Raw genomic sequence first — 115343 nt, 5'->3', positions numbered from 1 at the left:
CGGTCACCGCAAATACAATCACAATCCCGGCGTTCTGCCCGGAAGTGATGAACTGTTTGCAGCCGTTCAGCACGTAGTGCTCACCTTCCAACCGTGCGCGGGTTTTCAGGCTGCTGGCGTCGGAACCGGCCTGCGGTTCGGTCAAGGCGAAGGCGCCGAGCATGGCGCCGCTGGCCAACGGTTTGAGGAAGCGTTCGCGCTGGTCGTCGTTGCCGAACTTGAGAATCGGCACGCAGCCCACCGAGTTGTGCACGCTCATGATGGTCGAGCAGGCGCCGTCGCCGGCGGCGATTTCTTCCAGGGCCATGGCGTACGCCAGGTAGCCGGTGTCACAGCCGCCCCACTGCTCCGGCACGAGCATGCCGAAGAAGCCCAGTTCGGCCATCTCGCCGATGGCTTCCTTGGGGAAACGATGCTCGCGATCCCACTCGGCGGCGAACGGTTTCAGCCGTTCCTCGGCGAACTGCCGGGCCATGTCGCGAATCTGGGATTGGTCTTCGTTGGGAATCATGGTGAATCCTTAAATCCGGGTTACCACACAGAACCCCTGTGGGAGCGAGCCTGCTCGCGAAAGCGGTGTGTCAGTTAAGCAAACATTGACTGACACGACGCCTTCGCGAGCAGGCTCGCTCCCACACGGATTGGCGTTTGTTTCAATAAACGCATTCCACGGCCATCGCCGTGGCTTCACCGCCGCCGATGCAGATCGCCGCAATCCCGCGCTTCAGGTTTTTCTGGCGCAGGGCTGAGAGCAAGGTCACCAGAATCCGCGCGCCCGAGGCACCGATCGGATGGCCCAGCGCGCAGGCGCCGCCGTGCACGTTGAGCTTGTCGTGGGGAATTTCCAGGTGGGTCATCGCCGCCATCGCCACCACGGCGAACGCTTCGTTGATTTCGAACAGATCGACCTCGTTCAACGCCCAACCAGTCTTCTTCACCAGCTTTTTGATCGCGCCAATCGGTGCCACCGGGAACAGGCCCGGCGTGTCGGCAAATGCCGCGTGACCATGAATCACTGCCAGCGGTTTAAGCCCGAGTTTCTGCGCTTGCGACTGGCGCATCAGCACCAGTGCCGCCGCGCCGTCGGAGATCGAGCTGGAGTTGGCCGCCGTTACCGTGCCGCCTTCGCGGAACGCCGGTTTCAGCGAGGCGACTTTGTCCAGTTTGGCTTTCGGCGGCTGCTCGTCGTTGCTGATCAGCACCTGTTCTTTGCCGACGGTCACGGTCAGCGGCACGATCTCGGCCTTGAAGCTGCCGTCCTTGATCGCCTGCTGGGCGCGGGTGGTCGAAGCGATGGCAAACGCATCCTGGGCTTCACGGCTGAAGTCGTTGGTTTCGGCGCAGTCTTCGGCGAAGGTGCCCATCAGACGGCCTTTGTCGTAGGCGTCTTCGAGGCCGTCGAGGAACATCGAGTCGAGCACCCGGCCATGGCCCATGCGGTAACCGGCACGGGCGCGATCAAGCAGATATGGCGAGTTGGACATGCTTTCCATGCCGCCGGCGATCACCACGTCGGCGCTGCCGGCCAGCAGCATGTCGTGGGCGAGGATGGTGGTTTCCATGCCTGAGCCGCACATCTTGTTGACGGTGGTGCAGCGCGTCGATTTATCCAGCCCGGCACCCAGTGCCGCCTGCCGCGCCGGCGCCTGACCGAGGCCGGCCGGCAATACGCAACCGAACAACACTTCATCAACCGCGTCGCTGGCAACCCCGGCGCGCTCAACCGCTGCCTTGATCGCGGCAGCACCGAGTTGCGGCGCGGTGAGGCTTTTCAGTTCGCCCTGAAAACCACCCATCGGGGTACGGACGGCACTGACAATAACAATCGGATCGTTGGCAATAGTCATGACAAATCCTCCTTACTTGGCGGCCATGCGCAAGGCGCCGTCGAGACGGATCACCTCACCATTGAGCATGCTGTTTTCGATGATATGCCGAACCAGCGCGGCGTACTCGGCAGGTTTCCCAAGACGCGGCGGGAACGGCACGCCAGCGGCCAGCGACTCGCGCACTTCCGGGGTCATGCCGGCCATCATCGGCGTTTCGAAAATGCCCGGGGCGATGGTCATCACGCGGATGCCGAAACGCGCCAGTTCACGGGCGGCTGGCAGGGTCAGGCTGGCGATCGCGCCTTTGGAGGCGGAATACGCGGCCTGGCCGATCTGGCCGTCGAACGCCGCCACCGAGGCGGTGTTGATGATCACCCCGCGCTCGCCATCGGCATTGGCTTCGCTCTCGGCGATGGCCGCAGCCGCCAGTCGCAGCATGTTGAAGCTGCCGATCAGGTTGACGTTGATCACCTGGGCAAAACTCGACAGCGCATGCGGGCCGTTCTTGCCGAGGATCTTTTCGCCACGGACGATACCGGCGCAGTTGACCAGGCCGCTGAGGCTGCCAAAGGCTTTCACCGTCGCCTGCACCGCAGCTTCGGCAGCGGCTTCGTTGCCGATGTCGGCCACCACGCTGTGCGCGCCGAGGCGCTGGGCCTGGGCGGCTACCGCTTCGGCGTTCATATCCACCAGCATCACTTTGGCGCCGGCGCTGACCAGCAATTCAGCGCTGGCCGCGCCCAGGCCGGAAGCGCCGCCGGTGACGATAAAAACCTTGTTCTCGATCTGCATGACTGACTTCCTGATTCAAGCTGAAACGTTGTGCGCCGCGGCCTCTTGAGCCTTGGCGATTTCCTGGTTGCGCAAGATAAAGCGCTGCAACTTGCCGCTTGGGGTTTTCGGCAATTCGCTGACAAATTCGATTTCACGCGGGTACGAATGCGCGGCCAGACGCTTGCGCACGTGTTGCCGCAGCTCTTCGGCCAGCGCCGGTTCGGCGCGGTATTGTGGGTTGAGCACGACGAAGGCCTTGACCAGCTCGGTGCGCTCCGGATCCGGCTTGCCGACCACCGCGGCTTCGACCACCGCCGGGTGTTCGATCAGCGCGCTTTCGACGTCGAACGGGCCGACGCGGTAGCCGGAGGTGGTGATCACGTCATCACTGCGGCCGACGAAGCTGATGCTGCCGTCCGGGTTCCACTCCACGGTGTCGCCGCTGAGGTAGTAATTGCCGACGAAGGCTTTGGTCGGCACGCCCTCGTAGCCGCCGAACCAGCACATCGGCGACTGGGTGCGGTCGATGGCGAGAATGCCCGGCTGGCCGACACCGAGTTCGTTGTACTGCTCGTCGAGCACCACGATGCGATGGCCCGGCGAGGCGAAACCGGCGGCGCCGAGGTGGATCGGGTGCTGCAGACCGTGGTGGTTGCACAGGACCATGCCCAGTTCGGTCTGGCCGTAATGATCGTGAATCACCACGTCGAGGTTGTCGGCGAACCAGCGGATCACTTCCGGATTGAGCGGCTCGCCGGCGCTGCTGACGATGCGCAGCTTGCCCTTGATCGACTTGGCGAACTCGTTGCCGCCGGCAATCAACAGACGATACGCGGTTGGCGAACCGGTAAGGTTGGTGATGGCGTATTTGTTGATCACCCGGCAAGTGCTTTCGAGGGTGAACGGGCCATCGTAAAAGGTGATCGGGTGCCCCATCGACATAGGGCCGGTGACGCCGAAATAGATGCCGTAGGCCCAGCCCGGATCGGCGACGTTCCAGAACGAATCTTCGGGACGCAGATCCACCGCGTCGCGGGTGTAACTCAGGAACGCGACGATCGCCTTGAGCGGCACCGACAGTGCTTTCGACGGACCGGTGGTGCCCGAGGTGAACATCAGCAGGAACGGGTCTTCGCCCGTCAGCAGAACCGGCTCGCAGACGCTGGAGGAGTTGGCCAGCTCGGCCCAGAAGCTGAAATCGCCACGGACGATGCCCTGGCCCTTGGCGCCGCCGACGGTGACGATGGTCGGGCATTCGCTGACTTCAGCGAGTTTCGGCCGGTTGACCGCGTCAGTGACCACCACTTTGGCGCCTGAACTGTTCAGGCGATGTTCGATGGCCTTGGGGCCGAATGCGGTGAACAACGGCTGATACACCGCGCCGATGCGCCAGGTGGCGAATACGGTGATGAGCAATTCGATGTTGCGTGGCAGCAGACCGGCGACCTTGTCGCCCTTCTGCACGCCTTGTTCGAGAAGGAAATTGGCGAAACGCGCGGCTTGGTCTTGCAGCTCGCTGAAGGTGTACGTGGCACTCGCACCGTCGCGGCCTTCCCAGAACAGTGCAATGCGCCCCGGCAAGGCATGGCGGTCGCAACATTCGACGCAGGCGTTGAGCGCCTCCAGCGTGCCGCTGAGCGCAGCGTCCACGGTGTGCTGATAGTTGAACTGTTCGGTGGCAGACAAGTAATCGCGCATTGCCAGAATCCCTCGGTGTTTTTATTAGGCTGGGAACCGTAAACAACACAGGGATAGTCGCGCTGCGGCGCTGAAGCGGCAATGGTCAAAGCCATCAAAGTGGCTGACTGGTTTGGCCAAGGTTCAAAAGATGCGCTGTCCTGACTGGCCCTATCGCTGGCAAGCCAGCTCCCACAGGGTTAGCGCAAAATCTGTGGGAGCTGGCTTGCCAGCGATGGCGCCGGGCCAGGCGACAGATGCTCTGAATCAGACCGCTTCGTTAAGGATCAGGGTGCGGTAATGCCCAGGATTGGACCCCGACCACTTGCGAAACGCCTTGTAGAACGAGCTCGCATCGGCAAACCCCAGCCGCGTCGCGATTTCGACGAAGCTGATCGACGGCTCCGCCAGCCAGCTGATTGCCAGTTCCTTGCGCACGCTGTCCTTGAGCCCCTGATAGGTCTGCCCCTCCTCGGACAATCGCCGGCGCAGGGTCGAGGCGGACATGCACAGTTGTTGCGCCAGCGCCTCGGTCTCCGGCCACTGTTCGGCGGGTAGCTGCCGCAGGTCCTGTTTGATCCGGCTGGCCAGGCTTTCCGGGTCGCGGTATTTCACCAGAATGTTCGCCGGCGCATGGGCCAGAAAGCGTTTCAGTTCTTCGGCCGTACGCTTGATCGGCAGGTCGAGGCAGTCAGCAGCAAAGATCATCCGCGTGCGCGGACGCTCGAAGCGCAGGTTTTCCGAGAACATTACCCGGTAGTCGTCGCAGAAATCCGGCTCGGCGCAGCGCAACTCGATCGCCAGAATCGGAATCCGCCGCCCCGCCAGCCAACAGGCCACGCCGTGGACGATCATCCAGTAGGTGAAATAGGTAAACGCCCGGCGCGGCTCGGGATCGTCTTCGAGCAGGACGATTTCCGCCAGGCTCTGCTGATGCGCCAATTGCGCGGGCATTTTTTCCAGCATCAAGGAGAGGAAATTCAGGCCCATGCCCAGGCCGGCGGCCAGCGTCGGTTGCGCCATGGCGCTGCGGCAAAGGAACTCAAGGCTGCCGGACTTGAGCTTGCGTGGGTCCATGCCGAAGAACTCGTCATCACCGCGCCGGGCCAGCAAGCGCCAGAGTCTGGCGTATTGCGAGGCAGGCACCCGACCTTGCTCGCTGTGCAGCAGCGCCGGAGCAATCCCGACCTTGTTCAAGACTTCATCCGTGGCCACGCCCGGGGCACAACTTTGCAGCAGCGCTTCACGCACCAGTTGAACGGCAATGGTGTCTTTTTCCGACATGGAGCGAGGCAGACCTTGTTGTTTTCGAGTGAGTGGCATCTTAACGCAGGATGCGAATTCAGCACGAATCCCCTGTGGGAGCGGGCTTGCTCGCGAAGGCGATGTGTCAGCAACATCCTTATCGACTGACGCGCCGCCTTCGCGAGCAAGCCCGCTCCCACAGGGATTTGTGCGTGGCAAAAAACAGGTTGTTCAGCTTGCGTTCAGGTTTATGTCAATCATTGTCATGTGAGAATGGTTGTCATTATGTTGCAACTTGTAACTTCTTCGAATGACTTAGTGGACACCGAATGCTCGTTCCCTTTCTGATCATGCTGCGCGAAGGCATTGAAGCCGCGCTGATCGTTGGCATCATCGCCAGCTACCTGCAACAAACCGGACGTGGCCAATGGATGCCGGCAGTGTGGATCGGCGTCTTCCTCGCCGCCGCTCTGGCGCTGCTGGTCGGCGGTGGCCTGGAACTGGTCAGCGCCGAATTCCCACAGAAACAGCAGGAGTTGTTCGAAGGCATTGTCGGTCTGATCGCGGTGGGCATTCTCAGTTCGATGGTGTTCTGGATGCGCAAGGTTGCGCGCTCGATCAAGCATTCGTTGCAAGCCTCGCTCGATCACGCCCTGACCTCGTCAAAGCATCAGGTGATCGCGCTGATCGCCATGGTGTTCTTCGCCGTGGCTCGCGAAGGCCTGGAAACCGTGTTCTTCCTGCTCGCCGTGTTCCAGCAGAGCGAAGGCCCGGGCGCGCCGATCGGTGCCCTGCTCGGCCTGGTGCTGGCGATTGTTGTCGGCTTCCTGATCTACAGCGGCAGCATGCGCCTGAACCTCTCGGCGTTCTTCAAGTGGACCGGGTTGTTCATTCTGGTGGTCGCCGCCGGGATCCTCGCCAATTCGGTGCAAGCCCTGCATGAAGCCGGCGTGTGGAATCACCTGCAAACCGTGCTGTTCGACTTCAGCGCGACGCTGCCGATGGACGGCCCGCTGGGTTCGGTGCTGGCCGGCATGTTCGGGTATCAGGATGCGCCGACCGTCAGCACTCTCGGTGCGTACCTGATCTATCTGGTGCTGGCGCTGGTGATGTTTTTCTACCCCGCCGCGCCGGCCTCGAGCGCTGACGCCGCCGGCAAATCGTCTTCCGTTTCCAGCCAATAAGGGCCTCCATGTCAAAGCCTAATACTCCTCAGGCCTCGCCTTCCCGCGCCTTGCGCTGGGCGGTGGCCGGTTCGGTGGTCGTGATGATCGCCGCCGGTGGCCTGTTCTACTACGCCTCGAAAATGGCCGCGGCCAAGCGTCAGCACAACCATGACGAAGTGGTGGTCAACATCAACGCGCACAGCTGTGATCCGAACGAGCTGACGGTTCCCGCCGGTCGCGCCAGTTTCCGCATCGTCAACCGCTCCGACCGGGCGGTGGAATGGGAAATCCTCGACGGCGTGCTGGTGATCGAAGAGCGCGAAAACATCGCGCCGGGCCTGAGCCAGGTGATCAACGCCAATCTGCAACCCGGCGACTACGCGATCACTTGCGGTCTGCTGAGCAATCCACGTGGCGTACTGCACGTAACGCCGACTGCGGCTTCCGATGCTGCCGCCAAGGCCAAGCTATCGATGGTCGCTTTCGTCGGGCCGCTGTCGGAGTTCCGCGTGTATCTGGCGACGCAAGGCAGCGCGCTGATCAAAGCCGTGACCGCGCTGAATCAGGCGATTGCCGGTGGCGACCTGGCCCAGGCACAGGCGCTGTACCTGCCGGCCCGTGCCGCTTACCAGCGTCTGGCGCCTGCCGCGCAACGTCTGGCGGAACTGGACAACAGCATCAACGCCCGCGCCGATTACTTCGAAAAACGCGAACAGGATCCAGCGTTCGTCGGTTTCCACCGGATCGAATACGCGCTGTTTCAGCAACGCAGCCTCGACGGCTTGAACCCGGTCGCCGAGCGTCTGCTGGCCGACGTCACCACGCTCAAGCAACAGCTGCTGGCCCAATCGCTGCCACCGGAGCAACTGGTGAGCATCGTGGTGCGCAACCTCAACACCCTGGCCGACGTGCGCGCCGCCAGCGGCGAAGAGGAACGCTACAGCCACGCCGATCTCAACGGCTTCGCCAGCAACCTGGAAACCGCACACAAAGTGGTCGAGCTGCTGCGGCCGATGCTGACCAGGTCGGCGCCGGATCTGCTGCCGAAAATCGACGCGGCGCTGAGTGATTTCGACAGCGTACTGAACAGCTTCAAGGTCAAGGACGGCTACGCCACTTACGACATGGTCAGTGGCGAACAACGCAAACAGATCGCCGACAAGGCTCAGGCCCTGGCTGACGCTCTGGATGGCATCGATCCCGCCCTCGGCCTTTCCGGCCTGTAAGCAGAAGACGAATACCGATGAAAGAATTGCAAAACCTCGATCTGCAACGTCGCCGCCTGCTGATGGGCATGGGTGTCGCCGGCGTCGCACTGGCCGGTTCGGCCCTGAGCTGCCCGGCCATGGCGGCAACCCCGGCGCAAGTCACCGAAGCGCCGAGCAGCGACAAGACCGAAGACCGCCACGATTTCCACGGCGTGCACCAGACCGGGATCGTCACCCCGCGTCCGGCGTCCGGCATGTTCGTGTCGTTCGACGTGCTGGCCAGTGATCGCGAAGACCTTGAGCGGCTGTTCCGTACCCTCAACGAGCGCATCGCGTTCCTGATGAAGGGCGGCCCGGTGGCGCAGATCGACCCGAAACTGCCGCCGCCGGATTCCGGCATTCTCGGCCCGGTGGTGACTCCGGACAACCTGACCATCACCGTCTCGGTGGGCGAGTCGCTGTTCGACGAGCGCTTCGGTCTGGCCGCCGCCAAACCGAAGCGCCTGCAACGCATGGTCGGCTTCCCCAACGATGCGCTGGAGGCCGATTGCTGCCACGGCGACTTGAGCCTGCAGTTCTGCTCGAACACCGCCGACACCAACATTCACGCCTTGCGCGACATCGTCAAGAACCTGCCGGACCTGCTGCTGGTGCGCTGGAAACAGGAAGGCAGCGTGCCGCCACAAGCCCCGGCCAAACCGGGTGTGCCGGCGCAATCGGCGCGTAACTTTCTCGGTTTCCGCGACGGCTCGGCCAACCCCGATTCCAACGATGCCAAGGCCATGGACAAGATTGTCTGGGTGCAACCGGGCAGCGATGAGCCGGCGTGGGCGGCCCACGGCAGCTATCAAGCGGTGCGGATCATCCGCAATTTTGTCGAGCGCTGGGATCGTACGCCGTTGCAGGAACAGGAAAGCATCATCGGCAGGGTCAAGACCACGGGTGCGCCGATGGGCGCCAACCATGAAACCGAAGTCCCGGATTACAGCAAAGACCCGGGAGGCAAACTGACCAAGCTCGACGCACACATTCGCCTGGCCAACCCGCGCACCGCCGCGAGCCAGGCCAATCTGATCCTGCGCCGGCCGTTCAACTACTCCAACGGCGTGAACAAGAACGGCCAGCTCGACATGGGCCTGCTGTTCATCTGCTACCAGGCCGATCTGGAAAAAGGCTTCATCACCGTGCAGACCCGGCTCAACGGCGAGCCGCTTGAGGAATACCTCAAACCGGTCGGCGGCGGTTACTTCTTCACCCTTCCGGGTGTCACCGGCGACAAGGATTTCATCGGTCGCTCGCTGCTCAACGCCACCCAACCCAAAACAGCTGCCTAACCATAAAAAACCTCGGAGCCGCTCCATGAAAAAGTCGCCACTCGCGTTACTGCTGACCCTCGGTTTGCTCAACACCCCGCTGTCGGCGTTCGCCGCGACGGCGCCACTGGATCTGGTCGGCCCGGTGTCGGACTACAAGATCTACGTCACCGAGCAACTGGATGAACTGGGCAGCCACACCAAACAATTCACCGATGCGGTGAAGAAAGGCGATCTGGCCACCGCGCAAAAGCTCTACGCGCCGACCCGCGTCTACTACGAGTCGATCGAGCCGATTGCCGAGCTGTTCAGTGACCTTGATGCGTCCATCGACTCGCGCGTCGACGACCACGAAAAAGGCGTGAAGGCTGAAGACTTCACCGGTTTTCACCGTATCGAATACTCGCTGTTCTCGGAGAAAACCACTGAAGGCCTGACCGCTCTGGCGGACAAGCTCGACAGCGATGTGAAAGACCTGCAAACCCGCGTTGCCGGCCTGACCTTCCCGCCGGAGAAAGTCGTCGGTGGTGCTGCTGCTCTGCTGGAAGAGGTTGCCGCGACCAAGATCTCCGGTGAAGAAGACCGTTACAGCCACACCGACCTGTATGACTTCCAGGGCAACATCGACGGCGCGAAGAAAATCGTCGACCTGTTCCGTCCGCAGATCGAAAAACAGGACAAGGCGTTTGTTGCCAAAGTCGACAAGAACTTCGCCACCGTGGACAAGATCCTTGCCAAGTACAAGACCAAGGACGGTGGTTTCGAGACTTATGACAAGGTGAAGGATAACGACCGCAAAGCACTGGTCGGGCCGGTCAATACCTTGGCGGAAGACCTGTCCACGTTGCGTGGCAAGCTGGGTCTGAACTGAGTTTATTGAGCGTCCAAGCAGGCCCCATCGCTGGCAAGCCAGCTCCCACAATGTTCTTGGTGTACACGATATTTGTGAATGACCGAGAATACTGTGGGAGCTGGCTTGCCAGCGATGGCATTTTCAGCAGCGCTAGAGAATCCGGTAGAGCAACCGCTCGATCCGCACCCGACTCACGCGCTTGAGAAACTTCGCCACCCCCGCCGGGTACTCCGGCAAGGTCTCCAGGTTCTGGAAACTGGCAATCCGCGTGGTGTTGCGGAAGATCTCTTGCTGCTCCTTCGCCCGTGGCTCAAGCCACTCGCCTTGCGGATCATCGATCAACAGCGCGTTTTCCAGGTCGAGGCGGAACGCCCGTGGATTGAGGTTGTTGCCGGTCAGCAGCGTATAGCGCTGGTCGACCCACATGCCCTTGAGGTGATAGCTGTTGTCGCCGTCACGCCACAGATGCAGGTTCAACTGGCCGCTGTCGATGTTGCGCTGATGCCGCTTGGCAAAACGCCGCAGGCTGATTTCGTACAGATACGGCAGCGCCGCAATCACCTTGAACGGCTCGCTCGGCGGAATGTAGAAATCGTTGGCCGTCTTGTCGCCGACCACGATGTCGATCTTCACCCCACGGGCCAGCGCACGGTTGACCTCGCGGATGATCGGCAGCGGCAGGTTGAAGTACGGCGTGCAGATGGTCAGCTGCTGTTGCGCACTGGCGATCAGCTCGACAATCACCCGGTTCAACGGGTTGTTCTTGCCCACGCCCAGCAGCGGACTCACCGACAGGCCGGTGTGCGCCGTGCTGCCGGCGCTGGTGTCGTACGCCGCATATTTGAGGCGGCTGCGCAGGTCGCCGATGTCGTTGCGCAAGCTGCGGGTAGTCGGCAGGTTCGGCAGGTCGAGGCGATGCACAGCCTTGGATTCGATCAGGCCGTGCTTGACCAGGTGATGCATTGAATCCGCCAGTTCGCGGCTGTGCAGCACGTGGTAGCGGTCGAAACGGTACTTGTCGAACTTGTGCAGGTAGACGTTGTTCAGGCTCGCACCGCTGTAAACCACGCAATCGTCGATCACGAAGCCTTTCAGATGCAGGACGCCGAACAGTTCGCGGGTCTGCACCGGCACGCCGTAGACCGGCACTTCGCTCTGATGGGTGCGGGTCATTTCCTGGTACCACGCCGAGTTGCCCGGCTGTTTGCCGGCACCGATCAACCCGCGCTGGGCGCGCAGCCAGTCAACCACCACGACGATCTCCAGCTCCGGGCGCTTGAGCTTGGCGGCGTGCAAGGCATCGAGGATTTCCTGACCGGCCTCGTCGTGCTGCAGATACAGCGCAACGATGTAGATGCGCCGGGTCGCCTCGGCGATTTTCTCCAGCAGGCAACGACGGAACTCGGCGGCGCCGGACAGAATGGTCACGGCCTCGGCAGTCAGCGGAAAGCTGCGCAGTTTGGGCAGCAAAGAGCGTTTGAAAAGCAACGGCATAGGGCTCGCAATGGGTCGAATCCGAAGAACCCGAGAGCTTACACCATCAACCGGTTCGGGTCTTGTTACTGTCTGTAATGCCCCCTTCGCGAGCAGGCTCGCTCCCACAATGGATCGCATTTCAAATGTGGGAGCGAGCCTGCTCGCGAAAGCGGTATGGCAGACACAAAAATAACTGCTTGACCAAGGAGAACGATCGTTCTACTGTTAGCCGCATGAACGAAATCACTGACACCTCGACCCGCGACATCATTCTGGATGTCACCGAAAAATTGATCTACAAAAGTGGCATCGCGGCCACCGGCATGGATCTTCTGGTGAAAACCGCCGGCGTCTCCAGAAAAAGCATCTACCGCTACTTCGCCAACAAGGAGGAGCTGACCGTCGCTGCCCTGCAACGCCGCGACGTGCGCTGGATGCATTGGTACAGAAGTGCTGTCGATCAGGCCGAAACCCCGGCCGACCGCCTGCTCAACCTGTTTACCGTGCTCAAAAGCTGGTTCGCTTCGGAAGGTTTCCGTGGCTGTGCCTTCATCAATACCAGTGGCGAGACCGGTGATCCCGAAGACCCGGTGCGCCAGGTCGCCAAAGACCACAAACAGAAGCTGCTCGACTACCTGTGCGAGCTGTGTACCGAACATGGCGTCGAAGATCCGCAACGTCTGGCCAGACAATTGCTGATCCTGATTGACGGCGCCATTACCGTAGCGCTTGTGATGGGTGATCACAGTGCCGCTGATAATGCGCAATGCATGGCGCGTAAGTTATTGGACCTGTAACGCCTTAAATAAGCCTCAACCGTTGTTTAATCGTTAATTAGATCGGGAGACTGACAATGTCGACTGCTGCCCAAGTGCGTCCGCCTTTACCGCCGTTCAACCGTGAATCGGCTATCGAAAAAGTACGTCTGGCCGAAGATGGCTGGAACTCTCGCGATCCCGAGAAGGTGTCGCTGGCCTACACCCTCGACACAAAATGGCGCAACCGCGCCGAGTTCGCCAACAACCGAGAGGAAGCCAAGGCCTTCCTGACCCGCAAATGGGCCAAGGAACTTGATTACCGCTTGATCAAGGAACTTTGGGCGTATTCGGACACGCGGATTGCCGTGCGCTATGCCTATGAATGGCGCGACGATTCGGGCAACTGGTTTCGTTCCTACGGCAATGAAAACTGGGAGTTCGATGAGCACGGGCTGATGTTCCAGCGCTATGCCTGCATCAACGACATGCCGATCAAGGAAAGCGAGCGCAAGTTCCATTGGCCGCTGGGTCGGCGTCCGGATGATCATCCGGGGCTCTCCGATCTCGGTCTGTAAGCTCACATAGTTCCAATTGTAGGAGTGAGCCTGCTCGCGATAGCGGTGTGTCAGTCAACCTGAATATTGAATGTTCATACGCAATCGCGAGCAGGCTCACTCCTACAGGAGATTTGTTGGTGGTCAGGCTACTGCGGCAGTCCTTTCAGCCTCCAGTTCCCGCACCAACGGCAACACACGCTTGCCGAAATACTCCACCTCCTCCTGAAAGTGCAGAAACCCCGCCAACACCAGATCCACCCCCACCGTTTTCAGCGCCACAATCCGCTCGGCAATCTGCTGTGGCGTACCGATCAGGTTGGTCTTGAAGCCATCGTTGTACTGCACCAGATCCTCGAACGTCGATTTCGCCCAGTTGCCCTCACCTTCCGGCGACGCCCTGCCCGCTTGCTTCGCTGCGTCACCAAAGGCGTTCACCGCTTCCGGGTCAGCCTGATCGATGATCTGCGCCAGTACAGCACGCGCCTCTTCTTCAGTGTCGCGAGCAATCACGAAGGCGTTGACGCCGATTTTCACCGAATGATTGTTGGCCGCCGCTTTGGCCCGGATGTCATCGACCTGCGCCTTGATCCCTTCGACACTGTTGCCGTTGGTGAAATACCAGTCCGAGACCCGCGCCGCCATGTCTCGTGCCGCACGGGAACTGCCGCCCTGGAAAATTTCCGGGCGGCCCAGCGGTTTCGGTTTGAGGCTGTAATGGTCGAAGCGGTAGAAGTCGCCGCGAAAGCTGAAGTTATCCTGGCTCCAAATCCCGCGCAGCGAGCGGATGAATTCTTCGGAACGCCGGTAGCGCTCGTCGTGTTCCAGCCAATGTTCGCCGATGGCCTGGAATTCGCCCTTGAACCAACCGCTGACGATGTTCACCGCAATCCGGCCGTTGGTGAGTTGATCGATGGTCGCCAGTTGCTTGGCTGCCAGCGCCGGCTGCCATGGCCCCGGCAGAATCGCCGCGATGACTTTGAGCCTGGTGGTAGCCGCCAGCAGCGCATGACTGAACGCCACCGACTCATGCTGGAACTCGGCACCGTAACCGGCGGTAAAGCGGATCTGCGTCAGGGCGTACTCGAACCCGGCCGCTTCGGCGAGTTGCGCGAGTTTGCGGTTGTAGTCGATGCCCCAGTCAGTGCGCTGCTCGATCTTGCTGACCACCAGGCCACCACTGACGTTCGGCACCCAGTAGGCGAATTTCACGGCTTGCTTGCTCATTGGCGTGTCCTCGGGACATTGGGAAGGTCAATGGGACAGAGCAGCAAGCGTGCCAGCGTCCAGAGGGCCGGTTTTATTGGGCTTGAGGCTGATGGAGTTGCATTGTTGGAGGGTGATTTGTTGTCGAGGTGTTGGTTGGGCAACAGTTGAATAGTTGGTGTCTGAGCTGACCTCATCGCTGGCAAGCCAGCTCCCACAGGTTTCCGGTATGTTCGCAACATTTGTGTTCACTAGAGATCTCTGTGGGAGCTGGCTTGCCAGCGATGGGGCTTTACGGGTCGCCGCAACACCTGGAAATGAGTAACATGTCAGCCCTTCCCCGCAGCCCTTCTGCGCCCTGCCGAATAAGCCGATTCCATGCCTTTCGAACTCAGCGTTGACCTCACCACCCTGGCCGTTCTGGCCCTCGTCGCTTTCATTGCCGGTTTCATCGACGCCATCGCTGGCGGCGGCGGTCTGTTGACCACCCCGGCGCTGCTCACTGCCGGCCTGCCACCGCACCTGGTGCTGGGCACCAACAAACTGAGTTCGACGTTCGGCTCGGCCACCGCCAGTTTCACCTTCTACCGACGCAAACTGTTCCACCCCCGGCAGTGGATGCACGCGATCGTCGGCACCCTGGTCGGCGCGCTCACCGGTGCTGTCGTCGCGCACTACCTGCCGGCGGAATGGCTGAACAAGATGCTGCCGGTGATCGTCTTCGCCTGTGGCCTGTATCTGTTGTTCGGCGGCACGCCAAAAGCGCCGCTGGACAGCGACGCGCCGATCAAGAAGAAATGGCAATCGACCCAAGGCTTCAGTCTCGGTTTCTACGACGGCGTGGCCGGCCCCGGCACGGGTGCGTTCTGGACCGTCAGCAGCCTGCTGCTCTACCCGATCGACCTGGTCAAGGCCAGCGGGGTGGCGCGCAGCATGAACTTCGTCAGCAACATCGCGGCGCTGTCGGTGTTCGTGTTTTCCGGGCAAGTGGACTGGATCATCGGCCTGAGCATGGGCCTGTCGGTGATGGTCGGCGCGTTCTTCGGGGCGCGCACCGCGATCAGCGGCGGCGCCAAGTTCATTCGTCCGGTGTTCATCACCGTGGTATTGGGTTTGACCGTGCGCCTAGCCTGGCAACACTGGTTCAGCGTGGCCTAAGCGGCGGGCCACGTAGACGTCGATCAGATAACGGGCAATCGATTTTGACGCCGGCAACGGCGGCAGATCGTGCACGTTGAACCATTGGGCGTCTTCGATCTCGTCTTCCTGGCAGACGATCTCGCCCCCGGCGTATTCGGCATGGAAGCCGAGCATCATCGAATGCGGGAACGGCCAGCACTGGCTGCCCATGTACTGGATGTTCTTCACTTCGATGCTGACCTCCTCGCGCACCTCGCGAATCAGACAGTCCTCCGCCGACTCGCCCGGCTCGGCGAACCCGGCCAGCGTGCTGTAGACCCCGGTGACGAAACGCGGTGAACGCGCCAGCAGGATCTCGTCTCCGCGGGTGATCAGCACAATCATGCTCGGCGAAATGCGCGGATAACTGCGCAAGTCGCACGGCCGGCAATACATCGCTCGCTCGCGCGGCACCTGCGTCATCGCCTGCCCACAGTTGCCGCAGAAGCGATGTTCACGCGCCCAGGTGCCGATCTGCGCGGCATAGCCCAGCACCTTATAGACGGTGTGATCGCCTTCGAGCATGAACGCCCGCAGACCTTTCCAGTTGCAGCCCGGCACGTCGCTGGAGCTGTGCAATTCCAGCAGATACACCGGCTCGCCATCGAGATGGCCGATGCCGTGTTCGGTGAGAATCGACAACTCCTGACGCTTGAGCCATTCCCGCGGGAACAGCGCGCCGTTGTCATCGAACAGAAAGCCTTCGGGGCTGCGCGCCACGGCCCAGCCGCCGGGTTGATCGGTGTCCAGTACTGCAGTGGTCCAGCGAGCTGTCATGGTTTCTCAATCCAGAAATTCGGGTTTCTGTTTACTCATATGGGCGGCCATGGCCACGCGCAAGTCGGTGGATTGCAACATGGCGGCGTTCCAGGTGGCAACGTATTCGAGGCCGTCGTCGATGCGATGGTCGCGCATGTAGCTGATCATTTCCTTGGTGCCGGTGACCGCGATTGGCGATTTGCTGGCGATCTCGCGAGCAATGTCCATCACGCCTTCGAGCAGCAGCTCCTTGTCAGCGTAAACACGATTGACCAGACCGATGCTGCGCGCTTCATCTGCGCCGAAAGTGCGCCCGGTGTAAGCCAGTTCACGCAGCATGCCGTCCCCGATGATCCGTGGCAACCGTTGCAAAGTGCCAACATCGGCAGCCATGCCGATGTCTATTTCCTTGATCGAGAACTGCGCGTCTTCGGCGGCGTAGCGCATGTCGCACGCGGCGATCAGGTCGATCGCACCGCCGAGGCAATAGCCTTGAATCGCCGCCAGTACCGGTTTGCGGCAGTTGTCGACGGCGTTGAACGAGGCTTGCAGGGTGAGAATCTTGCGCCGCAGCAGGCGCGCGTTACGGCCGACGTCCTTGCCCAGTTCATTGGCGACGCCGGCGAGCATCATCAGGTCGATGCCGGAGGAAAAGTGTTTGCCGTTGCCGCTCAGCACCACCACCCGCACTTCGTCGGTGTCATCGATCCACTGGAAAATCTCGACGATCTCGCTCCAGAACGCGGCGTTCATCGAGTTGATCTTTTCCGGGCGATTGATCTGCACATGCGCGATGTTGTCGGCCAGTTCGACGCTGAAGGCGGTGTATTGAGTCATGGCAGTGATCCTTTACCGGGCTGAAAATGAGGCCCGAACTATAACAAGGCATGACAATGGCGGTTCGGCCAAATGCGGGACTGCTTCGAGAGATGCAGTGTCAGGGCTGGCCTCTTCGCGAGCAGGCTCGCTCCCACATTGATATTCGGTGAACGCAGTTTCTGCATTCACCACCGATCCTTGTGGGAGCGAGCCTGCTCGCGAAGTGCTGTACCGCCGATCTAACCGCCCTTCACCGCCACATACGCCGCCGTCTCATAAGGCACCGTCAGCACATGCCGCCCACGCAACGCCGGCTCCGAGGCAATCAACGCGCGAATCTGCTCATCAACCCTGTCGCGCTGCGCCTGCGGCAAGGCCGCAATGAAACTGGTGGAGCGCACCCGATTGAAGATCACGTCCTCGGGCGAGCCGGTGTGTCCATGATGAAACTGCTGCAACTGCAACGGCCCGAACGCCGGATGCGGAAACGCCTGACGCCATTGGCCGGTGTAGTAACGCGGCGTGTCCCCCTCCAGCGCATTCACGATAGCGTCGAGTTTCGGCACCCAGCTGACCTGTGTATCGCGCAGGTTCCAGATCAGCCCGAGTCTGCCGCCGGGTTTAAGCACGCGGGCGATTTCCGTCAGGGCTTCCGGGGTGGCGAACCAATGGAACGCCTGCGCGCAGACCACTGCATCCACCGACGCGTCAGGCAGTGGCAGATCGGTCGCGGTACCGCTCACCGCCAACACCTGCGGCCAGGCCGCGGAAAGTTTTTCCAGCATCTGCGCCACCGGTTCCACGGCGATCACCTGCGCGTCGGTGGCCGCCAGCCGTCCGGTGAACTTGCCGGTGCCGGCGCCCAGATCGATGACGGTCTTGTGACTGTCCAGACCCAACGTCTGGGTCAGCCACTGACTGACCTGCGGCGGATAGTCCGGGCGGCCCTTGATGTAGGTGTCAGCGGCAGTCTTGTAGCCGGCAGCAGCGGAGTGATGGACCTGATCTTTCATGGCAGTTCCTCGTGTGTCAGCGCCGGGGCATGGCAAAGCGCTGGATGGACGGCGGGCGTAGCCGAGCATAACGCCGCGATTTGCGCGTACCTTGAACAGAGCCTGACAAAGCAATGAATAAAATGCCGGGCTGTGGTGTTCAAAGTGAAACATAACCCTCTGTGGAGCCTTGCCCATGACTATCCGTTCCGTTATGTTCGCCGCCCCGTTGCTGCTGGTCACCGTGTTGTCCGCATCGATGGCGTTTGCCAACGGTGATGAAAGCGCGCCCGTGCAGAAGCCCAACTGCCCCAAAGGCCAGGTCTGGGACAGCAAATCACAGAAATGTGTGCTGCAGACCAGCAGCGCCGTACGGGATGCCGATCGCACCGACTATGCCTACCGATTGGCCAAGGACGGTCGCTACGAAGAAGCCCTGGCCCTGCTCGACACCCTGCAACAACCGAACACCGCCAAGGCCCTCAACTATCGCGGGTACGCCACACGAAAACTGGGGCGTACCGATGAAGGCATCGGCTATTACCTGCAATCGGTGAAACTCGATCCGCAGTACGCGCAAGTGCGTGAATACCTCGGCGAAGCCTATGTGATCAAAGGCCGCGTCGACCTGGCGCAGGAGCAATTGCAGCAGATCAAATCGATTTGCGGCACCGCCTGCGAGGAATACCAGGACCTGGCTGAAGCCATCAACGATTCATCGAAAACCTGACATAGATAAAGGAACGCCATCATCGTCAGCGATCAGGCATTCAGAGCGGAACTCGGACAGCATCTGGCGCGGCTGTGGCGCTACGGCCTGCTGCTGTCGCGCAATCGTCACGTGGCCGAGGATCTGGTGCAGGCCACGTGTGTGCGGGCGCTGGAACGTGTCGGCCAATATGTGGCCGGCACGCGCATGGATCGCTGGCTGCTGAGCATCCTGCATTCAATCTGGCTCAACGAAGTGCGCGCCCGCCGGGTGCGTCAGGGCGCTGGTCAGGTCGATGCCGACGCGCAACTGGCCTTCGATGGCGAATACGCCGCGCAGACTCATGTGATGGCGGCGCAAGTGATTCGCCGGGTCGATGCGTTGCCGGAAACCCAGCGCGAAACCGTGTATCTGGCTTATGTCGAAGGCCTGTCCTACCGCGAAGTCGCCGAGATCCTGCAAGTGCCGATCGGCACGGTGATGAGCCGTCTGGCCACCGCGCGACTGAAACTGGCCGAGTACCCGCCGCTGCAAGCCGTGCCGAAAACCACCGGAGGTGACCACCCATGAACAAGCCCTCCGACGAACAACTGGTGGCCTACCTCGACGACGAGCTGGACCCCGCGTATCGCGCCCAACTCGACGGCGCGATTGCCGACGACCCGTTGCTCAGCCTGCGCGTGCAATGGTTCGAACGCAGCAGCCTGCCGTACAAGGAAGCCTATGACGAACTGGCGCAACAGGCACCGCTGGAACGTTTGCAGGCGCGCCTTGATGCCATCCCCGCCCCTCAGCAGCCAGGCCTGAGCCGACGCTGGTTCATCGGTGCGGCCGCCGCGAGTCTGCTGGCGGGCGGCGTGTTGGCCGATCGCCTGTTTCTCGCCTGGCAAACGCAGCAAACGCATAACTGGCGCGCCCTGGTGGGCGACTACATGGCACTGTATGTGCCGCAAACCCTCGATCACCTGCCCAGTGACGAAGCCAGCCAGCGATCGCAACTGCGTGCGGTAGATGCACGCTTGGGGCTGAGTCTGTCGCCGGCACTGGTGAAGTTGCCGGGCGCCGAACTCAAGCGTGCACAAATGCTCGAGTACGACGGTGTGCCGATTGCGCAACTGACCTATCTCGATGCGAAACACGGGCCGCTGGCCTTGTGCGTGACTCGCTCCAACAGTGGCAGCCAGCCTTTGGCGCACGAACGGCGCCACGAAATGAACGTGGTGTACTGGACCGAAGGTGAGCATGCGTGGATGTTGATCGGGCACAACCCGGCGCCGGCGCTGGAAGACCTGGCAAAACACCTGGTCGACAAGCTGGGCGCGTGAGTGCCGCTCCACTATGCTGAGCGGGTGATTATCCAAGGAGGAAGCCCCGATGCAGATTTCACCCCGCACCGCCCTGCTGGTCATTGACGTGCAGAACGACTTCATCCCCGGCGGCCAGTTGGCCGTGCCCGAAGGCGATCAGATCGTGCCGCTGATCAATCGCCTCGGTGGCCTGTTCAAACAGGTGGTGATTGCCCAGGACTGGCACCCGAGCGGCCACGCGTCCTTTGCCTCAAGCCACCCCGGATACCAGCCTTACGAGGTAATTCAGTTGCCCTACGGCGAGCAGGTACTCTGGCCGGAGCATTGTGTGCAAGGCACTGCCGGCGCCGAGTTTCACCCCGAGCTGAACCTGCCGCACGCGCAACTGATCATCCGCAAGGGCTGTAATCCGGACATCGACAGCTATTCGGCGTTTCTCGAAGCGGACCGGCGCACCACCACCGGTCTGGCCGGTTATCTGAAGGAGCGCGGTATCGACACGGTGTACATGGTCGGTCTGGCGCTGGATTTCTGCGTGATGTTTTCTGCGCTGGATGCACGGGCGGCGGGGTTCAACGCGTTCGTGGTGCTGGATGCCTGTCGTGCCATTGACAGGGATGGGTCACTGGCAGCGGCGATGGAGCGGATGCAGACGGCCGGGGTTGGCTTGATTCAATCGAACCAACTGATCTGACCAACACAAAACCCCTGTGGGAGCAGGCTTGCTCGCGAAAGCGGTGTGTCAGATTAATTTATGTCGACTGACACTCCGCCTTCGCGAGCAAGCCCGCTCCCACGGGTTTCGGGTCAAGTCATGTCAGGCAACCACAACCTGAACCGCGCCCCACCCAGCGGCGAACTTTCAACCGTCAAGGTCCCGCCCTGCGCCTCCAGCGCCCGACGGCTGATGGCCAGGCCCAGACCAAAGCCGCCGGTAGCCCGATCACGACTGCGATCAAGTCGATAAAACGGTTCGAAAATCCGTTCACGCTCATCATCCGGGATGCCAATGCCATCGTCGTCGACCCAGATCTCGCAACCATCGGGGCTGACCTGCACGCCAATCTGAATGCGTTTTTCGCAATAGCGCATGGCATTGCGCAGCAGGTTCTGGATCGCTCGGGCGGTCAGGCGCGGATCCAGCGTGAAACGTTCGAGCTGACCGTGCAGCAGCACATCGATGACGATGTCCGGCGAGTCCAGTTCTTCATCGACACTGCCCAGAATGCTGTCGATGAACTCATCCAGCGAAACCTCGACCTGTTCCGGCAACTGCGCCGGGTTCTGCAGGCGGCTGTAGGACAGCAGTTCCAGCACCAGCTCATCCAGTTCCCGAATGTGTGCGACCAGTCCTTGCAGGCGCTCGCGACTGGTCGCCGGCAAATCATCGGACAGCGCCAGGGCCAGACCGAAGTCCAGACGGGTCAGCGGCGTGCGCAATTCGTGGGACACCGCATTCAGCAGGTCGCGCTGCTGGTTGAGCAGATTTTCGATATCGCCGGCCATGGTGTCGAACACGTTGGCCAGGCTGCCGATGTTGGAACTGGCGGGGATCTGCGTGCGCTCGTTCAGGTGGCCCTTGCCGAAGCGTTCGGCAGCGCCCTTGAGGCGCTCCAGATCGCGCCAGTGCGGGCGAATCCACAGCAGCAGGCAGGCGAGCATGCTCGCGCCGATCAGCACGTTGATGCTCCAGTACAACAGATTGACGTCCAGCGGATCCGGCGGTACCACCATTTGCACAGCGACGTCTTCGTTCAGCGGCGTGACCGCCAAGGTGCGCCATCCCCAATCGCCGATACGCACCACGTTTTCCCCGGCGCGCAAACGCACCTGCTCTGCGGCGGCGAACCCGGCGTCGTCGATGCGCGCCAGAGCGATGTGCAGCGGCTGGAAGTCCTTGTCCATCGACTGCGCCAGTGCCGGCCACTGATCCTGCGGCACCGCGTGAAACTGCCGGGTGATCAGCGATTGCAGGCCGCGCGAGTAGTCGAGGTTGTAGGTGATGAAGCGCTCGCGGAACGCCATGATCACCAGATCCGGCACCAGATAGATCGCCGCGCTGTAGGAGACGATCGTCACCAGATACAGGCGAAACAGGATTCTGAACATCAGCTCAGCATTCCCACTCGGAGCGGCTGAACAGGTAGCCCTTGCCCCATACCGTCTTGATCTTGCGCGCCTCGCCGGCGTGGTCGTCGAACTTGCGCCGCAGCTTGGAGATCGCCACGTCCACCGAGCGGTCGGTGCCGTTGAACTCGATGCCGCGCAGGCGTTGCAGGATCTGGTCGCGGCTCAGCACTTCCCCGGCATGCCGAGCCAGCACCACCAGCAAATTGTACTCGCCGCTGGACAGTTCCACCGGTTGCTCGCGCCAGGTCACGGTGCGCTCGGACAGGTCAATGCACAGATTGCCCATGACGATGCGATCATTGACCGTCATCGGCTCACCAAGGCTGCTGCGCCGCAGCAAAGTACGCACTCGGGCCAGCAAAACCCGTGGCTCGCAGGGTTTGGTGACGTAATCGTCGGCGCCCATTTCCAGGCCCAGCACCTGATCGTGACTGTCGTCGCGGGCGGTCAGCATCAGGATCGGCAGGGTTGCCGAATCGGCACGCAGCAGGCGGCAGACTTGCAGGCCGTCGAGACCCGGCAGCATCAGGTCGAGAATCACCAGGTCCGGCGGATTGATCCGTGCCCGTTCGCGCACGTGGTCGCCACGGCCGATCACGCTCACGGAATAACCGTTGCGCTCCAGGTAGCTGGAAATCAGTTCGGCGAGGGCGGTGTCGTCTTCGACCAGGAGGATGTTGGGCATGGGGTGTTCCAGGAAAGTGCAGTGGCGACTGTTTGGGCCTCATCGCGAGCAGGCTCACTCCTACAAGGTTCGTGTCTGGCACAGTTCCAATGTAGGAGTGAGCCTGCTCGCGATGACGGTTTATCTGTCGCAATAAATTTCAAGGCGTAAAGGATATACGCCCTCACCCGTCCCTGAGTAAAACCCTTACACAATTTCACACAGCGCCTACAAAGCTTCACCGCTACCCTCGGCGTCTGGCCTTAGGATGCGGGCTTCAATATTGGGGGTGGTACATGTCGAAAAATCTGCTGGCCGGGCTCGGCCTGATCGCCGCTGCGCTGTTGCTGAGCGCCTGTGATTCGTCCTCGAAGGCCGAAGAAGAAGCGCCGCCAGCTACCGTGCGCATCGAGACCATCGAGGCCCGCCCCCTGTCGATCAGCAGCGAACTGAGCGGGCGTATCGCCGCCCCGCGCATCGCTGAAGTGCGTGCCCGAGTGGCCGGGGTGGTGTTGCAACGGACCTTCCGTGAAGGCAGCGACGTGAAAAAGGGTGACGTGCTGTTTCGCATCGACCCGGCGCCGTTCAAGGCTGACCTGGACAGCGCCGAAGCCGCGCTGCGCAAGGCCGAGGCCAATGCCTTCCAGGCCAGGTTGCAGGAGCAACGCTACGCACAGTTGATCGATGACAAGGCCATCAGCGCTCAGGATTACGACAACGCCCGCGCCAATGCCCGGCAAACCGCCGCCGACGTGGCAGCCAATAAAGCTGCGGTAGAACGGGCGAAGCTGAACCTCGGCTACGCCACCGTCACCGCGCCGATTTCCGGGCGTGTCGGTCGTGCATTGGTCACTGAAGGTGCGCTGGTCGGGCAGAACGAAACCACGCCGCTGGCGCTGATTCAGCAGCTCAACCCGATCTACGCCGACCTTACCCAGTCGACCCGTGAACTCAACGAACTGCGTCGCGCGTTCCGTTCCGGGCAGTTGCAGGCAGTCGGTCAGGATCAGGTCAAGGCCACGCTGATTCAGGATGACGGCAGCCTCTACCCGTTACCGGGCAAATTGCTGTTCAGCGACATCAGCGTCGATCCGGGCACCGGCCAGATCATTCTGCGCAGCGAGTTCCCCAATCCCGATCTCGACCTGCTGCCGGGCAGCTTCATCCGTGTACGTCTGCAACAAGCCACCGTACAGAACGGCATCACCGTTCCGCAACGTGCGGTGCAGCGTGACAGCGCGGGTATCGCCCAAGTGCTGACTGTCGACGAGCAAATGCGCGTGGCCCAGCAGCCGGTGCAACTGGGCGCGGTGCAGAACGACCGCTGGATCGTCACCGGCGGCCTCAAGCCCGGCGACCGCATTGTCATCGAAGGCCTGCAACACGCCCGTCCAGGCGAAAAAGTGCAGATCGACGACACCCCTCTTCCACTTGCCCAGACCTCTGGTCAGTAAGCAGGACGCTTTCATATGCCGCAGTTCTTTATCGATCGCCCGGTGTTCGCCTGGGTTGTCGCCCTGTTCATCCTGTTGGCCGGTGCGCTGGCCATTCCGCAATTGCCGGTGGCGCAGTACCCCGATGTCGCGCCGCCACAGATCGAAATCTACGCGGTGTACCCTGGCGCCTCAGCGCAGACCGTCGATGAAAGCGTGGTCAGCCTGATCGAAGAAGAACTCAACGGCGCCGATCACCTGCTGTACTTCGAATCGCAGAGCAGCCTCGGCAGCGCGACGATCAAAGCGACGTTCCAGCCGGGCACTAACCCGGAACTGGCTCAGGTGGATGTGCAGAACCGCCTCAAAGTGGTTGAGTCGCGCCTGCCGCAGGCAGTCAATCAGCAAGGCCTGCAGGTGGAGAAAGTCTCTGCCGGCTTCCTGTTGCTGATCACCCTGACCTCCAGCGACGGCAAGCTTGATGACGTAGCGCTCAGTGATTATCTGGCGCGTAACGTGATGAACGAAATCAAGCGCATCGACGGCGTCGGCAAGGCGCAGTTGTACGGCGCCGAACGGGCGATGCGGATCTGGATCGATCCGCAGAAGCTGATCGGTTTCAACCTGACCCCGGCTGACGTCAACGCCGCCATCGTCGCGCAGAACGCCCAGGTCTCGGCGGGCAGCATTGGCGACTTGCCCAACCCATCCTCGCAGGAAATCACGGCGACCATTCTGGTCAAGGGGCAGTTGTCGACGCCGGAAGAGTTTGCCGACATCGTGCTCAAGGCCAATGCCGACGGCTCCACCGTGCGCATCGGCGATGTGGCGCGGGTCGAAGTCGGCAGTCAGGAATACCAGTTCGGCACGCGCCTCAATGGCAAGCCGTCCACCGCCGTCGGCGTGCAGTTGGCGCCTGGGGCCAATGCGCTGGCGACCGCCACATTGATCCGGGCGAAGATGGACGAACTGTCGCGCTACTTCCCGGCCGGCGTCGAATACAAGATTCCGTACGACACCTCACCGTTCGTCAAAGTCTCGATCACCAAAGTGGTTTACACCTTGGGCGAAGCGATGCTGCTGGTGTTTGCGGTGATGTTCCTGTTCCTGCAGAACATCCGCTACACGCTGATTCCGACGCTGGTGGTGCCGGTGGCCCTGATGGGCACCTTCGCCACCATGCTCGCACTGGGCTTTTCGATCAACGTGCTGACCATGTTCGGCATGGTGCTGGCGATCGGCATTCTGGTGGACGACGCCATCGTCGTGGTGGAAAACGTCGAGCGCATCATGGCCACTGAAGGACTGTCGCCGAAAGAGGCGACGCGCAAGGCGATGAAGCAGATCACCGGGGCGATCATCGGCATTACCCTGGTGCTGGTGGCGGTGTTCATCCCGATGGCGTTCATGCAGGGTTCGGTGGGGGTGATTTACCGGCAGTTCTCGCTGTCGATGGCGACCTCGATCCTGTTCTCGGCGTTCCTGGCCCTGACGCTGACGCCTGCACTGTGCGCCACGCTGCTCAAGCCAATTGCCAAGGGCGAGCACCACGAGAAAAGCGGATTCTTCGGCTGGTTCAACCGCCGCTTCGAGCAACTGACCGATCGTTATCAAGGCTGGGTCGGCTACGCGCTGAAGCGCAGCGGGCGTTATCTGCTGATCTACGGCGTGCTGCTGATCGGCATGGGGTTGTGCTTTGCGCGTCTGCCCTCCTCGTTCCTGCCGGTTGAGGATCAGGGTTACACCATCACCGACATTCAGTTGCCGCCGGGTGCGAGCAAAAACCGTACGGTGCAGGTGGTCGAGCAGATCGAAGCGCACAACGCCAGTGAACCGGGGGTTGGCGACAGCACGGTGATTCTCGGCTTCAGCTTCTCCGGCAGCGGGCAGAATGCGGCGCTGGCGTTTACCACCCTCAAGGACTGGTCGGAGCGCGGCAGCGACGATTCGGCTACGTCGATTGCCGATCGCGCCAATATCGCCCTGAGCCAGATCAAGGATGCCATCGCGTTCGCTGTGTTGCCGCCGCCGGTTGACGGCCTCGGCACGTCGAGCGGCTTCGAATTCCGTCTGCAGGATCGCGGCGGTCTCGGTCACGCGACATTGATGCAGGCGCGCAGCGAACTGCTCGCCGCCGCCGAGAAAAGCCCGGTGCTGATGAACGTGCGCGAAAGCGCGCTGGCCGAAGCGCCGCAGGTGCAACTGGAGGTAGACCGCAAGCAGGCCAATGCGCTGGGCGTGTCGTTCGCTGACATCGGCAGCGTGTTGTCCACCGCCGTGGGTTCCTCCTACATCAATGACTTCCCCAATCAGGGGCGCATGCAGCGGGTGGTGGTACAGGCCGAAGGCGATCAGCGCAGTCAGGTCGATGACCTGCTGAAAATGCATGTGCGCAACAACGCCGGGCACATGGTGCCGCTGTCGGCGTTCGTTCAGGCGAAATGGACGCAAGGCCCGGCACAACTGACCCGATACAACGGTTACCCGGCGATTGCGATTTCCGGCGAACCGTCGCCGGGGCACAGCACCGGTGAAGCGATGGCGGAGATTGAACGTCTGGTCGCCCAAGGGCCGAAGGGTCTGGGTCAGGAATGGACCGGGCTGTCGTTGCAGGAACGGTTGTCCGGCAGTCAAGCGCCGATCTTGCTCGGTCTGTCGTTGCTGATCGTGTTCCTGTGTCTGGCGGCGCTGTACGAGAGCTGGTCGATTCCGACTTCGGTTCTGCTGGTGGTGCCGCTGGGTGTGCTCGGCGCAGTGCTGGCGGTGACCTTGCGCGGCATGCCCAACGATGTGTTCTTCAAGGTCGGGCTGATTACCATCATCGGTCTGTCGGCGAAAAACGCGATCCTGATCATCGAATTCGCCAAGAGCCTGTACGACGAAGGTCACGATCTGATCGACGCGACGTTGCAAGCCGCGCGCCTGCGTCTGCGCCCGATCGTCATGACTTCGCTGGCGTTCATCCTCGGCGTGGTGCCGTTGGCCATCGCCACTGGCGCCAGTTCGGCAAGCCAGCAGGCGATCGGCACCGGAGTGATCGGCGGGATGATTACGGCGACATTGGCCGTGATCTTCGTCCCGTTGTTCTTCGTGGTGGTCATGAAGCTCGTACAACGCTTTACCAAACACCACTGATCCCTGTGGGAGCGGGCTTGCTCGCGAAGGCGTCGTGTCAGTCAGTATTCATCTGGCTGACACAGCGCTTTCGCGAGCAAGCCCGCTCCCACAAGGTCATTCGAACAGTCAAGTCAGTGGTCATCCGAGACGTCGCTGGGCTAAGGTGTAAAAACATCCTGGCCCATCGAGTCCCCATGCGCTTTCTCGCCCGCACCCACCCTCGCCTGTCCGCCGCCGCTTTGGTCGGCCTTGCCACCGGCCTGCTGGTCCCTGCCGACTCCGTCGTCAGCAAAATCCTCATCGGCTGGAACGCCGGCGTCTGGACTTACCTGATCCTGATGTTCTGGCTCGCCACCCGAGCCAAGGCACCGGACGTCAAACGCATCGCCGTCGTCGAAGACGAGAATGCCGGACTGGTGCTGTTCGTGGTGTGCATCGCAGCATTGGCCAGCCTGGCCGCCATCACCCTGGAACTGGCCGGCACCAAGGATCTGGATACCCATCACAAACTTCTGCATTACGCGTTCACCGCCGTCACCGTCGTAGGTTCCTGGCTGGTGATCGGGGTGATCTTCTGTGTGCACTACGCGCGCCTGTTTTACACCTGGGACGGCAAGGAACCGGCCCTGCGTTTCGCTGAAGGTCTGACCACGCCCAATTATTGGGACTTCCTGTATTTCTCCTTCACCATCGGCGTGGCAGTGCAGACTGCCGATGTCGGCGTGGCTACCCGCGATATTCGCAAGATCGTCCTGGCGCAATCATTGATCGGCTTTGTGTTCAACACCGCGATTCTGGGCTTTTCGATCAATATTGCTGCCGGCCTGTTTGGCTGAGCATTGCGCAGATACTTCAATAACCCCGAGCACCGCCCGTCGGCGCCAAGTTGAAGTACCACGCGCATTCACTTGACGGAGTGTCAGCTTCTGGTGTTTCCTGAAACCGGTTTCAGCGCCATCGCGGCGCACGAAACGAATAAATCCAATAATAAGGTTTCATTCCGTGAACGACTTTTCCGCCGCCCAGCGCAGCCGCGTGACCATGCTCGATGTTGCCGAACGCGCCGGCGTGTCCAAGGCCAGCGTCTCGCGCTTCATCGGCGATGACCGCGCCCTGCTCTCCGACGCCATCGCCCTGCGTATCGAGCAGGCGATCAGCGAGTTGGGTTACCGCCCGAACCAAATGGCCCGTGGTCTGAAACGCGGGCGCACGCGCCTGATCGGCATGCTGGTGGCCGATATCCGCAACCCTTATTCGATTGCTGTAATGCACGGGGTGGAAACCGCCTGCCGTGCGCATGGCTACAGCCTGGTGGTGTGCAACACCGACCGCGATGACGAGCAGGAACGCCAACACCTGGCGTTGTTGCGCTCGTACAACATCGAAGGGCTGATCGTGAACACCCTCGGTCATCACCGTGACGAACTCCACGAACTGCACCGGGAAATGCCGCTGGTGCTGGTGGATCGCAAGGTCGATGGCCTCGACAGCGACATGCTCGGGCTGAACAACGCGCAGGCTGTCGAGATGGCCCTGACGCACCTTGAGCAGCGCGGCTATCGCGATGTGTTGATGGTGACTGAACCTTATGACGGCACCAGTTCGCGGATCGAGCGGGTCAGCAGTTTTCAGACGCAGATTGCCCAGCGTTCCGGATTGACCGGTGCGGTGCTGGAAACCGGCGACGCACTCGCCACTGATCTTCAAACCTTTTTGAACACACCGGCTACCGGGCCTAAAGCACTGTTCTGCGCCAACGGTGTGGCAGCGCTGGCCTGTACCCTGGCCTTGCGCGAAATCGGTTGCCGATTGTTCGAGGATGTCGGGCTGATTGCCCTGGATGATCTGGATTGGTACCCGTTGGTCGGCAGCGGAATTACCGCCCTCGCCCAGCCAACGGCCGAGATTGGCGCGCGGGCGTTTGAGTGTCTGTTGAAGCGTTTGCGGGAGGATGTCGAGATAGCGCGCAGAGTGGATTTTGCGCCGGTGCTGGTTGAGCGGGGTTCTACCCGAGGATCTTTGCGGTGACTGTTATGGCGCCATCGCGAGCAGGCTCACTCCTACAGGGGGAGCGCATTCCAAATGTAGGAGTGAGCCTGCTCGCGATGGCGCCCGAACGCCCGACGAAGATCAATCAGATTTTTTTGAACAAAAATGAAACCGGTTTCAGAGGTAGATAACAATGAATAAACCTGCCGTTTCCATCAGCCTGTCCAGCTACGGCGCCGAACTTGTGCGCCAACGCGGGCAGGACTTCTTCATCGATGTGCTGGCCGCCGCTGGCGCTGATCGCATCGAGTGGCGCGAAGAGTTGCTGACTCGCGAAGTGCCCGAGCAACTGCAAGCCGCCACTCGGGCGCAGGGACTGCAAAGCATCTATTCGTCGCCGAGCGAACTGTGGCTCGCCGGTCAGGCGCGGCCCAATCCCGAGCTGATCAACGCCCTGCAACATGCAGAAGCGTTTGGCTCGAAATGGTTGAAAGTCTCGCTCGGTTACTTCACCGACAACTGTGATTTGCAGGCGCTGAAACAGCTGCTCGACGCCAGCCCGGTGCAGCTGCTGGTGGAAAACGACCAGACCCTGCACGGCGGCCGCATCGAGCCGTTCCAGCGTTTTTTCGCGGCGGTGGAGCAGCATGATTTGCCGATCAAGATGACCTTCGATATCGGCAACTGGCAGTGGCAAGACCAGTCCGCCGCCAACGCCGCACGCCTGCTCGGACGCCACGTCGGCTACGTGCACTGCAAAGCCGTGGCCCGCCGCGCCGACGGCAAATTGGTGGCGGTGCCGCCCGCCGTCAGCGACCTGCATTTGTGGGAACAACTGCTGCGGCACATGGCCCAAGGCGTTATGCGTGCCGCCGAATACCCGTTGCAGGGCGATGATCTGGTGGCGTTGACCACGGAACACGTCGCCGCCCTCGCCCGCCTTGGTCAATCGCGCCTGGAGCCTGCCCATGTCTGACATCGATATTCTGTCGTTCGGCGAAACAATGGCAATGCTGGTCGCCGAGCAGACCGGTGATCTGGCTGCAGTCGAGCATTTTCACAAACGCATTGCCGGCGCCGACAGCAATGTGGCGATCGGCCTGTCGCGGCTGGGTTTCAATGTGGCGTGGCTGAGCCGGGTCGGCGCCGATTCCCTCGGACGTTTCGTGGTCGAGACCTTGATCAAGGAAGGTCTGGATTGCAGTCACGTCGAAGTCGATCACCAGCACCCGACCGGTTTCCAGTTCAAGTCGCGTAACGACGACGGCAGCGATCCGCAGGTCGAGTATTTCCGCCGTGGCTCGGCGGCCAGTCATCTGTCATCGCTGTCGATCACTGACAGCCTGCTAAGCGCTCGCCACCTGCACGCCACCGGGATTCCACCGGCGCTGTCAGCGAGCGCCCGGGAAATGTCGTTCGAGCTGATGACGCGCATGCGCCATGCCGGGCGCAGCGTGTCGTTCGACCCCAATCTGCGCCCGAGCCTGTGGGCCACCGAGCAAGAGATGATCCGCGAGATCAACCGCCTCGCCGCCCTCGCCCATTGGGTCTTGCCGGGCTTGAGCGAAGGTCGCTTGCTGACCGGCTTCGAAGATCCGGCGGACATCGCGGCGTTTTATCTCGATCAGGGCGCCGAAGCCGTGGCGATCAAGCTTGGGCCGCAAGGTGCCTATTACTGCACGCATCTGGATCAGGGTTTTGTCGCCGGGGTGCCGGTGGCCAACGTGGTCGACACCGTGGGTGCGGGTGATGGCTTTGCGGTCGGCATGATCAGTGCCCTGCTGGAGCATCAGAGTTTTGCCGAGGCGGTGCAACGCGCGAACTGGATTGGCAGTCGGGCGGTGCAGAGTCGCGGGGATATGGAGGGTTTGCCGACCCGGTCTGAGCTCGTCGCTGAATTCGAGGCCGCTGATCGCGAGCAGGCTCACTCCTACATTGGATCTCCGCCAGTCACAGCTGCAGCGGCAAACACATAACCCTTGTAGGAGTGAGCCTGCTCGCGATGAGGCCCGCTCAGACAACCGATTCATTGAACCTGCTGCGACAAAAACAACAAGCTCAGGAGCAACACCATGAAAACCGCAACCCTCGCCGCCCGCCGCTGGTGGTACATCATGCCCATCGTGTTCATCACCTACAGCCTGGCGTATCTGGATCGCGCCAACTACGGCTTCGCCGCCGCGTCCGGTATGGCCGCCGACCTGATGATCACCCCGGGCCTGTCTTCATTGCTCGGTGCGCTGTTCTTCCTCGGCTACTTTTTCTTCCAGGTGCCGGGTGCGATCTACGCGCAGAAGCACAGCGTGAAAAAGCTGATCTTCTTCAGCCTGATTTTCTGGGGCGGCCTCGCCACCCTGACCGGCGTGGTGTCGAACGCCTACTGGCTGATCGTGATCCGCTTCATGCTCGGCGTGGTCGAAGCCGCGGTGATGCCGGCGATGCTGGTCTACCTGTGCCACTGGTTTACCCGTGCCGAACGCTCGCGGGCCAACACCTTTCTGATCCTCGGCAACCCGGTAACGATGCTGTGGATGTCGGTGGTTTCGGGCTATCTGGTGCAGCACTTCAGCTGGCGCTGGATGTTCATCATCGAAGGTTTGCCGGCGGTGATCTGGGCGTTTATCTGGTGGAAGCTGGCCGATGATCGTCCTGCTCAGGCCAAGTGGCTGAGCGAACAGGAAAAGCACGACCTGGAAAGCGCTCTCGCCGCCGAACAGGTCGGGATCAAAGCGGTGAAGAACTACGCCGAAGCATTCCGCTCGCCGAAGGTGATCATTCTGGCGCTGCAGTTTTTCTGCTGGAGCATCGGCGTCTACGGCTTCGTGCTGTGGCTGCCGTCGATCCTCAAGGCCGGCGCGCAAATGGACATGATCGAGGCCGGCTGGCTGTCGGCGCTGCCGTATCTGGCGGCGGTGATCGGCATGCTCGCGGTGTCGTGGGGCTCGGACAAACTGCAGAAGCGCAAACGCTTCGTCTGGCCGCCACTGCTGATCGCCTCCATTGCGTTCTACGGTTCATACGCCCTGGGCGCGGAACATTTCTGGTGGTCATACACACTGCTGGTGATCGCCGGTGCCTGCATGTACGCACCTTACGGGCCGTTCTTCGCCATCGTTCCGGAGATCCTGCCGGCCAACGTCGCCGGCGGTGCCATGGCGCTGATCAACAGCATGGGCGCGCTCGGTTCGTTCGGCGGCTCGTACCTGGTCGGCTACCTGAACAGCTCCACCGGTTCGCCCGGTGCTTCGTACCTGCTGATGAGCGGCGCGTTGCTGCTGTCGGTGGTGCTGACGATTTTTCTCAAGCCTGGCGCCAGTGATCGTGTCGTGGCCAAAGCCGTAGTCACGCGTCCCGTGCCGGCGCATTCCTGAAGAGATTTTTGCCCATGAAAAAGCAAGTCGTGCTGTACAAGAAACTGTCGCCAGCGCTGATGACGCGTCTGCAGCAACAGTGTGAAGTGACGTTGATCGAAAGCCTCGACGCCGACGGCCTGATGAAGCTGCGTGACGCCCTGCCCGGCGCCCATGGCTTGCTCGGCGCCAGCCTGAAACTCGACGCCGCGCTGCTCGATCTGGCGCCGCAGCTTGAGGCCATCGCCAGTGTCTCAGTGGGTGTCGACAACTACGACATCGACTACCTGACTCAGCGCAAGATCCTCCTCAGCAACACCCCGGACGTGCTCACCGAAACCACCGCCGACACCGGTTTCGCCCTGATCCTCGCCACCGCCCGGCGCGTGGTCGAGCTGGCGAATATGGTGCGCAGCGGCCAGTGGCATCGCAACATAGGCCCGACGCATTTCGGCACCGATGTGCACGGCAAGACCCTGGGCATCATCGGCATGGGCCGCATCGGCGAGGCGTTGGCCCAGCGTGGACATTTCGGTTTTGGCATGCCGGTGCTTTACCACAGTCAGTCGCGAAAACCGGCGGTCGAAGGGCGCTTTGACGCGCAGTACCGTAGCCTTGAGGCGCTACTGCAAGAGGCGGATTTCATCTGCCTGACCCTGCCGCTGACCGCGCAGACCGAAGGCCTGATTGGCGCCGAGCAGTTTGCGCTGATGCGCCCCGAGAGCATCTTCATCAATATCTCGCGCGGCAAAGTGGTGGATGAAGCGGCAATGATCGACGCGCTGCGCCATCAACGGATTCGCGCGGCGGGGCTGGATGTGTTCGAGCGTGAACCGCTGAATCATGACTCGCCGTTGTTGCAGCTGAATAATGTGGTGGCAACGCCGCACATGGGTTCGGCGACGCATGAGACGCGGGAGGCGATGGCCAGGTGTGCGGTGGACAATCTGCTGGCGGCTTTGGCTGGGGAGAAGCCGATGAATCTGGTGAATCCGGTGGCTTGGCAGGGCTGAAAAATGCGCTGAATGGCAGATTGCATTCGCGAGCAAGCCCGCTCCCACAGGGTTCGGAGTGTACAGATAACATTATGTACACACCCATCCACTGTGGGAGCGGGCTTGCTCGCGAAGAGGCCAGTTCAGGCAACACAACACTGTCAGGCACTACGCGCCTGCAACAGCTGCACCGCACACAACGCAATCCGCGCACAGGCATCCGCCAGCTGCACCCGATCCAGCACCAACCCGATACGAATATGCCCCGCCGCACTCGGCCCGAACGCTTCGCCAGCCAGCACAGAGACCCCATAACCTTCCAGCAAGCGCTCGGCAAACCCCTGCGCGCCAAACCCGGTCTGGCGCACATCGACCATCACGAACATCCCGCCATTCGGGCGAATCGGTTGCAACCCCGGGCAACCACGCAAGCGCTCGCACACCAGATCGCGGCGCAACCGATATTCCTCGCGCATCTGCGTCACCTCCGGCAGATCGCTTGCCAACGCGACCTCCGCTGCTTTCTGCACAAAATCCGGCAGGCCGAACAGCATGCTCAACGACAGGTTCACCAGATGCTCGGCCAGCACCTTCGGCCCGATCGACCAGCCAATGCGCCAACCGGTCATGGCATGGGATTTCGACAGGCTGTTGATGGTTGCCGTGCGTTCGGCCATGCCCGGGAGGCTCGCCGGGCTGATGTGTTCGCCCTCGTAGAGCAGATCGCTGTAGACCTCGTCACTGATCAGCCACAAATCGTGGCGCACGCACAGCGCCGCCAACTCTTGCCAGATCAGCAGCGACAGGCTCGCGCCGGAAGGATTATTCGGACTGTTGAGCAACATCGCGCGGGTCTTCGGCGTGATCCGCGCAGCGACATCAGCGGGATCAACACGAAAGCCGTTTTCCGGTCGAACCGGCACCGGCACCACCGTCGCACCGCACGCGCCGAACACACCCTCATAGGTCACGTACATCGGCTCGGCGACGATCACTTCGTCACCCGGATCCAACAGACATTGGGCCACCGAATACACCGCGCATTGCGCGCCGGGCAGCACGATCACGTGCTCGGCATCCACCACCTGACCGCTGCGCCGCTGGTGGCGGGCGGCGATCAATTTGCGTAGCGCCAAGCGGCCACGCACTTCGGAATAATGCGTATCGCCGGCCAGCAGACTGTCGATGGCGCCGTGGATGATCGGCAACGGCGTGTCGAAATCCGGATCCCCTACACTCAGCAGCAGGATATCGACACCCTCGGCGCGCAGCTCCAGCGCTCGGTCATGAATCTGCCAGGCTGCGGCGCCCTCCCCGGCGATGCGTTGGGTCAAGGCTGAATAGCGCATGCACGTCTCCTGATTGCGCGGTTTCCAGCCTTCACCCTAGGTCAAATCACAAACCGCGCCAGCCGCTTTGTCCTTTGGATGAATTTAAAGAAGAACTTCGTACTGTGGTCGATTAGCGGTCGACTGACTACCTGTCAGAGTTGACAGTAGACCCACTTCACAAATGCTCGCTTAATCAACATGAGGAAACAACTGCGGCCACCTCTAATAGAAACGACGGAGTGTTGAAACGATGACGAATCTAAATGAAAAAATCATCTTATTGGACGCACCGGAAATCCCCGATGCGCAACCCAATTTCCCTGGCAGTCAGGTTAACCTGTTGCCATTGAGTGCATTGGTATCGCCACTAAAGGTGTTGATTCCAGACTGGCAGTGTTCACCTCCTGAACCAGTGCCAGTGCAAGTACTGTTGACGCTGTTGTTAAATGAGAAACCGGTGGCGGACTATCCTTTTACGACACCCATCGACCCGGCGCTTTTCCCATTTGCGGCCCATATCCCTGAGACCTGCCTGGCACAGGAAGGCGAGCACGAGGTTTCATATATCGTCAATATTGGCGGGAATACAGCGCCGGCAAGGAGCACGCCGATTACGGTTGATCTAACGGCTCCCAACTTCGGCAATCCGGGAGAGCCTCCGCAATTTCCACCAGAAATCGACAGTGAGGGGATCACACAGCAGTATCTCGCCACCCACAATGATGAAGTTCTGGTAACCATTGGCATCTATATGCAGCAGCTAGCCTGCGACAGTATCGAATTTCACTTTGGCTCACTTGCGTCGAAGCCGGTCATCATTGAAACGGTGCGTGACGCAACTTCATCTACCGTTATCAAACTGAGTGGCGCGACTATCCGTGGGATAGGCTCCGGCACCATGTTCGCGTTTTACAGGCTGCGCGATCGTGCAGGAAACCTTGGGCAACTATCTTCGTTTAAGCAAGTCAACGTGGACCTGTCTTGAAGCGCTGACTCTTCGAGGTGGGCCGAACACTCATCTGGTTCGGCCCACTTCAGGCAACTGCGTATTTCTCAAATCACAAAGCGCGCCACCATCGCATTCAAATCCACCGCCAGACGCGACAGTTCATGGGTCGCGGCGCTGGTTTGATTCGCGCCGGCGGCGGACTGCGTGGCCAGATCACGGATGTTGACCAGGTTGCGATCAACTTCACGGGAGACCTGCGCCTGTTCTTCCGAGGCGCTGGCGATCACCAGGTTGCGCTCGTTGATCTGGTGGATCGACTGGGTGATTTGCTCCAGCGCCACACCCGCAGCGCGGGCCATTTCCAGAGTGGTCTGGGTGCGCTGGTTGCTTTGCTGCATCGACGACACCGCTTCGCCGGTACCGTTCTGGATGCCAGCGACCATTTTTTCGATTTCCTGAGTCGATTGCGCAGTGCGATGGGCCAAGGCGCGTACTTCGTCCGCTACCACCGCAAAACCGCGTCCGGCCTCACCGGCACGCGCCGCTTCGATCGCCGCGTTGAGGGCCAGCAGGTTGGTCTGTTCGGCGATAGCGCGGATCACATCGAGCACCTTGCCGATGTCGCGGCCCTGCGCGGCGAGGCCTTCGATCATTTGCGCAGTGCTCTGCACGTCATGGGTCATGGTCTGGATCGCGTCGACGGTTTTCACCACTTGATCGCGACCTTCGCGAGCGGCCTGGGTCGACTGGTTCGAGGCTTCGGAGGTCGAGACCGCGTTACGTGCGACTTCTTCCACAGCGGCGGTCATTTCGTTGACGGCGGTGGCGGCCTGTTCGATCTCGTTGTTCTGCTGTTGCAGGCCACGGGAGGCTTCTTCGGTGACCGCGCTCAGCTCTTCGGCCGCCGCGCCCAACTGAGTCGCGGAGCCGGCGATCTGTTCGATGGTTTTGCGCAGGTTGATCTGCATCGTGGACAGGGCTTGCAGCAGTTGGGTGGCTTCGTCTTTGCCGTCGACTTCAATCGACTGGGTCAAGTTGCCGCCAGCGATGGTTTGCGCAGCCTGTACCGCACGGTTCAACGGGGTGACGATGCTGCGGGTCAGCAGCAGGGCCAACACGACCGTGGCGAGCGCGGCGACCACGGCAACAACGATGATGCCGGTAATGGCGCTGTCGTAATGCTCACCGGCCTGGGTGGAGGCGACTTTCGCACCCGCCGCGTTGATCGCGATCAGCTTGTTGAGTTGCTCGCCCATCTGGTCGGTGCCGTCCTTGATTCGCGTGTTGATCAAGGTCCGCATCTCGTCGACCTTGTCCTGACGCGACAGCTCCATCATCTGGTTTTGCGCTTGCAGGTAGTTGTCGAGCGTGGTCGCGAACGTCTGATACAACGCACGCTCTTCGCTCTCTGCCGGCAACGCGGCGTAACTGGCCTGAGCACTGCGCACCTTGTCCACCAGCACGCCGATGCGTGTTTGCGCTTCTTGCAGGCCTGCCGGGTCGCGGTTGACCAGAATCCGGAACGACAGAATCCGCAGGCGCAGAACGTTTTCCGTCACCACGCCAAGGTAGGTGACGCTGGGCAGTTGGTTGGTATCCATGTCGATGGAAGCCTGGCGGATGGTCGACATGCGGTTGACGGCGAACACGCCAAGGACAATCACCAACAAGGCGATAAAGGCAAAACCGAGGAAGGCACGGGGCGCGATATTCAGGTTACGCAAGGACATGGTTGGACTCTCGGATAGAGGTAACTGCGAGCGTCCTTGCCATCATCACTGGACCTTGGGGCGGGTTCAGTGTGGCGTCACTGTTCGAGGGAATCTGTGTGCGCCTGATCTCTGTATCGGCGGGGCTTTAGGAAGATTTGGTGTAAAGCGAAAATATTTTTCAAGATGTTTCATCACTGAAACACCCTGACACCAACCCTCTGTGGCGAGGGGATTTATCCCCTCTCCACAACATCTTCAGGAAGTCACTCATTGAGTTTGGCCATCTGCCAGACGCGGGCAATGTCAGTCGCCCGTTCGCGCAACAAGCGTGGAGCTTCGGCACACGCCTGCTCCAGGGTCATCGGGCCGCTGGTGACGGCGAATGCGGCGTCGATGCCGTGCTCGTAGAGTTCCTGATAACCCTCACCCAAGGTGCCGGCGATGACGATCACCGGCACGCCGTGCTGCTTGGCAATCCGCGCCACGCCGAACGGGGTCTTGCCGCGCAGGGTTTGCGCGTCGAACCGCCCTTCTCCCGTGATCACCAGATCGGCGCCGTTGACCGCTTCGGCCAGCCCCACCAACTCGGCCACCACTTCCACGCCGGCCTGAAATTGCGCGCCAAGAAACGCCTTGGCCGCAAAACCCAATCCCCCCGCCGCACCACTGCCCGGCTCATCGCGAACGTCCTTGCCCAACGCTTGCGCGCAGAGCTCGGCGAAATGCCCCAGCGCCTGATCCAGTTGTTGCACCTGTGCCGGTGATGCGCCTTTTTGCGGGCCGAAAATCGCCGAGGCCCCGTGTGGGCCGCACAGCGGATTGTTGACGTCGGCGGCGATGTCGAAGCGCACGTGGGCCAGACGCGGATCAAGCTCGCTCAAGTCCAGTCGCGCCAGTTGTGCCAGCGCCAAGCCGCCCGGCACCAATGGCTGCCCCTGCGCATCGAGCAATTTCACCCCGAGCGCCTGCATCGCACCGGCACCGCCATCGTTGGTGGCGCTGCCGCCAATCGCCAGAATCACCCGTTGCGCGCCGGCATCCAGCGCGGCGCGAATCAGTTCGCCGGTGCCGAAGGTGCTGGTGATGCAGGCATCGCGTTGCCCCGTAGGCACTAATTGCAAACCACTGGCCTCGGCCATTTCGATGATCGCGGTGTGATTGTGTGGCAACCAGCCCCACGCGGCGTCGACCGGCGCACCCAGCGGCCCGCGTACTCGGGTGCGGCGCAGTTCACCCTCGCAAGCGGCGAGAATCGATTCCACCGTGCCCTCGCCGCCGTCGGCCATCGGGCATTTGACCAGTGTTGCGTGCGGCCAGACCTGCGCCAGCCCCAGCGCAATGGCTTCGGCAACGCCTTGGGCACTCAGGCTGTCCTTGAACGAATCGGGGGCGATGACGATCTTCATGCGAATTCTCCAGTTCCAATGCACCTCATGCTGCCAGTCGGCCTGCGCATTGACGCCGGTCCGCTGCACAAGCGCGGTGGGCGTTTATTGTTCATTTCTACAAAAGGTTTGGACTTGATGCCGAATGTTCGGGCCTCATCGCTGGCAAGCCAGCTCCCACAGGGATCTTCAGTGGCTACAAAACTTGTAATCACCTTGTAAACCTGTGGGAGCTGGCTTGCCAGCGATGGCGGACTTAAGAACAACTCATATCGCCGGATCAATCTGCGGCAGCAACTGCACCCCGAGGTACAACGCCAGCATCCCGTCGAGTTTCAGCGGATCAACCCCGCTCAACTCGGCAATCCGCTCCATCCGATAACGCAAGCTGTTGCGATGAATGCCCAGCGCATCGGCGCAGGCCTGACTCTGCCCGTCGTGTTCACACCAGCTGCGCAGGGTTGCGAGCAACTGGCCGTTGCTGTCTTTGGCGATGACTTTGCGCAACGGTTTGAGCAATTCATCCAGCGCATCATCGTTGCGATGGCGCCAGAGCATCACCGGCAAGCGATAGCGATTGAGCGTCAGCAGTCGCAATTGCGGCAGCACTTCCCGGCCATAAGCCAGCAGATCGCCAACCCGCCGATAACAGCGGCGTAACCCGGCCAGCCCATCCGCCTGCCCACCCACAGCGATGCGCAGAATATTCCAGCCGAGGCCATCGAGTTTTTCCAGCAGGCGATCATGCTCAACCGTTTGACTTGCGGGTCGGCACCACAGCAGCGACGACTTGGCCGAACTGACGCACCAGCTGTCCGGATAGCGCGAGGTCAACCACGCGCTCAGCGCCTCGACGGTCTGCCCCGGCCCATGCTCCAGACCCAGTTCGAACAGATACGGCACCCGGGTCAACTGCGGCTTGAGCCCCAGTTGCTGCGCCTCATCGACTAGCCGCGGCGAGTCGCCGGCTTCGCTCAACAGCAACGCCAACAGGTCATCGCAACGCTGGCGCCGCCATTGCTGCTCGGCCTGCTGGTTGCGCTGGCCGACGAGCATTTCGGCGGTCATGCGCACCAGTTCGGCGTAGGTGCGCAGTTGCTCCGGTTCGCCGGTAATGCCGAGCACGCCGATCAGGCGTTGATCAAGCATCAGCGGCAGGTTGATGCCCGGCTGCACACCCTTCAAGTGCACAGCGGTTTGTGCATCGATCTCTACCACCCGCCCGTTGGCCAGCACCAGTTGCGCACCTTCGTGACGGGTGTTGATGCGCTCCGGCTCGCCACTGCCGAGAATCAGGCCCTGGCTGTCCATGACGTTGACGTTGTAGGGCAAAATGGCCATGGCCCGGTCGACGATATCCTGAGCGAGGTCGTGATCGAGTTCGAACATGATCGGCAAAATCCTTAAGCAGCGGCGGCGGACGGTTGTTCACCCGCACAGGGTCTGGCGGCAAACCCTGTGCTCAGGCACAAAGACAATCCGGCCACAGGTGGCCGAGACTCTCGGGGCGATCAACGTTAACCTGTGCATCGCAAAAAATCATAATAAAGAGAGAGCCGCTATGTCGCAGAGCGCCGCAGCTACCCAGACCATCGACGACGGTAAAAACGCCGTCTACAAACGCATCACCCTGCGTTTGATCCCCTTCATCTTCATCTGCTACCTGTTCAACTACCTCGACCGGGTCAACGTTGGCTTCGCCAAACTGCAGATGCTCGACGCATTGAAGTTCAGTGAAACCGTTTACGGCCTCGGTGCCGGGATCTTCTTCATCGGCTACGTGCTGTGCGGCGTGCCGAGCAACCTGGCGCTGACCCGATTCGGCCCGCGACGCTGGATCGCGCTGATGATGATCACTTGGGGCACGCTGTCGACCTGCCTGTTGTTCGTCACCACCCCGACCCAGTTCTACACCCTGCGCCTGTTCACCGGGGCCGCCGAAGCCGGGTTCTTCCCGGGCGTGGTGCTGTATCTTTCGCAGTGGTTCCCGACGTTCCGCCGTGGCCGGATCATGGCGCTGTTCATGTCGGCGATCCCGGTCTCCGGTTTGCTTGGCAGCCCGTTCTCCGGCTGGATCCTCAATCACTTCGCCGCCGGCCAGGGTGGACTGGCCGGCTGGCAGTGGATGTTCCTGCTGCAAGGCATTCCGACCGTAATCCTCGGCGCCCTCGCCTATTTCCTGCTCAGCGACAGCTTCGCCAATGCCAAGTGGCTGAGCCCGCACGAGCGCGCGGTGCTTGAGGCGGATCAGGCCGAAGACCTGGCGAACAAACCGAAAACCACCTCGGACTCGCTGCTCGCGGTGTTCAAGAACCCGGCGATCTGGGCCTTCGGCCTGATCTACTTCTGCATCCAGAGCGGCGTGTACGCGATCAACTTCTGGCTGCCGTCGATCATCAAGAACCTCGGCTTCAGCGACAACCTGGTGATCGGTTGGCTGAGTGCGATCCCCTATCTGCTGGCGGCGGTGTTCATGCTGCTGGTGGGGCGTTCGGCGGACTTGCGCAAAGAGCGTCGCTGGCACTTGGTCGTACCGATGCTGATGGGCGCGCTCGGTCTGCTGATCGCGGTGAACTTCGCCGCCAACCCAGCCATCGCCATTCTCGGCCTGACCATTGCCACCATGGGCGCGCTGACCGGTCTGCCGATGTTCTGGCCAGTGCCGACTGCCCTGTTGAGCGCGGGCGCCGCGGCCGGTGGTCTGGCGTTGATCAACTCGATGGGGCAAATGGCCGGTTTCCTCAGCCCGTACCTGGTGGGTTGGGTCAAGGACAGCACCGGTTCGACCGATGCGGCGTTGTATCTGCTGGCGGGTGTGATTGTTGGCGGGAGTTTGCTGGCATTGCGCATGACGCGGACGCTGCGCGCGTAATCACGCTTCCAGATCAAAAGATCGCAGCCTGCGGCAGCGCCTGCACGGAAATACGCGTTTCCCTGTAGAAGCTGCCGCAGGCTGCGATCTTTTTTTGCTCACTGATTGCAACGCCCGAACTTGCCAATGACGGAAAAATCCCGCAAAAACGCACGAATCTTTAAAGGATTTTTACCAATGAGCTCGATTCTCGATCTGGAGATCTTCGTCCGCGTGGCCGACTCCGGCAGCATCTCTGCCGCTGCCCGCGCGCTGGAACTGACGCCGGCCGCCGCAAGCATCGCGCTGAAGCGTCTGGAAACCCGCCTCGGCATCCGCCTGCTCGCGCGCTCTACCCGCAGCATGCGCCTGACCGAAGAAGGTCGGCGTTATCTCGACAGCGTGCGCATCGCCCTCGGTGCACTGGCCGAAGGTGAACAAGCGCTCAGGCAACACGGCGAAGGCCTCAGCGGTGTGCTGCAACTGGCGGCGCCCTCGGACTTCGGGCGCAACGTGTTGTTGCCGTGGCTGGACGACTTCAAACGTGCACACCCGAATATTCAACTGCAATTGCTGCTCAACGATCGGCACGCCGATCTGTTCCGCGAAACCGTGGATGTCGCGCTGCGCTTTGGTGTGCCAAGTGATTCGACGCTGGTAGCGTTGCCGATTCTGCCCGCGCATCGCCGCGTTGCCTGCGTCAGCCCCGACTATCTCGCCCGCCATGGCACACCGCGACATCCCGGTGAATTACGCGAGCACAGCGCTCTGCTCTACCTGCGCAATGGTCGGCCCTACAACACCTGGCGCTTCAGTCGCGAGGACGAAACGCTGGAGGTTGAAGTCCACGGCGATTACTTCAGCGATGACGGCGAAGTCGCGCGGCGCTGGGCGCTGGCCGGGCATGGCATTGCCTACAAGGCGTGGCTGGACATCGCCGAGGACGTGCGCGGCGGACGCCTGCTGACGCTGTTCGATGACTGGCATGGCGAGAGCGTGCCGTTCAATCTGCTGTGCCCGCATCGGGTGCAAGTGTCCGAGCGCGTTCGGGTGTTGCAGGCGTTTTTGCAGATGCGTTGCGCAGCGCTCAGTCGATAATTCACTTTGCCCCGTCGGATGCTTCTGGTATTTGATTGAAGTTTTCCCACCCGATAAAAGGATTTCGGCATGAGCTACCGCACACTGGGGCACTCGGGGTTGCAGGTGTCCACCCTCACCCTCGGCACGATGATGTTTGGCGAGCAGACCAGCGCCGAGGACTCGCTGCGCATCATCGACAAGGCCTGGGATCAGGGCATCAATTTCATCGACACTGCCGACGTCTATACCAATGGCCGCTCGGAAGAAATCGTCGGCGAGGCGATCGCCCGCCATCGGCACGAATGGGTGTTGGCGACCAAGGTCGGTTTCGGCCCGGCGGACGGCGTGCCAAACCGCAGCGGCTTGAGCCGCAAGCACATCTTCAATGGTCTGGAGGCCAGCCTGACCCGTCTTGGCACCGACTATCTCGACATCTATTACCTGCACCGCGAAGACCACAATACGCCGCTGGAAGTCAGCGTATCGGCAATTGGCGACCTGATTCGCCAGGGCAAGATCCGTTACTGGGGCCTGTCGAACTATCGCGGCTGGCGCATCGCCGAAGTGATCCGTATCGCCGACAACCTCGGCGTTGATCGCCCGGTGATCAGCCAGCCGCTGTACAACATCGTCAACCGTCAGGCCGAGACCGAGCAGATCAGCGCCGCGCAAACCTATGGCCTCGGCGTGGTGCCTTACAGCCCGCTGGCCCGTGGCGTGCTCAGCGGCAAATACGCACCCGACGTAACCCCGGACGCCAACAGCCGCGCCGGGCGTCAGGACAAACGCATTCTGGAAACCGAATGGCGCGTGGAATCGCTGCGCATCGCCCAGCAGATTCAGCAGTACACCCAGGGCCGTGGCGTCGGGATTGTCGAATTCGCGATTGCCTGGGTGCTGAACAACAGCGCGGTGAACTCGGCGATTGTCGGGCCGCGTACCGAACAGCAGTGGGACGCTTACACCAAGGCGCAGGCGGTGCAGATCACGGCGGAGGATGAAGCGTTTATCGACTCGCTGGTGACGCCGGGGCATGCTTCGACGCCGGGGTTTAACGATGTGAGCCATTTTGTGTCGGGCCGTAAACCGCGTTCGACGTGAGCCCCCCGCCCTCACCCTAGCCCTCTCCCGGGGGAGAGGGAACCGATCGGGGAATATTGAAGCTACGCTTTTGCCTGAAGCTGTTGTGTTGAATGCATAATCGACTCGGACTTTCACATCGCTGAATGTCGCGAGACCCTACGGTCAGTCCCCTCTCCCTCTGGGAGAGGGTTAGGGTGAGGGGCTTTTGGGTTCATGTAGAAAATATTGACCGCCCCGGCCAATATTCAGCACAAAAACCACGTATCCTGCGCGCCCTGTTTGATCACCCATCCGCGAGGACAGTTTGTCTAAAGGTATCGCTCTATCGGTTTCAGCTTCGGTGCTGTTTGCCGTTATGTATTACTACACCTCGCTGCTCACTCCGTTGAGCGGCGTGGAAATCTTCGGCTGGCGGATGCTGCTGACTGTGCCGTGCATGACCGTGTTCATGCTGGTGTCGGGTGAATGGCGGCGGGTGCTGGAGTTGCTGCGCAAGGTGGCGGGCTATCCAAAGCTGATTGGCGGTCTGATTGTTTCGTCGGGTTTGCTCGGCGTGCAGTTGTGGCTGTTCATGTGGGCGCCGCTCAACGGCTACAGCCTCGATGTGTCGCTGGGTTATTTCCTGTTGCCGCTGGCGATGGTACTGACCGGGCGCATTGTGTACGGCGACAGCCTGTCGTACCTGCAGAAAATCGCGGTGTTCTTTGCCGTTCTCGGCGTGGCGAACGAGCTGTATCGGGTCGGCGGATTTTCCTGGGCGACCCTGGTGGTCGTGGTCGGTTACCCGCTGTATTTCGTCCTGCGCAAACGCCTGAAGACCGACAACCTGGGCGGTCTGTGGGTCGACATGACCTTGATGCTGCCGGTGGCGTCTGGTTCGTGCGCGGTGGTGAGCAAGGTTTCGCCGTGTTCGATCAGTATCCGGGCTTGCTCTGGCTGATTCCGCTGCTCGGTCTGATCAGTGCTTCGGCGCTGGTGGTGTACATCATTGCCAGCCGCTTGCTGCCGTTCAGCCTGTTTGGTTTGCTCAGTTACGTCGAGCCGGTGTTGCTGCTCGGCGTGGCGCTGTTGCTCGGTGAAAGCATCAAGGCCGGCGAGTGGCTGACCTACATTCCGATCTGGCTCGCCGTTGTGGTGCTAATCTTCGAAGGCTTCAAACACCTGATGCGACAACGCAGGTCTTAAAAACAACCAAACAACTGTGGGAGCGGGCTAGCTCGCGAAAGCGTCAGTTCAGTCAACAAAGACCTTGAACCAAAGACCGAATTCGCGAGCAAGCCCGCTCCCACAGTTTTTGCGGACGCAAAAAAATCCCGGCTGTGCATGACTGCAAGCCGGGATTTTTTCATTTCTGGTGGAGGATTACTCGGTTGCGAGCACACCACGACGCACCTGATCACGCTCGATCGATTCGAACAGGGCCTTGAAGTTGCCCTCGCCGAAACCATCATCGCCTTTACGCTGGATGAATTCGAAGAACACCGGGCCCATCAGGGTTTCCGAGAAGATTTGCAGCAGCAGGCGCTTGTCGTCCGGGTTCGACGAGCCGTCGAGCAGGATGCCGCGCGATTGCAGTTGATCCACCGGCTCGCCGTGGTTCGGCAGGCGGCCTTCGAGCATTTCGTAGTAGGTGTCCGGCGGTGCGGTCATGAAGCGCATGCCGATCTTCTTCAACTGATCCCAGGTCTTGATCAGGTCGTCGGTGAGGAACGCCACGTGCTGAATGCCCTCGCCGTTGAACTGCATCAGGAACTCTTCGATCTGCCCGGCGCCCTTGGACGACTCTTCGTTCAGCGGGATGCGGATCATGCCGTCCGGTGCGGTCATCGCTTTCGAGGTCAGGCCGGTGTATTCGCCCTTGATGTCGAAATAACGGATCTCGCGGAAGTTGAACAGCTTCTCGTAGAAGTTGGCCCAGTAGGCCATGCGGCCGCGGTACACGTTGTGGGTCAGGTGGTCGATGATCTTCAGACCGGCACCGACCGGGTTGCGATCAACGCCCTCGATGAACACGAAGTCGATGTCATAGATCGAACTGCCTTCACCAAAACGGTCGATCAGGTACAGCGGCGCGCCGCCGATGCCCTTTATCGCTGGCAGGTTCAGCTCCATCGGGCCGGTTTCGATGTGGATCGGCTGAGCACCGAGTTCCAGTGCGCGGCTGTAGGCCTTTTGCGAATCCTTCACGCGGAACGCCATGCCACACACCGACGGGCCGTGTTCGGCCGCGAAGTACGAAGCCACGCTATTGGGTTCGTTGTTGAGGATCAGGTTGATCGCGCCCTGACGGTACAGGTGCACGTTCTTGGAGCGGTGGGTCGCGACTTTGGTGAAGCCCATGATCTCGAAGATCGGCTCCAGGGTGCCAGGAGTCGGCGATGCGAACTCGATGAACTCAAAGCCCATCAGGCCCATTGGGTTTTCGTATAAATCTGCCATGGTGACGCCTCATCATTCTTATCAATTAACCAGAGTTATTTGTCAGTAATGCTGAGACCGGCGGGAGGTGCGCAGGAGATGCCTCGCACACTGCGGGCGAGGAAGTCACCGTAGATCAGTTGAAACCCGAATATCTTCATTGTCGACCCAAGGCTCTTGCGGGCGAGGCTTCTGCTGCCAGAAGACGTTTATTATTGTATGCGTAACCGGATTCTACACAGCGTAAATAGGGTTGTCTGCCCTCTCTATAAAATCCGCCTTTTTCGCATCGGTGCAAGGGGTTTGTTGCACAGGTAAATCCCCACCAGCACCAACCCGCCGCCCAGGCACATGCTCAACGTCAGTTGCTCGCCGAGCAGCAACGCGCCGAGCACCACCGCGGTCAGCGGATTCAGGGCAATGAACACGCCGGATCGGGTCGCGCCGATTTTGCGGATGCCATCGTAGTAGCCGATGTAAGCCAGCGCCGAGCCGAACACGCCGAGGTAAATCAGGCTCAGCCATTGTGCTGTGCCGAGGTTGATCAAGGCTGCTCCGCTGACCTCGCCACGCAACATTGCCAGCGCCCACAGCATCCCGCTGCCGATCAACACGGAAAAGGTCACGGTCTGCAGCGGGCCGATGGATTGGTTCAGCCCCCGGGAAAACAGCGAGTAAACACCCCAGCTCAACACGCAGCCAAAAATCAACAGATCACCGATCCACGCATCGGGTGTCACGGCAAGTAATTGCGGGTCACGGCTGACAATCACCAGGCCGGCGCCCGTGATGCAGATCGCGATACCGGCGACTTTCGCCCGACCCAGGCGCTCCTTGAACAACAACCACGAGGCCAGACCGATCACGGCCGGGTTCAACGCGACAATCAACGAAGCCCGTGAAGCGTTGATGTACTGCAGGCCATAAAAGAAGCACAGGTTGTAGAAGAAAATGCCGAAGAGCCCCAGCAAACTCAGTTGCAGCCATTGCCGGGGCGTCGGTCGCGCCAGCGGGATACGCGCTATCCACAGAAATCCGAGCAACGCGACGCTGGCGAGCAGGAAGCGCAGGCTGGCGGTGAACAACGGGCTGAGGCTGCCCGACAGAAAACGCCCGGCGACAAAGGTCCCGCCCCAAATCATGGTTACCGCTGCCAGCGTCAGGTATACCGGCCGGTCGGAGGCCGTTAGGTGGGTTTGCTCAAGGTTGCGCATGATGCTCCAAACGAAAGAAGTTGAAGGATGGCGTATCATTCCCCTCATGCCCTCTCATCGTAAAATGAGCAAAAACTCATGACCCTCACGCAACTGGAGATCTTCTCGCTGGTCGCCGAACTGCGCGGATTTACCCTCGCCGCCCATCGTCTGGGCATTTCGCAGTCGGCGATATCCCACGCGATGAAATCGCTGGAACAGGAGTTGGGCGTGGAGTTGTTGCGGCGGCACCAGTCGCAGGTGGAGCTCACCGATATCGGCGAGCAACTGCTGCAGCGCGCAAGGGCCATGCTCGGTCTGGCCAACACCCTGCGCCAGGAAGCGGCCGATGCGCGAGGCATGAAAACCGGCACGTTGCGTATCGGCTCATTCGGCCCGACGTCATCGATCAAGTTGCTGCCGAAGATTCTGCAGCGCTATCGCGAAGTGCATCCGGGCATTGAAGTGCACATTGATGAGGGACCGGACCGGCAGGTGCTGCAGTGGCTGGAGGAGCGGCGAATTGACGTCGGTTTTGTGGTGCTGCCCGAGGAGCGCTTCGACACTTTTGCTCTGGTCGAAGACCAGATGGTCGCCCTGCTCCCGCTCGATCACCCATTGGCCGCACGTGCGGCGCTGAGCCTCCAGGATTTGAGTGCCGCCCCCTTTGTGCTGACCGAGGCCGGGTCATCGGAACTGGTTTCACGTCTGTTCACTGCTGCGCGCCTGCAACCGAACATTCGCTATCGCTGCTCGCAATTGCTCAGTACGCTGGACGTCGTCAGCCGGGGCGATGCCATCACCGTTGTCGCCGAGGGCTCATTGCCGGACGATCCAGCGCCCCGTTACCTGAAGAAACCGCTGTTGCCGGCGGTACAACGCCTGATCGGCCTCGCAGTCCTCGATCAGCGTCAGGCTTCGCCCGCCACGCGGGCATTTATCGAACTCGCCACGCAGATCAACCAGCCGTGAGCGGCACAAGCGCCAACGGCCATCTATCATCCCTTCTGACTTCGCTGTTTTTCACCGGTGCGCCGTTGCCAGGCCTGCATTCGAGAGTTCCACCCCATCGCGACAGGATGCGCCAATGCCCTTGACCGTCAGACCCCGCCGCAAACGCAGCGTACGCATTTTTGTGAGCCTGCTTTGTGGTGTTTTGCCCGTCCTGCTAGGCGGCGGGATTCTGTATCTGCAAGCCGGACGCGCCTTGCAACAGAGCACACAAAATACTGCCGAGGAGGCGTTGCGCCAGTTTGAACTGATGCTCGACAACACCGCCCAGGCCGCCAGTGAATTGTTGCCATTGGCCGGTCAGCCCTGCGACAGCGTCAAACTGGCCTTGCGTGAACAGGTGACCCGTCGACCTTTTGTGCGCTCGACCAATCTGGTGTGGGACAACAACCTCTATTGCAGCTCGCTGTTCGGGGAGTTCAAGGAGGCCGTGAATCCGGGCGACTATACGCAGGGCAAACTGTGGTTGATGAATGGCAACCCCGTCACGCCCAACACCGCGCTGCTGGTGTATCGCCTCAGCGAAGGTCGCGGTGGCGCGCTGACCACCCTCGATGGTTATCACCTGAGCAACATCCTGCGCCTGATCGGCCGGCAGACGCTGCTGTTGTTGCAGGTCGGCGATAACTGGCTGTCCGTCGATGGCAAGGTGCATCAAGGCGCCCTGCCGCCGTTACCGGTGGCGCAGAGTATGCTCGCGTCTTCGCGCTATGCCTTCAGTGTCAGTGCAGGCTTTCCGCAGGGGCAAACGTGGCGCTACATGGCCGGCGAATACCCGCCGCTGTTCAGTCTGCTGATATTTTTCGGGGTGATCGCGGGCGCTATCGCCCATGTTCTGCAACGGCGCGCCACTTCGCCCAGCCATGAGATGCTGCGCGCGCTGGAGGCTGGCGAATTCATTCCCTACTTCCAGCCGGTGGTGCATGGCGACAGCCGGAAGTGGTCCGGCGCTGAAGTGCTGATGCGCTGGAATCACCCCAAGGAGAGTCTGGTGCGTCCGGATCTGTTCATTCCGTTTGCCGAACATTCAGGCCTGATCGTGCCCATGACTCGTTCGCTGATGCAGCAGACAGCCGCCCTGCTCGGCCCGTTGTCGGCGGAGTTCGACAAACCGTTCCACATCGGCATCAACATCACCGCTAGCCATTGCCAGGATCTGCAACTGGTCGAAGACTGTCGCGGGTTTCTCGCTGCTTTTGCCCCCGGCAGTATCAACCTGGTGCTGGAGCTGACCGAGCGCGAGCTGATTGAGCCAACCGATGTCACGCACCTATTGTTCGAGCAGTTGCACGCGCTGGGGGTGATGATCGCCATCGACGATTTCGGTACCGGCCATTCAAGTCTGGGCTACCTGCGAACATTCAATGTCGATTTTCTCAAGATCGACCAGAGTTTCGTCGCGATGATCGGCATTGATGCGCTGTCGCGGCATATTCTGGACACGATTATCGAACTGTCGGCCAAGCTCGATTTGGGTATTGTTGCCGAAGGTGTAGAGACTCAGGCTCAGGCTGACTATCTGACCGCACACCACGTCAACTTCCTGCAGGGCTATCTGTTCGGAAAACCCATGCCTGGCACCGACTTCATCGATGCATTAAGTCACCATTAACTAAAAATAAATTAAGCCCGGCGCAGCGACCGGGCGCACCAAATTGATACAAAACACCACTGTTGTTACATGACGACAAGATCAGGATTTACTCTTGGCGCATTAACTACTACAATTTTTTCAGCCTGTGCAAGATTGGCAGGTGAGCCATTATCACCGAGTCGCTTCAAGGCTCTTGGCTTATAGCTTTGTTTGCGGTTGGTATCAGCCAAACACACTATTGGAGTAAAGATATTGTCCAGACTCGCTGAATTTCGTGCAGCTGAAAAGGCCCTTCAGGAACAGCTCAAGCAGTTGGAATCGCTGAAGAACGATGCCGGGCTCAAGAAAGAAATCGAATTCGAAGAAAAGCTCCAGGGGCTGATGAAAACCTACGGCAAAGGCCTGAAAGACCTCATCGCCATCCTCGATCCGAACCCGTCCAAGTCCGGCCTGCAAGTGTCTGCCGCACCGAAAACCCGCCGCGCTCGCGTGGTCAAGGTCTATCAGAACCCGCACACCGGTGAACTGATCGAAACCAAGGGCGGCAATCACCGCGGCCTGAAAGCCTGGAAAGAACAGTACGGTGCTGCCACCGTTGATTCCTGGTTACGCGGTTAATCTTGCGTCAACAAACAAGCCCTGCTCTATGCAGGGCTTTTTTTCGACAATATCTAACAAAAGCAACGATTTCCGCCACGCTAGTTATCAATCTGCTTTAACACCCACAAGCCGTGAGGCTAAACATTTTGCGCCGGGATGTTGCAACCGCAACGACCGCTAAACTTTGTGCTTAATTCCTTCGGGTATCTAAACCCGTAGCGGTGCAAACAGACGCTTAAAGTTTCAAGCTGTTTCTCACTGCGACTATTTCCTCGGCGCTCGCCTTATAAACCTCAGCCTGACCCGCGTAAGAAAGTACATAAGCCTTATCCGTCGCGACCGCAGCAACCAATGTTTGCGACAACACATGACGGCCGTTTTCGGTGATCGTGCAGGTGGTCTCCAGTGCATCCAGAGCGGCGAGTTTTGCCGGATGTATCTTGTTGCAAACGCTTTGATAGCCACCCTGGAAGAAGTCTTTCTGAATAGATTTGCGCATTTCCAGCAGGACACCCTGCACATTGACCTGATGGCCTGCCTCAACCTGGCTCATGGTCAACTCCATCACCATCACCTGATTGCCGTCAGCATCGTTTTTCACCGCGCGCTGGCGCGAAACCTGAGGGGCTTGATCAGGCAGCGCCTCTACTTCCCAGCCTGCAGGCCAGGTGATACTGGGCTGATCCGCCAGCGCCGGAACGGCAAGCAGCGATGAGAAAAGGCAAACGAACAGCGCTTTGAACGGTCGGATCATTACCAGAGGCACTCGCAGATTGAGCAGCAAAGTCTGAGGCCCGGCCGCCCACAGAGCAAGCCGCGCATTCGGTTTGGCGATGCCGCCCCGCATGCGTATCATTGCGCCCATTCACTCGCCCCATTGTTACGGAGGGCCTATGAGCCTGCACGAACTGAACACTTTCCCCGGCGTCACCGCCACTCCAGACAGCGCAACCCGCAACTTCGTCTTCAACCACACCATGCTGCGTGTAAAGGACATCACCAAGTCGCTGGATTTCTACACCCGCGTACTGGGCTTCTCGCTGGTTGAAAAGCGTGATTTCCCGGAAGCCGAATTCAGCCTGTACTTCCTCGCGCTGGTCGACAAGGCGCAGATCCCGGCCGACGCCGCCGCCCGCACCGAATGGATGAAGTCGATCCCCGGCATTCTGGAACTGACCCACAACCACGGCACCGAAAACGACGCCGACTTCGCCTATCACAATGGCAACACCGACCCACGCGGTTTCGGCCACATCTGCATCTCGGTGCCAGACATCGTTGCCGCGTGCGCACGTTTTGAAGAGCTGGGCTGTGATTTCCAGAAGCGCCTGACTGATGGCCGTATGAAAAGCCTGGCGTTCATCAAGGACCCGGATGGCTACTGGGTTGAAATCATCCAGCCTGCGCCGCTGTAACTGATCACATAAAAGCCTTTGTGGGAGCGGGCTTGCTCGCGAAAGCGGTGAGTCATTCAGCGAAAATGTTGGCTGACAGGACGCTTTCACGAGCAAGCCCGCTCCCACATTAATTTGTGTCAGGCATAAAAAAACCCATGATCGCTCATGGGTTTTTTCGTTTCAGCGACTGCCGTTTTACGCCGGCGCCGAAGTACGGATCAAGTGATCGAACGCGCTGAGGGAAGCCTTGGCACCCTCGCCCACCGCAATCACGATCTGCTTGTACGGCACAGTGGTCACGTCGCCGGCCGCGAAGATCCCCGGGATCGACGTCTCGCCACGGTTGTCGACGATGATTTCACCACGCGGCGACAGCTCGAGGGTGCCTTTGAGCCAGTCGGTGTTCGGCAGCAGACCGATCTGTACGAAAATCCCTTCCAGCTCGACGCTGCGCAGTTCGTCAGTATTGCGATCCTTGTAACGCAGGCCGTTGACCTTCTCGCCGTTGCCAGTGACTTCAGTGGTTTGCGCACTGGTGATCACGGTGACGTTTGGCAGGCTGTGCAGTTTGCGTTGCAACACCGCGTCGGCACGCAGTTGCACGTCGAACTCCAGCAGCGTGACGTGGGCAACGATACCGGCCAGGTCGATGGCCGCTTCAACGCCGGAGTTACCGCCGCCGATCACCGCCACGCGCTTGCCTTTGAACAGCGGGCCGTCGCAGTGCGGGCAGTACGCCACGCCCTTGTTGCGGTATTCCTGCTCACCCGGCACGTTCATTTCACGCCAGCGTGCGCCAGTCGCCAGGATCACGCTCTTGGCTTTCAGGGTCGCGCCACTGGCGAAGTGGACTTCGTGCAGCTCGCCGTTCTTGCCGGGAATCAGCTTGTCGGCTCGTTGCAGGTTCATGATGTCGACGTCGTACTGCTTGACGTGTTCTTCCAGCGCCGTGGCCAGTTTCGGGCCTTCGGTTTCCTGCACGGAAATGAAGTTCTCGATGGCCATGGTGTCCAGCACCTGACCGCCGAAGCGCTCAGCCGCAACACCGGTGCGAATGCCTTTACGGGCAGCATAGATCGCGGCCGACGCACCGGCCGGGCCACCGCCAACTACGAGCACATCAAAGGCTTGTTTGGCGCTGATTTTCTCGGCCTGACGCTCGATGGCGCCGGTATCGAGTTTGGCGAGGATTTCTTCCAGGCCCATGCGACCCTGACCGAAGTTTTCACCATTGAGGTAGATGCTCGGCACGGCCATGATCTTGCGATCGTTGACTTCGTCCTGGAACAGCGCGCCGTCGATGGCGACGTGACGGATGTTCGGATTCAGCACGGCCATCAGGTTCAGCGCCTGGACCACGTCCGGGCAGTTCTGGCACGACAGCGAGAAGTAGGTTTCGAAACTGAACTCACCCTTGAGCGAGCGGATCTGTTCGATCACTTCGGCACTGGCTTTCGATGGGTGGCCGCCGACTTGCAACAGGGCCAGCACCAGCGAGGTGAATTCATGGCCCATCGGGATGCCGGCGAAACGCAGGCTGATCTCGGCACCCGGACGGTTGATCGAGAACGACGGCTTGCGGGCATCGGTGCCGCTGTCGATCAGAGTAATTTGGCTCGAAAGACTGGCAACGTCTTTCAGCAGGTCAAGCATTTCCCGGGATTTCGCACCGTCGTCGAGGGAAGCAACGATCTCGATCGGCTGGGTAACCCGTTCCAGGTACGATTTCAACTGGGCTTTAAGATTGGCGTCCAACATACGGGCGATCTCCTGTGTCTTTATTCGAGGCGAAAAAAAGCCCGAGCGAATCTCGCCCGGGCTTTTTCAATGGGCGGTGCAGCTTACTGAAGTAGGTGCGGAGTCCCGCCCTGTGTTGCGTGTCTCACAGACTCAGATCTTGCCGACCAGGTCCAGGGACGGAGCCAGAGTGGCCTCGCCTTCTTTCCATTTGGCCGGGCAAACTTCGCCTGGGTGAGCAGCAACGTACTGAGCAGCCTTGATCTTGCGCAGCAGCTCGGAAGCGTCACGGCCAACGCCGCCATCGTTCAGTTCAACGATTTTGATTTGGCCTTCAGGGTTGATCACGAAGGTGCCACGGTCAGCCAGGCCAGCTTCTTCGATCAGCACGTCGAAGTTGCGGGAGATGACGTGGGTCGGGTCGCCGATCATGGTGTATTCGATTTTGCCGATCGCTGGCGAAGTGTTGTGCCAGGCAGCGTGAGCAAAGTGGGTGTCGGTCGAAACGCTGTAGATTTCCACGCCCAGTTTCTGGAACGCAGCGTAGTTGTCGGCCAGGTCTTCCAGCTCGGTTGGGCACACGAAGGTGAAGTCGGCTGGGTAGAAGAACACTACGGACCATTTGCCTTTCAGGTCAGCGTCCGAGACTTGTACGAAGTCGCCGTTTTTGAATGCGGTAGCTTTGAACGGTTTTACTTGGCTGTTGATGATAGGCATTGATGACTCTCCGTCAGGGTTGTGAATTCGATGGGTGAATCCTACCCACTCACTCGACGGATGGCTCATTGGCAAACCTGATGCTGCTGATTTGTTTTCGCTATTAGCAGACTGTATTAATAGAAGAAAACCATATCTACGACGAAGCCGGTTTATCCGTAATCCGGGCCATCCCGTGAAAGGGGCTGGCTTCAACATAGCGCATGGCTGACTTCATATCCTTCCAGCCGACGTAACTCATCAGCGATTTCAGATCCCAGCCGCTTTGATGCGCCCACGTGGCAAAGCCGCGGCGCAGGGAATGGCTGGTGTAACGCTCGGCCGGGATGCCGGCGCGCTCGAGCGCCTGACGCAACAGCGGAATGATGCTGTTGGCGTGCAAGCCCTCCTCGCTCAGATGGCCCCAGCGGTCAACGCCGCGAAACACCGGGCCGCGTACCAGCGCTGCCTCGGTGATCCAGTCGATATAAGCCTGCACCGGGCACAGCTTGAGCAGCGCCGGCGCCTGATACGTCTGCCCGAGGTTGTCGCGGTCGCCCTTGCTGCGCGGCAGGTAGAGGGTGATGCCGCTGCCGGCGTGCGCCTGCACGTGCTCGATCTGCAGACGACAAAGCTCATCGCTGCGAAAGCCCCGCCAGAAGCCCAGCAGAATCAGCGCCCGATCGCGATAGGCCTTGAGCAACTGCGGACGATCCTGATTCTGCCTGGCGCTACTGGCTTCCTGCTCCAGCCAGTCGACCACTTGCTGCAGATCGTGCAATTGCAACGGTTCGGCCTGTTTTTCCTGCGCCGGATGCAGTGCGCGAATGCCTTTGAACACTTTGCGCACCACTGGGGCCTTGGTCGGATCGGCAAAACCCTGACTGTTGTGCCACTGCGCCAGCGCTGACAGCCGCAGTTTCAGTGTGTTGATCGACAGCACCCCGGCATGCTCGACCAGATACCGCGCCACGCTGTCGGCGGTCGCTGGCAGGAAGCCGCCCCACTTCACTTCGAAATGCTCGATCGCAGAACGATAACTGCGGCGGGTGTTGTCACGGGTGGCGGCTTGCAGGTAGCGATCGATCTCGCTCATGGGCAGTGTTCTCGCAGGCGTACTGATTGCTGGATGAAAAACCCGATTCAGGGGTCTGACATTGGGTAATACCAGTATATCCCGCCTGTGAATAATCAAGCATTTAACTTTATTTTCAGCGTGGTACACTGCGTACTTTGGTGGCATGTACCACAGTACGTAATGGTAGGAGTTAAAATGGCCCGTGGCGGCGTTAACAAAGCAGTGGTGCAGATCGCGCGCTCAGCGATTCTGGCCCGAGGCGAACACCCCAGCATCGATGCAGTACGCATCGAACTGGGCAACACCGGTTCGAAAACCACGATCCATCGCTATCTGAAAGAGCTGGATGACGGCAGCCAACCGGTCGAAGCGTCCGCGGAACCGATCAATGACGAACTGACCGCACTGGTCTCGCGTCTCGCCCAGCGCCTGAAAGAACAGGCGCAAGAGCCGATCGAACAAGCGCGCGAGCAGTTCGAAGAGCAGCGCGAAACCCTGGAAGCGGAACTCAAGCAGGTGCGCCAGGCACTTGAGCAACTGGAACAACAGCACGACATTCAAGGCGCGGCGCTGGCCAAGGAATCCGAAGCGCTAAAAGAAACCCGCTCGATGCTGCAGACCGAGCAAACCCGCAACGCCGGACTCAATCAGGCGCTGGCTGATTTCGAATTGCGCCTGCAGGACAAGGACGAGCAGATCCGCTCGCTGGAAGAGAAACACCTGCACGCCCGCGATGCTCTCGAGCATTACCGCAACGCCACTAAAGAGCAGCGCGAGCAGGAGCAGGCCCGTCACGAAGGACAGCTGCAGCAGTTGCAGATGGAATTGCGCCAGGCGCAACAAAGTGCACTGGTGCGTCAGGACGAGATCACTCAGTTGCATCGCGATAACGAACGCCTGCTCACGGAAAACCGTGGCACCCAGCGCGAACTGAGCCTGATGCAGGATCAGCTCAAGCACAGCAACCAGCGTCAGGATCAGTTGCTGGAGCAAGCCACTCGCGTCGACAACGAACGCACCCTCCTCCAGGAACGCCTGCGCGTGGCCCTGCTGGAAAGTCAGACGCTGAAACAGGATGCCGACGAACAGCGGCAGCTCAATCAGTCACTGGAAAAGGAACTGACCAAAACTCAGGCCAGCCTCGAAGACAGCCTGCGTCTGGCGGCTACCGTTGCGGCAGCGCCAGACACAGCCAAAGCGAAGGACGCTTAAGCGCCGACCGGCGTACGCATGGTGACGAACTCTTCGGCGGCCGTCGGGTGCACCCCGATCGTGTCGTCGAAGTCACGCTTGGTCGCGCCAGCCTTCAGCGCGATCGCCAGACCCTGGACGATCTCCCCCGCGTCCGGGCCGACCATGTGGCAACCGAGCACCTTGTCGGTCTTGCCGTCGACCACCAGTTTCATCAGGGTTTTCTCCTGACACTCGGTCAGCGTCAGCTTCATCGGGCGGAAGCGGCTCTCGTAAATCACCACTTCATGCCCCGCTTCCCGCGCCTCTTCTTCGGTCAGGCCGACAGTGCCGATGTTCGGCAGACTGAACACGGCGGTCGGGATCATCTTGTAATCCACGGGACGGTATTGCTCAGGCTTGAACAAGCGCCGCGCCACCGCCATGCCTTCGGCCAGTGCCACTGGCGTCAGTTGCACCCGACCGATCACATCACCCAGCGCCAGAATCGACGGCTCGCTGGTCTGGTATTGCTCGTCAACCTTGATGAAACCTTTGTCGGTGAGCTGCACATCGGTGTTTTCCAGCCCAAGGTTGTCCAGCATCGGACGCCGGCCCGTGGCGTAGAACACGCAATCGGCTTCGAGCACGCGGCCATCCTTGAGGGTCGCTTTCAGGCTGCCGTCAGGCTGTTTGTCGATGCGCGCGATGTCGGCGTTGAATTGCAGATCCATGCCGCGTTTGGTCAGCTCTTCCTGCAGATGCCTGCGCACCGAGCCATCGAAACCACGCAGGAACAGATCACCGCGATACAGCAGCGTAGTGTTCGCGCCCAGACCGTGGAAAATCCCGGCGAACTCGACCGCGATGTAACCACCACCGACCACCAGTACCCGCTTCGGCAGCTCTTTGAGGAAAAACGCCTGATTGGAACTGATCGCGTGTTCGTGCCCCGGGATTTCCGGAATCTGCGGCCAGCCACCCGTGGCAATCAGAATGTTTTTCGCGGTGAAGCGCTCACCGTTGACCTCGACCTCGTGCGGGCCGACGATCTTCGCGTGGGCTTCGTGCAGGGTCACGCCGCTGTTGACCAGCAGGTTGCGATAAATGCCGTTGAGGCGATTGATCTCGCGGTCCTTGTTGGCGATCAGGGTCGCCCAGTCGAAATTCGCTTCGCCCAGGCTCCAGCCGAAACCGGACGACTGTTCGAAGTCTTCGGCGAAATGCGCGCCGTACACCAGCAGTTTCTTCGGCACGCAGCCGACGTTGACGCAGGTGCCGCCCAAGTAACGGCTCTCGGCCACCGCCACTTTCGCACCGAAACCGGCGGCGAAGCGCGCTGCACGTACACCGCCGGAACCGGCACCAATCACATAAAGGTCAAAATCGTAGGCCATTGCTATCTCCTCGGCAGGCCAACAGCATACCCGCCGCCGTCTATTGGGCAAGCGCCGTGAGCAGCTTTTCGCCCGTCTCGGCGAAGTCGGGAAATATCTCCAAATAATAATATTTCTTGTTTGTTACTAAATCGTCGTGCTGCGTCTCGTCTTTGAACCAATGGATTTTTTCCCTCGAAGACAAGGAGTCGGCTGCGATGTTCGCGCCCATTACCCGTTCCATGACCCTGACTGTCGGCTTGTTCAGCATGGCGTTGAGTCCCGATCTGCTGGCTGAAACCGATCCTGAAACAGCGCCACAATCCGCCGCCCAGGCGCTGGAACTGGACGCCACCAGCGTCAGCGCCGAAGGCCTCGGCGTTAACACTGAAAACACTGATTCCTACACCACTGGCGCGATGAGCACCGCGACGCGGCTGAACCTGTCGATCAAGGAAACCCCGCAATCGGTGTCCGTGGTCACTCGCCAGCAGATGGATGATTTCAAGCTCGGTACCTTGTCCGAAGCCATGCGCCAGACCACCGGCATCGTCTTGCAACACAACGACTCGGATCGGGTCAGCTATTCGGCGCGGGGTTACCCGATCAACAATTTCCAGATCGACGGAATGCTCAACACCTTCGGGCGCATGAAGTCAGACTCGGACACCATCATCTACGACCGCATCGAAGTGGTACGCGGCGCCACCGGCCTGACCACCGGCGCGGGTGATCCTTCAGCGACGATCAACATGGTGCGCAAGCGCCCGACTGCCCAGTGGCAGGCACTGGCCGGGGTCAGTGGCGGCAGCTACGACAACTACTACAGCTATGTCGATGTCGGCGGGCCGCTGGCCTTCGATGGTCGGCTGCGCGGGCGTACGGTGCTGGCCTATCGCGACAGCCAGTCGTTCCGCGACAAATATGCGCTGCAGCGCGAGGTCGGCTACGGCATTCTCGAAGCTGATTTGACCGACTCCACGGTGCTTGCCGTCGGTTACGACTATCAGGACAAGCAGGTGCAAGGCACGTCCTGGGGGACGGTGCCGTACTGGAACGCCGACGGCAGCAAGGCCGGCCTCGGCCGTTCAACGAACATGGCGACGTCCTGGAGTTCCTGGCCGCTGAAGGACAAGACCGCGTTCGTCACCCTGGACCAGCAATTGGGTAATGGCTGGAAGCTGAAGGCTGCCTACACCCACCGCGAAAGTGATACCGACGGCAAGGTCTATTACGGCGGCTCCGGTTTTCCCGAGGCCGACCGCAGCGGCATGACGGCCTACATGGGGCACATGCTCGGCACGCAGAAAATGAGCGTGTACGACTTCAACCTGTCAGGGCCGTACCAGCTGTTCGGCCGCGAACACGAGATGATGTTCGGCTACGGCGAGGCGGAAAACCGCTCGACTTCGCCCTACGCCTTCAACAGCCCCCAAGCCGCCGACTACGGCAAGATCCGCGACTGGAAATACATGGGTGACATCGGCAAATTCGCCGACACCGTTACCGGCCTGCCGGGCGCGCGAGGCATCACTCGGCAAAAGGCCGGTTACCTCGCGACCCGCCTGAGCCTGACCGATGAGCTGCATGCCGTCATCGGCAGCCGCTATGGCAGCTGGGACGAATCCAGCACCGATTACTACTATGATGCGCAGCAAAAACTGACCAGCACCGATGCCACCCATCAACGCCAGAATGATATCTGGACACCTACGCCGGCCTGCTTTACGACCTGACGCCGGAGTACACGGTTTACGCCAGCTACACCGACATTTTCAAACCGCAGAGTAAGCGCGACAGCAACCGCAATTACCTCGACCCGGTGATCGGCAGCAACTACGAAGTCGGGCTCAAAGGCAGCCTGCTCGACGAACGCCTGAACCTGGCGACGGCAGTGTTCTGGAGCAAACAGGACAACGTCGCCGAGCGTGACAACTCGGTACCCCCGGACCCGGTGAGCGGCGAGGAGTTTTTCAAGTCCGGCGGCAAGGGTAACAAGGTCAATGGCTTCGAGGCCGAAGTGTCCGGGGAAATTCTCAGCGGCTGGAACATGACCGCCGGCTACACCTACACCCACTCCGTCGACGGCGAAAAACAGCGCAGCAACACCGCTCAACCACTGAACATGCTGCGGCTGTCCACGGCCTATCGCCTGCCGGGCAACTGGCACGCATTGACCGTGGGTGGCGCGGTGAACTGGCAGAGCGACGTCTATGGCGCGGCTAACCGCCCGGTCGGGCGCGGCGCCAACGGCCGGATCATCACCGAACCGGCGCGGATCAACCAGGAGGCCTACACCGTGGTCAAGCTGATGTCGCGCTATGAATTCGACAAGCATCTGTCGGCGTCGCTGAACGTCGATAACCTGTTCGACAAGAAGTATTACGACAACGTCGGCTTCTACAACGGCGTGTACTGGGGCGACCCGCGCACGGTGACCCTGAGCCTGGACTGGAAGCTCTGAGCGCACCGGTTCAAACACCCCCCTGTGGTGAGGGGATTCATCCCCGACGGGTCGCAAAGCGGCCCCACTCTTCCAAGGGCATACCGTCAGAGCCCCTCACCACAGCTGTTAACCCCGAGTTAATTCCCCGCCGGGACACTGTGCCCGAGATCTGCTTCATGGACGAACGGCTCCCACGTTTTTCAGTAGGAGGCACCATGAAAACCACCACCGCCATTCTTGCCGGGCTACTCGCCCTCGGTTCCGCCAGCGCCTTTGCCGAGGGCGGCGCCGAACGCATGCGGCATTACTACGACAACTTCCCGGTCCACCACGCGCCAAGCGAACAGCCGACCGATAGCAAAGCAGCGGAACTGAAGGTTCCGAACGATCAGACCGCGCAAGTCACCGAGTCTTATCGCGACTGATTCACCGAGCAACCGATGGACCTCCGATGGCTCCGCTCTGGCCTCGGAGACGACAGTTGGGCGCCCTGTTTGGGGCGCCTTTTTTTATGCCTGCAGATCCTTGATCCAGAACAGCATGCGGCCATGTTCCGGGTCGAACATGCCGGGGGCGAAGCCGAACTTGCGGTAGGAGTTCTGTGCCACCTCGTTGCCTTCGAGCACTTCCAGGGTGATCTTGCAGCATCCGCGCTGGCGGGAAATCTCCTCGACCTTGCGCAGCATTTTCTGGCTCAGGCCGAGGCCGCGAAATTTCGAAATCACCGCCACGTCATGGACGTTGACCAGCGGCTTGCAGGCAAACGTCGAGAAGCCTTCAAAGCAGTTCACCAGCCCGGCCGGCTCACCACCGACGAACGCCAGCACGCTGAACGCGTGAGGCCTGCGGGCAAGTTCTTCAGGCAGGCGGCGCAGCAGCTCGGGGTCAAGCGAATGGCCGCCGCCCATGGGATCTTCTGCGTAGTGATTGAGCACGATGCCGATGGCTTCGGCGTGCACTGGATTGGTGTAACTGGCTTGTAGCACAAGAATTTCTGCGGAATCCATTTCCATCCCCGATCATGGCCCCGGCGTGCAAGGTGCGCGCCTGAAAGGCTGCTCGACCTTACCGCGAGGATGTTGCGAGCCACAACCGGATCTTTTGATTTCCAGACATCAACGCCCCCAGATCAACTCTTCCGTCCAACCCAGCTCGGCAAAATCCTGAGCACGCAACCCACTCTCGCCGGCGCAGAAGAACTCATCCAGTTGCGGCGGTTTTACCGAGGTCGCGCTGAGCATCGCATGCACCTGCCCACGATGATGGATCTGATGCTCGAACAGGTGCGAAAGCATACGCAAGCGACTGTCATGCTGCGGCGTTTCACGGGCGATGGTGACGATCCGCCCCAGATCGGCATCGCGCAGTTGTTCGCAATAAGCGATCAACCGGCGGTCAACGTGCGCCTGCTCTTCACGCAGCGCAGCGGCTTCGGTAAACGGCTCGTCAAGGTTGAAAAACACATAGCAGTCGGGATGCGGCTCGTCACCGCGCAACTCGCGTTCCAGTGCGTCGACGTAGAACCAGTCGCACGTCAGGATGTGATTGAGAGTGAGGCGGATACTCGGAAAAAAGCTCGTTCGCGGCGCCGCCAGCTCAGTGGCGTCGAGCTGATTCCAGGCTTTGCCGAGGCGATGATTGGCCCACGCGTGCTGGTAGGCCATGGTCAGTAAATGATGCGACAGCGGTTGGCTCATACTCGCGCCCTCTTCGCTCAGGATTCGGCAAAACGCTGCAGCTGCATCTCCTGTAAACGGCTGAGGGTACGCCGGAATGGGAACTCCAGATAACCCTCGGTGTACAGCGCCTCCATCGGTACTTGGGCCTCAATGTACAGCGGCACTTTGCGGTCGTAACACTCGTCGACCAACGCAATGAAGCGCCGCACGCCGTCGTCGTGCACCGACAGTTGCGGCAACTCACGGTCGCCGGCCACCACCTGCGCCGAGCCGTCCTCCGTGCCGCGAGCGATGCGCCCTTCGCGTTTCCGCGCGCTGAGGTTCGGCACTTCGCTCAACAGAATAGACCGATAGCGATCGCACAGCGCGATGAAATCCATCGCGGCAAATGGTTGCTCGCAGAGATCGGCATAGCGGCACCAGAGCACCGATTCGCTGGCTTGCACCACGTTCAATAGGCGATGACCGACAGGCACTGGCTCCGCGCTGGCGGACTGGCCGGCGCTGAGCGACTGGAACACCTGCTGCAGCTCACAATCCTGCCCCGGCGCCGCGACAAAATAACGCTGCAGACCCGCACCCGGGTGCAAGCGATGATCCTCGGCGCCGTTCACCGCCACCACTTGCATGTGCGCCTTGATCGCGGCAATCGCCGGGACAAACCGGTCGCGATTGAAGCCGTCGGCGTACAGCCCATCCGGCGGCAGGTTGGAAGTGCAGACCACCACCACGCCTTCGTCGAACATCACCTGAAACAGCCGACCGAGGATGATCGCGTCGCCGATGTCATTGACGAACAACTCATCGAAACACAGCACCCGTACTTCCGCCGCAAGCTCCTTGGCCAGCGCCCGCAGCGGATCGGCGATCCCGGTCAACTGGAACGAGCGCTGGTGCACCCAGCCCATGAAATGATGAAAATGTTGACGTCGGGCCGGCACCCGCAGGCTCTGATAAAACTGATCCATCAACCAGGTCTTGCCGCGCCCGACCGGGCCCCACAAGTACACGCCGGTGACCAAACGGGCACCGGTGTGCAAGGCTTCATGGCATTTTTGCAGCGCCCAGACCGCATGCTCCTGGGCTTCATCCTGGATGAACCCCTTGTGCTCGATCGCGTGTTGCCAGGCGCTTAAAGGAGAGTCGAAAGTCATGCGCGGCAGTATGCCACGATGTCCCTGAAAAACAGGTGCCCTTTTGTGGGAGCGGGCTTGCTCGCGAAGGCGTCAGGCCAGCCAGCAGCATCGTTGAATGACACACCGCTTTCGTGAGCAAGCCCACTCCCACATTGGCTTTGCGGTGTTTTAAAGGTCGACTTTGTGTCGGGCGGCGTACAGGCAGAGCATTTCCATCGCCAGGGTTGCCGCCGCCAGCGACGTCACGTCCGCATGATCATAGGCCGGCGCCACTTCCACCACGTCCATGCCCACCAGATTGATCCCGCGCAAACCGCCGAGGATTTCCAGCGCCTGCAACGTGCTCAGCCCGCCACACACGGGAGTGCCGGTGCCCGGGGCAAAGGCCGGATCCAGGCAATCGATATCAAACGTCAGGTACACCGGGTGATCGCCGACCCGCGCGCGAATCGCCTCGACAATCGCCTCGCAGCCACGCCGATGCACCTGCCGGGCGTCGAGCACGGCAAAGCCTTGATGATCGTCATTGGTGGTGCGCAAACCGATCTGCACCGAGCGCGCCGGATCTACCAGCCCTTCCCTGGCCGCGTGCCAGAACATGGTGCCGTGATCGACGCGTTTGCCGCCCTCGTCCGGCCAGGTGTCGCTGTGCGCATCGAAGTGGATCAGCGACAGCGCGCCGTGTTTGCGCGCATGGGCCTTGAGCAGCGGATAGGTAATGAAGTGGTCGCCACCAAACGTCAGCATGGCGCTGCCGGCATCAAGAATGCGCTCGGCGTGGGCCTCGATGCTTTCCGGGATGGTCTGCGGCGAGCCGTAATCGAAGTCGCAATCGCCGTAGTCAATCACCGCCAGATGATCGAACGGGTCGAACGCCCACGGCCAGTGGCGTTCCCAGGCGATCCCGGTGGATGCCGCGCGAATCCCCCGTGGCCCGAAGCGTGCGCCCGGGCGGTTGCTGGTGGCGGTGTCGAACGGAACCCCGCTGACCGCCACGTCGACGCCGCGCAAATCACGGCTGTACCGGCGACGCATGAAACTGGTGATCCCGGCGTAGGTGCTTTCGGCACTCGTGCCGTACAGGCTGTCGCGGGTCATGGCTTGGTCATTGAGCATCGGCACGTCCATCGGTGTGCTCCTTTTGTTATTGATGGCTACGGAAAGTGGTCCACAGACGCGAGCGCTGACGCATGTCCTTGAGGCTCATGCTGCGGTCGGCGTACAGGCGTTCGCGCATTTCGGCGGGCGGATAGATGTCCGGATCGTTGCGCACCGCCTCATCCACCAGCGGCGTCGCGGCCTGGTTGGCGGTGGCGAAAAACAGCGTATTGGTCAGCTCGGACACCGACTCGGGGCGCAGCATGAATTCGATGAACGCCCGCGCCGCTTGCGGGTTTGGCGCGTCCTTGGGAATGGCCAGATTGTCCTGCCAGATCAACGTGCCTTCGCGCGGAATCCGGTAGGCGACTTCGTAGGCTTTGTTGGCCTTGTGCGCCTGATCGGCGGCCATGCTCACGTCGCCGTTGTAGGTCAGCGCCAGACAGACACTGCCATTGGCCAGATCGTTGATCTGCCGGCCGGTGGCGACATACAGCACCGACGGCTGGAGCTTCTGCAACAAGGCTTCGGCGGCGGCCAGATCATTCTTGTCGGTGCTGTAGGGATCTTTACCGAGGTAGTGCAGCGTCAGACCGATGACTTCCTGCGGCGAATCGAGCACGGCAATCCCGCAGTCCTTGAGCTTGCTGGCGTACTCGGGTTTGAACAGCAGATCGAGACTGTTCAGCGGCACGTCCGGCAAGCGCTTTTTCACCGCCTCGACGTTCAGCCCCAACCCGAGTGTGCCCCAGGTATAAGGCACGGCGTAGCGATTACCGGGATCGACGGCGGCGAGTTTTTCCAGCAGATCGGGATCAAGGTTGGCGTAACCCTTGAGGCCTTGATGCGGGATTTCCTTCAGCGCGCCCGCTGCCAATCCTCGGGCCAGCACGCTGGACGACGGCACCACCACGTCATAACCGCTGCCACCGGTCAGCAGTTTGGTTTCCAGCACCTCGGAAGTATCGAAGGTGTCGTAGCGCACATGAATGCCGGTCTCCTGCTCGAAACGCTGTAGCGTCTGCGCCGGCACGTAATCGGCCCAGCTGTAGAGATTGAGGGTTTTATCCTCGGCCTGTGCCTGGATGACCACGGACAACAACAACGCGGGAAAACACAGCTTGAACACGGGAGCCATGATGAACACCTGACCGGAGGAAGTGGTGGCAGGATGCGCCGTCGGATACATTGCAGAAATATCAAGTTTGTTAACCTGACTTTATCCCGGAGTAATGTAATGCTCGGTCAGCTTCACGACCTCGATTTGCAGTTGCTGCGCCTGTTTGTGCGGGTCGTGGAATGTGGCGGCTTCAGCGCGGCGCAAGGTGAGCTGGGCCTGAGCCAGTCCAGCATCAGTCAGCAAATGGCCAAATTGGAAACCCGCCTCGGCTATCGCCTGTGCAGCCGGGGCAAGGGCGGTTTCAGCGTCACGCCCAAGGGTGAGCAACTGCTTATCGCGATTCGCGCACTGTTCCAATCCATCGAGACGTTCCGTCATCAATCCAACGGCGTCGCTGGACGGCTGATCGGTGAGGTGCGGCTGGGCCTGTCCGAGGCGGTTGATCAGTCGGTGCTGCTGCGGGTGGCGGACGCGATCCGGCGCTTTCGCGAGCGCGATGAGTCGGTGCGCATCGAGTTGATCAGCGCGATGCCTGGGGAGATGGAGCGCTTGCTGCTGCAACAGCGACTGGATCTGGCCATCGGTTATTTCTCTCAAGTGCAGAGCGCGTTCGATTACCGCGAACTGTTCCGGGAAACCCAGCATTTGTATTGCGCGCAGGGGCATCCGCTGTTCAGCGTCGATGCGCCGGATGACGCGGCGTTGCGGGCCTGCGACCGGGTGGATCATCCGTATCGGTTCATGCGCACGGGCGAGGCATTCCCGGACAAGCGCTTTTCCGCGCGTTCGGAGCAGGTCGAAGGCACCCTCGCCTTCATTCTCTCCGGCAAGCATGTCGACTATCTGCCGGATCACTATGCGCGGGTCTGGGAGGACAAAGGCTTGTTGCGTGCTTTGCGACCCGGTGAGTTGAGTTTCGAGGTGGCGTTTCATCTGGCCCGGCATCGCGCTCAGGTGCCGGGGGATGCGCAGAAGGCGTTTGAGGAGGATTTGCTCGCAGCCTTCACCTGAATGCCAGCAAATAACTTTGTGGCGAGGGGATTTATCCCCGATGGACTGCGTAGCAGTCCCAGCCCAAAAAGCCGGGACGCTTCGCGTCCATCGGGGATAAATCCCCTCACCACAGAAACAGCAACCAGTTCAAACCCCGTGTTTCTTGACCTTTCAGGCAATTTTTGCTCGTTGCCCTCGCCGTCCTCTTCCGGCATCCTGCGCCTCCATTTTCTGACCCGGCCCCGCCTTACGGCGCGCAAAACACCATGACCGCCTCTGAAAAAGTCCCGCGCAACAACGATCTGCTCTACGGCCTCAACGACCGTCCGCACCTGACTGCAACCGTCTTCGCCGCGCTGCAACACGTGCTGGCGAGCTTCGTCGGCATCATCACCCCGACCCTGATCATGGGCGGCGCCCTCGGTCTGCAAAGTGAAATTCCGTACCTGATCAGCATGGCGCTGTTCGTTTCAGGCCTCGGCACGTTCGTTCAAGCCAAGCGTTTCGGCCCGGTCGGTTCCGGTCTGCTGTGCCTGCAAGGCACCAGTTTTTCCTTTATCAGCGTGATTCTCAGCGCCGGGTTCATGGTCAAGGCCCGGGGCGGCGGCACCGATGAAATCCTCTCGACGATTTTCGGCGTGTGCTTTTTCGCCGCGTTCATCGAAGTGGTGCTGAGCCAGTTCATCGGCAAACTGCGGATGCTGATCACCCCGGTGGTCACGGGCACCATCATCACCCTGATGGGCCTGTCGCTGATCAAAGTGGCGATGACCGACATTGCCGGCGGCTTCGGCGCGCCCGATCTGGGCGCCGCCAGCCATGTGTTTCTGGCCGCGCTGGTGATCGGCACTATCGTTGTGCTGAACCGCGTCGACGTGCCGTTCCTGCGCCTGGGCGCGATCGTCATCGGCCTGACCCTCGGCTACGTGGTCGCCTGGCTGATGGGCACCGTGGATTTCGCCTCGATGCCCGAAGTGCCGCTGGTCAGCGTGCCGGTGCCGTTCAAGTACGGCTTCAATTTCGACTGGGTGGCGTTCGTACCGGTGGCGGTGATCTTCCTGGTTTCGCCGCTGGAAGCCGCCGGTGACCTGACCGCCAACTCGATGATCTCGCGGCAACCGGTCAAGGGCCCGCTGTACATCCGCCGAATCAAATCCGGTCTGCTCGCCGATGGCCTCAACTCGGCGATGGCGGCGGTGTTCAACAGCATGCCGATGGTCACGTTCGCGCAGAACAACGGCGTGATCCAGTTGACCGGCGTGGCCAGCCGCTACGTCGCGTTCTTCATCGCCGGCCTGCTGGTACTGCTGGGGCTGTTCCCGATGATCGGCGCGGTGCTGCAACTGATGCCTAAACCGGTGCTAGGCGGCGCTGAACTGGTGATGTTCGGCACCGTGGCCGTGGCCGGGATCAAAATCCTCGCCGAGGCCGGCCTGCATCGGCGCAACATGTTGATCGTGGCGATCTCGGTGGGCATGGGCCTGGGCATTGCCGCCGTGCCGGAAGTGCTGCGCGAGTTGCCGCAAGCCCTGCGTAACATCTTCGAATCGCCGATCACCGTCGGGGCGTTGTGCGCTATCGTGCTGAATATCTTCCTGCCGGAAGAATTCATTGAGCTGGAAGAAGACGATTTCGATCCGGAAGCGTCGATTCTGCAGGTCATGGAAAACCCCGATCTGCCGGCCAAAGCTGAACCTGCAACGGCCGCGGCGGTCGCACAGTTGAACCGCTGACGCTGCGCCATGAAAAAAGGGCTGAGCCGGCAACGGTTCAGCCCTTTTTCGTTGAGAGACTGTTTATGCGCCGCGTCCACGCCGTCATCCTGTCCCTGCTGCTGTTGTCCCTGAGCGCCTGCGCGCTGTTTCCCAACCGCGATCCAGTGAACATCAACGTGGTCGGCCTCGAACCGTTGCCGAGCCAGGATCTGGAAGTGCGTTTCGCGATCAAGTTGCGGGTGCAGAACCCCAATGAGACGGCCATCGATTACAACGGCATCGCCCTGGATCTGGAGGTCAATGGCCGTCCACTGGCCTCGGGCGTCAGCGATCAGACCGGCTCGATCCCGCGCTTCTCGGAAACCGTGGTCAGCGTGCCGGTCAGCGTTTCCGCGTTCTCGGTACTGCGCCAGACTCTGGGTTTGAGCCAGACACAAACCCTCGACAACCTGCCTTACGTGCTGCGCGGCAAACTCGCGGGCGGCGTGTTCGGCACCATGCGTTTTGTCGACAGCGGCAAGCTGAGTTTGCCAAAGGCCACTGCTGCGACGTGGTAAATACACAATTTTGAGACCACTCATAAATACCTGTGGGAGCTGGTTTGCCAGCGATAGGGCCGCATCAGCCAACATCGTCGTTGCTGACAGTCCGCCATCGCTGGCAAGCCAGCTCCCACAGTTTTTTCAATCAGCCCGACGTTATGCGGTGAACCGCACGCCGGGTTTGGCGCGTTCATCAACCGACAGCTCAAACACATCCGGCCGCGCATAGTGGCCGACCACGTCATAGTCGTACCGCGCCCGCACCAGCTCATCAGTATCGATCTCAGCCGTCAGCAACCCGGCCTCGCCACGCAACGGCCCCGCCAACACATCGCCCATCGGCCCGACAATCACACTGCCGCCGGCAATCAGCGGCCGATCCGCCGGCCAGTTGGCAATCTCCACGCCCAGCTCGTTCGGCGAAGCCTGCACCTGACAGGCGCTGACCACAAAGCAACGGCCCTCGTGGGCGATGTGACGCATGCTGACCTGCCACATCTCGCGCTCGTCCACGGTCGGCGCGCACCAGACTTCAATGCCTTTGGCGTACATCGCCGTGCGCAGTAGCGGCATCATGTTTTCCCAGCACACCACCGCACCAAGTTTGCCGACCTGTGTGTCGAGCACCGGCAGCGTCGAGCCATCACCCTTGCCCCAGATCAGCCGTTCGGTGCCGGTCGGCATCAGCTTGCGATGCTTGGCCACCAGCCCCGCCTGCGGATCGAAATACAGCGCCGTGCAATACAACGTGCTGCCGGCACGCTCGATTACGCCGATCACCAGATTGGCCCCGGTGCGCGCCGACAAACCGGCCAGTGCCTCGGTTTCTGCCCCCGGCACATCAATGGCGTTGGCGAAGTAGCGGGCGTAGGCCTCACGCCCCTCGGGCAAGCGATAGCCCAACTGCGTGCCGAAGCCCTCACCTTTCGGATAGCCACCGAGCAACGCTTCAGGCATCACCACCAGTGCCGCGCCGGACTCGCTGATCGCGTCTTCCCAACTGAGGATCTGTTCCAGGGTTTCACCCTTGCCACCGGGCAAGGCGCCGATCTGCAGGGCGGCGACGATTGATTTGGGCATTGCGGTCACTCCATCGGGTTCAAGTGTTGCCGATTCTGCGGCGGCGCGGGATCATGAATAAACACCGATTCACTGCAGAATGATATGAGCCAAATGAATATCGCAACCGTCGACCTCAACCTGCTGAAAGTCTTCGAAGCCCTGCATGAGGAGTCCAGCGCCAGCCGTGCGGCGCTGCGTCTGGGCGTGACGCAATCGGCGGTCAGCGCGGCGTTGCGCCGGTTACGCGAGGTGTATGGCGATCAATTGTTCGTGCGCACTGGTCGCGGATTGGCGCCGACGCTCAAGGCCAATCAACTGAAACCGGTGGTCAGCGAGGCGCTGAACAAATGTCGGCAGAGCCTGGCGATGGTCGATCCGGCGGCCCACCACTATGACGGCCGATCAGTCACCGTGGGCCTGTCGGATGATTTCGAAATCGCTTATGGCCGGCGCCTGATCGAAGCCATCGCTCGCAGCGCGCCCAAGCTGCGGCTGATCTTCCGCCAGACCCACAGCCAGATCGTTGCCCGCGCCCTGATGGAGCGCAGCATCGACCTGGCGATCACCGCCGGTGGGTTCGCCGAGCGTCTGCTCAGTCGTCAGGTGTTGGGTGAAGGGGATTATGCGTGCCTGGTCGATCCGGGCAGTCTGGCGCCCGGCCAACAGCGCATCGATTTGCCGGAGTTCGTCGCGCGCGAGCACATTCTGGTGTCCTCGGGCGGTTTTATCGGCATCACCGATGAGGGGCTGGCGGCGCTGGGTCTGAGCCGGCGGGTCTGCGCCTCGACCACGCACTTTGCCGCGCTGCCGCATCTGCTCAAGGGCAGCGGCGCGGTGGCAACCATCCCCCGCCATGCCGCTCAGGCCATTGCCGAGCTCAGCGGACTGATATTGCTGCCCTGCCCGCTGGCGCTGCCGCGCTACCCGATCGAACTGGGCTGGCGCACCAGCACGCAGATCGATCCGGTGGTGATCAAGGTGCGTGAGGCGATTGTCGGATGTTTCAATGCGGACTGAGGCGCGTGTTACTTGTTGGCCGCCATCAGTCGATTGACTTCACTGCGCACCATGTTGGCGAACTCCGGCGGGGACATGCCATCCAGCTCGGCGCGCACCCACTCGGCCCATTTGCCCTTGCGCTTGGAGCGTTCGCCGAACAACCGCGCGGCTTCGCCTTTGGCTTTGCCCAGATTGTTCTGCCAGAGTTCGAACAGACGGGATTTCTCGTCTTCCAGCGCTGCGCGCTCGGCGAGGGATTTGTCGGCCAGATTGAAACTCATGGGGAAATACCTGCTGCGTAAAATGGCGACATCTTACACGCTCGAGGGAAATCTCCCGCGCAGGTTTTTCTTTCGCACCTAAAATCAGTGCAACTTTTCAGTCAGCGCCACACTCCATTGATCACTGTCCATCCATCTGCAAGGAGTCACCCAATGGCCCGCAAATCCCGCGTGCAAGCCGTCGAAGACCAAATCAAGGATCAGGCATTCAGCGAACTTCAGGCTTTGATCGAAGAGTCCGACAAACTGCTCAAGAGCAGCGCCTCACTGGTGGGCGAAGAAGCCGAGACCCTGCGCGGACAAATCGCCCTGAAACTGCAACAGGCGCTGGATTCTGTTTCGAGCGTGCGCGACCGCACCAAGCCGGCGGTCGAGGCTACCGAGAGCTACATTGGCGGCCATCCATGGCAGACCGTAGCGATTTCCGCCGGTTTCGGTCTGGTGGTGGGCTTGTTGCTCGGTCGTCGTTGATCGACGTCTGACAAAAAAACTGTGGCGAGAGAGCTTGCTCCCTCGCCACATGGGTTATCTAACAGTTATTCCCCGGCCAATTCGCGCAACTGCGCCAGCGTCTGCTCCTCCAGCACAATCCCCTCGGCCAGCGACCTGGCCCGCTGCAAATGCCGACGATCACCCGGCAAGCGCTTCAATCCCACCCCATGCATCTGCCGCACCAGTTCTTCGCTGCGCTCGGCAAAACTTTGCCCGGCGGATTTGCTTGGGTCGATGACGATCAGCAACTGCCCGGTCCACGGGGTCTTGGCCCCGGGATGGTTCGCCCAGTCGAACTCGAAGGAAAAATTGCCCCCGGTCAACGCCGCCGCCAGCAGCTCGACCATCATCGATAGCGCCGAACCTTTATGGCCGCCGAATGGCAACAGTGCGCCGCCCTCAAGAATGGCTTTCGGATCCTGCGTCGCCTGCCCAAGACCATCCACGCCCATTCCGGCGGGCAGACGTTCGCCCTTGCGCGCCGCGATCTGCACATCACCGTGAGCGATGGCGCTGGTCGCCAGATCGAAGACAATCGGCGCACCACCGGCCCGCGGCGCGGCAAAGGCAATCGGGTTGGTGCCGAACAGCGGCCGATCGGCGCCATGCGGCACCACGCAGGTCATGCTGTTGACCACGCTGAGCGCCACCAGCCCTTCTTCGGCAAACGGCTCGACGTCCGGCCACAGCGCCGCAAAATGATGCGAGTTGCGAATTGCCAACACCGCAATTCCTGCGTTACGCGCCTTCTCCACCAGCAACGAACGAGCAGCGGCCAGCGCGGGCTGGGCGAAACCGTTGCCGGCATCGACTCGCACGAAACCCGAGGCTACGTCCTCGACTTGCGGCACAGCCTGTCCATTGACCCAACCGCTATTGAGGGTCGAAACATATCCGGGGATACGGAACACGCCATGACTGTGCGCACCGTCACGTTCGGCACCGGCGCAATTGGCAGCCAGAGTGCGGGCGACGGACGCCGACGTACCGTGGCGCAGGAAAACCTTTTCAAGCAATTGCGTCAGCGCTTCGAGCGAGAGTGTGGACGCAACGGGGGAAGACACGGAATCGTGTGGCGCAGACATCTGAAGCTCCAGACTAATTATTGGAGGGAACAACAGCGTACGAACAGCTTGCCCAGCGATTAACCACGCCCGGTACGGGTGCTGTCAACCGTTGTGGTGCCGGCTTGTCGCGGCTAGCACATTGCGCTGCCGCTGGTGCGGTAACTATGTACCGCCTCTGTTATCGATCCGGTCTTTAGTCTCGTGTCTCAATTTACCGGTGCACCGGACGGTGCCCTGAACGAGACCCGATGATGCCTGCTCCCATTCCTCCCCTGCTGTTCCAGCCCATCCTCAACTCCCCCGGATCGTGGCGCGAACTCGGCAATCTCCATCACTTGTCCAGCGCGGACTTCCAATGGTTGAGTCACGTGCAACTGGCGACCCACGCACTACGCAATCAGCAGACCCCGCCCATGCTTGCCCAGCGCATCCTGCTCAATACCAATGGTGCGCCAGCGGTGCCTCTGGCCGGCAGTTTCATACTCAGTGCCACCCCGGATGATCACGGGATCCTGTTGTACACACCTTTCGCCGGGCTAAAAAAACATGCCAGCCTCACCGCCCTGACCGCGCACCTGGAACAGCAGCTGAACAGCGCCAGCGAGGACGACCGACTGCTGGCGTTCCTCGCCTTTTCCCAACGCAAACGACTGGCAGAACAGCACGGCATCAGCGTGACCTACCAGCTCGTCGAAGGCGATATCTTCGAAGATCAACGCGCCGTCATCGAGCATTGCCAGCAGCTCAACACGCAAGCGATGCTTGATGAATTGATGCAACTGCCCGAACTTGGCAGTCTGCTCCAGACCATAGTCGACGCACTGCTGACGCCAACGATGTGCGGCGTCGATCAGACACGCACGCGCGTGAACCTGTACGCGACCACGACTGCCACCGGCCCGGCATCGACCGACCTCGCTTCGCGGCATGGGCTTGAAGCGCTGTCGCTTGGCGATGCGCTGCTGTTGCACTATCGCCACACCGGATGGCCGGTTGGCCAGACCCATGAGTTTTCGCACCCCGACCGGACTTTCCAGGCCAGTGATCAGCAACACTGGGAGACAGCCGTCACCACGGCATCAGGCAAACTGCTGGTGTTGCTGTACCAGCAAATGGAGCGCTACTGGAATGGGCCCAGTGCTGACGGGGCCTCGCGGCGCGACGTATTGGCGCAGATCATTCGACAGCAGGCGCTGGCGGACTTTTTGCTCAAACGCGAGGCGGGCATCATCGATCAGCGCCAATTCGACAGCCTGCTGACGTCGCTGGGTTTCAGTGAAAGTCTGGCACCTCGCGCGGCCGTGGAAACCGTGCGTTTATGGGAGCACCAGGCAAACTTCGTGGAGCTGGCCGGCGCGCTGATGATCGGCCATTCCGAAAGCTGCCTGTATACCCCGACGCACGGCTTGCAGGTGCTCAAGGACTACGCAGATCTAAAATCCATGCTGCTCGGCAAGTTCGCCAGCCCCGGGCACGAAGACGAACTCTATGGTCTGCTGAGTCTCGACGAGCGCCAGCGCTTCCTCGGTTTCGACCGGCCGCAGGTTTCCGGCAAATCGATCGCCGGAGACGTGTTCAGCGTACTGCTCGAATTGATCATCACCAAGCAACGACAGAACATCGACTATGCCTTGCAGTTGTACCGGCACAGCGACGGCGTCGTGGATATCCGCGCACTGTTCGATAAGGCCCTGGACATCCGCTCGATGCTCCACGAGCGCCTTGTCACCCTGGATGCTCGCGGGCGCTGGAGCACCCGGCCGATGCTCACCGGCAACCCATTGCCTTCAAGGGTGCTGGCGGACACCGCCACAGCCGAAGTGCGCAAGTTCGCCAGCATCATGCCAACCATCGCCGCAGACTTCGCCGCCCAGCCGTTGACCGTCACAGCGCTGCAGCGTACCTACCTGCAAGGTATCGCAGCGAAGCTGGCGCACGCCCTGTCTGTCGGCATCAATGGCGAAGCACGGTTGAGAGTCCTGGACGGAACGCTAAGCCGTCATGCGCAAACCCTGGTCGACACCGTGTTCAATCCGGATCACCCGGATCGCAGCCGCCGCAAGGCACTCAACGGGATTCGGCCGGATGCCTGGTCATTGACGTTACAGGTCGCCGGTGAGAGCGAATTGCTGCCGCTGGCCAACTGCGTCCTGCTCACGGAACGCGGTGGCCTCGATACGCAGCACTCCGGACGCGCGATCTTGTGGACACCGGCTCTGGGCCTGGAAGTCTTCCGCTCGATCGAGCATGCCAGACAGGTTTTGAACCAGCGGCTGCTGGATCCGCAAAAACGCCTGGTGCTGCTGGAAAACCTTTCACCACAGCACCAGAGGTTCCATCAACGCTACACGCTGGGACGGTTACAGCTGATCAGCGGCAATGTATTGCAGGATCGCACCGAATCAACGATCGAACATTTTCTCCAGCGCTGTGAACAGGTGCGGGGCCGCCATTGGCCAAAGCCACGGGAACATCAGATCCTCAAGACGTTGAGTGAGCAAGTCGTTGAGACCAACCTGCAACGCGCCACCGCTCTGGCGATGGCACTCGGCAAGCAGCATTCACTGCCTGCCTGGCTGGGAATGGCCAGGCTTGACGATCAGCAGTTGCACCTGGAACTGCTGGAACAGTGGCGGCACAGCGTCATCGACGATGAGGATTATCTCCACGCGCTGCCAACCTTGCGTGATTACATCCGGCAGACCCTAAAGACGCTGCTGAGCACCCGCTTGCACAGGCAGGATCTCGACCCCGAACAGATCACCGTCACTCCCGCGCTGAGCCTGATCGGGTCTGCAATGAGCTTGACCGACTTCGCCTTGAACCATGCGCATACTGCCCAGGACACTGCATTCACCCTCAGCTCGAGCACCGACCGGGCGCTGCCGACGGGACTCGACCAGCAAGCGGTCAGGAGCCTGCTGTTGTCCTTGAACGTTGCGACAACATTTGCCAATAAAATCACCACGGTGTTGTCCGCGAATGACGTCGACGCCGAACAACGCAAGCTGCGTTTCATCCAGCAACTACCCTGGCAACTGCTGCAACATGCCCATCAGTTACAACTGCAACAACGCTTGTCGACAAAAGCCTTCGACTTGATTACACAGGTGCTCGACATGCCCGATGCCGTCGCTCGTGCGACCGTGCAAGGGGCCGATGCGATTGTCCGGCCGTTGGCGCTGATCAAGACCGCCGGGGCATCCGCGATCAAGGCGCTGGGGCTGTACTTGATCGGCCCTGCGGAAAAATCCGGCCCTCAGGTGCTTTATGCGCCCTACCATGGAGAGCACGCATTCAGTGAGTTCGAGGACGAGGCAGCAGTGATCGCCGCGCTGAATACGCCGGGCTCACTGCAGGACTTGCTGCTGCGCCGCTTGCCGGAAAATCAACGTTCGATCTTCAGCGCGTTGTTCAAGGCGAGCAGCGGCCAGACGAGCGAGATGACCCTGGCCACCACCCCGATCAACGGCAACTTGCTGCTGCAGTTGTTCGACAACAATCTGGCCTTGTTGCCACACTTGCTGAGCAGCCATTCGCTGCCATCGGCGCAGGCGGATTGGGACGCCGCGAAGCACCTGTTCAGTTCCGGCATCCAGCAGATCCGGGGCCTGCTGCCGGGCAAACTCGCCTATGTGCAGTTTCTCTGGCAAAGCTACAAGGACTTCATGGGTTCGGCCGAAGCGTTGCAGGATCACCACTGGAAACGTGCGCTGGAAACCTTTGTCGCCGGCGCAGCGCAGATGATCAGTCTCGGGCGACTGGCGCTGGAGTCACGTCTGGAGTCTCAAGCCGTGGCAGCGCCGCAACCACCGCAGCCAACCACACTGAGCGCTCCCGTCCTTGCGCAGACAAAGCCGACCGATCCGCTGCGCACCTCGCTGCAGACATTCGAAGCTCCGACTATCGCCCTGAAGGATCTGACTCACGATGCTGCCGAGGGTACGTATCAGGATCTGACAACCAAAGCGACTTACGCCCCTATCGCCGGCAAAGTCTATCCCGTGGAGCGGCCGGGAGCCGTCTGGCAGATCAAAGGCGCCGGGCAGCCAGGCCCGGTGTTGCAACACACCGCTTCCCGGCAACTGGTGCTGGACCCGGATCGCCATACCGTGCATTTCGGCAAGGCCATGTCGACGATGTTCAACCATTACGCCACCCATCGCCAGGCGCGGTACATGCTGAATATCGAAGCGCAAGGCATGGAAGAAATCCGCGCCCGCCATCCGGAAAAAGCCCGCATGTTGATTGAGGCAATTGATCTGGCCCGGCATTACGCCTTCAACAGCCTGCACAATCTTGCCCAACTGAGAAACTATGTGCCGGGCACCCGCCTCGATATTTTTCTCAAGTCTTTTTTTGGTGCGCAACGGATTGATGCCGACATTCTCGACAAGCTGAAGCAGGCCATCGTGCCGATCTGTGATGCCTTGGTCGATCCAACAGAAGACCTGTTGAATACCAGTCGCTTTGTGGTCGGCTCGAACAGACACAGCAGCTCGGGTGTAATCGCCTTTGTACTGGGTGGCGATTTACTCAAGAAAGTCCACTTCACCGAAAAGTTCTTCAATCAAGGGCTGGATTGGTACAACACAGGCCTGACCGAACCGTTCAATGTTGACGGGCATGCACGGGCAGCGACGCTCATCCACGAGTTTTCCCATCAGTTCAGCAAGACCGTCGACATTGCCTCCCTGGAAGCGCGGCGCCCGTTTGCTGATCTGATTGCTACGGTGACCGGTTATGGAGCTGCCCGCAAACAGGTACAGACACGATTTCAGCGCGAAGCACTGTCACTGTCCACGCGCCGTGAAGAGCTGTTTTCGCGCTGGAGCGACAACCTTCAGGAGTGGCTCGATATCGACGAGTTTGAGGGCATGGAACATGTGCGCAGGGAAGTTCTCAAGACCACGGGGACGAGGAATCTCGAGGACGCGCGAACGGCGTTTCTCAGCCCGACCAACCCGCATCCACGCATCGACACGATATTGCGCAATGCCGATTCGATCGCCTTCCTGATTTGCGAAATGGGCCGCCAGCTGGATCCGGTAACCCAACCTCACGGAGGGCTCAACTGAGGTAAAAAAATGCGCAGGCGGTTGGCCTGCGCATGGTTTATCGCTGGGTGAACTCAGTCTTTCTGGTCACGCAATACATTGCCCGAGGCGCCATCGATGCGGAACTCATATACCGAACCGTCGGCCTTGCGCCCCTCGCCTTTCCAGTAGCCGTCATTGTCGGCCTCGATTTCATAGACTTCGACGTAACCGGCCTTGGTTTTCACGATCTCGATAGCCTTTTCAATGGTGACCCAGCCCGCACCGGGACGATCAGCCATGGCGGCACCGGCGCTGAACAAAGCGGCGGTGGCGATTGCAGCGGCTAAGGTTTTTTTGATCATTTTTTCACTCCATTTGTGGATGATGTTCCTCTGATGTCCTGTTTTTGGGCGTCTGCCGGAAAAATAAGTTCCACTTTGATGGGCAATTGCCATGACTGATGTTCTCGGCACCCGGCTCGCAAGGTTAGAATGCAGCAAATCAGGACGAGTCAATGACCCAAGAATCCCTCTCGGAAGCCGAATACGATGCGATCACCGATGCCGCCGCGCACTGGTGCATGCGTCTGCACGCCGAAGACTGCTCCGCCGAGGATCGTCTGGCTTTCGAGCAATGGCGCGATGCGCATCCGCTGCATGCATTCGAATACGAAGCGATGCTGGAAATCTGGGACGTTGCCGAACATCTGCCGCGTCCGTCGCTGCCCCCAACGCTCAATGTGCCGCTGACCACTGCGGTGCCCGCCTGGCGGCGCTACGCAATTGCCGCGAGCGTCTGCGCCCTGGCCTTGCCACTGGCGGCGTACGGTGGCTGGAATCTGGGCTGGTTGCCCAACAGCTATCAGCATTTCGCAGCCACCGACAATGTCCGTCAGGTCACCTTGAAGGATGGCAGTCAGGTCGAGCTCAACCTCAATACTGAGTTGACCTTCAGCAATTACAAGGACGAGCGGCGGGTCACCCTGAAAAAGGGTGAAGCGTTTTTCGAAGTCAGCCATGACCTCTCCCACCCGTTCGTGGTCAGGGCCGGCGAAGGCAAGATCCGCGTGACCGGCACCCGCTTCAATGTCTGGCTCTACGAAGATCAGGTACGGGTCAATCTGATCGAAGGCTCGGTGTTGGTAACCAGCAACGCCGCCCTGCCGGGCGACGGTTTGCGCCTGGGGCCGGCCATGCAGGCGCAGTACCGGCATGGCGACTACACGCCACAGATCAGCCAGACCTACGCCAACGATAACGCCCTGGCCTGGCGCAGCGGCAAACTGGTACTCGACAACCTGGCACTCAACGAAGCCTTGCCGCTGATCAATCGCTACCTGAGCAAACCGCTGAAACTGGCCGACGCCAGTACCGGCGCAATCCGTGTCGGCGGCGTCTACAACATCAAAGAGCTCGGCGGCCTCGTCAACACCCTGCCCAAGGTGTTGCCGGTCTACCTTACGCGCAATACCGAGGGTGATCCGGTGATCAACTCGATGCCGCGGCAGCCACCAAAAACCTGAAACCGGGCACCACCTGCCACGGTTAACTCAGGGCAACAAAAAAGCCGCTGTTCCTGTCAAGGAGCAGCGGCTTTTTCGTTCAGCCTGACTTACTGCGCAACCACCTCGGTGCCCTTGCCCGCCACTTCGCGAACCGTTTGCACCTGATACTGCGGATCGGCAGCGATCTGCTGCTCAGTGAACGGCAACACACTCCACTGCTTTTTCGAAAATGCCTCGGTCTGATCGCGAGAGTATTTCGACTCCGGGTCACTGGACAGCGAGAACGCCAGCAGCCCTTGAGCGTGCGGGCCTTTGTCGTCGAAGGTCACCACTTGCAGGTAGCTGGTGCCGCTGACCACTTCGAGTTTGCCGTCTTCACGCGGCACGCTCTGGATCGCGTTGTAGATCCCCAGCGTTCCCGGCCCGCCGTGAATTGCGGTTTGTTGAGCGCCGCTGCTCGCCACCTGAATATCGCCCCAGCGGGTTTCAGGTTTGAGACCCATTTTCTGCGCAGTGGCAGCCGACGCCAGCAGCGCTTCACGCAGTGCCTTGCTCACGGCCGGTTGCTCGATCGCCAACCCGCGTGGCGTGTGTTGCGGGTCTTTTGGATCGAACGGCACACGCCAGACATCCGGCGACGCTTGCAGCGCCTGCATGATGTTCTGGAAATGCACCAGACCAATGCCCGAATCCAGATTCGCCCGGCCATCCCAACCCTTGAGACTGGCGCAAACCAGCTTCAACGCGGCCGCGTCCGCACCCAGATCCGCAGCGCAGAACTTCAGCAGATCGGGCAGCACCTGAGTCGCCAGATAGACGTTGTCGTCCATCACCATCTGTTGCAGATCCTTCACCGCCAGCGGGCCCTTTTTGCCGAGTGTGTTCAGGCGCTCCAGCGCAAATCTTGATCGCAGGCCCAGCGGCTGGCCGTCCTGACTGATCAGCGGCGAGAACCCGGTCAGCGGTTGTGCCGGGTTCGCCAGCCACGCGGAATCGTTGGAATGCTGGACGAAGTCCTTGCGCAACAGTTGCGGCAGCTGGCTGGCGGCATAGATGCCCTTCTGCGCAGCTTGCGGATCGATATCCCAGGCGCAAGCGCTGTTGGAACCGTCGAGCACGATCATCTGCAAGCCGATGCGCGGGTCGCTGCACTTGGCCAGTTTGTCGGCGCTGACGTTCGGCACCACCGACAGGTTCATGTACAGCGTCTGCCCGTTGTCATCCACGGCCAGGGTGTTGACCCAGGGGATGCCCTGAATCTTGTGCACCGAATCCTGCAGAGCCTTGAGGCTCGACGCCTGGTTCATCGCGTACCACTGCGTCAGCACGCGATCATTGTCCAGGTTGGCGTCGCGCAGGCTGTAGGCGTACTGATGATCCCAGTCGAGTTTGCCCGGCCATTGCACGATCGGGCCGAACTGCGAGCTGTAGACATCGCGCGAGACCGGCACCACCTGACCGTCCGCCTGTTTGACCTGCACAGTGACCGTCTGCTTGTTCAACGGCAGCGACTTGCCGTCGAGCAGGTAGCGGGTCGGGTCTTTCGGGTCGAGTTGCAGACGATACAGGGTGAAATGTTTGGATGAATCCACCGTGTGGGTCCAGGCCAGATGCTGATTGAAACCGATGTTGATCATCGGCAACCCCGGCAAGGCTGCGCCCATGACGTCGAGTTTGCCCGGAATGGTCAGGTGCATCTGGTAAAAGCGCATGCCGCCAACCCATGGAAAATGCGGGTTGGCCAGCAGCATGCCGCGTCCGTTGAACGAGCGTTCGCTGCCGACCGCCACGGCATTGCTGCCGCGATCCAGAGCGAAGCGCTGCAGGCGCGCGTCCGCCAACTGATAGGCCCGGGCATCGCTGCCGAGCTGCGCCGTGGCCTGCGGCGGCGTCGCGCCAGCCAAGGCTTCGGCGAACTGCCCGACACCGCCCTCGACCAACAGGCGCCGAGTGAGTTTGACCAGATCTTCGGCGCTGATATCACGCACCCACTCACCCTGGCACTGTTGCGGCAGACCCTGCTGGCGGCGTTCGGCGAGATAACGGTTATAGCCCGCGGCATAGCCTTCCACCAGGTCGTGCACCTGCGCCGGTTGCGCGTCCCAGAAGGCTTTCACCGCTGCGGGAGTGTTGAGCCAGGTGAAGAACAGGTCGCTGACGCGATTCTCGCGTTGTTCGACGGTGAACTGCTCCGGCCCGAAATAGCGCGAGCGCTGGCCATTGACCGTGACGATCTCGTTGGCCAGCAGGCACAGGTTGTCCTGCGCGTAGGCGTAACCAATGCCGAAACCCAGTCCCCGTTCATTTTCCGCGCGGATGTGCGGCACACCAAAGGAGGTGCGGCGGATATCGGCACTGGCTTGTGCAGCGGGACTGAACGCATGGGCGGACAGACTGAGTCCGAGAAACGCACCGGCGAGGGCCAGTCCGGTTAACTGTCGGGAAATAATCACACTCGCTCCTGAACGACAAGACAAGGATCGGCGCTTGCGCCGGATCCACTCTGAAATTGATTCATGCGCCTGGGCGCAAGACGGCTGTTCAGGAAACGAATGCGAGAAAAAAAATTTAGCCCGATTGAGGAAGGTGAAATTCACTGATTACGGGAAAACAACGAATAACCGACAAAATTTCTACATATTTCCTTTCATGATTTGTCGTGCTGAAACGTCTTGTTTACTGAGAGCAGTCAAAACGTTTCCTGATCGGGCTCTGAAAAGGAGTAACCCCATGTACAACTCGCAACTACCAATGGACGGTAGCCAGGCGTCACAAGGAGCTTCCATGAGTTCCCGCGCGAGCAGCTTCGCCCCCAGCCCCGAGCGTCAGGGCAATGAGCGTATTCGTCTGTTGCTGAAAAGCTTCGGCCTGCGCACCAGTCTGATTCGTCTGAAAGTCATCGACGCCCTGCTGGTCGCCGCACAAAGCGATCGACGCCTGGGCGTGCGCGGCGTGCACAGTCAACTGCTGGATCTGGATATTCCGTTGTCCTTTCTCAGCGTGCGCGAAGTGTTGAAGCGTCTATGCGCCGAAGGGGTGGTCACCTTCAACCCGGACAAGAGTTACAGCCTGCATCCACAGGCTGCTGCCGTGCTCAATCACGATTGAAGCGTCCCGCGATCGCCGTCAGGGCTTGACCTTGCGGCGCATCACCCCGTTGATCACCACCACGACCACCGCCACACCCATGGCGATGTACTGGAACATCTTCTGACTGATCATCCCTGCATTTTGCAGCCAGGACAGGCCGAGCATGATCGCCAGCACCGACAGGGCGATCAGGATCGAGTATTTCAAACGTTGCTTCTGGGTCATTGCGGGTTCCTGAAACTTTCAAATGTATCCGGTTTGTATCCGGTTGCATGCCATGCACATACCGTGTTGCGGGGATGGGCCTGGCCGAACGCGGTCTCATGTTACAGCCGATGAAGAGTTTTGGCTTCATGCCGGCGTAACCATGAGGATCTTTGAAATGTTCCGTCGAATCACCTGGCTGATTCCCCTCCTTGCCGTACTGACCTTGAGCGGCTGCATCATTTTCCCCCACGGCGGTTGGCATGATGGCCACCATCGTTATCAGGAAGGCCCCGGTTATTACCATCGATAGAACAGGATCGTTCGCCCGCCGGTGCGCCTGAAATACCGGTCGGGATACCTCACCAGCCTTTTCAATGCCAACCATGCCCGCCCGCTAGCGGGCATTTTTGTTGGCGCGCCTGTGCCTCGCAAATGCCTTTTCGATCAGCCTGCGGGGGTCAGTAAATACGCTGTAAGTATTTGAAATTTCATGTCGCAGCAAAGGATTGGCTGCCGCGACAACTCTGCCTCTAGTCTCTGCGAACTTTTCTCGCTTACTGAAACAGGGATGTTTATGCAGAGAACCTTGATCGTAATGACGCCCGTGCAGATTATCGGATTCTGCCTGGCCATTACCGCTTTTGAACTGCTCACCTATATGGCCAGCGACATGATCATGCCGGCCATGTTGACGGTGACCGGCGAGTTCAACGCCGATACCCGGCATGTAGCCAACGCCTTCAACCTGTATCTGATTGGCGGCGTGTGCCTGCAATGGCTGATCGGCCCCCTTTCCGACCGTTACGGCCGGCGTCGCTTGCTGTTGCTCGGTTGTGCGCTATTCGGCCTGGCGTGCAGCGCCGCAGTCATAACGCAGCGCATTGAAGCCTTTAATGCGTTGCGCCTGATCCAGGGCATGGGCCTGGGCTTTGTGGTCGCTGTCAGCTACCCGACCCTGCAGGAAGTGTTCTGCGAGGCCGATGCCGTGCGCCTCATGGCATTACTGGGCAACGTGGCGCTGCTGTCGCCGCTGCTCGGCCCCTTGCTCGGCAGCCTGCTGCTGGAATGGCTGAGCTGGCGACAGATGTTTCTGGGGCTGGCGGCAACGAGTGTGGTTGTCTGGCTCGCTCTGTTTGCCTGGATGCCGGAAACGATCGACGTCGTGCGCCGTGACGGCCAGCGACAGGCTCCAGCGGCGTTTTCGCTCAGGCAGATCGGCCTGGGTTACCTCGCGCTGCTGCGCAACCGCCGATTCATCGGCGCCAGTCTGACACTGGGCCTGATGAGCCTGCCGCTGATTGCCTGGATCGGACTGGCGCCGGTGCTGCTCATGCAACGCCTTGAGCTGTCTGCGCTGGAATATGGCCTGTGGCAAATCCCGGTGTTTGCGGCGGTGATCCTAGGTAATTTACTACTGGATCGATTGCTCGTCGGGCACACGCTCGCCCAGGTGATCGGTCTGGCCCTGTGGCCGTTTTGCCTCGGACTGCTGGGGCTGATCGCTGCTGCCCTGAGTTTGGCTGCGCTGCCATTGGCCGTTTGCGCACTGGCCGTGTATGCACTGGGGCTTGGCATGAGTAACGCCGCGCTGTACCGCCTCGCGCTGTTCTCCAGCGATGCGGGCAAGGGGCTGGTCTCGGCCATGATCGGCATGCTGTCGATTGCCGTGATGGGCTGCGGCGGCTCGCTCATCGCCGTCATCGGCGGTGGTTCGAACCTGCAATCCTTCTCCCTGCTGGCAGGCCTCGGTGGCCTGCTGTGCTTGCCCCTGCTCTACCGCCTTCTGCGGCACTCGCCGCACCCACCACACATCAATAAGGATATTCGATGACTCTGTTTCCCCACAGCGATGCGCTTTGCGCATTGCCGCAGCCCTATTGCCAGGAGGCCGTCCCCAAAGAGCTGTTCAATCTGGCCATGAGCGAAATCACCCGGTTTCACGCTCACCATACGCCCGGTTATGGCCACTGGTTGAACGCCCATGCAATCGCTGTCGATGACCTGGACGAGCTCGACGACTGGTCGCAATTGCCACCGATTTTCGCCAGTTTCTTCAAGCAACAGATGCTGCTCAGTCCGACGGGCGAAGACGCCCTGGAACTGACTTCCTCCGGCACCAGCGGGCAGAAGAGCCGCATGCGCTACGACGCGCGCAGCCTCGGCGCCGCGCAGTACATGGTCGAACGGATTTTCGCCCAATATGGCTGGATTACCCCGCATGCCCCGTGCAACTACCTGTTGCTCGGCTATGAGCCCGAGCAGAAAAACACCTTGGGCACATCCTTCACCGATCAATTCCTGTGCGGTTTTGCTCCCGCCAATCGGGTGGTTTACGCCCTGCGTCGCAATGGTGAAGGCCACCAGTTTGATCTGTTCGGCGTGATCAGCGCCTTGCAGGCCTTTGCCGAAGAAGGTCTGCCGGTGCGCATCTTCGGCTTTCCCGCCTTTCTCTGGGAAACCCTGCAACGCATGCGCGCGACCGGCGTGGCAGACCTGCAACTGCCGGCCGGATCATTGGCATTTTTCGGCGGCGGCTGGAAAACCCGCGCCGCCGAAGAAGTCCCCAGACAAGCCTTGTATGCGCGGATCCAGCAACAACTGGGCATCGCGACCCAAGACTGTCGCGACGGTTACGGCGCCGTCGAACACGCGGTGCCTTACGTCGAATGTGCCCACCATCACTTTCACGTACCGGTCTACGCAAAAGTATACGTACGCAGCACGGTGGATTTTTCAGTCTTGCCCTATGGCCAGCGCGGCCTGCTGAGTCTGGTCTCGCCCTACATTTCCTCAAGCCCGGCCCATGCCGTGGTCATGAGCGATCTGGCCACGCTGCATCCCGGCAACAGCTGTGCCTGTGGTCTGGCCAGCGACTGGTTCCAGTTGCATGGCCGCGCCGGCACCACGGCCGCGAGGAGCTGTGCCATGGCCGCGTCCGAACTGCTGGGGAGGCACTGATATGTACTTGATCAACGGTCAGTTGCACACCGAGTGCAGCCTCGACAGCGCCTTGCACCAACTTCAGCGGGAGTTGCCACGAAGGCTGCAGATTCCACTGCAAACCAGCACACTGCTTGCCACTGCCAAGGCCTTCGCCGAACGTCTGCAACAAGAAGAAACGGAACTGCCACTGGCTCCCGGTCAGCGCGAGGCACTCATCGATTTCTGCCAGCCTGCCGCCCTGCAAGCCAAGCTGGATCGTGAGTTGGGCTTGCGCCCCGATTCGCTGCGTCGCATCGACTATCGACAGTCACGCTTCGAGCGCTGGAGTCCGCTGGGCCTGGTGGTGCATATCACTCCGGCCAACGCGCCGCTGCTGGCGTTCTGTGCGGTGGTCGAAGGTCTGCTGAGCGGCAACGTCAACTGGTTGCGCCCCAGCAGCAGTGACGCGGGCTTCACCGCGCGCCTGCTTCAGGCGTTGGTTGCATGCGACCCGAGCGGACAACTCAATGGTTACGTGGCGGTGCTGCCGACCCGCACCGAACAAATCGGCCAGTTGTGCAGGCACGCCAACGGTGTCGCGGCGTGGGGTGGCGAAACTGCGCTGCAAGCCATCCGCCAGCAGATCCCGCCAGGCTGTCGCTGGATCGACTGGGGGCACCGCATCAGCTTCGCCTACCTGACCCCAGACGCCGCATCGCCCGCCGTCCTCGATGCGATTGTCGATGAAGTCTGCCGCCTCGATCAGCAAGCCTGCTCCAGCCCGCAATGGTTGTTGGTGGACAGCGACGACGCGCGCGTACTGAACGATATCGGGGCACAACTGGCCGCCGCGTTCGAGCGCCGTGCCGGTCAATGGCCGGCCCTTACGCCGACGCTTGAAGAGGCTTCGCAAATCACCACCTGCACGGCGATGGCCCGGCTGGCCCAAAGTTTTGCCGGGCAGACCGGTCGGGTCTGGAGTGCGTCGGGCTGGCGGGTGATCTGGAGTCATGATCGCCAGCTCGAACCTTCTGCGCTGTTTCGCAGCCTGTTGCTCAAACCCCTGCCCCGCGAGCGGCTCAGCGCTACGTTGCTGCCTTGGCGCAACGTGCTGCAGAGCTGCGCCTTGATGTGTCCCGAGGCACAGATCACCGAACTGGCACAAACGCTGATTGCCGCCGGTGTGACGCGCATTACCCCGATCGAGACTATTCACGATGGCTACGACGGCGAACCCCACGACGGTGTTTATGCGCTGCAGCGCCTGAGTCGACGCGTATCGGTCAGTCTGCCGACGAACTCGCTGACCGGCCACTCCACGCTTGATCAGCTGCCTGCCCCACCACCACTGACCGGTCTGGCGATCATGGACAAAGGACAATTCGTCGGCCAGCCGCCGGATTCAGCGGCGCAGCTGTTCTTTCGCTCCGGCGGCAGCAGTGGCGCACCTGTGCTTTCCGGCTTCAGTTACCACGAATTCCAGCGCCAGATGCAGGCGGCCGCCGATGGTTTGCTGGCGGCCGGTCTGGACCCGGCCCAGGATAGGGTCATGAACCTGTTTTTCAGCGGCGGACTGTACGGCGGCTTTTCCAGTTTTGCCAAAGTGCTGGAACAACTGCAGGCCCGACACTGGCCGATGGGCGCCCCGGCGGACGACGATTACCACGAGATCGCGCAGATGATCGAGGCTCAACGGATCACCGTGCTGATCGGCATGCCCGGCACCCTGCACCGGTTGTTTATCAACGAACAACAAATACTGCGGCGCTATGGTGGCGTCGCCAAGGTCTTTCTCGGTGGCGAACACCTGAGTGAGCAAACCCGCGAGCTCTTGCAAAGTTGCGGCGTCAGCCTGATCCGCTCGGCGATTTACGGCAGCGTCGATGCCGGTCCCCTGGGCCATGCCTGCCGGGCCACGGCAGATGGCGTTTTCCATCTGATGAGCGACATCCAGCACCTGGAAATTGTCGATTTTGAACACGACGCGCCGGTCAGTGACGGCGAATCCGGTCGTCTGCTGGTGACCTCTCGTGGGCGTCAGGGTCAGTCCGTGCAGCGCTATGACATTGGCGACAGCGGACGCTGGTTACCCGGCCCGTGTGCCTGCGGTCTGACTTCACCGCGCTTCGAACTGCTGCAACGCCACGGCAACCTGCTGCGCATCGGCACCGATTTCATTTCGCTGGCGATTCTGGAGCAGCACCTTCAGATGCCGTTTCAACTGGTCCTCGACCACGGCCCTGACGGCCTGGAACGCATGCGCCTGCACTGCCCTCTGGAGCCGGCCGAGGCCCACCGCCGACTGCAGAATTATTCGACGCTGATCACGCTGGTGCAGACCGGTTTGCTCACGCTAGACGTCGAGCAATGTGCCGTCGAGCAGTTCGCCCGAAACCGGCACAGCGGCAAAACTCCCCTACTGATTGATACGCGCCGCTGACAGCAGCTATCTGCACGCGGCCCATCGCCACTTCATACAAGAAAAAATCATGAACACGATCATTGAATTGAACAATTTGCTCGGTTACACCCGCCAACATTCGGCCTATTGCCGCGAACACTTCAAAGATGTCGCGGCACCCATCAGCGCTTTGACTGAACTGCCCCTGATCGACCCTGAACAATACTGGCGTGACAGTCAGCATCCGCACCGTTGGCCAGTGTTGTCAGGCCCGCTGGAAGACGCGATGGTCTTCAAGACCGGGGGCACCACCGGCTCGGGAAAACTCTCGCTGTTCACCCGCGCAGAATGGCAAACCCTGGTGCGCGATTTCGGCAGCCACCTCACGGCGCAACTGAACCCCGGCGACCGGGTCGCCAATCTGTTCTTCGTCGGCGACCTGTATGCCAGCTTCATTTTTCTTCACGACGCGCTGGCACATGTCCAGACTCCCGTCAGCGAATTTCCCTTCACCGGGGCCGTCGACAGCGCCGTACTGGCCGAGTCGATCGTTGCGTACCGGATCAATGTGCTGGCCGGTCTGCCGGCGCAAATGCTCAAATTCGCCGTCTGGCTTGAGCGCCAGTCACGGATCCTGGAGGGCGTCGAAACCCTGCTCTACGGCGGCGAGAGCCTGTTCGCCGCCCAGCTGCAAACGCTCCAGCGGGTGTTCCCGAACGCACGCATTGCCTCCATCGGCTACGCCAGCGTCGATGCCGGATTGATCGGCGTCAGCACCCGCGATTGCGCCCTGGGCGAACACCGGATGCTGGAGCGGCACAGCGTGCTGGAGATCATCGATGAGGTGAGCGGTGCCGTCATCGAAGAGTGCAACCGTAACGGCAGGCTAGTCCTGACCAACCTCACCCGGCGCCTGATGCCGGTGATCCGCTATCCGGTCGGCGACCTCGCCTGCTGGCGTGAACCGGCGGGGACGCCGATGCGCAAGTTCGCCCTGATGGGCCGCAGCATGAACAGCCAGCGCGTGCGGGTGAGCGTGTTGAGTCTGGATACCGTTGACATCGGCGAGCTGGTGCGCAAGATCGCCGCCAGCGATGACTGGCAACTGCTCATCGAACAGCGAGCAAGCAAAGATCTGCTGAGCCTCAAGTGGGTACCCTGCACGCGAACGGCTGACATCAGCCAGGCAAGCTCAACCCTGCGCCGTGCGCTGATCAACCAATACCCGCTGATCGAGAAACTGCAGTCCGATCAATTGCTGGAGCTGAACGTGATCGCCTGTGCGAACGATGAACTGACCTGTCATCCACGCTCCGGCAAACATCAGCGGGTCGTGGATCGACGGGTTTACGACCATCCGCAGCAGGGGCAAGCGTGATGGACACGACAATCATCCGCCGCTATCGCGTCGCCGATGCGCCGGCAGTCAGCCGCCTGTTCGAAGAAATCTACGGCGTTCATTATCCTCAACCCCACGTGTATCTGCCCTGGATGATCAGCCAGAACCACAGCGTCGGTCGCTGGCACTCGCTGGTGGCGGTGGTAAACGAGCATATCTGCGGGCACGCCACGTTGTTTCGCCAATCTGGCCGAACCGCACTGGCGGAGCTGGCACTGACCGTGGTGCACCCGGACACTCGCGGGCAAAACATCGCCACCCAGTTGGGCCAGCAGCTGCTGATTCATGCCCAGGCGCTGGATTGCCGAGGCGTGACGATCAAGCAGGTCACGCACCACCCGTATACGCAGCGCATGGCCGCCGGCCTGGGGTTTCACAGCTGTGGTCTGTTGCCCGATTACGCGCCTTCGCCGTTCGGTGGAACAGGGCGGGAGACGATTGTTGTGGGTCACTGCAGCATCGACGGTTATCGGCGCCCGCTGCCGGCACTCGCCTGGCCGCAGGATTGCCGCGAGCTGATGTCGCGTCTGGAGGCGGTGTTTGGTACCACCGACCATACCGTGCCATGGAAAGGCCCGAAGATCCGCTTCGATCACGTATCCGGGCGCTACGACCTGCTGCTCAAGGCCCTCGATGACAACCTGCTCGAGCAATTGGGACAACTGCCGGCGCACTGGCTGATTTCGATCAGACTCAGACTCGCCCAAGGGTTTTCCAGCGCGCTGCGCAAACTGGCCGATGCCGGTTTCGCTTTCACCGGGATTGTCCCCGATGACCACAGCGACGGCTGGCTGGCACTGTTTCATCGTGGCTACCAGGCCTCCACGCTGAGCCTGCACTGTCCACATATGCAGAATCTGCAGGATCAGGCGCAGCAGGCCGGCGAAAGGTATCAGGACTAAAAACGAAAACGGCCCACCCAATCAATGGGTGGGCCGTGGGTGACCGGCTCAGGCCTTGGACTTGACGCCTTGATCCACCGGTTTCGCCGCGTTGCCTTCACCGTAGGTTTTCAGGTTCTGCAGCACATAGATCGCCTTTTTGTATTCAGGGATCAGGTTCTTGCCGTAGGCATTGCCATTGAGGCCATTGTTCTGAATGGCGTCGAGCTGGGTGGCGAAATACTCCAGCGCATTGAATTTTGCATCAGGGTCTTTGGTCACGCCGAAACGGTCGAACTTGTCGCCGGCATTGAGCAATGTAAAGGAGGTGATGTCGGAAATCAGCCCGCGTTCACGCAGAAAAACACTCAGATTGCTCAGTTGCTTGACCGAGACATTCGCCGGATCGAACCCCTTGATATTTTTGCGCAGGCCCTGCTTGTCCATTTCGGCAGTGTTCAGCGCGGTCGGATTGGTGCCGACCTTGGCGAGCATCTGCTGCACCTTGAGGCTTTGCTTGACCTCCTTCTTCGCGCCTGTATTGCGAACCAGCACCCCTGCCTTGCTCTCCCAGCCGCCGACAATGCCGATCGTCATGAGAAGACTCCCTGTGAAATAACCATGAAATGTCCTTGCTGGACTACTTGAATGCCGGGAAGTATCTACCGGCGAACTGGTGGCACCAACCCTTTTAGTGCAGCCGCTTACAATTTTTGTACATTCTCGATACATATTGCCAGAAGCTCACGGTGTCGCGGTTTCATGGCAGTTTGACGATTGCTCGCGAAGCTTTTTTTTGCGCTGGCTGACAAGAGGGTCAAGCCATTTGTATCGGAGTCGACACGCACCTTCCGTCAGCCCGACACTTTCTTGCACCAAAGTACTTAAAGCTTCCCCGTTCGCCGACGATACGCTGGTGTGACCCCGCCGTTTTTCCCTCGACCCCACAATAAGAATCGCAGCTCAAGGACCGGTATCCATGCCCGCATTCCGCACCATTCAGGCTCGCTACACGTTATTTCTGGTTCTGTTCATCCTGCTGCTGTCGGTGCTGACCGTGGTCGGTATCAGCCAATTGGTTGCCCCCAAGCTGCGGCATACCGAAGAACAGGTGGTGCTCAACCGGATTGCCGAAGTCGCCGAACAGATTCAGGGCGAACTGAACAAAGTCCAGGCGCAGCAGCGCAGCATCACCCAGACCATTCCCCTGCTCGACAGCGCGGCCATCGACACAGTGTTGCCGGGCCTGGTGGATCAATACGGCGAGCTGAAAGTCTTCGGTGGCGGGATCTGGCCACTGCCGGGTCAGCGTGAGGCCGGGCGCAACAAGTTCAGCACGTTCTGGCACCGCGACGCCTCGGGCAAACTGGCGGTGAATACCTTCTGGAACAGCGACGCGGCGCCCAACTATTACGACCAGAGCTGGTACAAGGGCGGCATGCAGACCCCGCGCGGCCAGTGCGCCTGGGCTGCGGCCTATAAAGATGACGCGAGTGCCGAGCCGCGCACCAACTGCGCCATGGCGATCCAGAAAAACGGTGCGGCGTGGGGCGTGTCGACCATCGACGTGACGCTGGGCTTTTTCAACGATCTGGTGGCGCGCAAGGAAAAAGACCTCAACGCCGAAATGCTGATCGTCGAGGCCGACGGCAAGATCATCAGCAACAGCTCGCGCATCAGCGGCCCGATCGTGCTGAAGAACATCAGCGAACTGGCCGCCGGCTCGACCTTCGCCAATCAGGTCAAGGCCGGCCTGCAAAACCGCGATCAGGCGCAACGCGTCGAGTTCGACAACAACGGCGAAGCCAGCACCTTCTTCATGCGCCCGATCGAAGGCACGCCGTGGTTCCTCGCCACCGCCCTGCCAACGAAAATGCTCACCGCCCAGCGTGACGACGTGCTCAGCAGCCTGAGCCTGTTGCAGATTCCGCTGGTGATCCTGCTGGTGTTGTTGCAGGTGTATGCGATCCGCCAACTGGTGTCGCGGATGAAAGCGCTGAAGGCCAACATCGACTTGCTGTCCAGCGGCGATGCCGACCTGACCCGGCGCATCACCATCCGTGCCGAAGACGAACTGGGCGCCATCGGCCACTCGGTCAACACCTTTATTGCCTACCTGCAGAACATGATCGGTGAAGTCACCCAGGCCACCGGCGCCATGGCTTCGAGCCTGGACGACCTGCAGCGTACGTCGGCCAACACCAGCCAGATTCTGCTGCGCCATGCTTCGGAAACCGATCAGACCGTTACCGCCATCACCGAAATGAGTTCGACGGCCGAAAGCGTTGCGCAGAACGCCGCTGAAACCGCAGCGTTCACCCAGCGCGCCAACGAAAATGCCGACCGCTCGCGGGTCGTGGTCGGTGAAGCCACCAACAGCGTGGTGGCCTTGATCGACGAAGTGGCCAGCGCCACCCAGAAAGTCGAGAACATGCAGCAGGACGCGCAGCGCATCACCGAGATTCTCGGGGTGATCGGCGCAATCGCCGGGCAGACCAACCTGCTGGCGCTCAACGCCGCCATTGAAGCCGCCCGGGCCGGTGAACAGGGTCGCGGCTTTGCCGTGGTCGCCGACGAAGTCCGCGCCCTCGCCGCTCGCACCCAGGCCAGCACCTCGGAAATCAACGAGATGTTGACCCGCCTGACCCAAGGCGTGAGCTCGTCGGTCAGCGCTATGGAAAACACTCAGGCCAGCTGCCAGTCCGCCGCTGACGCCACGGCGCGGGTCAACTCGGGTCTGGATGAAATGGCCGGCTCGGTCAGCCACATCAACAGCCTCAGCACCCAGATCGCTACCGCTGCCGAACAGCAGAGTGCGGTCACCGAAGAGATCAACCGCAGCATGGTGCAGATCCGGCACATGGTCGAAGAACTGGTGCACAGCGGCCAGGCCAGCGAACTCAACACCCGCCAGTTGCTGGAAGCCAACAACCGGGTGAGCGCGATCATGGGGCGGTTCAAGGTTCGTTGAGCCTGACAGATTTGTAATCTCCCGCTCAGCAGGCTGTCAGGCTTGATCCAGGATCATCCTGCCAGCCTGCCTTGTATCAACTTGAAACACTCCGTTGATGCCCGGCAGGATAATCCGGTCAAAATACTTTCCTTTTTGACCGTCATCCTTGTCGAGAGCCCACCATGCGAACCTCCCTGCGACTGGCCGCCCTCAGCGCCCTGCTCCTGTCCTCCCTGGCCCAGGCCGCCGAGCTGATCCCGATCGAAGTGCACCGCGACGCCAATTGCGGCTGCTGCAAGAAATGGATCAGCCACCTCGAAGCCAACGGCTTCAAAGTCGAAGACCATGTCGAAAGCGACATGAGCAGCTTCAAGCAGCAACACGGCGTGCCACCGCGCCTGGGCTCGTGCCATACCGCGCTGATCAACGGCAAGTTCGTTGAAGGCCACGTGCCGGCGGAACAAGTGCTGGCCCTGAGCAAGCGTGACGATCTGCTGGGTATCGCCGCGCCGGGCATGCCCATGGGGTCACCGGGCATGGAAATGGACGGCATGAGCGATGCCTATCAAGTGATCGGCCTGAAAAAGGACGGCACGGATGTGGTGGTGGCGGACTACCCGGCGCATTGATGGCTGCCGGTTACGTCGGGCTGTTCGCGGCGGCGTTCGGCGCTGCGACGCTGTTGCCGCTGCAATCCGAAGCGCTGCTGGTCGGGCTGATCGCCAGCGACCGTTACTGGCTCTGGGGCCTGCTGGGCGTGGCGACGCTGGGCAATGTCCTCGGTTCGCTGGTCAACTGGTGGCTGGGGCGCGGCCTCGAACGCTTTCAGGATCGACGCTGGTTCCCCGTCAGCCCGAACCACATGGCCACCGCGCGCAAACACTACGAGCGCTATGGTCACTGGTCGCTGCTACTGAGTTGGCTGCCGGTGATCGGCGATCCCCTGACCCTGATCGCCGGCGTCATGCGCGAGCCGCTCGGGCGCTTTCTGCTGATCGTCACGCTGGCCAAAGCGGCGCGTTACGCCGTGGTGGCGATGCTGACCCTGGGCTGGCTCGGTTGAACATTCCGGCCATGGCGTTGCCTGTGGTTAACGTCGCCCTAATCCGGGCGTTCCAGCATCGGCCGATTTCCATGGAGTTTGCCCTTATGTCCGTCACGCTATCCCGCTGGCTGCCCGGCCTGTTCCTCAGCGCTGCGCTGCCGCTGTTTGCCCACGCTGCAGCGCCCACTGAAACTGCACCCGCCGATGGCCAGACCTATGGCCCGGAGCTGCAAGGTTTCCAATACCCCTACACGCTCAAACACTTTGCCTTTCAGTCCCAGGGTAAATCCCTGCAAATGGGTTACATGGACGTCGCCGCCCACGGCAAGGCCAACGGGCGCACCGTGGTGCTGATGCACGGCAAGAATTTTTGCGCCGCCACCTGGGACAGTTCGATCAAGGCCTTGAGCGAGGCCGGTTATCGGGTCGTCGCGCCTGATCAGATCGGCTTCTGCACCTCCAGCAAACCCGATCACTACCAGTACAGCTTCCAGCAACTGGCGACCAACACCCAACAGCTGCTCAAGGCCCTCGGCATTCAGAAAGCCACCCTGCTCGGCCATTCCACCGGCGGCATGCTCGCCACTCGCTTCGCGCTGCTGTTCCCGGATCAGGTCGAACAACTGGCGCTGGTCAATCCGATCGGCCTGGAAGACTGGAAAGCCCTCGGCGTGCCGTACCGCACCGTGGATCAGTGGTATCAGCGCGAACTCAAAGTCACCGCCCAAGGCATTCGCGACTACGAGCGCAACACCTATTATGACGGCCGCTGGAAACCCGAATTCGACCGCTGGGTCGACATGCTCGCCGGCCTGAGCAACGGCCCGGGCAAAACCCAGGTGGCGTGGAACTCGGCACTGATCTACGACATGATCTTCACCCAACCGGTGTACTACGAGTTCAAGGACCTGAAGATGCCGACCCTGCTGTTGATCGGCACGTCCGACACCACGGCCATCGGCAAGGACCTCGCGTCACCCGAGGTCAAGGCGAAAATCGGCCACTATGAGGTGCTCGGCAAGCAGGTCGCCAAGCTGATTCCACAGTCGACGCTGGTGGAATTCCCCGGCATGGGCCACGCGCCGCAGATGGAAGAACCGGCGAAATTTCACCAGGCCCTGCTCGGCTGGCTGAACAACACCAATCCCGTTCGTTGATGAGGTAAGGCTGATGGCGGTGCAGATTGCAGTGATCGATGACTGGCAGGACGTGGCACGGGACGTGGTCGACTGGTCGGTGCTCGACAGCATCGGCGACGTGACGTTTGTGCATGACTACCCGGCAGACAACGCCACACTGGCCGAGCGACTGGGCCAGTACCAGGTGATCTGCGTGATGCGCGAGCGCACGCGTTTCGACCAGGACCTGCTGCAGCGCCTGCCCAATCTCAAGCTGCTGGTCACCGGCGGCATGCGTAACGCGGCGCTGGACATGCAGGCGGCCGCTGGCCTCGGGATCAAGGTCTGCGGCACCGACAGCTACAAACACGCGGCGCCGGAACTGACCTGGGCGCTGATCATGGCCGCCACGCGCAATCTGCTGAACGAAGCCAACTCCCTGCGCGCCGGTGGCTGGCAGCAAGGGCTGGGCGGTGATTTGCACGGCAAGACGTTGGGCATCCTCGGTCTGGGCAGCATCGGCCAGAAGGTCGCGCAATTCGGTCGGGTGTTTGGCATGCGCGTGATTGCCTGGAGCGAAAATCTCACCGCCGAACGCGCTGAAGCAGCCGGCGTAACCTGGGTCAGCAAGCAGCAACTGTTCGAACAGGCCGATGTGCTTTCGGTGCATCTGGTACTCAGCGAACGCAGTCGCGGGCTGGTCGACGCACAGGCACTGGGCTGGATGAAACCCACCGCGCTGCTGGTCAACACCGCCCGTGGGCCGATCGTCGATGAAGCGGCGCTGATCAAGGCGTTGCAGAAACAGAAGATCGCCGGCGCGGCGCTGGATGTGTTCGATCAGGAGCCGCTGCCTGAACTGCACCCGTTTCGCACATTGGACAATGTGCTGGCCACACCACATGTGGGGTATGTCAGCCGGCAGAACTATGCGCAGTTCTTTGCGCAGATGATCGAGGATATTCAGGGGTGGGCCGCCGGGAGCCCGCGGCGCCTATTGAATTGATCGCAACGTTTCGATTGCGCTGAATCAACTGACGCCTTCGCGAGCAAGCCCGCTCCCACATTGGAAAAGTGTCGTACACAAATCAACTGTGGGAGCGGGCTTGCTCGCGAAGGGGCCTTAATAGACAACACATCAACAAACTGCCCGCACCACAACAGTGCGCCCTGCCTTTCCGCTAGCACAAAATCGTGACCGCTCAGTCACCGTTTTAGCCCTCTCCCTCAAAAAAACCTGCCCTTCGTCGGTGCGTTCCTGCTTGCACACCACGGATTTCGCTGCCTGCCAACCGATTGTCGAACAATTTATCCGTTTGCTCTCGCCCGCTCTAGGATCTGGCCTAGACTGACTTTCGCGGATTAAAACCGGCCAGTCACAAACCCGAAAAATTGTCGAAACTTTTGCAGATGGCGGCGGGTCATCTGAAAGGCAGGGTCAACGCGACTGGTGCAATCCTTGCAACGGCCCCTTCACCCATTCTGCTTGCACGTGTTGGGTAGCGTTTGCTCACCGATGCGTGGCGCGTTTGCGCCCGGCCACAGGATTTGGCCACAGCTTGTTCGATACAAGAATCAGATCAACGACACGGGAGATTCATATGATCAGTGCGGCATTGGATATTCAGGGAGAGCGTGCTCAGCAGGCGGTTGGTGAATCGAGCACGGTGAGTCTTCCCGGCAGCCGGTCGATCAACGTCCCGGGCACCAAAACGCTGACGCCGGTCGCCAGCCAGAATCCCAACAAAAAGAAAGTGTTGTTCGTCACCTCGGAAATCGCCGACCTGGTGAAGACCGGCGGTCTGGGCGACGTCTCCGCCGCCCTGCCCCGCGCCATGGCGCACCTGCACGATGTGCGCGTGTTGATCCCCGGTTACCCGCAGGTGATGCACAGCGAAAACCCGATCCACATCATCGGCGAACTCGGCGGCCATGCCGCATTGCCTCCGTGCAAGATCGGGCGTATGGACATGCCGGACGGGCTGGTGATCTACGTGCTGATCTGCCCCGAGCTGTATGAGCGTGAAGGCTCGCCGTACGGTGCCAACAACGGTCGCGACTGGCCTGACAACCACATTCGTTTCGCCCGCCTGGGCCTGGCCGCTGCCGACATCGCCGCCAACCTCGCACAAATTCACTGGTGCCCGGATCTGGTGCACGCCCACGACTGGCCCGCCGGTCTGGCCCCTGCGTATATGCACTGGCGCGGGCAGCGCACGCCGACCCTGTTCACCATTCACAATCTCGCCTACCAAGGCGTGACCAGCCTCGGCTCGTGCCCGGAGCTGGGTATTCCGACACACGCCCTGCAACAGGAAGGCATGGAATTCTACGGCAAGATGTCGTTCCTCAAGGCCGGCATGGCCTATTCGAGCCACATCACCACCGTCAGCGCCACCTACGCGCAGGAAATCACCACCCCGGATTTCGGCTGCGGTCTCGACGGTTTTCTCGCCGCCAAGACCCAGCAAGGCTTGCTCAGCGGCATCCCCAACGGCATCGATGAGAGCTGGGACGCGGCCACTGATCCGCACCTGTTTGCGCCGTTCGCCATCGGCGACTGGGAAGGCAAAGCGATCAATGCCGCCCATGTGCGTGAACTGTTTGGCTTGAACCATTCCAGCGGCCCGCTGTTCGCCGTGGTTTCGCGTTTGGTTTATCAGAAAGGTCTGGACCTGACTGAAGCCGTCTCCGAATACATCGTGCAGAACGGTGGCCAGATCGCAATCATCGGCCGTGGCGAGCCGGAAGAAGAACAGGCCATGCGTGAACTGGCGCTGCGCTTTCCTGGGCAGATCGGCGTGCGCATCGGCTTCAATGAAACCGACGCCCGGCGCATGTTCGCCGGCAGCGATTTCCTGTTGATGCCGTCGCGCTATGAACCCTGCGGCCTGAGCCAGATGTACGCCCAGCGCTTCGGCTCGTTGCCGGTGGCGCGCAATACCGGCGGCCTGGCCGACACCATCGAGAACGGCGTCACCGGTTTCCTCTTCGACGAATCCACTGTCGAGAGCTACCGCGAAGCCCTGAGCCGCGCGTTCAGGGTCTTTGCCTTTCCCGAACTGCTCAATGCCATGCGTTGCCGAGCGATGGCCGCGCCGTTCAACTGGTGCAAAGCGGTCGAACCCTACGCCGAACTCTACGAACAACTGGTCGCCAAGGCGCTGGGTAAAGCCGGCCACAAATAACTCAGGGAGCTTTTCACAATGCCGTTACGGACCCAAGAAAACTGGCCCCACGGCGCGATCATGCAGGACGCCGAACACACTCAGTTTGCGCTGTGGGCACCGGATGCGTTTTACGTCAGTGTCGAACTTGAAGACGGTCAATCCTTGCCGATGTTACCGCAGGCCGATGGCTGGTTCGTGATCAAGACCCGGTGCCCGGCGGGCACCCGCTACCGCTTCAACATCGATGGTGAACTGGAGGTGCCCGACCCGGCCTCCCGCGCCCAGGACGGCGACCTTGACCGGCACAGTGTGGTGGTCGATCCGCTGGCCTATGACTGGCGCCACACCACCTGGCATGGCCGGCCGTGGAGCGAAGCGGTGATCTACGAGCTGCATGTCGGCGCGCTCGGCGGCTTTGCCGAAGTCGAGCAGCACCTGGCGCGTCTGGTCGAGCTGGGCATCACTGCCATCGAACTGATGCCCCTGGCGCAGTTTCCCGGCACACGCAACTGGGGTTATGACGGCGTGCTGCCTTTCGCACCGCAAGCCTCCTATGGCACCCCGGAACAACTCAAACACCTGATCGACAGCGCCCACGGCCATGGGCTGGCGGTGATTCTCGACGTGGTCTACAACCACTTCGGCCCCGACGGCAATTACCTCGGGCGCTACGCCAAAGGCTTTTTCCGCGAAGACAAGCACACGCCCTGGGGCGCGGCGATCGACTTCCGCCGCCGTGAAGTGCGGGACTTCTTCATTGAAAACGCGCTGATGTGGGTGCTCGAATACCGCTTCGACGGACTGCGCCTAGACGCGGTGCACGCCATCGAAAGCCCGGACTTCCTGCCCGAACTGGCGCAGCGTATTCGTCAGCAGATCGATCCAAGCCGTCACGTCTGGCTGACCGTCGAAAACGAGCTCAACCAGTCGAGCTTGCTTGAAGAGGATTACGACGCGCAGTGGAACGACGACGGCCACAACGCCCTGCACGTGCTGCTGACCGGCGAAACCGACGCCTACTACGCTGACTATGCGCTGCAACCCACCGAACAACTGGTGCGCTGCCTAAGCCAGGGCTTCGTGTTTCAGGGCCACATCACCCGCCACGGCGAACCGCGCGGCGAGCCGAGCGAACACCTGCCCTCCACCGCTTTCATCCTGTTCCTGCAGAACCACGACCAGATCGGCAACCGGGCTTTCGGCGAACGTCTGCATCACCTGGCCGATCCACGCGCGGTGCAGGCCGCCACCGTGCTGTTGCTGCTGTCACCGATGATTCCGCTGATGTTCATGGGCGATGAGTACGCGGCCGAGCAACCGTTCCTGTTCTTCACCAGCCACCACGGTGAACTGGCGGATCTGGTGCGCGAAGGTCGGCGCAACGAATTCGCCGGGTTCAGCGCCTTCGCCGATCCGCACAAACGCGAAAAAATTCCCGATCCGAATGCCGAGCAGACCTTCCACGCCTCGCAGCCTCGCCTGGTCGGCAACGGCAGCGCAAAACAGCAGGAAACCCTCGCGCTGTACCGGCAACTGCTGCAATTGCGCCACCGCTACATCATTCCCAATCTGTCCGGCACCCAGGCGCTTGGGGCGCACATGCTCGGCTTCGGTGCGGTCAGTGCACGCTGGCGCCTGGGCGATGGCAGTGAGCTGCGAATTGACCTGAACCTCAGCGATACGCCAGTGGTCAACCCTGCACAGACCGACGCCGTGTGGCTGTTTCAACAGCCGCCCGCCGTTGCCCTGTCGGAACCGGGCGTACTGCCCGCGTATTGCGCGCTTGTCAGCCTCACGGCCGCAACCCCCTTGCAACCTCTGGATGGAGAGCGCCTATGAGCGATGCGCAACTGGAAATACTCGCAAGCCGCGCCGGCCTCGCCGTCGACTGGATCGACGCCAACGGCCGCCCGCAGAAAGTCGCCCCGGCGGTGCTGCGCAATGTTCTCACCGGCCTGGGTCATCCGGCCAATACCGCACAGGAAATCGACGCCAGTCTGCTGCAACTGCAGCAAGTGCAGCAGGATCGCCACCTGCCGCCGCTGTTGACCGCAGATGTCGGGGTCAGCGTTGATCTGGCCCGCTATTTCGAGCCTGAAACGCCTTGCGAAATCCACCTTGAAGACGGTTCACGGCTTAACCTCAAACTCGACGCCGAAGCGAAACTGCCCGGTTTGATCCCGGTCGGTTATCAGCAGGTGCACATCGCCGACCAATATTTCACCCTGGCCGTGGCCCCCGAGCGCTGCTTCAGCGTCGGCGATGCGGTAGACAACCCGATCCCTCGCGTCTGGGGGTTGAGCGCGCAGTTGTACAGTCTGCGCCGCCCCGGCGATTGCGGCTTTGGTGACACTCAGGCGCTGGAAGAACTGGCGCGGGTGGCCGGCGAGCGCGGTGCCGATGCGCTGGCAATCAGTCCGTTGCATGCGATGTTCAGCGCCGACACCGGACGGTACAGCCCCTACTCGCCGTCCAGCCGCCTGTTTCTCAACGCCTTGTATGCCGCACCGGGCGCCATCCTTGGCGAACGCGCCCTGCGTGATGCGATCGACGCCAGCGGTCTGGCCGAGCAATTCCGGCAACTGGAAGACTTGAAGCTGATCGACTGGCCCGCGGCCGCCGACGCCAAACAGAAATTGCTGCAAGCCTTGTACGATGGTTTCGTCGCGGGCGAGCACCCGTTGCATCCGGACTTCGCCAGTTTCCGCCATGCCGGTGGCGAAGCCCTGGAAAACCACTGCCGCTTCGAAGCTATTCAGGAAATGCGCGCCGCCCGTGGCGAAAGCCTCGACTGGCGCGAATGGCCGGCACACTGGCATGAGCCGCGCGGCGCCGCCCTCGAAGCCTTTGCCGAGGAATACGCCGAACGCATCAGTTACTTCGCCTTTTGCCAGTGGTTGATCCACCGCTGCCTGGAGCGCGCGCAAACGGCTGCGCGCAGCGCCGGCATGGGCATCGGCCTGATCGCTGACCTTGCGGTCGGTGCCGACGGCGCCGGCAGCCAGGCCTGGAGCTTTCAGGACGAACTGCTCGCCTCGCTCACCGTGGGTGCGCCGCCAGACATTCTCAATCGCTCCGGTCAGGGCTGGGGGATTTCCGCGTTTTCCCCGGAAGGCCTGATACGCAAAGGCTTTCGCGCGTTCATCGACATGCTGCGCGCCAACTTCGCCCACGCTGGCGGGCTGCGCATCGACCATGTGATGGGCCTGCAACGCCTGTGGGTGATCCCAAACGGCGCGGCCCCGGCCGATGGCGCTTATCTGTATTACCCGTTTGACGATCTGCTGCGCCTGTTGACCCTTGAGTCCCATCGGCATCAGGCGATCGTCCTCGGCGAAGACCTCGGCACCGTGCCCGACGGTCTGCGCGAAAAACTCAGTGCGCGGGCGATCCTCGGCATGCGCGTGCTGCTGTTCGAACAGGACAACACGTATTTCAAACCGATCCTCGACTGGCCGGACAACGCGCTGGCGACCACCAGCACCCACGACCTGCCGACGCTCAACGGTTGGTGGCATGGCCGCGATATCGACTGGAACGCGCGTCTGGAATTTGTCGACGCCAACGGTGAAATCGAATGGCGTCGCCATCGCCAGCGCGAGCGCGAAGGCCTGCGCGGGGCCTTGAGCCAAGACCCGCAAAACTTCCGCGAAGAGTCCCACGAAGCCGATCAAGTGGTCGATGCCAGCGTGCGTTTCCTCGGTCATACCCGCGCACCGCTGGTGTTGCTGCCGCTGGAAGATGCGCTGGGCATCGACGAGCAGGCCAACCTGCCGGGCACCATCGACAGCCACCCGAACTGGTCGCGACGCCTGCCCGGCAACAGCGAAGCCTTGCTTGATGGCGCCGATGCCGCGCGCCGTCTGGAACTGCTGGCCTGTGCCCGCCTGCAAGCTGCCGAGCGTGACCAATGAACCAGACCCTCATCCAACCCCTGCGCGCCACCCTGCGCCTGCAATTTCACAAGGGTTTCACTCTGGAACAGGCGGTGCCGCTGGTGCCGTACTTTGCCCGCCTCGGCATCAGCCACATTTATGCCTCACCGCTGCTCGCGGCCCGCGCCGGTTCGATGCACGGCTACGACGTGGTCGACCCGACCCAGGTCAATCCGGAACTCGGCGGCGAACCGGCGCTGCGGCGTCTGGTCGGCACCCTGCGCGAACACGGCATGGGCCTGATCCTCGACATCGTCTCCAATCACATGGCGGTCGGCGGCGGTGACAACCCGTGGTGGCTCGATCTGCTGGAATGGGGCCGCCTGAGTCCGTACGGCGAGTTCTTCGACATCCAGTGGCACTCACCGGACCCGTTGATGGAAGGCCAGTTGTTGCTGCCGTTTCTCGGCAGCGATTATGGCGTCGCGCTGCAAGAAGGCACGCTGAAACTGCATTTCGATGCGCAGCAAGGTCGCTTCCACGTCGAGCATTACGAGCATCACTTTCCGATCTGCCCGAATGACTACGGCGAGTTGCTTAAACCGGTCGAAGCGCTGAAATCCCTGGCCGATCGTTTCAGCACCCTCAGCTACCAGACTGACGCCCATGCGCTGGCGATGCCGCTCAAGGCTGAATTGAAGGAGCTGGCAAGCGATCCGCAAATTCTCGCCGCGATCGAGGAAAGTCTCGCGCATTACGACTCCACGACTGCAGAAGGCTTCGACAAGCTGCATCAATTGCTCGAACGCCAGAGCTACCGTCTCGCCAGTTGGCGCACCGCCGCGGACGACATCAACTGGCGGCGCTTTTTCGACATCAACGAACTCGGCGGTCTGCGCGTCGAGCGTCCGGCCGTGTTCGAAGCCACTCACGGCAAGATCTTTCAGTTGATCGCAGAAGGCCTGGTCGACGGTTTGCGCATCGACCACATCGACGGTCTCGCCGACCCCCGTGGCTATTGCCGCAAGCTGCGGCGGCGCCTCGACTTGCTTGCGCCGGATCGGCACTTGCCGATCTACGTCGAGAAGATTCTCGGTGCCGGCGAAACCCTGCGCACCGATTGGGCGGTGGATGGCAGCACCGGTTACGAGTTCATGAATCAGCTGTCGTTGCTGCAACACGACCCCGATGGCGAACATGTACTCGGCGACCTCTGGCAGCGGCGCACCGAGCGTCCGGCGGCGTTCATTGAAGAAGCGCAACTGGCGAGGCAACAGATCCTCAACGGCTCGCTGGCCAGCGATTTTGAAAGCGTCGCCCAGGCGCTGCTGCAAGTGGCCCGGGATGACCTGATGACCCGCGACCTGACTCTCGGCGCAATTCGCCGGGTGTTGCAGGCGCTGATCGTGCATTTCCCGGTGTATCGCACTTACATCAATGCGCTGGGTCGCGCGGCGCAGGATGAACAGTTCTTCGAGCAGGCCATGGACGGCGCGCGGCAGACGCTGGGCGAAGGCGACTGGCCGGTGCTTGACTGTGTGGCGGCCTGGCTCGGTGGCACGCCCTGGCGGCAAAAGCCGCGCGGGCGCTCGCGCAAGATCCTCAAGCACGCTTGCGTACGCTTCCAGCAACTGACGTCGCCGGCAGCGGCCAAAGCCGTGGAAGACACCGCGTTGTATCGCTCGGCGGTGCTGCTGTCGCGCAACGACGTCGGCTACAACACCGAGCAGTTCAGCGCACCGGTCAGCGACTTCCATGCGGTCAATCAGCAACGCCTGGATGCGTTTCCCGACAATTTGCTGGCGACTGCGACCCACGACCACAAACGTGGCGAAGACACCCGTGCACGACTGGCGGTGCTCAGCGAACGCAGCCACTGGTATGCCGAACAGGTCGAGTTGTGGCGCGCCCTCGCCCGGCCGTTGCGCGACGATGACCAAGTGCCGTCGTCCGGTGATGAACTGATCCTGTATCAGGCGTTGCTCGGCAGTTGGCCGCTGCAACTGAGCGATGACGATCAGTCAGGTTTCAGCGACTACGCCGAGCGCATCTGGCAGTGGCAACAGAAAGCCCTGCGCGAAGCCAAGTTGCAAAGCAGCTGGAGCGCGCCGAACGAGGCATACGAAAACGCTGCGCAGACGTTCACCCAACGCCTGCTCACCGGTGCAGAAGGCGAGCTGCTGCGCGCCGCGCTGAGCAAGACCGTCAACAGCATCGCGGCAGCCGGCGCCCTTAACAGTCTGGCGCAAACCTTGCTGCGCATGACCGTGCCGGGGGTACCGGATCTGTATCAGGGCAACGAGTTCTGGGACTTCAGCCTGGTCGATCCGGACAACCGTCGGCCGGTGGATTACGCCGCGCGCGCGCAGGCTCTGGACGGACAAGCGCCGCTCCAGGAACTGCTGGCGAACTGGCGTGACGGGCGTATCAAGCAAGCGTTGATCGCCGAGGTGTTGAACCTGCGCGCCGAACACGCCGAGCTGTTTCGCCGGGGCACGTATCAGGCCTTGGAGGTGCTGGGCGAGCAGGCGCACAACGTGCTCGCATTCGCCCGTGAGCACGAGGGCCGCTACGCCATCGTGATCGTGCCGATCCGCTGCGCGACGTTGCTGGAAAACAGTGCCGTGCCACAGGTGGATGCGCTGCGCTGGGGCGATACACGGGTGGTTTTACCGTTCGCCGCCTCTGACACAAACCTGAAGGGACTTTTTCACAGCAGCGCAGTCACAAAAAACAGGGAGCTGAACGTCAGCGCCGCGCTGGGGGATTTCCCGGTCAATCTGTTTACCCAACTCTTTACGTAACGACGAGTTCAGTTCAGGAGCATTGCGATGAGTACCGACGATAAACGCATCCGCGAGTTCGCCTATCAGATCTGGGAATCGGAGGGCAAACCTGAAGGTCATGAAGCGCGTCATTGGGAAATGGCGCGCAAACTGGCCGAAGCCGAGGCCCTCGCGCCGAAGAAGTCGCCAAAGGCTGCGGGCAGTAAAACCGCCGGCAAGACTGCGACCGGCAAAGCCAGCGAAAGCAAAACCCCGGCGGCCAAGCCCAAGGCGCCTGCCGACGCCAAAGCCAAGCCTTCCAGCGCCGCCAAAGTGATTCCACCGGGCGAAAAAGCCGCCGAGAAAAAGCCGCGCGCCCCACGCAAGCCCCCGGCCAACTGACACACCCGGATTATTGAACTGAATGACCGTGTGGCGGGTTCGCTCGCCACATTAGGGACAACTCGTCCTCAAGAAACCTCAAACACCCCCTGTCAGGGACAGATGTCTGTGGTGAGGGGATTTATCCCCGATCGGCTGCGAAGCAGTCGCAGGGCCGCTGCGCGACCCATCGGGGATAAATCCCCTCACCACAGATTCTGTTCCCACAGTTGATCCGTTATTCGAACCAACCCGTTTTGCAGGAGCAATCATGACCCGTCCAAAGAATGCCGAGCCCGCAGCGCACGCTGAACCTTCGAGAATCCGTGAAGGCCTGCCCTTCCCGCTCGGTGCGACCTGGGATGGTCTGGGGGTTAACTTTGCACTGTTTTCCGCCAATGCCACCAAGGTTGAACTGTGCATTTTCGACGATGCCGGCGAAGTCGAACTCGAGCGCATCGAACTGCCGGAATACACCGACGAGATCTACCACGGCTATCTGCCCGATGCCCATCCCGGGCTGATCTACGGCTACCGCGTGTATGGCCCGTATGACCCGGCGAACGGCCATCGCTTCAACCACAACAAACTGTTGATCGACCCGTACGCCAAACAACTGGTCGGCGAGTTGAAATGGTCCGAGGCGCTGTTCGGCTACACCATCGGCCACCCCGACGCCGACCTCAGTTTCGATGAACGCGACAGCGCGCCGTTTGTGCCCAAGTGCAAGGTCATCGACCCGGCGCACACCTGGGGCAACGACCATCGGGTCAGCGTGCCGTGGGACAAAACCATCATTTATGAAACCCACGTACGCGGCATCAGCATGCGTCACCCTTCGGTGCCGGAGAACGTGCGCGGTACCTTTGCCGGGTTGATGGTCGACGACGTGCTCGAACACATCCGCAAACTCGGCGTGTCGAGTGTGGAACTGCTGCCGATCCATGCCTTCGTCAACGACCAGCATTTGCTGCACAAGGGCATGACCAACTACTGGGGCTACAACAGCATCGCCTTCTTCGCCCCGGACCCGCGTTACCTGGCCAGCGGCAAGATCGCCGAGTTCAAGGAGATGGTCGCGCACCTGCACGAGGCCAATCTGGAAGTGATTCTCGACGTGGTCTACAACCACACCGCCGAGGGCAACGAACAAGGTCCGACCCTGTCGATGCGCGGCATCGACAACGCCTCCTACTACCGCCTGATGCCCGACGACAAGCGCTATTACATCAACGATTCCGGCACCGGCAACACCCTCGACCTCAGTCACCCGTGCGTGCTGCAGATGGTCACCGACTCGCTGCGTTATTGGGCCAGCGAGATGCACGTCGACGGTTTCCGCTTCGATCTGGCGACGATTCTCGGGCGCTATCACGACGGTTTCGACGAGCGTCACAGCTTCCTCGTCGCCTGCCGTCAGGACCCGGTGCTGCGCCAGGTGAAAATGATCGCCGAGCCTTGGGACTGCGGCCCCGGTGGCTATCAGGTCGGCCACTTTCCGCCGGGCTGGGTCGAGTGGAACGACAAATTCCGCGACACCGTGCGCGCGTTCTGGAAAGGCGACGACGGCCAGGTTGCCGACTTCGCCAGCCGCATGACCGCGTCCGGCGAGATGTTCAACCAGCGCGGACGGCGGCCGTACTCGTCGGTGAACTTCATCACCGCCCACGACGGTTTCACCCTCAACGATCTGGTGTCGTACAACGACAAGCACAACGAAGCCAACGACGAGAACAACCAGGACGGCAGCAACAACAACCTGTCGTGGAACCACGGCGTCGAAGGCCCGACCGACGACCCGGAGGTCAATGCGCTGCGCCACCGACAGATGCGCAACTTCTTCGCCACGCTGCTGCTGTCGCAGGGCACACCGATGATCGTTGCCGGTGACGAATTCGCCCGCACGCAGGACGGCAACAACAACGCCTATTGCCAGGACAGCGAGATCGGCTGGGTCAACTGGGACCTGAGCGAGGACGGCAAGGCGCTGCTCAAATTCGTCAAACGCCTGATCAAGTTGCGTATGGCTTATCCGATCCTGCGTCGCGGGCGCTTCCTGGTCGGCGAGTACAACGAGGACATCGGCGTCAAGGACGTCACCTGGCTGGCGCCGGACGGCACCGAGATGACCACCGAGCACTGGCATGACGCGCACAACCGTTGCCTGGGCATGCTGCTCGACGGTCGCGCGCAGGAAACCGGGATCCGCCGCAAAGGTGCCGATGCGACGCTGCTGCTGGTGGTCAACGCCCACCATGACATCGTCAACTTCAGCCTGCCGGAAGTGCCGGAAGGCAGTTTCTGGACCTGCATGATCGACACCAATCAGCCATCGATTCGCGGTCAGGAACGCTTCGAGTTCGGCCATGAGTATTCGGTCACCGGGCGTTCGCTGCTGCTGTTCGAACTGCAACGCGAAGAAGAAGACTGATATGGACCTGCACAGTTATCTGGCGCGCCGCCCGCCCGACTATCGCGACACCGCCGCACTCGGCCATTGCCTGCGGGCGCTGGTCGAGGCCGGTCTGGATCAGTTGCCGTTACCGGGCAGCGGCTGCACGCTGGAGCGCTTTCAACGTCTGGCGGAAGTCGGCGGGCATGATCTGGGCTTGTGCAAACTCTACGAAGGCCACACCGACGCATTGGCGATCATCGAACAGCTCGGTGGTTCGCCTACACCGGGCAGCACTTGGGGCATGTGGGCGGCTGAACCACCGCAGGCTCGGGTGCAGGTGCGACCGGCCGGGCACATGGTGCGCCTCGACGGGCGCAAGGCCTGGTGTTCCGGGGCGGCGGTGCTCAGCCATGCGCTGCTCACCGCGTGGGACGCCGAAGACCGTCAGCATCTGGTCGCAGTGGCGCTTGATCAACCGGGCGTGACCATCACCGATCAGGGCTGGCAAGCGGTCGGCATGGGCGCCACCGGCAGCGTCGAAGTGTTGTTCGACGGCGCTGAAGCCCAGGCCATCGGCGAACCCGGCGACTACCTGAATCGTCCGGGTTTCTGGCAAGGCGGGATCGGCATTGCCGCGTGCTGGTACGGCGCGGCAAGGGAAATCGCCGAGGCGCTGCGTAAACACTGCGCGCAACGTCAGGAGCCGCACGCCCTCGCCCACCTCGGCACGGTCGATGCGGCGCTGTACGCAGCCGCCAATGTGCTGCGTTTCAGTGCGTTGCACATCGATACGCATCCCGAAGCCAATGCCGAACTGTTAGCCCGACGTGCCCGCGCCGTGGTCGAGCAATCGGCTGAGCAAGTGATGCGCGAGACCGGTCGGGCGCTGGGTGCCGCTCCGTTCTGCAAGGATCGGCACTTCGCCCGGTTGAGCGCCGATCTGCCGGTGTTCCTGCGCCAGAGTCATGCCGAGCGTGATCTGGCGGCCCTTGGCCAAACGCTGGCTGAACACCCCGAGGAGGCCTGGACGCTATGAACGCCGCTAATAAGCCCGATCCGATCATCGGCCACCAAGGGACTTCGTTGCTGCAATGGCAACATTCCCGGCACCTGGCGGCGCTGGACAGCGTCGATGTCCTCAGTCTGGTGCCACCGGGCGCGCGGGCGGTGATCGTCGCCCCGCACCCGGACGACGAAGTGCTCGGCTGCGGCGGAATGTTGCAGTTGCTGGCCGCCGCCGGGCGTCAGTTGCAACTGATTTCGGTCACCGATGGCAGCGCCAGTCATCCCGGTTCCGAGCGCTGGCCAGTCGAACGCCTGAGCGTGGTGCGGCCGCAGGAATCGGCTGAAGCCCTGCGCCGCCTCGGCGTGCCATTGCACCGGATGAAATGGCTGCGCGGCGGTTTCAGCGATAGCCAGGTCGCCGCAGATGAGCCGTCGCTGGTCGCGTTCATCGAACGCCACCTGCGCCCGGGCGACGTGGTGTTCAGCACCTGGTGCGAGGACGGCCACTGCGATCACGAAGCCGCCGGCCGCGCCAGTATCGAAGCTGCACGCCGGGTTGGCGCCACCTGCCACGAATTGCCGGTATGGACCTGGCACTGGGCCTCACCCGAAGACGCTTCGGTGCCGTGGCAGCGCGCACGAAAGATTCTGTTGTCCGCCGAGCAAGTGGCGCGCAAACGCCACGCGGTGCATGCGTTCGCCAGCCAACTGGAAGGCGACCCGCAAGCCGGGCTGCAACCGGTATTGGCGCCGTACGTGCTGGATCGTCTGCTGCAACCGTTCGAAGTGGTGTTCCTATGAGTGTCGATGATCGCTACTTCGACGGATTGTTCAGCGCTAACGATGATCCCTGGGCGTTTCGCGAGCGCTGGTATGAACAGCGCAAACGCGCGATCACCCTCGCCGCCCTGCCCCGCGCGCATTATCGGGCGATCTTCGAACCCGGTTGCGCCAATGGCGAACTCAGTGCGGAACTCGCCGAGCGCTGCGACCGCTTGCTGTGTTGCGACACCGCCAGTGCCGCGGTGAATCTGGCGCGTACCCGGTTGAGCCTGTTTGACCATGCCGAGGTGCGCCAAAGTCGCCTGCCCGGTGACTGGCCGGAGGAAAAATTCGACCTGATTGTATTTAGCGAAATCGGCTACTACCTCGATGCCCAGGATCTGACAGAAGTGATCCGCCGCATCAGTGAATCCCTGACGGCTGACGGGCAATTGCTCGCTTGCCACTGGCGCCCGCCCATCGATGGCTGCCCGCTCAACGCGCGGCAGGTACATGACCTGATTCACGAGCAATTACCGCTACCGCGTCTGGCGCTGCATCAGGAGTCCGACTTTATCCTTGAAGTCTGGAGCCGTGAGCCGCGCTCGGTGGCCGCATTGGAGGGCCTGCGATGATCGGCATTCTGATTCCCGCGCATAACGAGGAAGATCTGCTGGAACAGTGCCTGACGGCCGCCTTGCGCGCCAGTAAACACGGGCTGCTGGCCGGCGAGCCGGTCGAAGTGCTGGTGGTGCTAGACAGCTGCACCGATCGCTCGGCGCAGATCGTCAGCGGCTTTCCGGTACTGAGTCTGCACATCGACGCCCGCAACGTCGGCCAGGCCCGGGCCGCTGGCGCGCAGGTGTTGCTGGAGCGTGGCGCGCGCTGGATTTCCTGCACCGACGCCGACAGCCGTGTGGCCGAGGACTGGCTGGTGGCACAGTTGGGGCTGGGTGCGGACGCGGTGTGCGGCACGGTGACCGTCGAACATTGGGATCCGACATTCGACGAAAGCGCGCAAATCCGCTATCACAGCCACTATCAGGCGCGGGACGGGCATCGCCATATCCACGGCGCCAATCTTGGGGTCAGTGCCGATGCTTATCGTTGGGCCGGGGGATTCGCCCCCTTGACCTGCGATGAGGACGTGCAACTGGTGCGGCAACTGGAATTGCTCGGTGCCGACATCGCCTGGAGCCATCGCCCGCAAGTGCATACCAGCGCCCGTCTGGACAGCCGTGTCCGGGGCGGATTCGGGGACTACCTGCGAAAATTGGTACAGTTAGACATAAAAAAAGCGGATCAGATTGATCTGTGACGCGACGAACCGGTTTTCATGAGCAATACTCTGCTGCGCGGCAATCCAGGGTTCGGAGCGTCGCACAGCAATCCATTCGCCTTCACGGGTCGAGCGCACCTGCCTTTCTACGGTGCAGATTCGATTGAGGGCCTGACTCGACAAGGACGTAGCACCCATGAAACCGTTATTCCTCAACGAAAACCCGCCGCCGGTACAGATCTGGAACAGTTCCCCGCAGTTGGACAACATCCCCGTCATCAACACCCATAGCCTCGTTCCCCCCGGTGCTCGCGCCGTCGTCGTCGCCCCGCATCCGGGTGATGAAGTGGTGACCTGTGGCGGGCTCCTGCAATTGCTCTCCAGCCTCGGTCATCCGCTGCAACTGCTGTCGATCACTGATGGCAGCGCCAGCCATCCCGGCTCGCGACAGTGGTCGGAAAAACGCCTGAGCGTGTTCCGTCCGCAAGAGAGCGTCGAAGCCCTGCGTCGGCTCGGCCTGCCGATGCACAGTCTGAAATGGGTGCGCGGCGGGTTCACCGACAACGCGCTGCTCGAACGCGAGACGGAAATCAGCAGTTTCATTTCGCGTTATCTGCGCCCCGGCGACGTGGTGTTCAGCACCTGGCGCAACGACGGCAACGACGACCACGAAGCGGTCGGACGTGCCAGTGCCAACGCGGCGGCGCAAGCCGGAGCCACCTATCACGATGTGGCGGTCTGGGCCTGGCACTGGCCGGAGCGCGAGCAGAGCCTGATCCCCTGGGATCGTGCACGCAAACTGCGCCTCGACACCTGGACCGTGGCGCGCAAAAGCCACGCCACCCACGCCTATGCCAGCCAGCTCAAGGGCGAACCGGCGATCGGCATCGCGCCGATGCTGCCGCCGGTGATCCTGGAACGGATGCGCCTGCCCTACGAAATTGTCTTCATCTGAAACACCCATCCCCTGTGGGAGCGGGCTTGCTCGCGAAAGCGTCGGTTCAGTCACCTGTGATGTTGAATGTGCCGGCCTGTTCGCGAGCAAGCCCGCTCCCACATTGATAGGCGGCGAGCAAGTGGCTATGGCCCACGACCGTTCATCGCAAATACCTCCCTACCTGTAATTTCTGACAGTAGCCAACGCTCGCCACCTGCCCCTAAATAACCCAGAGCCTTTGCCCCCCACGACTCTGGAGTCTTCAGCATGCTTATTCAGCGCCCTCGCCTCCCGGCCCCAAAGTCTCTGCGGCAACTGGAAATACCCGACCGTACGCAGCCGGCCCTGGATGGGGGGGTGTGGGGGATCAATATTGCCGCCGCGCAGTTGCTGGCGCCCGACAAGGGGCTGAAAGTCTATTGTCCACCCTGGGACCGTATGGGTTTAGGTGACCACATCGAGCTGCTGCTCGACGGTATTCAGGTCGACCAGACCACCCTCGTCAAGCCAGGGGATGTCGGCGAGCGTGTCACCCTGTATGTCCCGCCCCAGAAGTTCGTGACCGGGGCCTATACGCTGCAATATCGGGTCAAGGTATTCGAACAGACTCCGGAAGCTTCGCTGCCTCCGGTGAATATCTTCGTCAAACTCGACCGGCCCGGCGGCAAGGATGAAAACGGCAGTGCCCCGGGGCATTCCGAGCTGTACATGTACATCGATCCGCGGATCATCAACGATGGCGTGGACAAGGAAACCGCCGAAACCGGCCTCGACATCATCATCCAGGCCAAACCCGGCAGCAGCAGCCTGTTGCCCTACCCCAACATGGCCGTGGGTGACCGCTGCAAATTGACCTGGGGTGGCTGGTTTGTGTATTCGCCACGGGTGACCCAGGATCACATCGATGACCCGCAAGGCCATCCACTGATCATCCATGTCGACAAGGCCACCATCCTCGCCGCCGGCGATACCGATAGCCTGGCCGTAGCCTTTGAAGTACACGACATTGTCGACAACCGCTCCGAAGACTGGTGCGCCGCAGTAGGGATTGCCGTCGATACCGGCAACACGCGCCTGTCGCCTCCCATGGTCAAAGAGGCCTTCAATAGCGTTGTGGACATGGACAAACTGGGGGATGCGCCGCTGACCTTGCAGGTATTGGTCGACGCACCCGACTTCCGGATCGGTGATGTGATCATCGGCCTGGGCAAGGGCACCACGCTGGACGGCGAACCGATCAGCGTTGAAGTCCGCGGCGAGCCGCTCATCAGCGTGGGCAACATCTACGAATTGGCCCTGCCAAGCGCCGACATACGTTTGCTGGCCAAAACCCAGGCCGTGTTCAGTTATCGCGTGGAACGCAGCGGGTCTGATGATCGCTCCTCCAAGGGGCGCTTCGTCAGTATCATCGGAGCAACCCGACGCCTGCTCGCGCCGATTGCCGTGGATGCGCAACAAGGGGCACTCGACCCTGATCGGGTGTACACCACCGCCGTCATCCCCTTTGACCCGATGATGCAGGTGGGCATGGTCATCATTCTGCGCTGGGTCGGCACCCGCCAGGATTTCGGCGTCTACGACCCGGAGCTGAACTGGCACACCCTTAGCAAGGGCGATATCGACGACAAAGAACCGATCCCGATCATCGTCGAAGGCAAACACCTCAAAGCCATCGAGGGCGGTACGCTGGATTTGTTCTACGTGCTGATGGCCGAGGGCAGCGATGGAGGCATCATTCAGCGCGAGTCACTGCACCATGCTCTGTTGCGGGTGGGTGAACCGCTGCTGGAACTGGTCGCGCCCATCGTCCTCGGTGAGGCCGGCGGAACACTCGAACCCGACGACCTGCCCGGCGGTTCGAGCAAACTGACCGCCCCGGCTGCCGCCGAACCCACCAAAGCGGGTGACAAGGTCACCTATACCTGGCGCGGTTCGAAAACCGGCAAGACCAGCGACTCGGTGCCGATCAATTCGCTCAATGCCGGCAAAGCCATCGATTTCACCCTGAACCCGACCTTCGTCCAGACCCACATCGAACCCAATCGCGGCGGCACTGTGGACGCGATGTATGAAATCCTCAGGGTGGCGGCAGGCTCCACGCCGGAACGTGTCAGCTACTCGCGGACGTTGAATTTCACTGTCGGCGAAGCCGTGCTGCTGACCCGGCCGAAGGTTCAGCAGGCCGAGGCCGATGGCACTACCTTGCAGCCGATCAAGGCCGTGGAAGCCCTGACCGTCAACATCGATTCGCAAGACTTGCTGCTCAGCGATCTGCTCAGCGTGACCTGGACCGGCGCACCCGGCACTGCCGCCGGCGGCTCGCACACCACCCCGGCAAGACCCATCAGTGAAACCACGCTGACAATCGAACTGCCGGTCACCGTGCTGGCATTCAACCTGGGCAAAACCGTCACCGTGGAGTACACCGTCATCCGCAACGGTGTGCCCCGCACCTCGTTGCCGCTGTTGTTGAATGTCGGCACCTTGCCGGACTCAAGCTTGATCCTGCCGGTGATCATGGACGCCGACGATGACGGCGAGGGCCAGGAGTTCAACGTAGGGAATCTGACCAGCAATGCCACCTATCGCATGGGCGTCTGGCCGTTGATTGCCACAGGCCAATATGTCTGGCTGCGTCTGAAAGGGACGAACGCTGATGGCAGCGACTACAACCTGCAGATTCATACGGCACCGGGTTCAATGGTCAGCGACAAGTGGCTCGATCAAGGCTATTACGAGCGGAGCATCGCCTTTGCAGGCTTGAGAAACCTCAAAGATGGCAGCCCGCTGACCATGGAGTTCAAAGCCGCGTTCGGCAAGAGCACGGATGAGAGCGAGGCGGTGCCCTTCCCCGTGCGTACTTACACGATCAAAGCGTTTGAGGATGTGCGACCAGAAATTACCGAATCGAAAGACTCCAAAGGGAATGAGATTGCCAAAGGCGGATTCACCGTTGATACCCAGATCACGTTGTCAGGGGCCGGGGCCAAAGGTCAGAAAGTCCAGATCAAGGACGGCACCACCGTCAAAGGTGAAGCGACGGTTAACCTGACGACCGGCCTGTGGGAACTGACCCTGACAGGCTTGAGCGTGGCCGCTCACAGCTTCACCGCCATCGCGCTGTATGGTAGTGGTCAGGTATCCGCGGCGTGGACGTTGACGGTGACGGCCAGTAACCCACCGACCATCACCAAAGCCATCGACTCCAAAGGGAATGAGATTGCCAAAGGCGGATTCACCGTTGATACCCAGATCACGTTGTCAGGGGCCGGGGCCAAAGGTCAGAAAGTCCAGATCAAGGATGGCACCACCGTCAAAGGTGAAGCCACGGTTAACCTGACGACCGGCCTGTGGGAACTGACCCTGACAGGCTTGAGCGTGGCCGCTCACAGCTTCACCGCCATCGCGCTGTATGGCAGTGG

94 protein-coding genes and 4 pseudogenes (1 of these 98 running past the window's edge) are annotated in these 115343 nt (G+C 61.0%); 62 read left to right on the top strand and 36 right to left on the bottom strand.

All coding sequences use genetic code 11. The annotated features are described in order from the left end of the window. The 5 genes from HDC30_RS22585 to HDC30_RS22565 form a co-directional block, all read right to left on the bottom strand. Window positions 1–511, bottom strand: partial view of an acyl-CoA dehydrogenase gene (locus tag HDC30_RS22585; protein WP_183785007.1) — the 5' portion only. 617 nt of this gene lie to the left of the window's left edge; 511 of the gene's 1128 nt are visible here — the first part of the coding sequence; its start codon is at window positions 509–511; its stop codon lies off the left edge, out of view. Between the two features lie 142 nt (window positions 512–653). After that, a complete protein-coding gene (locus tag HDC30_RS22580; RefSeq protein ID WP_115989821.1) occupies window positions 654–1847 on the bottom strand; it encodes an acetyl-CoA C-acyltransferase in 1194 nt (397 codons plus the stop codon). Between the two features lie 12 nt (window positions 1848–1859). Continuing rightward, on the bottom strand, window positions 1860–2621 hold the full coding sequence (locus tag HDC30_RS22575) for an SDR family NAD(P)-dependent oxidoreductase (RefSeq protein ID WP_183785005.1): 762 nt from the start codon (window positions 2619–2621) through the stop codon (window positions 1860–1862). Window positions 2622–2636: 15 nt separating this feature from the next. Further along, complete coding sequence (locus HDC30_RS22570) at window positions 2637–4301, bottom strand: AMP-binding protein (protein ID WP_183785003.1); 1665 nt, start codon at window positions 4299–4301, stop codon at window positions 2637–2639. Between the two features lie 246 nt (window positions 4302–4547). Beyond that, window positions 4548–5564 carry an AraC family transcriptional regulator gene (locus HDC30_RS22565; RefSeq protein WP_183785001.1) on the bottom strand — a complete coding sequence of 339 codons (1017 nt, stop codon included), beginning with the start codon at window positions 5562–5564 and terminating at the stop codon, window positions 4548–4550. Between the two features lie 290 nt (window positions 5565–5854). Between HDC30_RS22565 and efeU the strand changes: the two genes are divergently transcribed. From efeU to efeO (HDC30_RS22545), 4 genes are read left to right on the top strand one after another with little or no spacing between them, the layout of a single operon-like run. Further along, window positions 5855–6709: an iron uptake transporter permease EfeU gene (gene efeU, locus HDC30_RS22560; protein WP_183784999.1), complete on the top strand. Its 855-nt coding sequence runs from the start codon at window positions 5855–5857 to the stop codon at window positions 6707–6709. Between the two features lie 8 nt (window positions 6710–6717). Beyond that, window positions 6718–7917, top strand: coding sequence for an iron uptake system protein EfeO (gene efeO, locus HDC30_RS22555; RefSeq protein WP_183784997.1), 1200 nt, complete (start codon window positions 6718–6720; stop codon window positions 7915–7917). 17 nt (window positions 7918–7934) lie between these two features. Next, complete coding sequence (efeB, locus tag HDC30_RS22550; RefSeq protein WP_183784994.1) at window positions 7935–9233, top strand: iron uptake transporter deferrochelatase/peroxidase subunit; 1299 nt, start codon at window positions 7935–7937, stop codon at window positions 9231–9233. A 25-nt stretch (window positions 9234–9258) separates the two neighbouring features. After that, on the top strand, window positions 9259–10083 hold the full coding sequence (gene efeO, locus HDC30_RS22545; protein WP_027611970.1) for an iron uptake system protein EfeO: 825 nt from the start codon (window positions 9259–9261) through the stop codon (window positions 10081–10083). A gap of 132 nt (window positions 10084–10215) precedes the next feature. On the opposite strand, the gene pssA is transcribed toward efeO (HDC30_RS22545), so the two are convergent. Then, complete coding sequence (gene pssA, locus HDC30_RS22540) at window positions 10216–11559, bottom strand: CDP-diacylglycerol--serine O-phosphatidyltransferase (protein WP_115989828.1); 1344 nt, start codon at window positions 11557–11559, stop codon at window positions 10216–10218. A 215-nt stretch (window positions 11560–11774) separates the two neighbouring features. On the opposite strand from pssA, the gene HDC30_RS22535 reads away from it, so the two are divergent. Both HDC30_RS22535 and HDC30_RS22530 read left to right on the top strand, forming a co-directional pair. Continuing rightward, entirely contained in the window at window positions 11775–12338 is a 564-nt protein-coding gene (locus tag HDC30_RS22535; protein ID WP_096796073.1) for a TetR/AcrR family transcriptional regulator, read from the top strand. Window positions 12339–12394: 56 nt separating this feature from the next. Then, entirely contained in the window at window positions 12395–12874 is a 480-nt protein-coding gene (locus HDC30_RS22530; RefSeq protein WP_007963424.1) for a nuclear transport factor 2 family protein, read from the top strand. Window positions 12875–12997: 123 nt separating this feature from the next. Here the strand turns inward: HDC30_RS22530 and sfnG are convergent, their stop codons facing one another. Further along, window positions 12998–14080 (bottom strand): dimethylsulfone monooxygenase SfnG, encoded by a 1083-nt coding sequence (sfnG, locus tag HDC30_RS22525; RefSeq protein ID WP_183784992.1) that lies wholly within the window; start codon window positions 14078–14080, stop codon window positions 12998–13000. A 357-nt stretch (window positions 14081–14437) separates the two neighbouring features. Between sfnG and HDC30_RS22520 the strand changes: the two genes are divergently transcribed. Continuing rightward, on the top strand, window positions 14438–15217 hold the full coding sequence (locus tag HDC30_RS22520) for a TSUP family transporter (RefSeq protein WP_007951261.1): 780 nt from the start codon (window positions 14438–14440) through the stop codon (window positions 15215–15217). Here the strand turns inward: HDC30_RS22520 and nudC are convergent. From nudC to HDC30_RS22505, 3 genes are all read right to left on the bottom strand, one after another. Then, window positions 15185–16015: an NAD(+) diphosphatase gene (gene nudC, locus HDC30_RS22515; protein ID WP_183784990.1), complete on the bottom strand. Its 831-nt coding sequence runs from the start codon at window positions 16013–16015 to the stop codon at window positions 15185–15187. The genes HDC30_RS22520 and nudC overlap by 33 nt on opposite strands. Before the next feature lie 6 nt (window positions 16016–16021). Next, window positions 16022–16834 carry a crotonase/enoyl-CoA hydratase family protein gene (locus HDC30_RS22510; RefSeq protein WP_027611976.1) on the bottom strand — a complete coding sequence of 271 codons (813 nt, stop codon included), beginning with the start codon at window positions 16832–16834 and terminating at the stop codon, window positions 16022–16024. A gap of 221 nt (window positions 16835–17055) precedes the next feature. Continuing rightward, window positions 17056–17829: a class I SAM-dependent methyltransferase gene (locus HDC30_RS22505; RefSeq protein WP_183784988.1), complete on the bottom strand. Its 774-nt coding sequence runs from the start codon at window positions 17827–17829 to the stop codon at window positions 17056–17058. A gap of 175 nt (window positions 17830–18004) precedes the next feature. Here HDC30_RS22505 and HDC30_RS22500 point away from each other — a divergent pair, with 175 nt between their 5' ends. The 4 genes from HDC30_RS22500 to pncA all read left to right on the top strand — a co-directional run bounded on the left by HDC30_RS22500 (window position 18005) and on the right by pncA (window position 20518). After that, window positions 18005–18538 (top strand): tetratricopeptide repeat protein, encoded by a 534-nt coding sequence (locus HDC30_RS22500; RefSeq protein ID WP_027611978.1) that lies wholly within the window; start codon window positions 18005–18007, stop codon window positions 18536–18538. A gap of 90 nt (window positions 18539–18628) precedes the next feature. Next, the gene (locus tag HDC30_RS22495) at window positions 18629–19087 is read left to right on the top strand and encodes a sigma-70 family RNA polymerase sigma factor (RefSeq protein ID WP_260319956.1); all 459 of its coding nucleotides are present in this window, start codon (window positions 18629–18631) and stop codon (window positions 19085–19087) included. After that, window positions 19084–19842, top strand: a complete 759-nt coding sequence (locus HDC30_RS22490) for an anti-sigma factor (RefSeq protein WP_183784986.1) — start codon at window positions 19084–19086, stop codon at window positions 19840–19842. Before HDC30_RS22495 ends, HDC30_RS22490 begins: the two co-directional genes overlap by 4 nt. A 49-nt stretch (window positions 19843–19891) precedes the next feature. After that, complete coding sequence (gene pncA, locus HDC30_RS22485; RefSeq protein ID WP_097089688.1) at window positions 19892–20518, top strand: bifunctional nicotinamidase/pyrazinamidase; 627 nt, start codon at window positions 19892–19894, stop codon at window positions 20516–20518. Window positions 20519–20631: 113 nt separating this feature from the next. Here pncA and HDC30_RS22480 read toward each other — a convergent pair whose 3' ends face one another. After that, a complete protein-coding gene (locus tag HDC30_RS22480; protein WP_183784984.1) occupies window positions 20632–21933 on the bottom strand; it encodes an ATP-binding protein in 1302 nt (433 codons plus the stop codon). A 4-nt stretch (window positions 21934–21937) separates the two neighbouring features. Next, window positions 21938–22639, bottom strand: coding sequence for a response regulator transcription factor (locus tag HDC30_RS22475; protein WP_003224662.1), 702 nt, complete (start codon window positions 22637–22639; stop codon window positions 21938–21940). A gap of 275 nt (window positions 22640–22914) precedes the next feature. Here HDC30_RS22475 and HDC30_RS22470 point away from each other — a divergent pair, with 275 nt between their 5' ends. The 8 genes and pseudogenes from HDC30_RS22470 to HDC30_RS22435 all read left to right on the top strand — a co-directional run bounded on the left by HDC30_RS22470 (window position 22915) and on the right by HDC30_RS22435 (window position 33520). Beyond that, on the top strand, window positions 22915–24072 hold the full coding sequence (locus tag HDC30_RS22470; RefSeq protein WP_096797435.1) for an efflux RND transporter periplasmic adaptor subunit: 1158 nt from the start codon (window positions 22915–22917) through the stop codon (window positions 24070–24072). A gap of 15 nt (window positions 24073–24087) precedes the next feature. Next, the gene (locus HDC30_RS22465; protein ID WP_183784982.1) at window positions 24088–27186 is read left to right on the top strand and encodes an efflux RND transporter permease subunit; all 3099 of its coding nucleotides are present in this window, start codon (window positions 24088–24090) and stop codon (window positions 27184–27186) included. Window positions 27187–27362: 176 nt separating this feature from the next. Beyond that, window positions 27363–28004, top strand: coding sequence for a DUF1345 domain-containing protein (locus HDC30_RS22460; RefSeq protein ID WP_027611985.1), 642 nt, complete (start codon window positions 27363–27365; stop codon window positions 28002–28004). Window positions 28005–28170: 166 nt separating this feature from the next. Beyond that, window positions 28171–29196 carry a LacI family DNA-binding transcriptional regulator gene (locus tag HDC30_RS22455; RefSeq protein WP_183784980.1) on the top strand — a complete coding sequence of 342 codons (1026 nt, stop codon included), beginning with the start codon at window positions 28171–28173 and terminating at the stop codon, window positions 29194–29196. Between the two features lie 154 nt (window positions 29197–29350). Next, complete coding sequence (locus tag HDC30_RS22450; protein ID WP_183784978.1) at window positions 29351–30133, top strand: sugar phosphate isomerase/epimerase; 783 nt, start codon at window positions 29351–29353, stop codon at window positions 30131–30133. Further along, entirely contained in the window at window positions 30126–31133 is a 1008-nt protein-coding gene (locus HDC30_RS22445; protein WP_183784976.1) for a sugar kinase, read from the top strand. The genes HDC30_RS22450 and HDC30_RS22445 overlap by 8 nt, the downstream gene beginning before the upstream one ends. A 96-nt stretch (window positions 31134–31229) precedes the next feature. Then, window positions 31230–32521 (top strand): annotated as a pseudogene (locus HDC30_RS22440) (MFS transporter); the annotation flags it as partial. Between the two features lie 21 nt (window positions 32522–32542). Continuing rightward, window positions 32543–33520 (top strand): D-glycerate dehydrogenase, encoded by a 978-nt coding sequence (locus HDC30_RS22435; protein ID WP_183784974.1) that lies wholly within the window; start codon window positions 32543–32545, stop codon window positions 33518–33520. 143 nt (window positions 33521–33663) lie between these two features. Here HDC30_RS22435 and HDC30_RS22430 read toward each other — a convergent pair whose 3' ends face one another. Further along, entirely contained in the window at window positions 33664–34851 is a 1188-nt protein-coding gene (locus tag HDC30_RS22430) for a pyridoxal phosphate-dependent aminotransferase (protein WP_183784972.1), read from the bottom strand. A 232-nt stretch (window positions 34852–35083) separates the two neighbouring features. Between HDC30_RS22430 and HDC30_RS22425 the strand changes: the two genes are divergently transcribed. Next, window positions 35084–35818 carry a hypothetical protein gene (locus HDC30_RS22425; RefSeq protein WP_150370523.1) on the top strand — a complete coding sequence of 245 codons (735 nt, stop codon included), beginning with the start codon at window positions 35084–35086 and terminating at the stop codon, window positions 35816–35818. A 68-nt stretch (window positions 35819–35886) separates the two neighbouring features. Here HDC30_RS22425 and HDC30_RS22420 read toward each other — a convergent pair whose 3' ends face one another. From HDC30_RS22420 to HDC30_RS22410, 3 genes are all read right to left on the bottom strand, one after another. Then, window positions 35887–37512 carry a methyl-accepting chemotaxis protein gene (locus HDC30_RS22420; protein WP_150370522.1) on the bottom strand — a complete coding sequence of 542 codons (1626 nt, stop codon included), beginning with the start codon at window positions 37510–37512 and terminating at the stop codon, window positions 35887–35889. Window positions 37513–37757: 245 nt separating this feature from the next. After that, the gene (locus tag HDC30_RS22415; RefSeq protein ID WP_183784970.1) at window positions 37758–38900 is read right to left on the bottom strand and encodes a glycerate kinase; all 1143 of its coding nucleotides are present in this window, start codon (window positions 38898–38900) and stop codon (window positions 37758–37760) included. 246 nt (window positions 38901–39146) lie between these two features. Next, a complete protein-coding gene (locus HDC30_RS22410; protein WP_183784968.1) occupies window positions 39147–40268 on the bottom strand; it encodes a sugar diacid recognition domain-containing protein in 1122 nt (373 codons plus the stop codon). Between the two features lie 172 nt (window positions 40269–40440). On the opposite strand from HDC30_RS22410, the gene HDC30_RS22405 reads away from it, so the two are divergent. The 4 genes and pseudogenes from HDC30_RS22405 to rarD all read left to right on the top strand — a co-directional run bounded on the left by HDC30_RS22405 (window position 40441) and on the right by rarD (window position 45078). After that, window positions 40441–41751 (top strand): MFS transporter, encoded by a 1311-nt coding sequence (locus tag HDC30_RS22405; RefSeq protein WP_027611996.1) that lies wholly within the window; start codon window positions 40441–40443, stop codon window positions 41749–41751. Between the two features lie 177 nt (window positions 41752–41928). Then, window positions 41929–42828, top strand: a complete 900-nt coding sequence (locus tag HDC30_RS22400) for a LysR family transcriptional regulator (RefSeq protein ID WP_183784966.1) — start codon at window positions 41929–41931, stop codon at window positions 42826–42828. Between the two features lie 69 nt (window positions 42829–42897). Further along, on the top strand, window positions 42898–43911 hold the full coding sequence (locus HDC30_RS22395) for an aldo/keto reductase (protein ID WP_183784964.1): 1014 nt from the start codon (window positions 42898–42900) through the stop codon (window positions 43909–43911). A 286-nt stretch (window positions 43912–44197) separates the two neighbouring features. Continuing rightward, window positions 44198–45078, top strand: a pseudogene (gene rarD, locus HDC30_RS22390) (EamA family transporter RarD). A gap of 177 nt (window positions 45079–45255) precedes the next feature. Here rarD and hppD read toward each other — a convergent pair. Beyond that, window positions 45256–46332, bottom strand: coding sequence for a 4-hydroxyphenylpyruvate dioxygenase (hppD, locus tag HDC30_RS22385; protein ID WP_115989844.1), 1077 nt, complete (start codon window positions 46330–46332; stop codon window positions 45256–45258). A 245-nt stretch (window positions 46333–46577) separates the two neighbouring features. Beyond that, window positions 46578–47525, bottom strand: a complete 948-nt coding sequence (locus HDC30_RS22380; protein WP_183784962.1) for a DMT family transporter — start codon at window positions 47523–47525, stop codon at window positions 46578–46580. A 78-nt stretch (window positions 47526–47603) separates the two neighbouring features. Between HDC30_RS22380 and HDC30_RS22375 the strand changes: the two genes are divergently transcribed. The 3 genes from HDC30_RS22375 to HDC30_RS22365 all read left to right on the top strand — a co-directional run bounded on the left by HDC30_RS22375 (window position 47604) and on the right by HDC30_RS22365 (window position 50727). Then, window positions 47604–48476 (top strand): LysR family transcriptional regulator, encoded by an 873-nt coding sequence (locus HDC30_RS22375; protein ID WP_103368984.1) that lies wholly within the window; start codon window positions 47604–47606, stop codon window positions 48474–48476. A gap of 115 nt (window positions 48477–48591) precedes the next feature. Beyond that, entirely contained in the window at window positions 48592–50127 is a 1536-nt protein-coding gene (locus tag HDC30_RS22370) for an EAL domain-containing protein (RefSeq protein WP_183784960.1), read from the top strand. A gap of 234 nt (window positions 50128–50361) precedes the next feature. Then, window positions 50362–50727 carry a histone-like nucleoid-structuring protein, MvaT/MvaU family gene (locus HDC30_RS22365; RefSeq protein ID WP_183784957.1) on the top strand — a complete coding sequence of 122 codons (366 nt, stop codon included), beginning with the start codon at window positions 50362–50364 and terminating at the stop codon, window positions 50725–50727. A gap of 217 nt (window positions 50728–50944) precedes the next feature. Here the strand turns inward: HDC30_RS22365 and HDC30_RS22360 are convergent, their stop codons facing one another. Continuing rightward, on the bottom strand, window positions 50945–51463 hold the full coding sequence (locus tag HDC30_RS22360) for a DUF4946 domain-containing protein (RefSeq protein WP_027612004.1): 519 nt from the start codon (window positions 51461–51463) through the stop codon (window positions 50945–50947). Window positions 51464–51602: 139 nt separating this feature from the next. Between HDC30_RS22360 and gloA the strand changes: the two genes are divergently transcribed. Beyond that, window positions 51603–52124, top strand: coding sequence for a lactoylglutathione lyase (gloA, locus tag HDC30_RS22355; protein ID WP_007963339.1), 522 nt, complete (start codon window positions 51603–51605; stop codon window positions 52122–52124). 177 nt (window positions 52125–52301) lie between these two features. Here gloA and ahpF read toward each other — a convergent pair whose 3' ends face one another. From ahpF to HDC30_RS22340, 3 genes are all read right to left on the bottom strand, one after another. Beyond that, complete coding sequence (gene ahpF / locus HDC30_RS22350) at window positions 52302–53864, bottom strand: alkyl hydroperoxide reductase subunit F (protein WP_183784955.1); 1563 nt, start codon at window positions 53862–53864, stop codon at window positions 52302–52304. Between the two features lie 132 nt (window positions 53865–53996). Then, a complete protein-coding gene (gene ahpC, locus HDC30_RS22345) occupies window positions 53997–54560 on the bottom strand; it encodes an alkyl hydroperoxide reductase subunit C (RefSeq protein ID WP_003224621.1) in 564 nt (187 codons plus the stop codon). Window positions 54561–54696: 136 nt separating this feature from the next. Further along, window positions 54697–55635, bottom strand: a complete 939-nt coding sequence (locus HDC30_RS22340) for a site-specific integrase (protein WP_007963337.1) — start codon at window positions 55633–55635, stop codon at window positions 54697–54699. 177 nt (window positions 55636–55812) lie between these two features. On the opposite strand from HDC30_RS22340, the gene HDC30_RS22335 reads away from it, so the two are divergent. Continuing rightward, window positions 55813–56829 (top strand): DNA-binding protein, encoded by a 1017-nt coding sequence (locus HDC30_RS22335; RefSeq protein ID WP_103368981.1) that lies wholly within the window; start codon window positions 55813–55815, stop codon window positions 56827–56829. Here HDC30_RS22335 and gorA read toward each other — a convergent pair. Both gorA and HDC30_RS22325 read right to left on the bottom strand, forming a co-directional pair. Beyond that, on the bottom strand, window positions 56826–58184 hold the full coding sequence (gene gorA / locus HDC30_RS22330) for a glutathione-disulfide reductase (RefSeq protein WP_027612009.1): 1359 nt from the start codon (window positions 58182–58184) through the stop codon (window positions 56826–56828). The two genes, HDC30_RS22335 and gorA, sit on opposite strands and share 4 nt — an antisense overlap. A 40-nt stretch (window positions 58185–58224) precedes the next feature. Further along, window positions 58225–58395 (bottom strand): GPO family capsid scaffolding protein, encoded by a 171-nt coding sequence (locus HDC30_RS22325; RefSeq protein ID WP_143503118.1) that lies wholly within the window; start codon window positions 58393–58395, stop codon window positions 58225–58227. Between HDC30_RS22325 and HDC30_RS22320 the strand changes: the two are divergent. Together HDC30_RS22320 and HDC30_RS22315 are read left to right on the top strand one after the other, a co-directional pair. Further along, window positions 58382–60627 (top strand): annotated as a pseudogene (locus tag HDC30_RS22320) (TonB-dependent siderophore receptor). The gene HDC30_RS22325 and the pseudogene HDC30_RS22320 sit on opposite strands and share 14 nt — an antisense overlap. A gap of 197 nt (window positions 60628–60824) precedes the next feature. Continuing rightward, window positions 60825–61034, top strand: coding sequence for a hypothetical protein (locus tag HDC30_RS22315; protein WP_097089648.1), 210 nt, complete (start codon window positions 60825–60827; stop codon window positions 61032–61034). A gap of 84 nt (window positions 61035–61118) precedes the next feature. Here the strand turns inward: HDC30_RS22315 and HDC30_RS22310 are convergent, their stop codons facing one another. From HDC30_RS22310 to HDC30_RS22290, 5 genes are all read right to left on the bottom strand, one after another. Next, complete coding sequence (locus HDC30_RS22310; RefSeq protein WP_183784953.1) at window positions 61119–61616, bottom strand: GNAT family N-acetyltransferase; 498 nt, start codon at window positions 61614–61616, stop codon at window positions 61119–61121. A gap of 108 nt (window positions 61617–61724) precedes the next feature. Further along, on the bottom strand, window positions 61725–62306 hold the full coding sequence (locus HDC30_RS22305; RefSeq protein WP_183784951.1) for a DinB family protein: 582 nt from the start codon (window positions 62304–62306) through the stop codon (window positions 61725–61727). Between the two features lie 17 nt (window positions 62307–62323). Beyond that, window positions 62324–63442: a cell division protein ZapE gene (zapE, locus tag HDC30_RS22300; RefSeq protein ID WP_183784949.1), complete on the bottom strand. Its 1119-nt coding sequence runs from the start codon at window positions 63440–63442 to the stop codon at window positions 62324–62326. 150 nt (window positions 63443–63592) lie between these two features. Beyond that, window positions 63593–64552 (bottom strand): agmatinase, encoded by a 960-nt coding sequence (gene speB / locus HDC30_RS22295; protein WP_183784947.1) that lies wholly within the window; start codon window positions 64550–64552, stop codon window positions 63593–63595. A 16-nt stretch (window positions 64553–64568) separates the two neighbouring features. Beyond that, complete coding sequence (locus HDC30_RS22290; protein ID WP_183784945.1) at window positions 64569–65660, bottom strand: polyamine ABC transporter substrate-binding protein; 1092 nt, start codon at window positions 65658–65660, stop codon at window positions 64569–64571. 99 nt (window positions 65661–65759) lie between these two features. Here HDC30_RS22290 and HDC30_RS22285 point away from each other — a divergent pair, with 99 nt between their 5' ends. The 3 genes from HDC30_RS22285 (at window position 65760) to HDC30_RS22275 (ending at window position 68907) form a co-directional block, all read left to right on the top strand. Next, a complete protein-coding gene (locus HDC30_RS22285) occupies window positions 65760–66653 on the top strand; it encodes a LysR family transcriptional regulator (RefSeq protein WP_183784943.1) in 894 nt (297 codons plus the stop codon). Between the two features lie 248 nt (window positions 66654–66901). Further along, the gene (locus HDC30_RS22280) at window positions 66902–68368 is read left to right on the top strand and encodes a nucleobase:cation symporter-2 family protein (protein ID WP_095135642.1); all 1467 of its coding nucleotides are present in this window, start codon (window positions 66902–66904) and stop codon (window positions 68366–68368) included. Between the two features lie 65 nt (window positions 68369–68433). Next, window positions 68434–68907: an LEA type 2 family protein gene (locus HDC30_RS22275; protein ID WP_086791096.1), complete on the top strand. Its 474-nt coding sequence runs from the start codon at window positions 68434–68436 to the stop codon at window positions 68905–68907. 141 nt (window positions 68908–69048) lie between these two features. Here the strand turns inward: HDC30_RS22275 and HDC30_RS22270 are convergent, their stop codons facing one another. Further along, window positions 69049–69972 carry a carbon-nitrogen hydrolase family protein gene (locus HDC30_RS22270; RefSeq protein WP_097089638.1) on the bottom strand — a complete coding sequence of 308 codons (924 nt, stop codon included), beginning with the start codon at window positions 69970–69972 and terminating at the stop codon, window positions 69049–69051. Between the two features lie 84 nt (window positions 69973–70056). Here HDC30_RS22270 and HDC30_RS22265 point away from each other — a divergent pair, with 84 nt between their 5' ends. Beyond that, window positions 70057–70971 (top strand): LysR family transcriptional regulator, encoded by a 915-nt coding sequence (locus HDC30_RS22265; RefSeq protein WP_183784941.1) that lies wholly within the window; start codon window positions 70057–70059, stop codon window positions 70969–70971. A gap of 8 nt (window positions 70972–70979) precedes the next feature. On the opposite strand, the gene HDC30_RS22260 is transcribed toward HDC30_RS22265, so the two are convergent. After that, a complete protein-coding gene (locus HDC30_RS22260; RefSeq protein ID WP_003224595.1) occupies window positions 70980–71234 on the bottom strand; it encodes a hypothetical protein in 255 nt (84 codons plus the stop codon). 153 nt (window positions 71235–71387) lie between these two features. On the opposite strand from HDC30_RS22260, the gene HDC30_RS22255 reads away from it, so the two are divergent. Continuing rightward, the gene (locus HDC30_RS22255; RefSeq protein WP_047602264.1) at window positions 71388–71705 is read left to right on the top strand and encodes a YqjD family protein; all 318 of its coding nucleotides are present in this window, start codon (window positions 71388–71390) and stop codon (window positions 71703–71705) included. Between the two features lie 65 nt (window positions 71706–71770). Here the strand turns inward: HDC30_RS22255 and HDC30_RS22250 are convergent, their stop codons facing one another. After that, window positions 71771–72811 (bottom strand): Ldh family oxidoreductase, encoded by a 1041-nt coding sequence (locus HDC30_RS22250; RefSeq protein ID WP_027612022.1) that lies wholly within the window; start codon window positions 72809–72811, stop codon window positions 71771–71773. 233 nt (window positions 72812–73044) lie between these two features. Between HDC30_RS22250 and HDC30_RS22245 the strand changes: the two genes are divergently transcribed. Then, a complete protein-coding gene (locus HDC30_RS22245) occupies window positions 73045–77871 on the top strand; it encodes a hypothetical protein (protein WP_409347922.1) in 4827 nt (1608 codons plus the stop codon). A gap of 53 nt (window positions 77872–77924) precedes the next feature. Here the strand turns inward: HDC30_RS22245 and HDC30_RS22240 are convergent, their stop codons facing one another. Further along, window positions 77925–78194, bottom strand: a complete 270-nt coding sequence (locus tag HDC30_RS22240; RefSeq protein ID WP_007961867.1) for a PepSY domain-containing protein — start codon at window positions 78192–78194, stop codon at window positions 77925–77927. A 152-nt stretch (window positions 78195–78346) separates the two neighbouring features. On the opposite strand from HDC30_RS22240, the gene HDC30_RS22235 reads away from it, so the two are divergent. Next, a complete protein-coding gene (locus tag HDC30_RS22235) occupies window positions 78347–79354 on the top strand; it encodes a FecR family protein (protein ID WP_183784937.1) in 1008 nt (335 codons plus the stop codon). Window positions 79355–79443: 89 nt separating this feature from the next. Here HDC30_RS22235 and HDC30_RS22230 read toward each other — a convergent pair whose 3' ends face one another. Further along, the gene (locus tag HDC30_RS22230) at window positions 79444–81789 is read right to left on the bottom strand and encodes an acylase (RefSeq protein ID WP_183784935.1); all 2346 of its coding nucleotides are present in this window, start codon (window positions 81787–81789) and stop codon (window positions 79444–79446) included. 277 nt (window positions 81790–82066) lie between these two features. Here HDC30_RS22230 and HDC30_RS22225 point away from each other — a divergent pair, with 277 nt between their 5' ends. Continuing rightward, a complete protein-coding gene (locus HDC30_RS22225) occupies window positions 82067–82444 on the top strand; it encodes a fe2+ zn2+ uptake regulation protein (protein ID WP_027612026.1) in 378 nt (125 codons plus the stop codon). Window positions 82445–82462: 18 nt separating this feature from the next. Here the strand turns inward: HDC30_RS22225 and HDC30_RS22220 are convergent, their stop codons facing one another. Continuing rightward, window positions 82463–82651 (bottom strand): hypothetical protein, encoded by a 189-nt coding sequence (locus HDC30_RS22220; protein WP_007961862.1) that lies wholly within the window; start codon window positions 82649–82651, stop codon window positions 82463–82465. Between the two features lie 157 nt (window positions 82652–82808). On the opposite strand from HDC30_RS22220, the gene HDC30_RS29225 reads away from it, so the two are divergent. From HDC30_RS29225 to HDC30_RS22195, 6 genes are all read left to right on the top strand, one after another. Continuing rightward, a complete protein-coding gene (locus HDC30_RS29225) occupies window positions 82809–82943 on the top strand; it encodes a hypothetical protein (protein WP_256214187.1) in 135 nt (44 codons plus the stop codon). 264 nt (window positions 82944–83207) lie between these two features. After that, window positions 83208–84464 (top strand): MFS transporter, encoded by a 1257-nt coding sequence (locus tag HDC30_RS22215; RefSeq protein ID WP_183784933.1) that lies wholly within the window; start codon window positions 83208–83210, stop codon window positions 84462–84464. Further along, entirely contained in the window at window positions 84461–85591 is a 1131-nt protein-coding gene (locus tag HDC30_RS22210) for an acyl-protein synthase (protein ID WP_183784931.1), read from the top strand. The genes HDC30_RS22215 and HDC30_RS22210 overlap by 4 nt, the downstream gene beginning before the upstream one ends. Before the next feature lies 1 nt (window position 85592). Continuing rightward, on the top strand, window positions 85593–87995 hold the full coding sequence (locus HDC30_RS22205) for an aldehyde dehydrogenase family protein (protein ID WP_183784929.1): 2403 nt from the start codon (window positions 85593–85595) through the stop codon (window positions 87993–87995). Between the two features lie 49 nt (window positions 87996–88044). Further along, entirely contained in the window at window positions 88045–89334 is a 1290-nt protein-coding gene (locus HDC30_RS22200) for a phenylacetate--CoA ligase family protein (RefSeq protein WP_183784927.1), read from the top strand. Continuing rightward, a complete protein-coding gene (locus HDC30_RS22195; protein ID WP_097089625.1) occupies window positions 89334–90257 on the top strand; it encodes a GNAT family N-acetyltransferase in 924 nt (307 codons plus the stop codon). Before HDC30_RS22200 ends, HDC30_RS22195 begins: the two co-directional genes overlap by 1 nt. A gap of 48 nt (window positions 90258–90305) precedes the next feature. On the opposite strand, the gene HDC30_RS22190 is transcribed toward HDC30_RS22195, so the two are convergent. Then, on the bottom strand, window positions 90306–90833 hold the full coding sequence (locus HDC30_RS22190; RefSeq protein ID WP_027612032.1) for a hypothetical protein: 528 nt from the start codon (window positions 90831–90833) through the stop codon (window positions 90306–90308). 382 nt (window positions 90834–91215) lie between these two features. Here HDC30_RS22190 and HDC30_RS22185 point away from each other — a divergent pair, with 382 nt between their 5' ends. The 17 genes and pseudogenes from HDC30_RS22185 to HDC30_RS22105 form a co-directional block, all read left to right on the top strand. Next, complete coding sequence (locus tag HDC30_RS22185; RefSeq protein WP_183784925.1) at window positions 91216–93207, top strand: methyl-accepting chemotaxis protein; 1992 nt, start codon at window positions 91216–91218, stop codon at window positions 93205–93207. Between the two features lie 164 nt (window positions 93208–93371). Next, window positions 93372–93818 (top strand): DUF411 domain-containing protein, encoded by a 447-nt coding sequence (locus HDC30_RS22180; RefSeq protein ID WP_103369533.1) that lies wholly within the window; start codon window positions 93372–93374, stop codon window positions 93816–93818. Further along, window positions 93818–94252: a YqaA family protein gene (locus HDC30_RS22175; protein ID WP_097089622.1), complete on the top strand. Its 435-nt coding sequence runs from the start codon at window positions 93818–93820 to the stop codon at window positions 94250–94252. The genes HDC30_RS22180 and HDC30_RS22175 overlap by 1 nt, the downstream gene beginning before the upstream one ends. An 86-nt stretch (window positions 94253–94338) precedes the next feature. Then, the gene (locus HDC30_RS22170) at window positions 94339–95391 is read left to right on the top strand and encodes an alpha/beta fold hydrolase (protein WP_183784923.1); all 1053 of its coding nucleotides are present in this window, start codon (window positions 94339–94341) and stop codon (window positions 95389–95391) included. Window positions 95392–95404: 13 nt separating this feature from the next. Beyond that, a complete protein-coding gene (locus HDC30_RS22165) occupies window positions 95405–96358 on the top strand; it encodes a D-2-hydroxyacid dehydrogenase family protein (protein ID WP_183784921.1) in 954 nt (317 codons plus the stop codon). A 595-nt stretch (window positions 96359–96953) separates the two neighbouring features. Continuing rightward, window positions 96954–98540, top strand: a complete 1587-nt coding sequence (gene glgA, locus HDC30_RS22160) for a glycogen synthase GlgA (protein WP_183784919.1) — start codon at window positions 96954–96956, stop codon at window positions 98538–98540. Between the two features lie 18 nt (window positions 98541–98558). Next, window positions 98559–100361 carry a malto-oligosyltrehalose trehalohydrolase gene (treZ, locus tag HDC30_RS22155; RefSeq protein ID WP_183784917.1) on the top strand — a complete coding sequence of 601 codons (1803 nt, stop codon included), beginning with the start codon at window positions 98559–98561 and terminating at the stop codon, window positions 100359–100361. Then, window positions 100358–102436 (top strand): 4-alpha-glucanotransferase, encoded by a 2079-nt coding sequence (gene malQ / locus HDC30_RS22150; protein WP_183784915.1) that lies wholly within the window; start codon window positions 100358–100360, stop codon window positions 102434–102436. The genes treZ and malQ overlap by 4 nt, the downstream gene beginning before the upstream one ends. Next, window positions 102433–105201 carry a malto-oligosyltrehalose synthase gene (locus tag HDC30_RS22145; protein ID WP_183784913.1) on the top strand — a complete coding sequence of 923 codons (2769 nt, stop codon included), beginning with the start codon at window positions 102433–102435 and terminating at the stop codon, window positions 105199–105201. The genes malQ and HDC30_RS22145 overlap by 4 nt, the downstream gene beginning before the upstream one ends. Window positions 105202–105228: 27 nt before the next feature. Further along, entirely contained in the window at window positions 105229–105564 is a 336-nt protein-coding gene (locus tag HDC30_RS22140) for a DUF2934 domain-containing protein (protein ID WP_027612042.1), read from the top strand. 250 nt (window positions 105565–105814) lie between these two features. After that, on the top strand, window positions 105815–107974 hold the full coding sequence (gene glgX, locus HDC30_RS22135; protein WP_150370490.1) for a glycogen debranching protein GlgX: 2160 nt from the start codon (window positions 105815–105817) through the stop codon (window positions 107972–107974). Between the two features lies 1 nt (window position 107975). Further along, a complete protein-coding gene (locus HDC30_RS22130; RefSeq protein WP_183784911.1) occupies window positions 107976–108974 on the top strand; it encodes an acyl-CoA dehydrogenase family protein in 999 nt (332 codons plus the stop codon). Then, on the top strand, window positions 108971–109744 hold the full coding sequence (locus HDC30_RS22125) for a PIG-L deacetylase family protein (RefSeq protein ID WP_027612045.1): 774 nt from the start codon (window positions 108971–108973) through the stop codon (window positions 109742–109744). The genes HDC30_RS22130 and HDC30_RS22125 overlap by 4 nt, the downstream gene beginning before the upstream one ends. Beyond that, window positions 109741–110340, top strand: a complete 600-nt coding sequence (locus tag HDC30_RS22120; protein ID WP_097089609.1) for an SAM-dependent methyltransferase — start codon at window positions 109741–109743, stop codon at window positions 110338–110340. The genes HDC30_RS22125 and HDC30_RS22120 overlap by 4 nt, the downstream gene beginning before the upstream one ends. Further along, on the top strand, window positions 110337–111023 hold the full coding sequence (locus tag HDC30_RS22115; protein ID WP_183784909.1) for a glycosyltransferase family 2 protein: 687 nt from the start codon (window positions 110337–110339) through the stop codon (window positions 111021–111023). The genes HDC30_RS22120 and HDC30_RS22115 overlap by 4 nt, the downstream gene beginning before the upstream one ends. A 157-nt stretch (window positions 111024–111180) precedes the next feature. After that, complete coding sequence (locus HDC30_RS22110) at window positions 111181–111939, top strand: PIG-L deacetylase family protein (RefSeq protein WP_027612047.1); 759 nt, start codon at window positions 111181–111183, stop codon at window positions 111937–111939. A 339-nt stretch (window positions 111940–112278) separates the two neighbouring features. After that, a pseudogene (locus tag HDC30_RS22105) lies at window positions 112279–115343 on the top strand (hypothetical protein); the annotation flags it as partial.

It is taken from the genome of Pseudomonas sp. JAI115 (assembly GCF_014200835.1).
Lineage (GTDB): Bacteria > Pseudomonadota > Gammaproteobacteria > Pseudomonadales > Pseudomonadaceae > Aquipseudomonas > Aquipseudomonas putida_A.
Note: the sequence above shows the minus strand (reverse complement) of the source record. Positions and strands in the feature narration are given on the sequence as shown.

Coding starts and splice junctions, on each gene's coding strand:
- HDC30_RS22265 (WP_183784941.1), top strand. CDS start 70,057: ATGAGCCAAATGAATATCGCAACCGTCGACCTCAACCTGCTGAAAGTC.
- gorA (WP_027612009.1), bottom strand. CDS start 58,184: ATGGCCTACGATTTTGACCTTTATGTGATTGGTGCCGGTTCCGGCGGT.
- HDC30_RS22500 (WP_027611978.1), top strand. CDS start 18,005: ATGACTATCCGTTCCGTTATGTTCGCCGCCCCGTTGCTGCTGGTCACC.
- HDC30_RS22185 (WP_183784925.1), top strand. CDS start 91,216: ATGCCCGCATTCCGCACCATTCAGGCTCGCTACACGTTATTTCTGGTT.
- HDC30_RS22570 (WP_183785003.1), bottom strand. CDS start 4,301: ATGCGCGATTACTTGTCTGCCACCGAACAGTTCAACTATCAGCACACC.
- HDC30_RS22435 (WP_183784974.1), top strand. CDS start 32,543: ATGAAAAAGCAAGTCGTGCTGTACAAGAAACTGTCGCCAGCGCTGATG.
- HDC30_RS22210 (WP_183784931.1), top strand. CDS start 84,461: ATGACTCTGTTTCCCCACAGCGATGCGCTTTGCGCATTGCCGCAGCCC.
- HDC30_RS22225 (WP_027612026.1), top strand. CDS start 82,067: ATGTACAACTCGCAACTACCAATGGACGGTAGCCAGGCGTCACAAGGA.
- HDC30_RS22220 (WP_007961862.1), bottom strand. CDS start 82,651: ATGACCCAGAAGCAACGTTTGAAATACTCGATCCTGATCGCCCTGTCG.
- HDC30_RS22340 (WP_007963337.1), bottom strand. CDS start 55,635: ATGAGCGAGATCGATCGCTACCTGCAAGCCGCCACCCGTGACAACACC.
- HDC30_RS22255 (WP_047602264.1), top strand. CDS start 71,388: ATGGCCCGCAAATCCCGCGTGCAAGCCGTCGAAGACCAAATCAAGGAT.
- HDC30_RS22170 (WP_183784923.1), top strand. CDS start 94,339: ATGTCCGTCACGCTATCCCGCTGGCTGCCCGGCCTGTTCCTCAGCGCT.
- HDC30_RS22195 (WP_097089625.1), top strand. CDS start 89,334: ATGGACACGACAATCATCCGCCGCTATCGCGTCGCCGATGCGCCGGCA.
- hppD (WP_115989844.1), bottom strand. CDS start 46,332: ATGGCAGATTTATACGAAAACCCAATGGGCCTGATGGGCTTTGAGTTC.
- HDC30_RS29225 (WP_256214187.1), top strand. CDS start 82,809: ATGTTCCGTCGAATCACCTGGCTGATTCCCCTCCTTGCCGTACTGACC.
- HDC30_RS22530 (WP_007963424.1), top strand. CDS start 12,395: ATGTCGACTGCTGCCCAAGTGCGTCCGCCTTTACCGCCGTTCAACCGT.
- ahpC (WP_003224621.1), bottom strand. CDS start 54,560: ATGCCTATCATCAACAGCCAAGTAAAACCGTTCAAAGCTACCGCATTC.
- HDC30_RS22380 (WP_183784962.1), bottom strand. CDS start 47,525: ATGCGCAACCTTGAGCAAACCCACCTAACGGCCTCCGACCGGCCGGTA.
- HDC30_RS22335 (WP_103368981.1), top strand. CDS start 55,813: ATGGCCCGTGGCGGCGTTAACAAAGCAGTGGTGCAGATCGCGCGCTCA.
- HDC30_RS22580 (WP_115989821.1), bottom strand. CDS start 1,847: ATGACTATTGCCAACGATCCGATTGTTATTGTCAGTGCCGTCCGTACC.
- gloA (WP_007963339.1), top strand. CDS start 51,603: ATGAGCCTGCACGAACTGAACACTTTCCCCGGCGTCACCGCCACTCCA.
- sfnG (WP_183784992.1), bottom strand. CDS start 14,080: ATGAGCAAGCAAGCCGTGAAATTCGCCTACTGGGTGCCGAACGTCAGT.
- HDC30_RS22190 (WP_027612032.1), bottom strand. CDS start 90,833: ATGACGATCGGCATTGTCGGCGGCTGGGAGAGCAAGGCAGGGGTGCTG.
- HDC30_RS22420 (WP_150370522.1), bottom strand. CDS start 37,512: ATGTCCTTGCGTAACCTGAATATCGCGCCCCGTGCCTTCCTCGGTTTT.
- HDC30_RS22180 (WP_103369533.1), top strand. CDS start 93,372: ATGCGAACCTCCCTGCGACTGGCCGCCCTCAGCGCCCTGCTCCTGTCC.
- HDC30_RS22245 (WP_409347922.1), top strand. CDS start 73,045: ATGCCTGCTCCCATTCCTCCCCTGCTGTTCCAGCCCATCCTCAACTCC.
- HDC30_RS22490 (WP_183784986.1), top strand. CDS start 19,084: ATGAACAAGCCCTCCGACGAACAACTGGTGGCCTACCTCGACGACGAG.
- HDC30_RS22360 (WP_027612004.1), bottom strand. CDS start 51,463: ATGATCCGACCGTTCAAAGCGCTGTTCGTTTGCCTTTTCTCATCGCTG.
- HDC30_RS22465 (WP_183784982.1), top strand. CDS start 24,088: ATGCCGCAGTTCTTTATCGATCGCCCGGTGTTCGCCTGGGTTGTCGCC.
- HDC30_RS22125 (WP_027612045.1), top strand. CDS start 108,971: ATGAACGCCGCTAATAAGCCCGATCCGATCATCGGCCACCAAGGGACT.
- HDC30_RS22110 (WP_027612047.1), top strand. CDS start 111,181: ATGAAACCGTTATTCCTCAACGAAAACCCGCCGCCGGTACAGATCTGG.
- HDC30_RS22285 (WP_183784943.1), top strand. CDS start 65,760: ATGCTCGGTCAGCTTCACGACCTCGATTTGCAGTTGCTGCGCCTGTTT.
- glgX (WP_150370490.1), top strand. CDS start 105,815: ATGACCCGTCCAAAGAATGCCGAGCCCGCAGCGCACGCTGAACCTTCG.
- HDC30_RS22475 (WP_003224662.1), bottom strand. CDS start 22,639: ATGCCCAACATCCTCCTGGTCGAAGACGACACCGCCCTCGCCGAACTG.
- HDC30_RS22400 (WP_183784966.1), top strand. CDS start 41,929: ATGAGCTCGATTCTCGATCTGGAGATCTTCGTCCGCGTGGCCGACTCC.
- HDC30_RS22250 (WP_027612022.1), bottom strand. CDS start 72,811: ATGTCTGCGCCACACGATTCCGTGTCTTCCCCCGTTGCGTCCACACTC.
- HDC30_RS22165 (WP_183784921.1), top strand. CDS start 95,405: ATGGCGGTGCAGATTGCAGTGATCGATGACTGGCAGGACGTGGCACGG.
- HDC30_RS22565 (WP_183785001.1), bottom strand. CDS start 5,564: ATGTCGGAAAAAGACACCATTGCCGTTCAACTGGTGCGTGAAGCGCTG.
- HDC30_RS22115 (WP_183784909.1), top strand. CDS start 110,337: ATGATCGGCATTCTGATTCCCGCGCATAACGAGGAAGATCTGCTGGAA.
- HDC30_RS22445 (WP_183784976.1), top strand. CDS start 30,126: ATGTCTGACATCGATATTCTGTCGTTCGGCGAAACAATGGCAATGCTG.
- HDC30_RS22370 (WP_183784960.1), top strand. CDS start 48,592: ATGCCCTTGACCGTCAGACCCCGCCGCAAACGCAGCGTACGCATTTTT.
- HDC30_RS22415 (WP_183784970.1), bottom strand. CDS start 38,900: ATGAAGATCGTCATCGCCCCCGATTCGTTCAAGGACAGCCTGAGTGCC.
- efeB (WP_183784994.1), top strand. CDS start 7,935: ATGAAAGAATTGCAAAACCTCGATCTGCAACGTCGCCGCCTGCTGATG.
- pssA (WP_115989828.1), bottom strand. CDS start 11,559: ATGCCGTTGCTTTTCAAACGCTCTTTGCTGCCCAAACTGCGCAGCTTT.
- pncA (WP_097089688.1), top strand. CDS start 19,892: ATGCAGATTTCACCCCGCACCGCCCTGCTGGTCATTGACGTGCAGAAC.
- HDC30_RS22205 (WP_183784929.1), top strand. CDS start 85,593: ATGTACTTGATCAACGGTCAGTTGCACACCGAGTGCAGCCTCGACAGC.
- HDC30_RS22275 (WP_086791096.1), top strand. CDS start 68,434: ATGCGCCGCGTCCACGCCGTCATCCTGTCCCTGCTGCTGTTGTCCCTG.
- HDC30_RS22575 (WP_183785005.1), bottom strand. CDS start 2,621: ATGCAGATCGAGAACAAGGTTTTTATCGTCACCGGCGGCGCTTCCGGC.
- HDC30_RS22240 (WP_007961867.1), bottom strand. CDS start 78,194: ATGATCAAAAAAACCTTAGCCGCTGCAATCGCCACCGCCGCTTTGTTC.
- HDC30_RS22405 (WP_027611996.1), top strand. CDS start 40,441: ATGTCGCAGAGCGCCGCAGCTACCCAGACCATCGACGACGGTAAAAAC.
- HDC30_RS22175 (WP_097089622.1), top strand. CDS start 93,818: ATGGCTGCCGGTTACGTCGGGCTGTTCGCGGCGGCGTTCGGCGCTGCG.
- HDC30_RS22290 (WP_183784945.1), bottom strand. CDS start 65,660: ATGGCTCCCGTGTTCAAGCTGTGTTTTCCCGCGTTGTTGTTGTCCGTG.
- glgA (WP_183784919.1), top strand. CDS start 96,954: ATGATCAGTGCGGCATTGGATATTCAGGGAGAGCGTGCTCAGCAGGCG.
- treZ (WP_183784917.1), top strand. CDS start 98,559: ATGCCGTTACGGACCCAAGAAAACTGGCCCCACGGCGCGATCATGCAG.
- HDC30_RS22260 (WP_003224595.1), bottom strand. CDS start 71,234: ATGAGTTTCAATCTGGCCGACAAATCCCTCGCCGAGCGCGCAGCGCTG.
- HDC30_RS22510 (WP_027611976.1), bottom strand. CDS start 16,834: ATGACTCAATACACCGCCTTCAGCGTCGAACTGGCCGACAACATCGCG.
- efeO (WP_183784997.1), top strand. CDS start 6,718: ATGTCAAAGCCTAATACTCCTCAGGCCTCGCCTTCCCGCGCCTTGCGC.
- efeO (WP_027611970.1), top strand. CDS start 9,259: ATGAAAAAGTCGCCACTCGCGTTACTGCTGACCCTCGGTTTGCTCAAC.
- HDC30_RS22270 (WP_097089638.1), bottom strand. CDS start 69,972: ATGCCCAAATCAATCGTCGCCGCCCTGCAGATCGGCGCCTTGCCCGGT.
- HDC30_RS22480 (WP_183784984.1), bottom strand. CDS start 21,933: ATGTTCAGAATCCTGTTTCGCCTGTATCTGGTGACGATCGTCTCCTAC.
- HDC30_RS22535 (WP_096796073.1), top strand. CDS start 11,775: ATGAACGAAATCACTGACACCTCGACCCGCGACATCATTCTGGATGTC.
- HDC30_RS22235 (WP_183784937.1), top strand. CDS start 78,347: ATGACCCAAGAATCCCTCTCGGAAGCCGAATACGATGCGATCACCGAT.
- nudC (WP_183784990.1), bottom strand. CDS start 16,015: ATGACAGCTCGCTGGACCACTGCAGTACTGGACACCGATCAACCCGGC.
- HDC30_RS22280 (WP_095135642.1), top strand. CDS start 66,902: ATGACCGCCTCTGAAAAAGTCCCGCGCAACAACGATCTGCTCTACGGC.
- HDC30_RS22310 (WP_183784953.1), bottom strand. CDS start 61,616: ATGGATTCCGCAGAAATTCTTGTGCTACAAGCCAGTTACACCAATCCA.
- HDC30_RS22305 (WP_183784951.1), bottom strand. CDS start 62,306: ATGAGCCAACCGCTGTCGCATCATTTACTGACCATGGCCTACCAGCAC.
- HDC30_RS22450 (WP_183784978.1), top strand. CDS start 29,351: ATGAATAAACCTGCCGTTTCCATCAGCCTGTCCAGCTACGGCGCCGAA.
- HDC30_RS22505 (WP_183784988.1), bottom strand. CDS start 17,829: ATGAAAGATCAGGTCCATCACTCCGCTGCTGCCGGCTACAAGACTGCC.
- HDC30_RS22375 (WP_103368984.1), top strand. CDS start 47,604: ATGACCCTCACGCAACTGGAGATCTTCTCGCTGGTCGCCGAACTGCGC.
- HDC30_RS22425 (WP_150370523.1), top strand. CDS start 35,084: ATGACGAATCTAAATGAAAAAATCATCTTATTGGACGCACCGGAAATC.
- HDC30_RS22325 (WP_143503118.1), bottom strand. CDS start 58,395: ATGGGCGCGAACATCGCAGCCGACTCCTTGTCTTCGAGGGAAAAAATC.
- HDC30_RS22395 (WP_183784964.1), top strand. CDS start 42,898: ATGAGCTACCGCACACTGGGGCACTCGGGGTTGCAGGTGTCCACCCTC.
- speB (WP_183784947.1), bottom strand. CDS start 64,552: ATGGACGTGCCGATGCTCAATGACCAAGCCATGACCCGCGACAGCCTG.
- HDC30_RS22145 (WP_183784913.1), top strand. CDS start 102,433: ATGAACCAGACCCTCATCCAACCCCTGCGCGCCACCCTGCGCCTGCAA.
- ahpF (WP_183784955.1), bottom strand. CDS start 53,864: ATGTTGGACGCCAATCTTAAAGCCCAGTTGAAATCGTACCTGGAACGG.
- HDC30_RS22430 (WP_183784972.1), bottom strand. CDS start 34,851: ATGCGCTATTCAGCCTTGACCCAACGCATCGCCGGGGAGGGCGCCGCA.
- HDC30_RS22140 (WP_027612042.1), top strand. CDS start 105,229: ATGAGTACCGACGATAAACGCATCCGCGAGTTCGCCTATCAGATCTGG.
- HDC30_RS22215 (WP_183784933.1), top strand. CDS start 83,208: ATGCAGAGAACCTTGATCGTAATGACGCCCGTGCAGATTATCGGATTC.
- efeU (WP_183784999.1), top strand. CDS start 5,855: ATGCTCGTTCCCTTTCTGATCATGCTGCGCGAAGGCATTGAAGCCGCG.
- HDC30_RS22470 (WP_096797435.1), top strand. CDS start 22,915: ATGTCGAAAAATCTGCTGGCCGGGCTCGGCCTGATCGCCGCTGCGCTG.
- HDC30_RS22315 (WP_097089648.1), top strand. CDS start 60,825: ATGAAAACCACCACCGCCATTCTTGCCGGGCTACTCGCCCTCGGTTCC.
- HDC30_RS22460 (WP_027611985.1), top strand. CDS start 27,363: ATGCGCTTTCTCGCCCGCACCCACCCTCGCCTGTCCGCCGCCGCTTTG.
- HDC30_RS22200 (WP_183784927.1), top strand. CDS start 88,045: ATGAACACGATCATTGAATTGAACAATTTGCTCGGTTACACCCGCCAA.
- zapE (WP_183784949.1), bottom strand. CDS start 63,442: ATGACTTTCGACTCTCCTTTAAGCGCCTGGCAACACGCGATCGAGCAC.
- HDC30_RS22410 (WP_183784968.1), bottom strand. CDS start 40,268: ATGTTCGAACTCGATCACGACCTCGCTCAGGATATCGTCGACCGGGCC.
- HDC30_RS22130 (WP_183784911.1), top strand. CDS start 107,976: ATGGACCTGCACAGTTATCTGGCGCGCCGCCCGCCCGACTATCGCGAC.
- HDC30_RS22120 (WP_097089609.1), top strand. CDS start 109,741: ATGAGTGTCGATGATCGCTACTTCGACGGATTGTTCAGCGCTAACGAT.
- malQ (WP_183784915.1), top strand. CDS start 100,358: ATGAGCGATGCGCAACTGGAAATACTCGCAAGCCGCGCCGGCCTCGCC.
- HDC30_RS22520 (WP_007951261.1), top strand. CDS start 14,438: ATGCCTTTCGAACTCAGCGTTGACCTCACCACCCTGGCCGTTCTGGCC.